99 protein-coding genes and 1 tRNA gene (1 of these 100 running past the window's edge) are annotated in these 115,343 nt (G+C 63.2%); 45 read left to right on the forward strand and 55 right to left on the reverse strand.

Annotation, left to right across the window (positions count from 1 at the left end; translation table 11 throughout):
* Positions 1 to 37 precede the first annotated feature (37 nt).
* From NE609_RS01915 to NE609_RS01940, 6 genes are all read right to left on the reverse strand, one after another.
* A complete protein-coding gene (locus NE609_RS01915; protein ID WP_256151528.1) occupies positions 38 to 1,213 on the reverse strand; it encodes an aldo/keto reductase in 1,176 nt (391 codons plus the stop codon).
* Between the two features lie 189 nt (positions 1,214 to 1,402).
* Positions 1,403 to 2,110 carry an immunoglobulin domain-containing protein gene (locus NE609_RS01920; protein WP_256151529.1) on the reverse strand — a complete coding sequence of 236 codons (708 nt, stop codon included), beginning with the start codon at positions 2,108 to 2,110 and terminating at the stop codon, positions 1,403 to 1,405.
* A 17-nt stretch (positions 2,111 to 2,127) separates the two neighbouring features.
* On the reverse strand, positions 2,128 to 2,649 hold the full coding sequence (locus tag NE609_RS01925) for a hypothetical protein (protein WP_121587475.1): 522 nt from the start codon (positions 2,647 to 2,649) through the stop codon (positions 2,128 to 2,130).
* Positions 2,650 to 2,758: 109 nt separating this feature from the next.
* Positions 2,759 to 3,370 carry a hypothetical protein gene (locus tag NE609_RS01930; RefSeq protein ID WP_256151530.1) on the reverse strand — a complete coding sequence of 204 codons (612 nt, stop codon included), beginning with the start codon at positions 3,368 to 3,370 and terminating at the stop codon, positions 2,759 to 2,761.
* A gap of 89 nt (positions 3,371 to 3,459) precedes the next feature.
* Positions 3,460 to 4,008, reverse strand: a complete 549-nt coding sequence (locus NE609_RS01935; RefSeq protein ID WP_121587477.1) for a hypothetical protein — start codon at positions 4,006 to 4,008, stop codon at positions 3,460 to 3,462.
* Between the two features lie 24 nt (positions 4,009 to 4,032).
* Positions 4,033 to 14,913 (reverse strand): hypothetical protein, encoded by a 10,881-nt coding sequence (locus NE609_RS01940; protein ID WP_256151531.1) that lies wholly within the window; start codon positions 14,911 to 14,913, stop codon positions 4,033 to 4,035.
* Positions 14,914 to 15,368: 455 nt separating this feature from the next.
* Here NE609_RS01940 and NE609_RS01945 point away from each other — a divergent pair, with 455 nt between their 5' ends.
* The 3 genes from NE609_RS01945 to deoC (NE609_RS01955) all read left to right on the forward strand — a co-directional run bounded on the left by NE609_RS01945 (position 15,369) and on the right by deoC (NE609_RS01955) (position 17,835).
* Positions 15,369 to 16,220, forward strand: coding sequence for a glycoside hydrolase family 25 protein (locus NE609_RS01945; RefSeq protein WP_256151532.1), 852 nt, complete (start codon positions 15,369 to 15,371; stop codon positions 16,218 to 16,220).
* Between the two features lie 158 nt (positions 16,221 to 16,378).
* A complete protein-coding gene (locus NE609_RS01950) occupies positions 16,379 to 17,155 on the forward strand; it encodes a DeoR/GlpR family DNA-binding transcription regulator (protein ID WP_256151533.1) in 777 nt (258 codons plus the stop codon).
* Positions 17,156 to 17,190: 35 nt separating this feature from the next.
* Positions 17,191 to 17,835 carry a deoxyribose-phosphate aldolase gene (gene deoC, locus NE609_RS01955; protein WP_256151534.1) on the forward strand — a complete coding sequence of 215 codons (645 nt, stop codon included), beginning with the start codon at positions 17,191 to 17,193 and terminating at the stop codon, positions 17,833 to 17,835.
* 78 nt (positions 17,836 to 17,913) lie between these two features.
* Here the strand turns inward: deoC (NE609_RS01955) and NE609_RS01960 are convergent, their stop codons facing one another.
* From NE609_RS01960 to NE609_RS02080, 25 genes are all read right to left on the reverse strand, one after another.
* Positions 17,914 to 18,858, reverse strand: a complete 945-nt coding sequence (locus NE609_RS01960; protein WP_101552034.1) for a 2-hydroxyacid dehydrogenase — start codon at positions 18,856 to 18,858, stop codon at positions 17,914 to 17,916.
* 22 nt (positions 18,859 to 18,880) lie between these two features.
* Positions 18,881 to 19,549, reverse strand: coding sequence for an RraA family protein (locus NE609_RS01965; RefSeq protein ID WP_101552036.1), 669 nt, complete (start codon positions 19,547 to 19,549; stop codon positions 18,881 to 18,883).
* Positions 19,550 to 19,587: 38 nt separating this feature from the next.
* Positions 19,588 to 20,253 carry an RraA family protein gene (locus NE609_RS01970; RefSeq protein WP_186895807.1) on the reverse strand — a complete coding sequence of 222 codons (666 nt, stop codon included), beginning with the start codon at positions 20,251 to 20,253 and terminating at the stop codon, positions 19,588 to 19,590.
* Between the two features lie 37 nt (positions 20,254 to 20,290).
* Positions 20,291 to 20,926: a cysteine hydrolase family protein gene (locus NE609_RS01975; RefSeq protein ID WP_101552039.1), complete on the reverse strand. Its 636-nt coding sequence runs from the start codon at positions 20,924 to 20,926 to the stop codon at positions 20,291 to 20,293.
* 13 nt (positions 20,927 to 20,939) lie between these two features.
* On the reverse strand, positions 20,940 to 22,115 hold the full coding sequence (locus tag NE609_RS01980) for an amidohydrolase family protein (protein ID WP_256151535.1): 1,176 nt from the start codon (positions 22,113 to 22,115) through the stop codon (positions 20,940 to 20,942).
* A gap of 13 nt (positions 22,116 to 22,128) precedes the next feature.
* Entirely contained in the window at positions 22,129 to 22,713 is a 585-nt protein-coding gene (locus tag NE609_RS01985; RefSeq protein ID WP_121585996.1) for an amino acid synthesis family protein, read from the reverse strand.
* A 20-nt stretch (positions 22,714 to 22,733) separates the two neighbouring features.
* Complete coding sequence (locus tag NE609_RS01990) at positions 22,734 to 23,324, reverse strand: amino acid synthesis family protein (protein WP_101552045.1); 591 nt, start codon at positions 23,322 to 23,324, stop codon at positions 22,734 to 22,736.
* Between the two features lie 33 nt (positions 23,325 to 23,357).
* Positions 23,358 to 24,422: an alcohol dehydrogenase gene (locus tag NE609_RS01995; RefSeq protein ID WP_256151536.1), complete on the reverse strand. Its 1,065-nt coding sequence runs from the start codon at positions 24,420 to 24,422 to the stop codon at positions 23,358 to 23,360.
* A gap of 31 nt (positions 24,423 to 24,453) precedes the next feature.
* Positions 24,454 to 25,446 carry an ABC transporter permease gene (locus NE609_RS02000; RefSeq protein ID WP_256151537.1) on the reverse strand — a complete coding sequence of 331 codons (993 nt, stop codon included), beginning with the start codon at positions 25,444 to 25,446 and terminating at the stop codon, positions 24,454 to 24,456.
* Positions 25,415 to 26,947: a sugar ABC transporter ATP-binding protein gene (locus NE609_RS02005; protein WP_256151538.1), complete on the reverse strand. Its 1,533-nt coding sequence runs from the start codon at positions 26,945 to 26,947 to the stop codon at positions 25,415 to 25,417. Before NE609_RS02005 ends, NE609_RS02000 begins: the two co-directional genes overlap by 32 nt.
* A 177-nt stretch (positions 26,948 to 27,124) precedes the next feature.
* Positions 27,125 to 28,243, reverse strand: a complete 1,119-nt coding sequence (locus tag NE609_RS02010) for a sugar ABC transporter substrate-binding protein (RefSeq protein ID WP_256151539.1) — start codon at positions 28,241 to 28,243, stop codon at positions 27,125 to 27,127.
* An 81-nt stretch (positions 28,244 to 28,324) separates the two neighbouring features.
* Entirely contained in the window at positions 28,325 to 29,107 is a 783-nt protein-coding gene (locus tag NE609_RS02015; RefSeq protein WP_243107396.1) for a 3-ketoacyl-ACP reductase, read from the reverse strand.
* A 73-nt stretch (positions 29,108 to 29,180) separates the two neighbouring features.
* Positions 29,181 to 30,449 (reverse strand): lactate racemase domain-containing protein, encoded by a 1,269-nt coding sequence (locus NE609_RS02020; RefSeq protein WP_256151540.1) that lies wholly within the window; start codon positions 30,447 to 30,449, stop codon positions 29,181 to 29,183.
* Between the two features lie 127 nt (positions 30,450 to 30,576).
* Positions 30,577 to 31,998 (reverse strand): L-serine ammonia-lyase, iron-sulfur-dependent, subunit alpha, encoded by a 1,422-nt coding sequence (locus NE609_RS02025; protein WP_256151541.1) that lies wholly within the window; start codon positions 31,996 to 31,998, stop codon positions 30,577 to 30,579.
* An 11-nt stretch (positions 31,999 to 32,009) separates the two neighbouring features.
* Entirely contained in the window at positions 32,010 to 32,888 is an 879-nt protein-coding gene (locus NE609_RS02030) for an NAD(P)-dependent oxidoreductase (protein WP_256151542.1), read from the reverse strand.
* 158 nt (positions 32,889 to 33,046) lie between these two features.
* On the reverse strand, positions 33,047 to 33,739 hold the full coding sequence (locus tag NE609_RS02035; protein WP_121586002.1) for a GntR family transcriptional regulator: 693 nt from the start codon (positions 33,737 to 33,739) through the stop codon (positions 33,047 to 33,049).
* A gap of 150 nt (positions 33,740 to 33,889) precedes the next feature.
* The gene (locus tag NE609_RS02040; protein WP_256151543.1) at positions 33,890 to 34,561 is read right to left on the reverse strand and encodes a 4-carboxy-4-hydroxy-2-oxoadipate aldolase/oxaloacetate decarboxylase; all 672 of its coding nucleotides are present in this window, start codon (positions 34,559 to 34,561) and stop codon (positions 33,890 to 33,892) included.
* A gap of 233 nt (positions 34,562 to 34,794) precedes the next feature.
* A complete protein-coding gene (locus NE609_RS17720; RefSeq protein ID WP_370867117.1) occupies positions 34,795 to 37,353 on the reverse strand; it encodes a hypothetical protein in 2,559 nt (852 codons plus the stop codon).
* Positions 37,354 to 37,480: 127 nt separating this feature from the next.
* The gene (trpA, locus tag NE609_RS02050; protein WP_121586005.1) at positions 37,481 to 38,263 is read right to left on the reverse strand and encodes a tryptophan synthase subunit alpha; all 783 of its coding nucleotides are present in this window, start codon (positions 38,261 to 38,263) and stop codon (positions 37,481 to 37,483) included.
* Positions 38,256 to 39,440 carry a tryptophan synthase subunit beta gene (gene trpB, locus NE609_RS02055; protein WP_256151544.1) on the reverse strand — a complete coding sequence of 395 codons (1,185 nt, stop codon included), beginning with the start codon at positions 39,438 to 39,440 and terminating at the stop codon, positions 38,256 to 38,258. Before trpB ends, trpA begins: the two co-directional genes overlap by 8 nt.
* 354 nt (positions 39,441 to 39,794) lie before the next feature.
* Positions 39,795 to 41,450 carry a CTP synthase gene (locus tag NE609_RS02060; protein WP_256151545.1) on the reverse strand — a complete coding sequence of 552 codons (1,656 nt, stop codon included), beginning with the start codon at positions 41,448 to 41,450 and terminating at the stop codon, positions 39,795 to 39,797.
* Positions 41,451 to 41,675: 225 nt separating this feature from the next.
* Positions 41,676 to 42,557: a 2-hydroxy-3-oxopropionate reductase gene (garR, locus tag NE609_RS02065; RefSeq protein WP_121586012.1), complete on the reverse strand. Its 882-nt coding sequence runs from the start codon at positions 42,555 to 42,557 to the stop codon at positions 41,676 to 41,678.
* A 12-nt stretch (positions 42,558 to 42,569) separates the two neighbouring features.
* Positions 42,570 to 43,706, reverse strand: coding sequence for a glycerate kinase (locus NE609_RS02070; protein ID WP_256151546.1), 1,137 nt, complete (start codon positions 43,704 to 43,706; stop codon positions 42,570 to 42,572).
* Positions 43,707 to 43,782: 76 nt separating this feature from the next.
* Positions 43,783 to 45,165 (reverse strand): GntP family permease, encoded by a 1,383-nt coding sequence (locus NE609_RS02075; RefSeq protein WP_121586014.1) that lies wholly within the window; start codon positions 45,163 to 45,165, stop codon positions 43,783 to 43,785.
* 296 nt (positions 45,166 to 45,461) lie between these two features.
* Entirely contained in the window at positions 45,462 to 46,616 is a 1,155-nt protein-coding gene (locus NE609_RS02080; RefSeq protein ID WP_158595539.1) for a sugar diacid recognition domain-containing protein, read from the reverse strand.
* 150 nt (positions 46,617 to 46,766) lie between these two features.
* On the opposite strand from NE609_RS02080, the gene NE609_RS02085 reads away from it, so the two are divergent.
* The 4 genes from NE609_RS02085 to NE609_RS02100 all read left to right on the forward strand — a co-directional run bounded on the left by NE609_RS02085 (position 46,767) and on the right by NE609_RS02100 (position 50,423).
* The gene (locus NE609_RS02085) at positions 46,767 to 47,807 is read left to right on the forward strand and encodes a M23 family metallopeptidase (protein WP_121586016.1); all 1,041 of its coding nucleotides are present in this window, start codon (positions 46,767 to 46,769) and stop codon (positions 47,805 to 47,807) included.
* 126 nt (positions 47,808 to 47,933) lie between these two features.
* On the forward strand, positions 47,934 to 48,731 hold the full coding sequence (locus tag NE609_RS02090; RefSeq protein ID WP_370867120.1) for a ZIP family metal transporter: 798 nt from the start codon (positions 47,934 to 47,936) through the stop codon (positions 48,729 to 48,731).
* A 44-nt stretch (positions 48,732 to 48,775) separates the two neighbouring features.
* Entirely contained in the window at positions 48,776 to 49,510 is a 735-nt protein-coding gene (locus NE609_RS02095) for an ABC transporter ATP-binding protein (RefSeq protein ID WP_256151548.1), read from the forward strand.
* Positions 49,503 to 50,423 (forward strand): SufD family Fe-S cluster assembly protein, encoded by a 921-nt coding sequence (locus NE609_RS02100; protein WP_256151549.1) that lies wholly within the window; start codon positions 49,503 to 49,505, stop codon positions 50,421 to 50,423. The genes NE609_RS02095 and NE609_RS02100 overlap by 8 nt, the downstream gene beginning before the upstream one ends.
* Before the next feature lie 46 nt (positions 50,424 to 50,469).
* Here NE609_RS02100 and NE609_RS02105 read toward each other — a convergent pair whose 3' ends face one another.
* Genes NE609_RS02105 through NE609_RS02120 form a run of 4 tightly spaced genes read right to left on the reverse strand, consistent with a single transcriptional unit; the run spans position 50,470 to position 53,336 of the window.
* On the reverse strand, positions 50,470 to 51,300 hold the full coding sequence (locus NE609_RS02105; RefSeq protein ID WP_256151550.1) for a metal ABC transporter permease: 831 nt from the start codon (positions 51,298 to 51,300) through the stop codon (positions 50,470 to 50,472).
* Positions 51,293 to 52,000 carry a metal ABC transporter ATP-binding protein gene (locus NE609_RS02110; protein WP_121586020.1) on the reverse strand — a complete coding sequence of 236 codons (708 nt, stop codon included), beginning with the start codon at positions 51,998 to 52,000 and terminating at the stop codon, positions 51,293 to 51,295. The genes NE609_RS02105 and NE609_RS02110 overlap by 8 nt, the downstream gene beginning before the upstream one ends.
* The gene (locus tag NE609_RS02115) at positions 52,000 to 52,917 is read right to left on the reverse strand and encodes a metal ABC transporter substrate-binding protein (protein ID WP_256151551.1); all 918 of its coding nucleotides are present in this window, start codon (positions 52,915 to 52,917) and stop codon (positions 52,000 to 52,002) included. Before NE609_RS02115 ends, NE609_RS02110 begins: the two co-directional genes overlap by 1 nt.
* Entirely contained in the window at positions 52,914 to 53,336 is a 423-nt protein-coding gene (locus NE609_RS02120) for a Fur family transcriptional regulator (protein ID WP_121586022.1), read from the reverse strand. The genes NE609_RS02115 and NE609_RS02120 overlap by 4 nt, the downstream gene beginning before the upstream one ends.
* 448 nt (positions 53,337 to 53,784) lie before the next feature.
* Here NE609_RS02120 and NE609_RS02125 point away from each other — a divergent pair, with 448 nt between their 5' ends.
* From NE609_RS02125 to NE609_RS02160, 8 genes are all read left to right on the forward strand, one after another.
* Positions 53,785 to 54,924: a galactose ABC transporter substrate-binding protein gene (locus NE609_RS02125; protein ID WP_370867118.1), complete on the forward strand. Its 1,140-nt coding sequence runs from the start codon at positions 53,785 to 53,787 to the stop codon at positions 54,922 to 54,924.
* 197 nt (positions 54,925 to 55,121) lie between these two features.
* On the forward strand, positions 55,122 to 56,624 hold the full coding sequence (locus NE609_RS02130) for a sugar ABC transporter ATP-binding protein (protein WP_121586024.1): 1,503 nt from the start codon (positions 55,122 to 55,124) through the stop codon (positions 56,622 to 56,624).
* Positions 56,625 to 56,647: 23 nt separating this feature from the next.
* Complete coding sequence (mglC, locus tag NE609_RS02135) at positions 56,648 to 57,889, forward strand: galactose/methyl galactoside ABC transporter permease MglC (RefSeq protein WP_121586025.1); 1,242 nt, start codon at positions 56,648 to 56,650, stop codon at positions 57,887 to 57,889.
* Positions 57,890 to 58,151: 262 nt separating this feature from the next.
* On the forward strand, positions 58,152 to 59,768 hold the full coding sequence (locus tag NE609_RS02140; protein WP_101552107.1) for a response regulator transcription factor: 1,617 nt from the start codon (positions 58,152 to 58,154) through the stop codon (positions 59,766 to 59,768).
* Complete coding sequence (locus NE609_RS02145) at positions 59,761 to 61,572, forward strand: cache domain-containing protein (RefSeq protein WP_121586026.1); 1,812 nt, start codon at positions 59,761 to 59,763, stop codon at positions 61,570 to 61,572. Before NE609_RS02140 ends, NE609_RS02145 begins: the two co-directional genes overlap by 8 nt.
* Entirely contained in the window at positions 61,569 to 62,534 is a 966-nt protein-coding gene (locus NE609_RS02150; protein ID WP_121586027.1) for a substrate-binding domain-containing protein, read from the forward strand. The genes NE609_RS02145 and NE609_RS02150 overlap by 4 nt, the downstream gene beginning before the upstream one ends.
* 41 nt (positions 62,535 to 62,575) lie before the next feature.
* On the forward strand, positions 62,576 to 63,634 hold the full coding sequence (locus NE609_RS02155) for a galactose ABC transporter substrate-binding protein (protein WP_101552113.1): 1,059 nt from the start codon (positions 62,576 to 62,578) through the stop codon (positions 63,632 to 63,634).
* A gap of 55 nt (positions 63,635 to 63,689) precedes the next feature.
* Positions 63,690 to 63,766, forward strand: a tRNA-Val gene (locus NE609_RS02160).
* Positions 63,767 to 63,866: 100 nt separating this feature from the next.
* Here the strand turns inward: NE609_RS02160 and NE609_RS02165 are convergent.
* From NE609_RS02165 to NE609_RS02190, 6 genes are all read right to left on the reverse strand, one after another.
* Positions 63,867 to 65,078: a CynX/NimT family MFS transporter gene (locus tag NE609_RS02165; protein ID WP_256151552.1), complete on the reverse strand. Its 1,212-nt coding sequence runs from the start codon at positions 65,076 to 65,078 to the stop codon at positions 63,867 to 63,869.
* Positions 65,079 to 65,149: 71 nt separating this feature from the next.
* Complete coding sequence (locus NE609_RS02170) at positions 65,150 to 66,103, reverse strand: transketolase family protein (protein ID WP_256151553.1); 954 nt, start codon at positions 66,101 to 66,103, stop codon at positions 65,150 to 65,152.
* The gene (locus NE609_RS02175; protein WP_121586029.1) at positions 66,100 to 66,957 is read right to left on the reverse strand and encodes a transketolase; all 858 of its coding nucleotides are present in this window, start codon (positions 66,955 to 66,957) and stop codon (positions 66,100 to 66,102) included. Before NE609_RS02175 ends, NE609_RS02170 begins: the two co-directional genes overlap by 4 nt.
* A 15-nt stretch (positions 66,958 to 66,972) precedes the next feature.
* Entirely contained in the window at positions 66,973 to 67,524 is a 552-nt protein-coding gene (locus tag NE609_RS02180) for a hypothetical protein (RefSeq protein ID WP_101552123.1), read from the reverse strand.
* A gap of 33 nt (positions 67,525 to 67,557) precedes the next feature.
* Positions 67,558 to 68,967, reverse strand: coding sequence for an MFS transporter (locus NE609_RS02185; protein WP_256151554.1), 1,410 nt, complete (start codon positions 68,965 to 68,967; stop codon positions 67,558 to 67,560).
* Positions 68,968 to 69,002: 35 nt separating this feature from the next.
* Complete coding sequence (locus NE609_RS02190) at positions 69,003 to 70,034, reverse strand: alcohol dehydrogenase catalytic domain-containing protein (RefSeq protein ID WP_256151555.1); 1,032 nt, start codon at positions 70,032 to 70,034, stop codon at positions 69,003 to 69,005.
* A gap of 436 nt (positions 70,035 to 70,470) precedes the next feature.
* Between NE609_RS02190 and NE609_RS02195 the strand changes: the two genes are divergently transcribed.
* Genes NE609_RS02195 through NE609_RS02205 form a run of 3 tightly spaced genes read left to right on the forward strand, consistent with a single transcriptional unit; the run spans position 70,471 to position 73,878 of the window.
* Entirely contained in the window at positions 70,471 to 72,021 is a 1,551-nt protein-coding gene (locus NE609_RS02195) for a helix-turn-helix domain-containing protein (protein WP_242970899.1), read from the forward strand.
* On the forward strand, positions 72,018 to 73,034 hold the full coding sequence (locus tag NE609_RS02200) for a zinc-binding dehydrogenase (RefSeq protein WP_256151556.1): 1,017 nt from the start codon (positions 72,018 to 72,020) through the stop codon (positions 73,032 to 73,034). Before NE609_RS02195 ends, NE609_RS02200 begins: the two co-directional genes overlap by 4 nt.
* A gap of 7 nt (positions 73,035 to 73,041) precedes the next feature.
* Positions 73,042 to 73,878, forward strand: a complete 837-nt coding sequence (locus tag NE609_RS02205; protein ID WP_256151557.1) for a sugar phosphate isomerase/epimerase — start codon at positions 73,042 to 73,044, stop codon at positions 73,876 to 73,878.
* A 100-nt stretch (positions 73,879 to 73,978) separates the two neighbouring features.
* Here NE609_RS02205 and NE609_RS02210 read toward each other — a convergent pair whose 3' ends face one another.
* Both NE609_RS02210 and NE609_RS02215 read right to left on the reverse strand, forming a co-directional pair.
* Positions 73,979 to 74,641: a GntR family transcriptional regulator gene (locus NE609_RS02210; RefSeq protein ID WP_101552136.1), complete on the reverse strand. Its 663-nt coding sequence runs from the start codon at positions 74,639 to 74,641 to the stop codon at positions 73,979 to 73,981.
* Positions 74,642 to 74,736: 95 nt separating this feature from the next.
* Complete coding sequence (locus NE609_RS02215) at positions 74,737 to 75,942, reverse strand: LeuA family protein (RefSeq protein ID WP_101553270.1); 1,206 nt, start codon at positions 75,940 to 75,942, stop codon at positions 74,737 to 74,739.
* Positions 75,943 to 76,372: 430 nt separating this feature from the next.
* On the opposite strand from NE609_RS02215, the gene NE609_RS02220 reads away from it, so the two are divergent.
* From NE609_RS02220 to NE609_RS02250, 7 genes are all read left to right on the forward strand, one after another.
* Entirely contained in the window at positions 76,373 to 77,728 is a 1,356-nt protein-coding gene (locus tag NE609_RS02220; RefSeq protein WP_256151558.1) for an amidohydrolase family protein, read from the forward strand.
* 21 nt (positions 77,729 to 77,749) lie between these two features.
* Positions 77,750 to 78,595 (forward strand): MBL fold metallo-hydrolase, encoded by an 846-nt coding sequence (locus tag NE609_RS02225; RefSeq protein ID WP_256151559.1) that lies wholly within the window; start codon positions 77,750 to 77,752, stop codon positions 78,593 to 78,595.
* A gap of 22 nt (positions 78,596 to 78,617) precedes the next feature.
* Positions 78,618 to 78,998: a RidA family protein gene (locus NE609_RS02230; RefSeq protein ID WP_101552142.1), complete on the forward strand. Its 381-nt coding sequence runs from the start codon at positions 78,618 to 78,620 to the stop codon at positions 78,996 to 78,998.
* A 45-nt stretch (positions 78,999 to 79,043) separates the two neighbouring features.
* Positions 79,044 to 80,024: a hypothetical protein gene (locus tag NE609_RS02235; RefSeq protein ID WP_256151560.1), complete on the forward strand. Its 981-nt coding sequence runs from the start codon at positions 79,044 to 79,046 to the stop codon at positions 80,022 to 80,024.
* Positions 80,025 to 80,085: 61 nt separating this feature from the next.
* Positions 80,086 to 81,156 (forward strand): TRAP transporter substrate-binding protein, encoded by a 1,071-nt coding sequence (locus NE609_RS02240; RefSeq protein WP_256151561.1) that lies wholly within the window; start codon positions 80,086 to 80,088, stop codon positions 81,154 to 81,156.
* Between the two features lie 105 nt (positions 81,157 to 81,261).
* Positions 81,262 to 81,807 carry a TRAP transporter small permease gene (locus NE609_RS02245; protein WP_101552147.1) on the forward strand — a complete coding sequence of 182 codons (546 nt, stop codon included), beginning with the start codon at positions 81,262 to 81,264 and terminating at the stop codon, positions 81,805 to 81,807.
* Entirely contained in the window at positions 81,804 to 83,087 is a 1,284-nt protein-coding gene (locus NE609_RS02250; protein WP_256151562.1) for a TRAP transporter large permease, read from the forward strand. Before NE609_RS02245 ends, NE609_RS02250 begins: the two co-directional genes overlap by 4 nt.
* Before the next feature lie 84 nt (positions 83,088 to 83,171).
* On the opposite strand, the gene NE609_RS02255 is transcribed toward NE609_RS02250, so the two are convergent.
* Genes NE609_RS02255 through NE609_RS02265 form a run of 3 tightly spaced genes read right to left on the reverse strand, consistent with a single transcriptional unit; the run spans position 83,172 to position 85,536 of the window.
* Positions 83,172 to 84,200, reverse strand: a complete 1,029-nt coding sequence (locus tag NE609_RS02255) for a 2-dehydro-3-deoxygalactonokinase (RefSeq protein WP_256151563.1) — start codon at positions 84,198 to 84,200, stop codon at positions 83,172 to 83,174.
* A gap of 4 nt (positions 84,201 to 84,204) precedes the next feature.
* Positions 84,205 to 84,873, reverse strand: a complete 669-nt coding sequence (locus tag NE609_RS02260) for a bifunctional 4-hydroxy-2-oxoglutarate aldolase/2-dehydro-3-deoxy-phosphogluconate aldolase (RefSeq protein ID WP_121586041.1) — start codon at positions 84,871 to 84,873, stop codon at positions 84,205 to 84,207.
* A gap of 9 nt (positions 84,874 to 84,882) precedes the next feature.
* Positions 84,883 to 85,536, reverse strand: coding sequence for a transcriptional regulator (locus tag NE609_RS02265; protein ID WP_256151564.1), 654 nt, complete (start codon positions 85,534 to 85,536; stop codon positions 84,883 to 84,885).
* 287 nt (positions 85,537 to 85,823) lie between these two features.
* Between NE609_RS02265 and NE609_RS02270 the strand changes: the two genes are divergently transcribed.
* The 11 genes from NE609_RS02270 to NE609_RS02320 all read left to right on the forward strand — a co-directional run bounded on the left by NE609_RS02270 (position 85,824) and on the right by NE609_RS02320 (position 97,103).
* Positions 85,824 to 86,282 carry a RidA family protein gene (locus NE609_RS02270; RefSeq protein WP_256151565.1) on the forward strand — a complete coding sequence of 153 codons (459 nt, stop codon included), beginning with the start codon at positions 85,824 to 85,826 and terminating at the stop codon, positions 86,280 to 86,282.
* Positions 86,283 to 86,291: 9 nt separating this feature from the next.
* Entirely contained in the window at positions 86,292 to 87,512 is a 1,221-nt protein-coding gene (locus NE609_RS02275; RefSeq protein WP_256151566.1) for a M20 family metallopeptidase, read from the forward strand.
* Positions 87,505 to 88,743 (forward strand): threonine synthase, encoded by a 1,239-nt coding sequence (gene thrC / locus NE609_RS02280; RefSeq protein WP_256151567.1) that lies wholly within the window; start codon positions 87,505 to 87,507, stop codon positions 88,741 to 88,743. Before NE609_RS02275 ends, thrC begins: the two co-directional genes overlap by 8 nt.
* Before the next feature lie 19 nt (positions 88,744 to 88,762).
* Positions 88,763 to 89,503, forward strand: coding sequence for an MBL fold metallo-hydrolase (locus NE609_RS02285; RefSeq protein WP_256151568.1), 741 nt, complete (start codon positions 88,763 to 88,765; stop codon positions 89,501 to 89,503).
* Between the two features lie 17 nt (positions 89,504 to 89,520).
* Positions 89,521 to 90,690 carry a pyridoxal phosphate-dependent aminotransferase gene (locus NE609_RS02290; protein WP_256151569.1) on the forward strand — a complete coding sequence of 390 codons (1,170 nt, stop codon included), beginning with the start codon at positions 89,521 to 89,523 and terminating at the stop codon, positions 90,688 to 90,690.
* An 18-nt stretch (positions 90,691 to 90,708) separates the two neighbouring features.
* Entirely contained in the window at positions 90,709 to 91,464 is a 756-nt protein-coding gene (locus NE609_RS02295) for an SDR family NAD(P)-dependent oxidoreductase (protein ID WP_121586048.1), read from the forward strand.
* Entirely contained in the window at positions 91,437 to 92,447 is a 1,011-nt protein-coding gene (locus NE609_RS02300; protein ID WP_256151570.1) for a hypothetical protein, read from the forward strand. Before NE609_RS02295 ends, NE609_RS02300 begins: the two co-directional genes overlap by 28 nt.
* A 30-nt stretch (positions 92,448 to 92,477) precedes the next feature.
* Complete coding sequence (locus NE609_RS02305) at positions 92,478 to 94,001, forward strand: sugar ABC transporter ATP-binding protein (RefSeq protein ID WP_256151571.1); 1,524 nt, start codon at positions 92,478 to 92,480, stop codon at positions 93,999 to 94,001.
* A gap of 3 nt (positions 94,002 to 94,004) precedes the next feature.
* The gene (locus NE609_RS02310) at positions 94,005 to 95,012 is read left to right on the forward strand and encodes an ABC transporter permease (RefSeq protein WP_256151572.1); all 1,008 of its coding nucleotides are present in this window, start codon (positions 94,005 to 94,007) and stop codon (positions 95,010 to 95,012) included.
* Positions 95,013 to 95,070: 58 nt separating this feature from the next.
* The gene (locus tag NE609_RS02315) at positions 95,071 to 96,156 is read left to right on the forward strand and encodes a substrate-binding domain-containing protein (RefSeq protein WP_256151573.1); all 1,086 of its coding nucleotides are present in this window, start codon (positions 95,071 to 95,073) and stop codon (positions 96,154 to 96,156) included.
* A 167-nt stretch (positions 96,157 to 96,323) separates the two neighbouring features.
* Complete coding sequence (locus NE609_RS02320) at positions 96,324 to 97,103, forward strand: hypothetical protein (protein WP_256151574.1); 780 nt, start codon at positions 96,324 to 96,326, stop codon at positions 97,101 to 97,103.
* Positions 97,104 to 97,169: 66 nt separating this feature from the next.
* Here the strand turns inward: NE609_RS02320 and NE609_RS02325 are convergent, their stop codons facing one another.
* From NE609_RS02325 to NE609_RS02355, 7 genes are all read right to left on the reverse strand, one after another.
* A complete protein-coding gene (locus tag NE609_RS02325) occupies positions 97,170 to 98,102 on the reverse strand; it encodes a thiamine pyrophosphate-dependent enzyme (RefSeq protein ID WP_256151575.1) in 933 nt (310 codons plus the stop codon).
* Positions 98,103 to 98,114: 12 nt separating this feature from the next.
* Entirely contained in the window at positions 98,115 to 99,293 is a 1,179-nt protein-coding gene (porA, locus tag NE609_RS02330) for a pyruvate ferredoxin oxidoreductase (protein ID WP_256151576.1), read from the reverse strand.
* Positions 99,280 to 99,615 (reverse strand): 4Fe-4S binding protein, encoded by a 336-nt coding sequence (locus NE609_RS02335; protein WP_101552181.1) that lies wholly within the window; start codon positions 99,613 to 99,615, stop codon positions 99,280 to 99,282. The genes porA and NE609_RS02335 overlap by 14 nt, the downstream gene beginning before the upstream one ends.
* Entirely contained in the window at positions 99,612 to 100,190 is a 579-nt protein-coding gene (locus NE609_RS02340; RefSeq protein ID WP_256151577.1) for a 2-oxoacid:acceptor oxidoreductase family protein, read from the reverse strand. Before NE609_RS02340 ends, NE609_RS02335 begins: the two co-directional genes overlap by 4 nt.
* 1 nt (position 100,191) lies before the next feature.
* Positions 100,192 to 101,166, reverse strand: a complete 975-nt coding sequence (locus tag NE609_RS02345) for a PHP domain-containing protein (RefSeq protein ID WP_256151578.1) — start codon at positions 101,164 to 101,166, stop codon at positions 100,192 to 100,194.
* The gene (locus NE609_RS02350; RefSeq protein ID WP_158595546.1) at positions 101,163 to 102,005 is read right to left on the reverse strand and encodes a class II fructose-bisphosphate aldolase; all 843 of its coding nucleotides are present in this window, start codon (positions 102,003 to 102,005) and stop codon (positions 101,163 to 101,165) included. The genes NE609_RS02345 and NE609_RS02350 overlap by 4 nt, the downstream gene beginning before the upstream one ends.
* Positions 102,006 to 102,081: 76 nt before the next feature.
* Positions 102,082 to 102,813: a GntR family transcriptional regulator gene (locus NE609_RS02355; protein ID WP_121586057.1), complete on the reverse strand. Its 732-nt coding sequence runs from the start codon at positions 102,811 to 102,813 to the stop codon at positions 102,082 to 102,084.
* A 334-nt stretch (positions 102,814 to 103,147) separates the two neighbouring features.
* On the opposite strand from NE609_RS02355, the gene NE609_RS02360 reads away from it, so the two are divergent.
* The 8 genes from NE609_RS02360 (at position 103,148) to NE609_RS02395 (ending at position 112,413) form a co-directional block, all read left to right on the forward strand.
* Entirely contained in the window at positions 103,148 to 103,945 is a 798-nt protein-coding gene (locus tag NE609_RS02360; RefSeq protein ID WP_101552193.1) for a helix-turn-helix domain-containing protein, read from the forward strand.
* 338 nt (positions 103,946 to 104,283) lie between these two features.
* Positions 104,284 to 105,465 carry a PLP-dependent aspartate aminotransferase family protein gene (locus tag NE609_RS02365; protein ID WP_256151579.1) on the forward strand — a complete coding sequence of 394 codons (1,182 nt, stop codon included), beginning with the start codon at positions 104,284 to 104,286 and terminating at the stop codon, positions 105,463 to 105,465.
* A 24-nt stretch (positions 105,466 to 105,489) separates the two neighbouring features.
* Positions 105,490 to 106,932: a sodium:alanine symporter family protein gene (locus NE609_RS02370; RefSeq protein ID WP_121586059.1), complete on the forward strand. Its 1,443-nt coding sequence runs from the start codon at positions 105,490 to 105,492 to the stop codon at positions 106,930 to 106,932.
* Between the two features lie 74 nt (positions 106,933 to 107,006).
* Complete coding sequence (locus NE609_RS02375; RefSeq protein ID WP_256151580.1) at positions 107,007 to 108,353, forward strand: amidohydrolase family protein; 1,347 nt, start codon at positions 107,007 to 107,009, stop codon at positions 108,351 to 108,353.
* Positions 108,354 to 108,424: 71 nt separating this feature from the next.
* Positions 108,425 to 109,597 (forward strand): iron-containing alcohol dehydrogenase, encoded by a 1,173-nt coding sequence (locus tag NE609_RS02380; RefSeq protein WP_121586061.1) that lies wholly within the window; start codon positions 108,425 to 108,427, stop codon positions 109,595 to 109,597.
* Between the two features lie 17 nt (positions 109,598 to 109,614).
* On the forward strand, positions 109,615 to 110,322 hold the full coding sequence (gene deoC / locus NE609_RS02385; RefSeq protein WP_256151581.1) for a deoxyribose-phosphate aldolase: 708 nt from the start codon (positions 109,615 to 109,617) through the stop codon (positions 110,320 to 110,322).
* Between the two features lie 25 nt (positions 110,323 to 110,347).
* Positions 110,348 to 111,883: an FGGY-family carbohydrate kinase gene (locus tag NE609_RS02390; RefSeq protein WP_256151582.1), complete on the forward strand. Its 1,536-nt coding sequence runs from the start codon at positions 110,348 to 110,350 to the stop codon at positions 111,881 to 111,883.
* 83 nt (positions 111,884 to 111,966) lie between these two features.
* Positions 111,967 to 112,413 carry a VOC family protein gene (locus NE609_RS02395; RefSeq protein WP_101552205.1) on the forward strand — a complete coding sequence of 149 codons (447 nt, stop codon included), beginning with the start codon at positions 111,967 to 111,969 and terminating at the stop codon, positions 112,411 to 112,413.
* Between the two features lie 61 nt (positions 112,414 to 112,474).
* Here NE609_RS02395 and NE609_RS02400 read toward each other — a convergent pair whose 3' ends face one another.
* The gene (locus NE609_RS02400) at positions 112,475 to 113,596 is read right to left on the reverse strand and encodes a 4Fe-4S binding protein (protein WP_256151583.1); all 1,122 of its coding nucleotides are present in this window, start codon (positions 113,594 to 113,596) and stop codon (positions 112,475 to 112,477) included.
* Positions 113,597 to 113,612: 16 nt separating this feature from the next.
* On the reverse strand, positions 113,613 to 114,635 hold the full coding sequence (locus NE609_RS02405) for a LacI family DNA-binding transcriptional regulator (RefSeq protein WP_243166267.1): 1,023 nt from the start codon (positions 114,633 to 114,635) through the stop codon (positions 113,613 to 113,615).
* Positions 114,636 to 115,051: 416 nt separating this feature from the next.
* On the opposite strand from NE609_RS02405, the gene NE609_RS02410 reads away from it, so the two are divergent.
* Positions 115,052 to 115,343, forward strand: the 5' end (the start) of a protein-coding gene (locus NE609_RS02410) for a uracil-xanthine permease family protein (protein WP_101552211.1). It continues 1,028 nt past the right edge of the window; the window shows 292 of its 1,320 coding nt (coding positions 1-292); the start codon lies at positions 115,052 to 115,054; the stop codon falls past the right edge of the window.

A 115,343-nucleotide genomic window follows, 5' to 3' on the forward strand; every position in this document is an offset into this window, starting at 1 on the left:
CCCCCCCCCCCCCCCCCCCCCCCCCCCCCGGGGAGCATCATTCGAGAATCTTCATGAGCGCGGCGATCTCCCCCAGCCTCTGCGGGATGGCGATCCCCTGCGGGCAGTGGGAGACGCACCTGCCGCAGCCGACGCAGCGGCCGGCGCGCCGCTCCTCCGGCAGCGCGTCGTAAATCGCGCGGATTGCCTTCGCGTTCTCCCGCAGCGCCCTGCCGTCCGAAGGGTTGAGCCCGACCTCGGCGGCGCAGCGGTTGTAGGCCGCGAAGACGCCGGGGATGTCGACGCCCGACGGGCAGTCCATGCAGTAACGGCAGCCGGTGCAGGGGATGGTCCCGAGGGCGAAGTAGGCCCGCCGCGCCCGGTCGAGCGTCTCCCGCTCGGAGTCGGAGAGGGGCTCGAAGGGGGACATCGTTTCGACGTTGTCCCGCACCTGCTCAAGGGTGGACATGCCGCTCAGGACGGTCAGCACGTTGGGCAGCGACGCGGCGAAGCGGATGGCCCACGACGCGGTGCTCGCGCCGGGGCGCGCCGCGCGGAGGATCTCCACCGCCTCCGGGCAGAGGGAGACGAGGTTGCCGCCCCGCACCGGCTCCATTACGATGCAGGGCAGGCCGTTTTCCTCGAGGATGCGGTACTGCTGCGCGGCGTCGAGCAGTTCCCAGTCGAGGTAGTTGAGCTGGATCTGCACGAAGTCCCATCCGCCGCGCGCGATGAGCTCCCGCAAAACCTCCGGCGTCCCGTGGAAGGAGAATCCGAGGCGGCGGATGGCCCCCGCCGCCTTCTGCGCCCGCAGGTGGTCGAGCAGGCCGGTCTTCTCGTAGACGTCGGTAAATTCCTCAACCGATTTCCCCACCGAATGGCAGAGGTAGAAGTCAAAATAATCGGTGCGGCACCGTTCGAGCTGGTCGGCGAAGATCCGCTTGCCCTCGTCCAGGCTGTGGACGAGCCAGGTCGGCATCTTGCTCGCGAGGTGGTAGCTCTCGCGCGGGTATTCCGCCAGCGCCCGGCCGAGGAACGGCTCGGAATCGCCGTCGTGGTAGCGGTAGGCGGTGTCGAAATAGTTAACCCCGTGGGTATAGGCGCAGTCGATCAGCTCGCGCGCCCTCTCGAAGTCGATCTCCTGCGTGTCGGGGGAAACGCGCGGCAGGCGCATCGCCCCGAAGCCCAGCAGGGAGACGCGGTCGTCCGTTCCGCGGTATGCGCGTGTCTCCATATGGCGGCCCCTTTCCTGAGGTGATTTTTCCCGTAAGCGGGATGAACGGGCGGCCCCGAAGGCCCGCCCGGCATCCCGGAAACAGCTGTCCATGAAAGTATAGCACACCGGGGCCGCGGATACAATCCTTCCCCGCCGCGCTGGCGGAAAGGGGCGCCCCGCATGGGGCGCCCCTTTCCGCAACAATGTTTAATCCGGCTTCCTGCGGATGGAAACGGCTGCCGCTATGGCCGCGGCCGAAAGCCCCAGCAGCGCGAGCGCGAGCGCCGGCGCGGAACCGTCGCCCGTATTGGGCAGCTTCATCAGAGGGACGGGCAGGTCCCTGATGATCGTCGGATCGGCAGGGGCCACGATGTGGATGTCCGGGCCCTCGTCCGAGCCGCCGTCCCCGCCGCCTCCGCCCGGCGACTTCGACAGTACCGCCAGCGCCACGTCGCATTCCGCCGAGCTTCCGTATTTGTCCGTCAGCACGATCCGGTAGACCCCCGCGTCGCTTTTCTGCGCGTTCGGGATCGTATAGACGTTGCCCGCGTAGTTCTCCCCCTCGAAGAGCACCTCCGACAGGGTGTCCGCGTCGAGCACCTTATACCACGCGAAGCGGTAGGGCAGCACCCCGTCCTTCGCGCTCACCGTCAATTCCGCCGTCTCCCCGACGTAGACGCTCACATCCGCTCCCCATACCTCCGGGCCCGGAAGCGTCATCACCTTGAACTGCGTGCTCGCGGACGGGCGCTCCAGCGTCGCCGTATCCACCTCTTCGCTCACGCTCACGATATCCGAAAGGTCCCTGTCCGTCTCCTCCCCGCCGATCTCCCCGGCGGCCAGCGCCGTCAGCGAAACCGTCAGGGCAAGCGCCGCGGCCGCGAGCAGGGCGGCTCCCCTTCCCAGTCCTTTCAATGCGGTCCCTCCCCTCCTCAGTTCTGGATGATCAGCTGCATCTCCGCTCCCGCGGTCCCCACCAGCTCCTGTGTGTCGGCGGTATAGGCGTAAAAGGTCGCCGTCGCCGGATAGGTCCCCTTTGCAAGCGCCCGATCGAGCTTCGCCTCCTGGATGTGGTAGTTCGGCTCCAGCGCGCCGGAGGTGTACACCTTCTCCCCCGTGTCGTTGAGGGTGATCTCCACCACCATCAGATAGTGGTTGGCGGGGGAGTTCTCGATGCAGAGGTTTCCGGGGGAGCTCCCATCCGGGAACTCCGGCTGGGTGTTGATCGAGATGTTGAACATCCCCTCCTCAACGATGCGGTTGAGCTCCTCAACGATCTGCTCCTCCGTCTTGCCCTCGAGCTGGCCGAGCTGCGCGTCGGCGGCCCGCGTGAGGCCCGCCGGCTGTTCCTGCGGGCGCAGCAGCAGCCAGGCGATCACGCCGACCAGGATGAGGATGACAACCGGGAAAGCCCATTTGACGGCTCCGCCGTTCTTTTTCGTCTTTTCTTCCATAACGCGCTCCTATGTTCTTTTGTCATGCCTGTACCGGGGAAAACGCCGCGCGGCGCGGCACTTTCCCCGGCACAGGGGGTTCCCTGTGCCGGAATAAGATGATGCCCTTTTATTCAGCCAAGGCAACCGTATAAGTGACCGTGAAAGCCTTCTCAGCAGTTTGCGCAATTGCCGTGTCACGTTTGCCTGCTCTCGCCGTCAGCGGGAGGTCCAGGGTTCCGACTCCCTGACTGGCCACGTTAAACGCCGGCGCGCTCCAACCCAGCGAGTCAATCGTACCCGCACGAAGCGCCTGCTCCTTAATCGTGAAGTACAACGCCTTAGGGTCTTCGGTGCTCGCGGCGGCCGCTGCCGACTCAACAAAGCTCCAGCCCTCTTCCAACACGACATTCATTTTAGAGACGTTTGCCGCTTTCGGGGAGTAGTTTTCGACCTTATATGTTGTGGGAACCGAGGTGGTACCATCCGCCGAGATGCAGAAGGTGACGCCCAGGGGAACCGATACGCTCATCCAATAGGTCGGGATCGTGTCGCTCTTATCAAGCACTTTGAACCAGGTGCTCGCCGAACCATTTTCCTGGATGCTCTTCGCATTCGTGCCGTCATCCGGAGTAACCGTGCCGTCCGTATCTCCCGTCCACTGGGGTTCCGCCGCAAAGGAAATCACGCCGAGGGAGAGGATCATTGCCATTGCCAGGATCGTTGCTAATACCTTTTTCATTGTTTTGACCTCCTGTTTTTCTTGTTTTGTGGGGTTACGTTGAAATGTATGTAAAGTCATAACCTCCTTTTCCACAGGCTGCGCGCGGCTTACGACTCCACCGTCAGGAGCACCTCCGCCGCCGCCTGCCCGACTTCCGACTGGTCCTCCGGGTCGTGCGCCGTAAAGATCGCAGTCGCCTTATAGGAACCCTTCGGCAGCGCCTTGGACAGCGTGATATTCTCGATGTACTGCCCCGGCCTGATGCCTCCGGATTGATATACCGATTCGCCCGTATCGTCCAGCACGATCTGCACGGTCATGTTGTAGTGGTTGGCGGAGATGTTGTCGATATAGGCCTGCCCCTCCGCCGTCCCGTTCGGGAAGCTGATCTGGGTGTTGATCGAGATGTTGAACATCCCCTCCTCAACGATGCGGTTGAGCTCCTCGATGATCTGCTCCTCCGTCATGCCCGGCAGGATTCCCGTCGTGGCGTTCGGGTCGAAGAAATCCGCCATGCCGCTTCCGCCGCGTCCAAAAAAGAACCATGCCGCCGCGCCGATCACCACGAGCGCGGCCACAATCCCCACGGCCAGCCCGCGCCTGGATTTTTTCGGCGGGGCCGCCACAGCCGCGCCCCGCTCCGGTACCTCATTCATGGGATATCACCTCTTTCACACTTTTTATTGCATCACACCCATTTGGGGCTCCCCGGCGATCGACGCCTTAAAGGTAATCTGGTAGCTGTAGTTGGCAGGTCTGCCGTTTTCGCCCTGCCCGCTGGGCATCTTATTGCTGAGGAAATCGAAGGTGCACTTCTGGTTCCACGGGATCTCCGCGAAGTCTTGGAAGACCACAATGACCAGCCCCCTCGATTCCGCACTGCTCGAATCGCCGGTTTTAAATGCAATGGGAGCCGTCTGTGGAGAAACGTCAATCGGGCGGATCGCCAGATCGTAGTCGGTCCCTTCCCCGATTTTCGGCGCGTCGATCTGCCGCATCGCATCACCACTGTCCGCGGCCAACCGCGTCAACATCGGTTTTACCTGCGTATTGACCGGGAACGCGGAGCGGTTCTCCACATACATCCTGTCCGCGCTCGGCTGTGCGAGCGTGCCGTCCTTCGCCACGCAGACGGTGATCGAAAGCGGCACCGTCACGTCGAGGCGGGCGGTTTTCGTCTCAAAAGGCACCTCCATGTTCGCAGCCGTCGGGACGTCCAGCCCCAGCATGGAGGCCCCCCCGGACGACAAGCCGGTCAGCGGCGTTTCGCCGATTTTGCACTCCTTGATCAGCAGTTTTTTGGTCTGGGCCGCGTTGAGGGCGTTGGCGTTTTTCAGCGTGACCGTCCAGGAGGCGGACCCGTTGGCGGGCACCTGCATCCCGGAAAGCACCGTGGAGGGAGCCAGCTCCGTACTGTCCACCTTGAAGTTGAACTTGTACATCGCGTCGTCCGCCGTCCAGAGCTTAAAGTTCTCGTCGATCTCCCGCTCCGTCGCGAACCCGATCGTGGGCGTGTCCATGCCCAGTAAAATTCCCATTCCCTCCGAGAGCCCCACGCCGGTGGAGGTGACCGTTTTATCCACGCCGTAGCCGTTATACACCGTGAGGGTGCCCGTACTGGCATTGGGCTTTTCGGCGCTTGCCTCGGTCGACTTCGCCGTCAGGGTGCTCGCTTCGTAAAGCGACAGGACAAATGCTTCGCTCTTCGCCGTGACGCCGTTTGCGTCGGTCGCGGTCAGATAGTATTTCCCCGCGCGGGTTCCGGCCTCGGGCCGGAAGGTGAAGCTCACCGTTGAGGTGCTTTCATTGTTCGAGCGCACCACCGCCCGGAAGACGGGCGTGTAAGCAGGCATATCCTGGGCCATATCGTCGTCACGGACGGCCTCGAACTTCATTTCGTTGCCTTTCGAGTCAATGAGCTTGACGTTCGCCGCCCCGCTTGTGGAGACGTCAGCCGTAAAGGTCACCTGTTCGCCTACCCGCACGAACATGTCGTCCGGTGTGGTGGTGAAGTGGAAGGGCAGACCCAGCTCGAGCGTGTTTTGCTCGGTCGCGGATTTGACCAGTGCGAACTTCTCTGTGATTCCCTTCGCAAGGGCGAAGCGCGCCGCGTCGTTGGCCACGTCGTTATAGGACGCGGCTCCCTCCGCGAAGACGGCCACATCCCTGCCCGCTTCATAAACGCCATCCGGCGGTGTGGTTCTATCCATGTCGACAGAGATCTTCGCACCGCTTTCGAGCGCGGAATCAACGTTGATGACCTTCGCGGTCTTTCTGTCGGCGCCCGCCGTCAGGTAGACCGTCTGGTCCGCGCCGAGCGTGGGCGCGTTCGCGCCGAGCCGGAAGGTGCCGTTCTGCCAGACGCCCGCGCCGTTTGCCGCACGGTTCCCGGTGATCGTGCCGCCGTCCATCCGGAAGGTGCCGCTGTTGGCCACAGCGCCGCCGTCACCGCTGTTGGCGTTATTTTGCAGGCGCGCGCCGTTGTCCGTCGTGAGCAGTCCGTCCGCCGCGACGACAATCAGAGGCGCTTTCGCCGTTACCCCGTCCGCGACGACCTCCTGTTTTCCGCTCGTGACGGCTTTTGCATGGCCGTCCAACGTGATCCCGTCGAGCGTCAGGCTTCCGGTCACGTTGAAGAGCGCGTTTTGGTTGTCGGCCACGCCAAATCCGGTGAGACCGGAGATGTTGTCCGGTTGGGCATAGCGCTTGACGAGCACCCCGCCCGCGACGTCGGCGCTGCCGCCCTCGCCGCTGTAGTGTGTCGTCACCGCGCCGGTTTCGCCAGTCTCGGCGACGATCCGCGCGCTGCTCACATCGACGGTGTTCACCACGTAGAGGGTGCCGCCGTTCAGGGCTTTGAGCTTATCGAAGGCGGTTTTCAGCGTCCTGACGGCGTTCGCCGGGGTCTGGCCATCTTTGCCGTCGTCGCCGCCTTTGCCGTTGATGTAGATCGCGTTCTTCGCCTGCAATTCAAGGATGCTCTTGTCGACCGTCTCGCGTCCGAGCGTGTAGAGCGCCGCGATCTCGTCCGCGAGGGTGTAGAGCGCGGCCCGCTTGGGCAGGTCGGTATCTGAAATATTGCTCGCGTAGTCGACCACGTCGCGCCCGTTCTCCGCGCCGTCCATGTTGACCAGCAGAGCGTTCGCGGGCGCGAACGCATCCGCCGCGGAGATCACCTTCGCGCTGCCGCCGCTGCCCGCCAGGTAAATTTCGCCCTCTATGGACGGGCTGCTCTCGACGTAGAAGGTGCCGTTCTGGTAGACCGCCGCGCCCTTGGACGCCTGCGTGTCTGCGATCGCGCCGCCAATCATTTTAAAGGTTCCATCGTTTCCGACCGCGCCGCCGAAATTGGTTGCGCTAACGTTGTTGTTATTCTGGAGCGCCGCGCCCGCGCCGACGGTCAGGGCCCCGCCCATGCCGACTTCGATCAGCGGAGCCTGCGCGGCCACCGCCGGGGCCGTGGTCTTCGGGCTGCCGGTGTTAAGCGCCGCGCTGTGTCCGTCAATCGTCACGCCCGACAGTTCAAAAGCTCTGTTTACGGTGAAGAGCACGCCGGTATACGGCCGCTTTGCCTTATCGCCGCTGAAGCCGTCCGCGGGCGGATTCGTCGGCACGGAGTAGCGCCGGATCACCACCGGCCCGCCGGTCGAGACCGTATCCGTGCCGGCCTTATACTGCTGAGCTGTCAGCGCGACGCCCGTGACAGGGACGTTGTCCACAACGTAGATGACGCCGCCCTGCTCCTTCAGCAGTTCGTACGCGTGCTTGAGCGTCAGGACCGCCGTATCGGGAGTCGTGCCGTCAAGGTCGTCGCTTCCGCCCACGCCGTCAATGTAGACGATACCCTTTTCCTGCAATTCGAGGATATTGGCCGCGGGCTGGCTCCGGTTGTTGAGCTTATATTGCGCCAGGATATCCGGCGCAAGGGTATACTTTGCCTTTTCCGTGTCGTCGGGCGTTTTCCCGGACGGATACTGCACCACTGCGCGGCCCGCGTAGGCGTCCGCCATATCCACGGAAAGCGCGCTGCCGGAGGTTGTCGTAAGCTCGATGTACTTACTGGTCGCCGCGTTTCCGCCGCCCGCCAGATAGACGCTGCCTTCAACCGACACGGCCCCGCCGACCAGGAATTTGTCCCCCTGGTAGATCGCACCACCCTTTGCGGCCTGCGTGTTCTCGATCGTGCCGCCGTTCATCGTAAGCGTCCCCGAGACGATGTTCACCGCGCCGCCATTGCCGGTCGTCGTGTTGTTCTCGAGCGTCGTGCCCGTGCCCATCGTGACGTTTCCGCCGTTCACCTTGATGATCGAGCCGTCCGCCGTGAAGCCCTGGTCCGCGTCGTGACGGCCCTGGATCGCAATCCCGCCAAGGGTCAGCGTGCCGCCCGTCACCTCGATCATGTCGCCGCGATAGGGCGTATAGCTGTACTTGCCCGCCACGGCAAAGCCCGAATAGCGCCGCAGGGACTGGTCCGCCCCAAGGCTCCAATTATCGCCTGCGGAAACGGTGAGCTTCCCGCAGATGTAGATGTTGCCCGGATCGCTTCCCAGCGCCTTTTTCGCCGCCGCGAAGGTCTTATATGCAAGGTCGGGCGTGCTGCCGTCGTTCTGATCGTTGCCCTTCACGCCGTCCACGAAGATGATCTTTTTGAGGACGATATTTTTGGCCTTGTTTCCCGTGCCGCGGTCGAGCACCGCGCCCTCGTAATCGGTCGCAAAGTAGCGCAGGTTTGGGGCCGCGCTCTCGAGCGTACCCTCGGGGATCACCACGCTGTCACCGACCCTGAAGCCGTTTGTGGAATTCACGGCCGGCGTCGCCAGCTCCACGTTGTACCGGCGGCCCGCCTGTCGGATCGTCCGGGACAGCTTGATCGGGTACGCGTTGCTGCTCAGGTAGACGCCGTCCGCAAGATCCGCGCCGCCGCCCTCGAGGATGAAGTTCGGGGTCGCGACGTAGACGCCCCTGCCCACGCCGCCCGCGTTCGAAAGGATGTTCCCGGAGACCCGGCCGCCCTTGAAGGTGGTGGTACTGTTGCTTCCAGAGCAATAGCAGCCCGCACCTTGACCAGCGGTATTTCCGGTGATCTCGCCGCCCATGACTACCGCGGTTCCTCTGTTTAAGAGTCCACCGCCGTCAAGTGCCGCCGTGTTTTTGCTGATCGTTCCGTCGGTCATCGTAAAGCTGCCGTTGGACACAGCGACGTAAACGCCGCCGCCGTTATTTGTCGTCGTGTTTTCGCTGATCGTTCCGCCCTTCATCGTAAAGGTTCCGTCGTAACCGACCTCGACACCGCCGCCGCCTGACGCCGTGTTTTCGCGGATCGTTCCGCCACTCATCGTAAAGCGGCCGAGATCGATATAGACGCCGCCGCCATAATTTGCCGTGTTTTGGCTGATCGTTCCACCGTTCATCGTAAAGCCGCTGTAATCGACATAGGCACCGCCGCCGCTGTCACTCGCCGTGTTTCCGTTGATCGTTCCATCGTTCATTGTAAAGCTTACGCTGGAACCGCCATAGAAGCCGCCGCCGTTTTTCGCCGTGTTTCCGCTGATCGTTCCACCGTCCATCGTAAAGCGGCCGAAATAACTATAGAAGGCACCGCCGCGCGTCGCCGCGTTTTCGCTGATCGTCCCGCCGGTCATCGTAAAGTGGCCGTTGTAACCGACCCCGACGCCGCCGCCGTCACTCGCCATGTTTCCGCGGATCGTCCCGCCCTTCATTGTAAAGGTGCCAGAGACATAGACACCGCCGCCGCTGTCACTCGCCGTGTTTTCGCTGATCGTTCCGTCGATCATTAAAAAGGTGCCGGAAGAGAGATAGACGCCGCCGCCATAATCCGCCGTGTTTCCGCTGATCGTTCCGCCGTCCATCGTAAAGAAACCTTTGGAATAGACACCGCCGCCATTGACGCCCGCCGTGTTTTGGCTGATCGTTCCGGTGCTCATAATAAAAGTGCCGGGCGTATCAACATAAACACCGCCGCCATAGCTGGTCGCCGTGTTTCCGCTGATCGTTCCGCCGTCCAACGTAAAGCGGCCATACTTGACATAGACGCCGCCGCCATAGCTGCTCGACTTATTTCCGCTGATCGTTCCACCGGTCATCGAGAACTGCGAGCTGCTACTTGAAAGATAGACACCGTTGACATTCCCGGTGATGTTGCCTCCGGATTGGACGACGTCGGTCGCATTGGTGATATACAGTCCGTAATTGTTGCCGGAAATTTTGCCGCCGGTCATCGAGAAGTGTGAGTCGCTGCCCGATACGTTGACGCCCGCGCCAACGGATGACCTGTTATTTTGAAGCAGCGCGCCGTCCACGATCGTGAGCGTGCCGGCCGACTGGCTGACGAGATAGCTGGAGCTGCTGCCGGCCGCCGCGTTGCCGTCGATCGTAATGTTTTGCAGTGTCAGCTCACCGGCAGACACGCTGACCATGGTGCCCGTGAAGCCGCGCATCCGGCGCAAAACGGGTATGCGGTTGCCGACGCTGATATCGTTCAGCGTCCAAGTTCCGCCATTGCTGCTCGCGGTCACGTTCACCGTCCCGCAGACGAGGATGTTCGCCTCCCCGCCTTCGGGGATGTCCGTAACGGTTTGTATCAGCTCCTTCGCCCGCGCAAAGGTCTGAACAGGCTTCTTCGGACCCCAGCCGTATCCGTCCGCATCGCTGCCGGTACCGGAAATGTAGACGTTCCAGCCCGCCGCGACAATATTGGAAGGCGTTGCGGCAGCATCCGGGTCCGCCAAAAGCCGCATCGATTTTGCCGGCTCGGCCGCCAGCGTAAACTGGATATCGCCCGCATTCAAATACTGGCCCGCGTTATAAGTACTGCCGCCGTCCACGACGACTCCCCCGAGATAATATTCGGAAAGGGTAAGTTCCATGGTACCGTCCGCGACCGCGCCAGCCGGCGGGGTAAGCTGGGACAGCGTCCCCGTCAGCGTGATCGGGGTTACCGCCGCACCGTCGTCCCACAGCATGACGCCGCCGTTGATATCGATGGCGCCACCCATCTCAAATTTCGCCGCATTAGCGGAATAAATGTTGTTCGACCCGGACTCCGCCGCCGTATTGCCGCGGATGTGCCCGCCGGTCATGGAAAAGTTCGCGCCGGAAGCGATGTACACGCCGCCGCCAACCCCATGTGGAGCAGTATTCCCAGTGATCAGCGCGCCGCCCGAAAGATTGAAGGCCGCGCCCGACGGAACATAGACGCCGCCGCCGCTGTAAATAGTGCTGCTGGACCCCGAGCTGTTATTGGTGATGGTTCCGCCCGACATGTTGAACTCCGCTCCGGAAAAGAGCCTCACGCCGCCGCCGTAGTTGCCGGTATTATGGAAGCCGGAGATCGTGCCGCCATCCATGTCGAATACCGCGTTTGCCGCGCCGAGACGCACACCACTTCCGGAAATCGTGCCGGATATCCCTTTGCTGATTTCGCCGCCATGCAACTCGAAGCGCGCGCCGCTCCCGGAAAGGACTACCGCGTTATATGCCTTGTTATTGGTGATCCGCCCGCCGTTCATCGTAAACGTGCCGTTTGCGCCTACCACGACGGACGCCGTACCGCTGGTGCTATTTGTCCGCCCATTTCCCGTGACAAGCGCGCCGTTTCCCACTGTGAGCGACCCGCCCGACACCTGCACCGCGTTGCGGGCGGCGCCCTGAAGGGTCGCGTTCCCCCTAAGTGTCAGGCTTCCGCCCGTCACCTGGAACAGATCCAACGTGGATTGCAGTCCGGTGGACGTGTCCCGCAGGCCGTCCACGACGATGTTGGAGAGCGTTACACTGCCGCCCGATATCTGCACAAGATAGACCGGCTTAAAGTACTGGTTCGTAAACCGGCGGATGTCCGCCATCCAGCCGGGTTTGATCGCGTTGACTTCGCTCAGATCCCAGGTTTCCGCACCCGAGCTCACCGTCACCTCGCCGCAGAGGAAGATGTGCGGGACAAAGCTCGTGTTGCCCTTTTCAATCTCCGCATTTGCAAGCGCCACCAGTTTTTCTTTCGCCGCGGCAAAGGTCTTCACCGCCTGCGCGGGCGAAAGGCCGGTATTGCCGTCGTTCCCATTTACGCCGTCAAGATATATCCCGATTTCAAGCAAAATCAGGTCGTTTCCATAACCGCCGATCGTAAATTTGTCAGTGTAATTTTTGAGGATAAAATGCGCCTCATAGCTTGAAGCGTCTGTAAGCGGGTTGGTGGGAACCACCACGCTGACGCCAGAGGTATGATTCGGTCCTACGGCCACGTCAAACGTCTTGCCGACGCCCGGCACGCCCGACAGATTGATCACATAGGTCGGGTCCGGCAGGCTGATCCGGCCGTTGACCGTTGCAGCCGCGGCATTGAGCGTGAATCCGGGCGAGTTCGCATAGACCGCGCTTTGTTCCGTGGGGTTGAGCGCGGAAACCGTGCCCCCAGACAGATTGAACTCCGCGGAGGTCCCGGACAGCATCACGCCATAGGAAGTTCCACCCGTGACCGTACCGCCATTCATATCGAATGTCCCATTGCTGCATAGCACCGCTTGTTTACCCGAAGCGCCCGAAACCGTCCCGCTTTCCATGATGAAATTTCCACCGCTGGCAATCTCGACGCCGCAGGACGAACCAGAAATGGCTGCATTCGAGAAGGTCATTATCCAATCCGTATAAGCGCCGGTCGCTGAAGAAACCGCCGCTGTCCCGGAGATCGTCGTAATACCAGAATTCTTTATTCCAAATGAAAATTTGTCGATGCTCCCGGCAGACATTTTAAATGTCGCGGCACCTTTTACGCTCACGCCGGTTCCCTTTTCGGACGTTCCGACGATCTCCCCGCCGGTCATCGACGCTGTCCCATCTGCCAAAGTTACCGCGGTATCCGTACCAGTATAGTTGAGCTTTGTCCCTGAGCTAATCTTCAGCAAGGCGGCGTCTACGCTTGTCTGAAGAATGGTTTTGTCGCTTTCAAAGGTAATGTCTGCAAGCGTGAGCGCTCCTGCCACGCTGACCATGGAAGGGCCGGTGAAGCCGCTGTATTTCGCTACCTTGGCCGACGGGAAGCTTGCCGGCGGCAGAGACCATGTCTCTTCCCCTGTGACCGCGACCGTGTTCCCGCAGATATAGATGACTCCGCTGCCCTTTAATTCTGTGAGCAGCAGCTCTTTTGCGCGCGCAAAGGTCGCGACCGGCGTATTTGCCGTCGCACCGTCGTTGTTGTCGTCGCCTGTCCCCGAGAGGTAGATCGCCGTGTAGGTGACGATCGGGTAGGCCTGCATGATCCGTTCGTTGCCCGTTCCGGGCTTGACGCGCAGCGCCCACCGCGGGTCCTTGGCTTCATTGACGCTGCCGTCCAGCGCCAGGTATCTTCCCAGATTGTCCGCCGTGATCGTCTCCGGAGCGGAAGCCGCGTCAAACGCGCTGGTAAACGGATCGACGTTTGAGGCGAATTTGATCGCATAGGGGGCGGTGGGTTCCTGTGTAAAGATGATTCCGGGGGCGGTCGGGCGCTGCTCGAAATAGACCGGTCCGTCCATCGCGAGCCCGGTGCCGGCGGTCAGCGTGCCGTCCGCGAGCGTCACGACGGAATCCGCAGCGGAGCCGCCGCTCTCTGTCGTGTTGGACAGCGTCAGATTTGTAAGCGACAGATTGACTCCCTTGTCAATGTAAAAGTACGGGCCGGAAAGATACTTGTTCCAGCGTTTAATCGTCGCATTTTTTCCGTCGAAGGTGTAGGTCGAAGCATCGCTTTCCTTATGATAGGTATCGCTGCACATGCTCATGCAGACAATCGTTCCGTTCGGCTGGACAAGCCACAGCGCCTGTTCCAGCGTCTTTACCGACGCCAGCGCACTGTTCCCGGCCGCGTCGTCATTTCCTCCGGGGATTGTTTGGTCCACGTCCTGGAACGCCGGGTCGGGGTTCCAGTAAACGGTCTCAAGACTGCTCTCTGCCGCAGTCGCCGCCGGAGCGGAAAAAACCGCCGCGCGCAGCAAATTTTCGCCGCGGAACGCCTTGACGGTGTACACCCCGTCCGCGCTCGCGGGCACGGCGGTGCTCGCCTCCGTCACCTTCGACGGGGCGTTTTCTTCGCGGCCGTCTTCTTCGCCGCTCTTGACTGTCACATCCTCCACGGGCAGCTCCACTGCTTCCCCCTCCGCGGACTCCGCGCTCCGCGACCGGGCCATTACCCGCACCGCCGGCACGAACTCCACCGTGAACCGCTCCGTCCCCGGATAGGTCGACGCCATCGCCACCTCGTACCGCCCGTTGCTTCCCGGCACGATCTCCGCCGTCAGCTCTCCCAGCGAGGTCACTTCCACTTCCGTGTAGAAGGAACGCTCCTCCAGCGGCCCCTCGCTGTCATGGATCCGGATAACATGCGTCCCGTTCTTCGTCACCGTGAACTTCCGCTGGAACCGGAACGGCTCCCCTTCCCCGTTCACCGTCACCCTGCCCTCGCTCATCGTCCCGTCCGTGCTCGACGAATCAGAGCTCGCGGCCTCCGAACCGGAGGCCTCCGAGCTGGATGCATCTGAGCTGGAAGCATCTGAGCTGGAAGCATCTGAGCTCACATCGGAACCCGCATTTTCAGAACCGGCATCCTCCGGGCCCGTCCCGAAAGAGGACGCGGCCGCGCTCTCCCCGCTCGACGCGGGATTCTCCGAACTGCTCCTATCCGGGGCCGGGGCCTTCTCCTCCCCGGTGCTCGTAGCCGCCGTCGGGTCCTCCGGCTTGCTCTCCGGTTTCGGCTCCGCCGCGCTGCTCTCCGGCAGCGGCACGATCTCCTCCGCCGTGATCTCCGCCGACAGCACCCGCGCCAGATTGATCCGCGCGCTTGCCGCAGCCTCCGCAAGTTCGCTGATGGGATTCGACGAGTCCTCCGCCTCGCCGGGTTTGCCGTTCTCTTCCGGTTTGCCGCTCTCCTCCGGTTTGCTCTCTTCGCTCGATCCGCTCTCTTCCGGAGTGCTGCTCACTTCTGGAGTGCTGCTTACTTCCGGAATGCTGCTCGCTTCTGAGCTTGCCGCTTCCGAGCTTGTGGATTCCTCCGGGACGCTCGAAGATTCCGAACCGTTCTCCTCCGGGCCGGACGCCTCGGACGAAGCCGCGTCCGGGTCCCCCGTGACCTTCTCCGCGCCCTCCGTGGCGCCCTCGGCCTTTCCGCCGTCCTTCGCTTCGATATGTAAGTTCCGCGTGAAGGGGAAGGTCGACACCGCCGTGATCTCCACCGCGAGGCCGTCCTCCGTGAAGACCTCCTCCTGCGTCGCCGTCAGGCTGTATTCGTCCGTGCTCCCCTTGTCGTCCTCGTTGTGGCGCCGCTCCTCGGACGGGCTTTCGCCGCTTGCGGACCCGCTCTCGGGAGGCTGCTCCCCACCCGGTTTGCTCTCCTCCGCGGGCGCGGACGGTTTTTCCAGTTCGGAAACGGTGCCGGCGGTCTCCATTCCGTCCGAACTGCCGTCCATCATTTCCGCGTAGGAAAAAACCGAAGTCGCACTGATCAGCATCAAAACTGTCAGTAACAGCGCGACCGACTTTCTCCATGTTTTTCCCCCATTGTACGCGAAAGATTTCATGTTCCGCCCCTCCTCCGACGCCTGCCGGTACTTTCTGAAGGAAGACTTTTCAAAAGAAAAATCCCCAATTGTTTCTATATTTTGTTACCAAATATTAATCCAATAATTGTTTCTGTTTTTCCGTATATCCCCCTAAAATCGGTTAATATTAACGCTCAATTCAATTATTTTATAAAAATTCATTAGAAATTGTTACCAATACAGTTGGATTATATCATTATTTTCCAGTTGCTTCAATATGATTTTTCCAGCCTATTCTTAAAAATTCTTTTCTGTTCACAATTTTTTTATAATTCCGTTTTTGTGGTCACAAATTTCTATAGTTATTATCGATTTTACACATTTTGAGCCTTTGGCAAGTTTTGCTTCGCCCCTTCCGGGAACGCTTTCCAGCTCGGGGGCATAGGATATCCGGGGAAGTTTCCCCATCTGAATCCACGAGAGAAGGTCTTTCAATGACTGCTATAAATGGAATCGACGTCTCCGTCTGGCAGGGAGAAATCGACTGGGCGCGCGTAAAAGCCGGCGGCGTCGGCTTTGCAATGGTCCGCGCGGGCTACGGCCTCGCGGCCGATCCGAATTTCGCAAGAAACATGGAGGGCGCCGCCGCGCAGGGGATCCCCGTCGGGGCCTACCTCTACAGCCGGGCCGTCACGACGGGCGAGGCCGAAGAGGAAGCCGCCTTTCTGTTGGAGCTGGCAACGCCCTACCAGATCGTATACCCCGCCTCGCTTGATATGGAGAGCGCCGGACAGCACGCGCTGACCAACGACCAGCGCACCGGGCTCGCGCTTGCGTTCTGCGGCAAGGTGGCGCAGGGCGGCCTCACCCCCGGCGTCTACTCGAGCCTCTACTGGTTTGAGACGATGCTCGACCTCCCGGAGCTGAAACCCGTCCAGCGGTGGGTGGCGGACTGGAGCAGCCAAAAGCCCTCGCTGGAGGGCGGCGTGGACCTCTGGCAGCACAGCTCGCGCGGGCTGGTGGACGGCATCTCCGGGTATGTCGACCTCGACGTCTCCTTCCGCGACTACGCGGCGGAGGACGGCGGCGGGGAGGGCGAGCCCGCCCTTCCCGAGGCTCCGGCCGCCGGGACGGCTCTGCTGCTCTACGGCGTTCCGCTCTATGCGAGCGCCACAGCGCAGACACGCTCGGCCACCATCAGCGGGCGCTACTGGGTCTACGACGGGATCGCCGTGGACGGCAGACTGCGGATCACCAACAGCGCGTCGCGCGTTGGACGCACGCCCATCGCGCAGAACGTCACGGGGTATATCGACCTCGCGGATGCGAAACCCGAAGAGGCGTAGATGTAAAAAAGGTCCCGGCCGCCTTCGCGGCCGGGACCTTTTTGATTTATTTTGATCGTTTCTAATTTTGTTGTCTTTTTGTGATTTTTTTAGATTGATTTTGTTTTTCAGAGGTGCTATACTAAGCACGATCAATCATGTATAAAGCTGGGATAAAGATGTATGCATCCGAACGGGAAGAACGCATCCTGGACTACCTCGGGACGCACGGGGTCACGCCGACCGCCGTGCTGCAGGAGGTGACCGGCTCCTCGATCGCGACCGTCCGCAGGGACCTGAACGCGCTGAGCAGCCGCGGGCTGATCGTCAAGACCCACGGCGCGGCCCGGCTCAACCGGGACCGGCCCGCCGCCGAACGCCCCACGGACGACGGGCGGGAGGAGGACCCCTTCTACGGCGAAAAGGACCGGATCGCGCAAACCGCCGCGCGCCTGGTCGAAGACGGCGACGTGATCTTCATCGGCGCGGGCAAGACCTGCACCCTCCTGGCCCGCTATATCCGCGGCAAAAAGGGGCTCACCGTGGTGACCTCCAACATCGACGCGGTCGTCGAGCTGTCCAGATCGCAGGGACTTTCGATGATCCTGCTGGGCGGCGACGTGCATGTGGGGAGCAACTACATCGAGACGCTCGACGAATACACGATCGAATCCCTCCGGCGGCTCTATTTTGACAAGGTCTTCCTGACGGTGAACGGCGTCGACCTTGAATACGGCTACTCGATCAACAGCCGCCTTCAGCCGACCCTCTACCACCACCTGCTGGACAACTCCAGGGACTTTTACCTGCTGGCAGACCGCCACAAGTTCGGCAAGCGCGCCTTCGCCTACTTCTGCGCGATCGACCGGATCGCCAACGTCGTCACCAACCCGGAGACCGACGGCAGGTACCTCGCCTTCTACCGCAGTTCCGGCATCAACGTCTATACCGGCTGAGCTCGCTCGCCGATTCAAAAAAACGGAGGTTTATTATGGAGAAACAGGAAATCTACAGCCACGTCGACCACACCCAGCTCAAAGCCGTCTCCACCTGGCAGGATATCCGCAAGCTCTGCGAGGAGGCGCTCGCGCACCACACCGCCTCGGTCTGCATCCCGCCCTCCTATGTCGCGCGGGCGCACGAGCATTTCCCCGCGCTCAACATCTGCACCGTCATCGGGTTCCCGCTCGGATACAACACCACCGCCGTCAAGGTCTTCGAGGCCGAGCAGGCCATCGCCGAGGGTGCCGGCGAGGTGGACATGGTGGTCAACCTGGGCGACGTGAAAAACGGCGATTACGACAAGGTCCTCGCGGAGATCGCCGCGCTGCGGCGGGCGGCCGGAGATAAGGTCCTCAAGGTGATCGTCGAGACCTGCTACCTCACCGAGGAGGAAAAAGTCCGCCTCTGCGAGCTCGTCACAGAGGCGGGCGCGGACTACATCAAAACGTCCACCGGCTTCGGCACCGGCGGCGCGACCCTCCCCGACGTCCTCCTCTTCCGCGAGCACATCGGGCCCCGGGTAAAGATCAAGGCGTCGGGCGGCATCCGCACCGAGGCCGACCTGCGCCTTTTCCTGGAAAACGGCTGCGACCGGCTGGGCGCCAGCGCGGCGGTCACCGCCCTCGGGGACTGAGTCCGTTTCATACAGCATCAAAAAAGCGGCTCCGCAGGATTCTGCGGAGCCGCTTTTTATGGGGAGACGCCGGAAATGTCAGAGCAGGAAGAGCGGCTCTTCGCCGCGGCCGATCCGCTGCGCGTTTTCCAGGCTGAACTTGTAGACGCGGTAGTAGTTGTCGTAGGTCGCCGCGCCGATGTGCGGCGTTGTGATGAGGTTAAGCCCCTCGTCCAGCCCGAAGATCGGGTCGTCCGGCTCGAACACGTCGAACGCCGCGCCCCAGATCTTCTTTTCCCGGAGCGCCTCGAGCAGGGCCGTCTCGTCCACGATCTGGCTTCTCGCCGTGTTGATCAGGATGGCGGAATCCTTCATGCGCGCAAACTGCTCCCGGCCGATCATGCCGCGGGTGCTGTCCAGAAGCGGCGCGTGGATCGTGATGACGTCCGCCGAGGCGATCAGCTCGTCAAAGGGCACGTATTCGCATCCCAGCTTCTCCTCTTCCTCCGGGGGCATCCGGAAGACGTCGCTGTAGATGACGCGGGTGCCGAACGCCTTCACCCGCTTGATGACCTCGCGACCGATCGTGCCGCCGCCGATCACACCGACCGTCTTGCCGAGCAGCTCATAGCTGTCGTGCCGGTAGGTCCAGGTGTGCCACTCGCCCTTTTTGCCCAGCGGGTCGAGGGTGATGATGCGGCGGTAGAGCGCCAGCATATCCAGCACCGCGAGCTCCGCCACCGAGGAGGCGTTGAAGCCCTTGCAGATCGAGATGGGGATGCCCTTCTCCTTCGCGTAGGCGACGTCGACCATGTCGACGCCCACGCCGGTTCGCTGGATGAGGCGGAGGTTGGGGGCCTGGTCTATGATCTCCTTCGTCGTGCGGAAGGTGGTGACGAAAAAGCAGTCGGCGTCCTCGGGTGTTCCCTTTTCCCCGATGGTGGGGTTTAAAAACCGCAGCGTCACGTCGGGCGGGCACATGTCCAGGATCATCCGCTCCATGTGCTCGTTGAGCTTATCGAGATAGAGTACTCTTGTGTTCACGGAAAAACCTCCACAATTTTATTTACGCCTCTTTGGTCTGGAGATGGTGGTACCCCATGCGCGCCCGGGCCTCCCGCAGGGGGATGCCCTCCTTCAGCGCCTGGCGGATGCGCTCCTCCTTCTCCTCGATCTCCCGCGCGATGGCGAGCACCTGCTCCGCACGGTCGAAGGGGACGGCGAGGGCGCCCGTCTCGTCCCCAAAGATCAGATCCCCCGGGCAGACCTTGATTCCCGCAACGGTGACCGGCTCGTTGACCGCAGCGACCTCCACCCGGTCCTTGCCGGTGACCATGTAGTAGCCCATCGTGAAGATGGGGTACCGGATCGCGCGCACGTCCTTGACATCCCGGCAGACGCCGTAGATCAGCGTCCCGGCGATCTCCTTCATCGAGGCGGCCATCGCCATGATGTCCCCCCAGACGGTGCAGTAGTCGCGGCCGCCGTTGTCGAGCACGCAGACCTGCCCCGGCTCCACATCGTCCAGGAAGTCGCCCACCGTTCCCTTGACCTCCCCGCAGGGGACGTAACGGACGGTGAACGCCTGGCCGCACATGACCACGCCCGGCGTGACCGGTTTGATCCCATAGAGCCCGCCCGGGATGCCCAGGCGGTCCAGCGCGTCCGAAATGCTGGTGGAATCCAGCTTCTTGTAGGCTTCAATGACGGCCGGGTCGAGTTTCGGTATTTGCATATGCGAACGCCCCTCTCAAATTCTCTTCATCCAGCTGATCATTTCAGCATGTTCTCATAGTTGTATTTTTTGTCGACTTCCATCATCGACATGCCCGACTTGATGTCGCGGCACATGGCCTCCTCCTTCTCGAGCAGCGTCTCCGCCTTGGCGATCACGTCCTCCAGCCGCTCCTGCGGGATGAAGACCACACCGGTGATGTCGCCCATGACGATATCGCCGGGGCGGACCTGCACGCCGTGGAAGGAGACCATCACGTTGGTCGCCTCCTCCATCACGCGGCCGCGGGCGGTCGCGCAGATGGTGGCGCGCGCGTAGACCGGGAAGCCCATCTCGATGCACTCGTCGAGGTCGCGGCAGGCGCCGTCGATGACCACGCCGGACACACCCTTGTATTTGGCGCCCGTGCTCAGCACGCCGCCCCAGCAGTTGACGTCGATGCGCCCGCCGTTGTCGATGACGATAACGTCGCCCTCCTTGGCGGCCTCGATCGCGTTGACTCCCATGTGGGTGGTCGACTTGGTGAGCCCCGCGGCGACCACCTTCATCGTGACGGCCTCGCCGATGATCTTTTCGCAGCCCTCGTACATCTTGTTGACGCCGTAGGTCGAGCCCTTGAGCCCGAGCGCGTCGAGCGCGTCGGAGACGTTGGTCGTCGAAAGCCTGTCAAGCCGCTCCCGCAGCTCCTTGGTCAATTTTCCCATCATACATCGCTCCTTTATCATTTTGCGGGGGCGCGGATCACCGGATCCGGCACTCGTCCCCCGGCTCCAGAGTATCCATCGCCGCGATCAGCTCCTCCGACGTGCACACCGTCGCGAAGTGGGTCTCGAAGTCCCACAGCTGGGACTCCTGCTCCCGCTCGCTCGTGGCGCGCACGCAGTCCTTCGGCACGAACACCTCGTAGTCGAGCTGGAAGGCGTCGGCCACCGTGCCGCGCACACAGATATTGGTCACCGCGCCGCCGACGATCACCTTTTCACAGCCCATGTCCCGCAGTGTGAGGTCGAGGTCGGTCTGGAAGAAGCCGCTGTAGCGGCGCTTGTTGACCACGTAGTCCTCCGGCAGGATGGGCAGCTCGTCGATCTGCTCGGCGCCCCAGGTGCCCTCATAGCAGGTGCCGACCCGCTTTTCCGTCACCTTGTCGTATTTGTCCATCCGGTATTTCTGGCAGATCCACACGATGGGGATCTTGTGCGCGCGGGCGGCGGCGACCAGCCGCTGGATCGGCTCCACGATCAGGTAGCCGTCCTCCAGCACCATGCGGCCGCCCGGCTTGCAGAAGTCGTTCATCATATCCACGATCAGCACCGCGCTCTTTTTGAGGTCGAGGGCCTTTTCGCGGTTGGTATAGTAGTCGCTGAAGCCTTTTCCCATCTGTCCGTCCTCCTCAGGCGTCGTTTTGGCCAGCCGGCCGGGGCGTCCGGTTTCCCGGCGGGGTGTTGCGGCTCTTGACCACCGCGACCCTGCCGTTGATGATCACATAGGTCACGCCGGGGATGTCCCCCGCCTCGATCGCGCCGAGGGCGGTGTCCGCGACCGAGCCGATCGGCGCGTCGAGGCAGACGATGTCCGCCTCCCGGCCGGGCGCGATCACGCCGGTGTTGAGCCCGAAGACGCGGGCGGTGTTGCCGGTCGCCATCGCGACGGCGACCGCCGGGGGCACGCCGCAGACGCTGCTGGCGTAGCAGACGTTGCGGAGGATGCCCAGCGGGATCATGCCGGTGCCGGAAGGCGCGTCGTTCCCGAAGATGACGCGGCCCCACTGGCCGAGCTTCCCCGCCGTCTCGAGGATGAAGTTGGTCATGCGGTAGTTGCCGCACTGGACGATCTCGACCGCCGCGTCGCTCTCCCGGATGATCCGTTCCGCCTCCGCCGTGGAGATCGAGGTGGGGCCGCCGTTGCAGTGGGAGGCGACCGTCGGCCCGGTGCGGATGACGTCGTCGGCGCTCACCGGCGAGCTGCCGGGGATCGAGGTGCCGCCCGTGTGCATCGCGACCCTGAAGCCGTACCTCTTGGCGATCTCGACGAGGGGGGCCGCGTCGGCCGGGGATTTGACCGAGCCGAGCCCGATCTCCCCGACGAGCCACACCCCCTCGCGCGCCATCTCGGCGAAGTCCGCTTCCACGAGTCCCTGCTCCAGAATCAGCGCGCCGCCGTGGATCTTCGCACCCAGCGGCGACTGGTTCCGGAAGCACTTGGAGAGAAAGATCGCCTGCGCCTTCGCGCCGGCGGCGTCCTTCGGCCGTCCGGGGAAGTGGGGCTCCCCCGCCGAAATCATCGTCGTGACCCCGCCGTGCACCTCGCTTTCGAGGAAGTCCGCCGTCTTCTGGCGGAAGGTGTAGTCCCCCACGCAGGGGTGGCAGTGGGAATCGATCAGCCCGGGGGCCACCGTGACCCCCATCGCGTCGAGCACCTGCGCGTCCGGGTAGCGGGAGAGCAGCTCCGCGCCGCCCACCGCGTCGATCAGCCCGCCGCGGATGGCGACGGTGTTGCAGTCGAGGACCGGGTTCTCCCAGTCGCCGCTTACGAGGGTACCGATGTTGGTGATAATCAGATCAGGCATCTCACATTCCTCCTCAGCTCACGCCGTCCACGCCCTTGACCTGGTCGAGCAGCAGGCCGCCCACGCGCGGGAAGGGGCGGGAGCCGGTGGTCAGGCAGAGCACCACCATGATTTCATCGGGCCTTGGGGCGTCCGCGACGGAGACCTCCATCGCGTCGTAGTGGGTCCGCACCTTGACGGCCCGCTTGCTGTGCAGCGGCACGTCGACCGAGCAGCCCGCGGGGCCCGCCTTCTCGGTCGAGGGGATGATCGAGAGGGTGTCCCGGAGCGCCTCCCGCACCGGCCCGTCAAAGGCGATGTGGAGGAGCGCCGAGCCGTGCTCCTGCTCCCCCGCGAGCCCCGTCACCACGGCCTTGCCGTAGCTCTGGATCTCCTCCGGGCCCACGCCGAGCGCCTCGAGGGCGTTTTCGACCAGCAGCCTTCCGAGCCATTCGCCGTATTCGCCGTAGAGGGAGAGGTCCTCCACCCGCTTCCCCGCGAAGAGGTTCTCCACGATCGCCACCGAGGCGCATTTGCGCAGCGGCACGGGCAGGGGCCTGCCGATCTCCGCGCGGATCTCGTCGATGATTACAACTTCCTTGCGCACATATGGTTTCATCCGATCACGCCCTTTCCGCTCTAATCGAGCCCATTCTGTCCCTTGATCCCTTCCGCCGAAACGCCGCCGATGCGCGCGTGGGGCCTGCCGCCCGTCGTGAACGCGACGGCGACGACGACCTCGTCGGCGTGGGGCGCGTCGGGGATGCGGATGGTGATCGCGTCGTAGTGGGAGCGCACGAGCATCGCGTCCTTGTGGAGCAGCGGCACGTCGAGCGTCGCGCCCGGGGCCGCGATCTTTTTGGCCGACGGGATGACCGCCTTGCCCGCCCCGAGGTAGGCGCGCATCGGCGCGCCCAGGCGCGGGTGCATCAGCGCGGCGGCGTGCTCGTGCTCGCCGTCCAGCCCGACGATGCACGCCTTGCCGAAGCTGTGGACCTCCGACGGGTCGATCCCCATCGCCTCCACCGCCTTTTGGGTCAGATAACCGCCCAGGTATTCCCCGTACTCCATGAGCAGGGTCAAATCCTCCTGGTAGGCGCCCGCGTAGGGATTTTTGATGACCGCGGCGGCCGCGCACTTCCTGAGCGGCTTTTCCAGCTCACAGCCTCCCTCGCTGCGGATCGTCTCCCGGAAGACGACAAGTTTCCTGATGTTGGGTTCCGTTGCCATACCGAACCTCCTTTTCCGTTTCGGGTCCCGTCCTCATCCCCTGCGGGGCGTGATGGCGACCTTGATCACATGGTCCTCCTGCGCTTCAAACAGCCGGTATCCCTCGAGCGCGTCGTCGAGCGGGAGCCGGTGGGTGATGAGCGGGCGGGTGTCGAGCATGCCCGCCTCGATGAGCGAGAGGGTCTTGGCGCAGGCGTTCGCGTGGACCCCGCCCGTCTTGAAGACGAGGTTCTTGCCGTACATCTCCCGCAGGGGCAGCTTCTGGGGGTCCTCCTCGTAGTGGGCCACGAGGCAGACCGTTCCGCTGCACCGCGCGAGACGCCACGCCATCTCGAAGGTGTTGCGCCCGCCCGCGACCTCGAAGACCCGGTCGGCCCCCCGCCCGTCGGTGAGGCCGCGCACGATTTCGAGCGGGTCCTCCCGGAGGGGGTTGATCGTGAGGTCGGCGAGCCCGTGCGCCTTCGCGAACTCCAGCCGCTCGTCGGACATGTCGATGACGACGAGCCGCGCCGGGGAATAGAGCCGCGCGCACATCGCCGTGCAGAGCCCGGTGGGTCCCGCGCCGATCACCGCGACCGTCTCCGCCGGGCGGATCTCCGCGATCTCCGCGGCCCAGAACCCGGTGGCGAGCACGTCGCCGACGAGCAGCGCCGCCTCGTCCGACACCGCGTCGGGGATGTGGTTGAGGCCGTTGTCCGCGTAGGGCACGCGCACATATTCCGCCTGCCCGCCGTCGATGCGGCAGCCGAGCGCCCAGCCGCCCCCCTCCATCGAGCAGTTGTTGACGTATCCGCGGCGGCAGAAGAAGCACTCGCCGCAGAAGGTCTCGTTGTTGACGGTCACGCGGTCGCCCTTGTGGAATTTTTCGATCCCGCTTCCCGTCTCGACGACCTCCCCGACCATCTCATGGCCGAGGATGACCCCCTCCTTCGCCTTCGCGATCATGCCGTGCTTGATGTGGATGTCGCTCGAGCAGATCGCCGCGAGCGTCACCCGGACGATCGCGTCCTTCGGGTGCAGGATCGCGGGGACCGGGCGGTCCTCCAGGACCACCGAGCCTAGCTCCTTGAAGACAACCGCCTTCATGGTGTCTTTCATAAAAAATCTCCCCCTTCCGCGTTGTCTGCGGTTACTTGACGATGTCCTTGCTCTTCCAGTCGGAGGAGGCGGCCACGGCGAGGATCACGACGATGCCCTTGACGAGGATCTGGACGTGGGGCGAGACGCCCATCAGGTTCAGGCCGTTGTTGAGCATCAGGATGACGAACACGCCGGTGATGGTGCGGGTGACGCTGCCCTTGCCGCCGCTGAGCGAGGTGCCGCCCATGACCACGGCGGCGATCGCGTCGAGCGACATGCCCTGGCCCTGGGAATGGGTGCCCGCGCCCAGACGCGCGCTCATCAGCACGCCCGCGAGCCCGGTGCAGGCGCCCGCTACGGTAAAGGCGATCAGCTTATATTTGCGGGTCGGCAGGCCGCACAGCCCGGCCACGCGCTCGTTGCTGCCCATGGCGTACAGCGACCGGCCGTACTTGGTCTTGGTCGTGAGGACGACCATGAGGATGAGGATCACCGCCGAAAAGATCGCCAGCGTCGGCAGGAACCCGACGCTGCCGGACCCCAGCTTCTTGAACTGGACGAACATGGTGTTCTGGGCGATGCCGCCCGATACGATCAGCGCGATGCCGCGGCAGATGGTCGAGGTGCCGTAGGTGACCAGGAAGGAGGGCAGGCGCACATAGGAGACCAGAAAGCCCATGAACACGCCGAACACCAGCCCGATCCCCGTGCCCAGCAGCACGCTCAGCCAGCCGCCGCCGTCCTGGACGATGTTGGCCAGCATGACCGCCGAGACGCCGGCCAGGCTGAGCAGGCCGTCGGACGAGATGTCGATGCTCCCGATCAGGATGACCCCGACCAGGCCGAACGACACGATAAACAGCGGGCCGCCCTGGCGCAGGATATTCATCAGGTTATCCAGCGAAATAAAGCGGGGGTTCATGATGGTGAAAAAGATTACGCAGATAACCAGCGCCGCCGGCGCGATGATCAGGGAATAGTCGATCTCCCGGCGGGCGGCCGGCGCGGTCTTATGCGATGTAGCGGATAATGTCCCTTTCATTCGGTTTAACCTCCTTCTGGCAGTCAATTTCGCCGGTGACGACGCCGCGTCTCATGGTGACGATGCGGTTGCACAGCCCGATCAGCTCCGGCATTTCGTCGGATACCACTAGAATGGAAATTCCTTCGTTGGCAAGTTCGCGCATCAGCCGGTAAATCTCCTGCTTCGCGCCGACGTCGATGCCTCTCGTGGGCTGTTCCATCAGCAGAATCCGGGGCTTCAGGCTCAGCCAGCGCGCCAAAATGACCTTCTGCTGGTTGCCTCCCGATAGATTCATGATTTTTGTCCTGCCGGATGGGGTTTTGATTTTCAGCCGGCTAATATAATCATCCACGCCTTGCTGTTCCCGGCGCTGGTCGATAAAGCCAAGCGCCCTGGTAAAATTGTCTAGGTTGGCGATGGTCGTATTCGTGATTACGGATAAGACGCCCAAAATCCCTTCATTGCGCCGGTCGCTGGGCAGATAGCCGATCCCCGCCTTTACCGCCAGGGCAATGCTGTTGCCCAGCTGGCTGCCGTCGGCGGCGGTGATCGTCCCCTTTTCCACCGGAGAGTCCCCAAAGATGATTTTGGAGAGGTCCTCCTTGCCGCATCCCATCAGCCCCGCGATCCCCAGAATCTCCCCCTTGCGCAGGCTGAAGCTGACGTCCTTTACTTCCTTGTTGGTAACGCCCTCCAGCCGCAGGACCACCTCGTCCTCCGGCACGCGCAGCTCCTGCGCGAAGAAGAAGTCGGTAGAGAATTCGCGTCCCACCATCATTTCCTGCAGAATCCGGATATCCACATCCCTGGTCATGACATCGCCCACGTTGGAGCCGTCCTTCATGACGGCCACGCGGTCGGTGTATTCCACGATCTCCTCCAGATGGTGCGAAATAAAGATAAACGCGGCCTGTTCCCGGAGGGAGTTGATGATGGCGAACAGGTTTTCCACCTCGCTGGGCGAGAGCACGGCCGTGGGCTCGTCGAGGATCACGATGACCTGCCGGTCGGTGTGCAGCGCCGTATAGAGCACCCGGGCGATCTCCACCATCTGCCGCTGGGAAAAGCTCAGCCTGCTCAAACGGGTCCTCGGGTCGAGGTTCGCCAGCCCGACCTTCTCCAAAACCATCTTCGATTCGCGGTACATCTCGCTCCAGTGCAAAAAGCCCGCCGTCTGCAAATGTTCCTCGTGCCCGAGGAAGATGTTCTCCGCCACCGAAAGGTTGGGAAAGAGCGCCTGCTCCTGGAACACCATCCCGATCCCCTTTTCATAGGCCTCGATCGGCTTGGTCAGGTTCAGTTCCTCCCCGTGGCACAGGATCGTCCCGGCGTCTCGTTTTTCAATCCCCATCAGTACGCGCATCAGGGTGCTCTTACCGGCGCCGTTTTCCCCGATCAGCCCCAGGACTTCGCCGGGATAGAGCTCCAGCGAAACCCCCTTGAGCGCCTGGACGCCGGCAAAACTTTTCCGGATGCCGCGCATGGACAGGATGCTCTGCCTGTCGTCGGTCTGTTGCATACTTGCTACGCTCCTCCCGCTATAGATGGGAAGCCGGGCAGTCCGCCCGGCACAGCCCGCCATGGGGCTGCGCACAGCAGCGTTGGCTTCCGATGTCGTGATCTGCGGGCAGGCATACCCTGCGGACGCGGGGTATGCCTGCCGCAACAGAGAATCATTTGATGCCGGCGTTTCCGTTTATGCCGGATGTTTGACCTTGCTGTCGGCGGTCCAGTCGCGGCCGGCGGCTTTCGAGCCATACCACAGGTCGTAGTACTCGTCGACATTTTCCGGAGTCACGACCGGCGGATCCCAGATCGCGTGTTTGTTTTCGTCGGTGACCGGGCGGATGCCCTCGGTCAGATAGTCATAGCCGAAGCAGACGGCGCGGGCCTGCATGCCGGGGGCGTCGCCGCTGAGGCTGACGCAGGTGTTGCCCTTCTTCATGTGGTCGAGGAAATCCTGCAGGCAGTCCAGGCCGCTGATCTTGACCTGTCCCAGCTTGCCGACGCCGTCGAGGATCTCGATGACGCCCATGGCCATATCGTCGTTGGCGCACCATACGCCGTCGATCTGGTCGCCGTACTTGATGTACATGTCCTCAAACACCGGGGCGGCCGCGAAACGGTCGAAATCGCCGGGCTGGGACTCCAGCAGGGTGATGCCCGGATACTCCTTCATGGCGTCCAGCAGGCCCTCATGGCGGCGGACCGCGGTGGTGTTGCCGGCAGGTCCGTCGATGGCGATGATGCCGCCTTCTCCGCCCATCGCCTCAAAGAGGTACTCGGCCTCGGTCTTGCCCTCCTGGTAGAGGTCGGTCAGCAGGTGGGCCAGATGGTACTCGTAGGCGGTGAAATCCATCCCCTCGGGGTAGTCGAAGAGGGTGATGAAGGGGACCTTGGCGTTTTCACACAGATCGCAGAGCGCCGGCACGATCGACGGGCTCATCGGCATGATGATGACGAGGTCGGGCTGGTAGGTGACCAGTCCGGACTCCAGGTCGGCGACCTGCTTCTGCTCGTTGTTCTCGGCGGAGAGGGTCACATACTCCATGCCGAGCTGGGCGGCGGCTTCTTTTCCGCCCCGGTCGAGCTCAACGTAGTACTGGTTATCCATTCCCTTGGTGCTGTTGAGCACGACGAACTTCTCGGCGGCGGGCTCTTCAGCCGGGGCCGCAGGCTTCGCAGCCGGGGCTTCCGACGCGGGGGCGGCGGGTTCCGGCGTGGCCGCCGGGGCGGGCTCGGAACCGCAGCCGGCAAGCAGCGTCAGGACCAGCACCGTCGCGAGTAGCATGCTGAGCAGTCTGTTTCTTTTCATTTTTTGCGCCTCCTCTTCATAGCTCCATGCACCGCATGGAGGGTCTTGTGTGAGGGCGCCGTGGGCGCCCCTTGAATACTCTCAATCGATCCACTTCATGTGGAAGCCGCCGTCGACGTCGATGGCGGAGCCGGTCGTGTAGGGCAGGTAGCCCTTGCAGATCGCGGAGACGGCCTTCGCGCAGTCCTCGCCGGTCCCCCAGCGGCGCAGCGGATGCAGGCCGTCGGCGATCAGCTTGTCGAAATGCTCCTTGACCGGCAGGGTCATGTCGCTGAGGATGTTGCCCGGGCGGATCTCATAGACGTTGATGCCGTAGTCGGCCAGCGCGAAGGCGAGCAGCTTGGTCAGCATCGCGATGGCGGCCTTGGACATGCAGTATTCGCCCCGCATGACCGATAGGGTGTACGCCGAAATGGACGACATGTTGATGATCACCGGCTTGGGCGCGGGGTCTCCCGCCTCCACCTGTTTGATCATCTGCTTGGCGGCCAGCTGCCCCAGGAAGAGGTAGCCCTTGAGGTTGATGCCGAACACCCGGTCGAGGCTCTCCTCGGTCACGTCGAGGATGTTCGTGCGCACTAGGGAGCCGACCCCGGCGTTGTTGACGAGCACGTCGATCCGTCCGAACCGTTCGAGCGTCCTGTCGATCAGGTTCCTGCGGTCCTCCTCCCTGGAAACGTCGGCCTGCACATAGAGGAATTCCGGGCTCGTGTCCGCGATCTCCTTCATATGCCCTTCCGCCCGGGCGGGGTCCATGGTCCCGCATCCGACGATCGCATAGCCGTCCTTTGCCAGCTGGAGAGCGACCGCGTTCCCGATGCCCCGGGTAGCGCCTGTGATGACTGCAACTTTTTTCGTTCGCAAATACATCTCCCCTTTCGTCAATTCCTGCATGGAATTCTTTATTGTCGGGCCCGTCTGGGCCGGAACGACCGGTTCAGAAGAGGTTGCCTTCCCCGTCGAAGGAGAGCTCCTCCGGTTCCCCCAGCACCTCGACGCGCGGGTTGGCCGCCGCGTCGGGGAGCATCGCCTCGGAGATGAAAATTTCGCTCAGGTGCAGGGTGTCCCGCAGCCGCACCATGCGGATGCGCGCCTTGTCAAACCCCGGCGCTGTCTTGATCGCCGCCTGGATCGCCAGTTTGTGGCTGTCCATGACCAGCGGCATCCGGACCGCCTGGGTGAGGGTCGCCGTGATCGCGTTGGGGTAGGTGACCTCCGGATCGAACCGCTCGAGCAGCCGGCGGGTGGTCACGTCCGCCACGCCGATGCCGTTGGCGTTGCCGTGGGTCTCGTCGGTGAGGTCGAGGACGGCCAGCTTGCCCGGCCGCGGCGGCCCGCTCGCGTAGCCCGTGGCGAAGCAGCCGGTGATATGCGGGTCCATCCCGAGGCCGCTGATGTTCTTGCCCATCCGGTCGACCACCAGCACGTCGACGTTGGGAAGGAGGATCCCCGGCATGAGCGCCTTGGCCCGCAAAAGCAGCGCCGGTTCCCGCTTTGCGATCTCCTCCGGGGGTAGCGCCGCGACCTCGCAGGTCTGGTCGTAGGCGTTCTCCAGGATGGCGACGCCGAAGAGCACCTTCGCGTCGCGGAGGATCGCCCGCCCGTATTTTTCGATGTTTGCCGCCATGTTGGCGTAGCCCTCCTGGTGGCAGACCTCCGCGCCCGCCTGTTTTGCAAGGCCGATGGCGAGCATCTTCATGAGTCCGCTCTCGTAGGGGCCGGTAAAGGAGGTGTGGGGCTTGACGCGGTTGACGGCCACGAGCCCGTCCGCCGCCGCGGCGCGCGCGTCGATCTGCACCGGACGGCCGTCGGGCGTGCGCCCGATTTCCCGGACCTCCATCGAGGACTCGACCGGGCAGCCCAGGTAATCCTCGGTGATTCCGAGGCTGCGCAGCACGTCGAGCTGCCCCTCGGCCGTCGCGCCGCCGTGGCTGCCCATCGCCGGCACGACGAAGGGGGCCGCGCCCGCCTCCCGCAGGGCTTCCGTGATCGTGCGGAGAATGAGGGCGATGTTCGCGATCCCCCGGCTCCCGGCGGTGACGGCGACGCGCATGCCCGGCTTCACGCCGCGCAGGACGCCGCTCCCGCGGAGGGTCTCCCGCACCGCGCCGCCGACGTCCGTGAGGCGCGCGCCGTCGAATTCCTGTCGGACCCGGACCATCCGGGGGATCGGCATGCCGCCGACCAGCCTGTTCACGACGCCCATCCCGTCACCTTCCCTTCCGCGCGGGCCAATTCCAGATATTTGATCTCTTTGCAAATATTGTATAATTTGGATCGACAAAATGTCGACATATTTAGACAGGCTTCGCCCGCAAAAATCTTCCGCCGGGTCACTGGTCGATCAGCACGATGTTCAGCTCCTCCGCAATCTCCCGCGCGCGCTCCACGCTGGGGCTGGCGTCCCGCAGCACCAGCCGGGCGCCGCCGCGGTTGAGGGAATCCACCATGGAATTCTGCTTTTCCGCCTCGATCGTCACCCTCTGGACCGACGGCTCGTTGACCTCGAGGATTTCCACCTCGATCCCGCGCCGCCGCACCTCCGCGAGGATCTCCCTGTAGGCGTCGGCGTCGCTCGTGCCCGCCCCGTCGACCGCGGCCATCAGGATGCCCGGCACGTTGATCGCCCTCCGGGCGAAGAGCTCGGAATAGAGCTCGATTTTCACTTTTTTGATCCGCCCCTCCGACAGGAAGTGCGCGATCCTCCCGCAGTTGGTCGGGGAACCGACCCCCTGGCTGCTGCCGCCGACGACCGCTTCCGCGAACGGCTTGGTGATCGGGTTGGCGCGGCGCGCGAGCTCGCGGCTCTCGGCGGCCGCGCGGACGATCAGCTCCTCCTGCCGCAGCTTCTCCGCCTCCCGCACGGCCGGGTCGATGTACGCCTCCACCCGCTCGTCGTGCTTGAAGAAGGGCTCCATGTATTCGATCGTCACCGGGACGACGTGCTTCGCGGAGGCCAGATGGCACTGCGCCGCCATGGCGATCATCACGTCCACCGGGACGGTCGAGGGGATCGAGGTGTGCATCGCGAGCTGGCTTGCCAGGCGCGCGATGAGGATGCCGCCGCCGATGTGGGTGGCGCACAGCCCGGGCACGAGTACCCGCGGGGTGCAGGGCACGCTGATCGTCGGGGAAATCGCGAGCACGACCGCCCGCTCCATCTGGGCGGGAGTCCCCCCGGCCAGCTCGACGAAGGCGGCCGCCGAGGCCGCCGCGCCCGCGCCGATCCCCTCCATGTTGCAGCCGGTCGTCCGCTTGCCCACCCGGAAGATGCCGCCGATCTTGAGGATGACCGCCATGACCCGCGTGATCAGGTCCTTGTCGGTATAGAACTCCTTCACCGCCTTGACGAACCCGGTGTAGGGGCAGGCGTCGCCCGTGCCGGCGCAGGGACACAGCCCGATCGTGTGGTTTCCCACCTGCGCCGCAAGGGTGTATGTAACGATCCGGTCGACGAACGGGTCCCCGGCGATCTTCGCGCCGTCCTCCGCCGCGAGGTCCTGCCCCACCGCGCCGAGCAGGAAGCTCCTGCCCGTCGTGGCGCCGATCCCGGCGGCGCAGAGGTTGTGCGCGAACGCCTCCTCCATGCTCGCCGCGACCTGCTCGCCGGTGAGGCCGGTACTGTCCGCCGCCTCCCGCAAAATCACTTCTCCGACGCTCATCCGGGTCTCCTCCGCCACGCGGATGCACTCCCCCAGCGTCATATGCCCATAGTCGTAGCCCAATTCCCGTGCGGTCTCCGCAACCGGTTTCATGCTGTCTCCCCCTATCTGACCTCGGTGTCCATCAGCTCTTCCCAGATTTTTAAGAGCGAGGTGATGTCCTGCCTGCCGAATCCTTTGGCCCGCGCCGCCTCAAACATCTGCACCGCCGTGCTCCCCATCGGGATCGGCATCGAGAGCTGTTTTGCCGTTTCGACGGCGAGCCCCAGGTCCTTGTATTCCAAATCCACCGCGAAGCCGCCCTCGAAGGACCGCTTTTTGATGAAATTGGGGATCTTGTTTTCAATGATGAAGCTGCGCCCCGAGCTCTCCCGGATAATCTCGTACATCGTGTCGAGCCCGAGTCCGATCTTCGCGCCGAGCACCAGCGCCTCGGCGGCGGCCGCCATGTTGCAGCCGAGCAGGTAGTTGTTGACCATCTTGACGCCCGAGCCGGCGCCGACCGGCCCGATGTGGCAGATCTTCCTGCCGATTGTCTCGAAGAGCGGGCGCATCCGCAGGAACGCCTGGTCCGGGCCGCCCGCCATGACGGTCAGCGTCCCGGCGGCCGCGCCGCCGACCCCGCCGCTCACCGGGCAGTCCATGTAGGTGATCCCCCGCGCCGCGGCCATCTCGGAAAATTTCCGCGCCGATTCGGGCGCGATGCTGCTCAGGTCGGCGATGACCGACGCGCCGATCGACTCCCGCCCGAGGATTTCCTCGAGCACCGACCGGACGATCGCCGCATTTGGCAGCGAGCAGAAAAGCACCTCGGTATCCGCCGCGGCCTCCCCCGCCGTCGGGCAGATGCGCGCGCCCGCCGCTTCCGCCTCGCCCACGGCGCGCGGGGAGAGGTCAAAGGCGCACAGCTCGTGCCCCGCGCCCAGCAGCCGCTTCGCAATGGGCAGCCCCATGGCGCCCAGTCCGATCATTCCGATCCTCATCGAAAAGCCCCCTTGTAAAAAAAATATCCCCACCAAGTTCATTCCGGTCCAGTCCCACTCCGCTCCCCGGATACCGGGGAGGGCGCGGGATGCCTTTTGAAACTGATGAGGAAGCAGATCGGCGGCGGCGCGTTTGATTCGGGACGCGCCGCGCGCCGCTATTCGCTTTCCAGCCGCCTGGCCGGGAGAGAGCGGGCCTTTTTGATCGGGAACGGCTCCGAATACTCCTTGATGGTCCGGTCGCGGACCTCGTTGAGATGCTGGAAAAGATACCGTTCGGCGCTTGTTTCATCCCGCTGCTTCAACGCCCGGATAATGTTCAGGTGCTTCTTTTTGGAAGCGTTGAAGTGCTCGGGGTCCCGCGCGGAAATGCGGTTCACAATCGCGAACTGCGCCGTAAGCATGTCGTAGAACTTTTCCAGCCTGCTGTTGCCCCCATACGCAATAATCGACGTGTGCAGCAGATGATTTGCGTCATAATACTGTTGGGGGTCGGAGTTTTCGTTCAGATCCAAAAAGGCCTGTTCCAGTCGGTCCAGCATCTCCTCATCAAAGTACCGGCAGGCGGTGTGCAGGGCATGCAGCTCGAACATGATCCGCAGCTCGAAGATCTCCTCGAGGTCCCGCTGCGTGATATCGGTGACAAAGGTTCCCCTTCCCGGGAAATGGGACACCAGTCCCTCCGCCTCCATCCGTTTGAGCGCCTCGCGCACCGGAGAACGGCTCAGGCCCAGCGCCTCGCCGATCTCCACCTCCGCAATCGGGGACCCGAGTGGGAATTCCCCCGATAAAATCCCGCTGTAAAGGTAATCGTACGCCCGTCCGGCCGCTCCTGTCGATCTGTCTGCCATGTTTATTCCCTCCAATGTAACTTGCGCTCATAGATGATCCATGCGAAGACAAGCACCTTAAAGTATTATTATACTATAAATCTTCACACTGTACAATCTGATCATACACTGGAACGAAACATTTTCGACAAATCGTATGCACAGGAGTCCTTATTCTTCCACACAGTGCAGCGAGTCGAACACCCTCTGATACCCGTAGATGTCGAAGAGCGATTCCCCCGCGCGGAGCCGATCCATAACGGCCGCCTCCTTGGCCGTCCGTTCCTCGGCGAGCCGCAGGATGTCCGGCGCCTCCTCCAGCGGGACCACCACGACGCCGTCCGCATCCCCGACGATGAGGTCGCCCGGCTGGACAATCTCGCCGCCGATGCAGATGGGGTGGTTGATCGTGCCGAGCGTCGCCTTGGCGGTCCCGCGCACGCAGAGCCCGGCGGAAAAGACGGGGAAGCCCATCCGGATGATCTCGCGGCTGTCGCGTACGGTGCAGGACACCACCAGACCGGCAACGCCGCGCGCCATGCACTCCACCGCCAGCACCTCGCCGAACGGCCCCGAAGCGACCGCCGAGCCCATGTCCGCGACGATGACGTCGCCGGGGCCCGCCATGCTGACCGCCTTGACAAGCATCAGGTTGTCGCCCGTGTGGCAGCGCACGGTGAGCGCGCGGCCGCAGACGGTCATATCCGCCGCGAGCGGTTTGATCGCGGGATCGAGCGCGCCCCTGCGGCCCATCGCCTCATGGACGGTCGCGGCCGCCTGTCCCTCGTATGCGCGCAGCAGCGCGGGATCGCAGCGTGGGACGTCCCTTCTGATGTGCGTCAATTGATACCCCACCCTTCTCGGTATTCTCTTCGTCGTCATTAAGTATAAATTATGTCGACAATCTACTATGAATATAGCACACAAAATACCCCGTGTCAAGGGAATTCATTTTGGCAATATGCACATAAATTCAGTCAAATTCTCTCTGTTCACACGGTTCTATTTCTTTGCAGCAAGACGTAAAAAGGCCCCGCGGGCAATGCCCGCGGGGCCTTTCGGAAGAGATTTTTGATTTAACGGCCGGTGTTCGGGACCGGCTTCTGGTTGTTGGAAACGTCGATCGACGGGACCTCGGTATCGTCATCGTCGTCATAGTAGCTGTCGATATCCAACTCGGTGTCCGAGACGATGTAGGTGCCGAGCGTCCGGGTCCGGGTGGTCCAGCCCTCGATCTCGCGGTCGTCTTCCGAGTAGGTGAACATCGCGGTCACGTCCTCGAGGTAGCCGTCCTTGTCGAGACGGTAGATATAGACGTCGTGCGGATTGGGGGTGTAGTCGTCGTCATCGTCCCACGGGATGCCCAGCGTCAGATAGGCGCGGGAGGTCGAGGGGATGCTCGGGTTGCCGACGAAGTCATAGAACCACAGGTCTGCGTCGACGGGATCGCCGTACTCGGAATAGATGTCGCTCATCGACTTGGTGGACAGGCGCGCGTAGAAGTCCTTCGCGTCGTCGTCGGCGGTGAACTCGAGCGCCGCGCGGTCATCGCCCCAGATGAGGACGTTGTTCTCGTTGGCCTCGGGGCTGAAGTAGATTTTCTCGCCCGTGTCGGCGTCGCCGTCCGAGCCGGAAACCTTCTTGTTGCTGATCCACATGTTGAGGTTCAGGATGGCGGTTTCGCCCTTCTTCCAGCTGCCGTCCTTATCCTTTTTCGCCTTGAATTCGATCTCGGCGTTCGCCTTGCGCTCGTCGGTCGAGGTCATGTCCTTCAGCGTGACCTTCAGGTAGCTGGCGCGGGTCATGCCGCCCAGGCGCTTCTCCTCCACCTGCTCGATCTTGCTGATGAGGGACTTGCCGTCGCCGTCCTTGTCGACCGAGATCTTAAAGAGGTTGTCGTCGACAAGCTGGCTCGCGCGGGCCTTGCCGCCGCCGCTCAACTCGGTGACGTAGTCGTTGCCCGCATCGCCCAGCTTGATATAGAAGGTCTGGTTCGGGAGCACGCCGTCGAGCACGACCTTGCCGTCGCTGGAAGGCCGCGGGAAGCTGCTGCCGGAATTATCCTCCAGCCAGTCGCCGTCGTCATCGTAGACGCCGATGGGGCGGTAGACATACGACGGAGCGGAAGTGCCTCCATTATACTTGAAAGTCGCAGAAATATTGACTTCAGAAGCTCCAACTGTATAGGTGGAAGTATCGCCGTCCTGTGTCGCTCCGGTGACCGTGAGCTTATCGAGCACATAGCCATTATCCGGCGTTGCTGTAACGGTAAATTTCGCACCTTCCGCGACTTGGTCGCCGCTCTTGATCTCAGTACCGTTTACCGTCACCTTGATGGTGCCATTACTGCCTGCCTTCCACTTGACGGCATGGGTCGCGGCAACAGGAACCAGGTCAAAGGTTGCCGAAACCGTAATGTTTTCGTTCACCTCATAGTTGTCCACGATAACAGCCTGCTTGCCATCCTTCAAATCCGGGGTAGCCGCTCCAACAGAAAAGCTCTTCAAAAGGCTATCGGAGGCAGGGGTCGCAACAACTTTAATTTTGTGTCCATTGGGGACAGTCGCCCCATTGGTAATGGGATTGTCGCTATCATTGATATCCGTTACCGCAATCGTTCCGGTGCCAGTGCCTTTAGAATCAATCGTAATGGTCCGATTTTCCTGAGTAATTTCTGAAAACGTCACTTTAATCGTGACATTGCTGTTAGCCTGATAGCTCTCCACAGTCATCCCGGTGTCAGTAATCGGCGTCTGATCCGCAGAATTGATGGAGAATGCCGTAATCTTGTTTCCGACATCCGGCGCTACAACAATTTTTATTTTGCTGCCCGACGTTACAGTATTGCCGCTATCAATCTGTGAACCAGTGTTCACATCTGTTACGGTCACCGAGCCATTGCCAGTCTTGTTGATCGTTACAGTGACATCCGTCGCCGTCGGGTTCGGCGTATCGTTTGATGAGCCCTGGGTGAGCAGGTCGTTTGTGACCACCGGCGTCGGAGTCGAGGTGACCACCGGCGTCGGAGTCGAGGTGACCACCGGCGTCGGGGTCTGCTCAGGCTCTTGCTTAAACTCAGGCTCGGGGTCCGGCTCGGGCTTCTTTGAGAAGGTCGCGTGGATGGCGGTGTTGCCGTCGACCTTTACCGATTTGGACATCAGGATGTCCTGCTCGGCGGTATCGCCCACCTTCGCGGTCAGGGCCGTGAGTTCATAGCCTTCGTCCGCGGTGGCCGTGACGTTGATCACCGTCCCGGCCGCGACGGTCCAAGGGCCGGCTCCGGTCACCGCGTCGGGAGTGGCCGACGAGATGCTAATGCTGCCGCCCGTGGCGGCAGCATTGACGGTGTACACCGTCATGTCCGATCCGCCTGTGGGGTCGCCGACCGGATCGCCGTCGTCCGCCAGCGCGTAGACGGGCATCAGGCCCACTACGACCAGCACCGCGAGGCAGATGCTCAGTAGCTTCTTCATGTAGGGTACCTCCTTGAAAAAAATCAGTTTCTCTGTCGTGCGGCGGGTCGCCGCCCTTCTCTGTCCGTGTTCCAATGATACCCGATTTTCCTGTGGCAAAAATGTTATTCTTATGACCGAATTGTGAACAATCCCAAAACGGCAGACAACATCTGGCAGCATCGGAACCACCTAATACTACAAACCATCCCGGCCCCCAAAAAGGGACACCGCCCGCAGAAAATTTTTTGCCCGCCCGGACCCTCGCGGGCCGGCCGTTTTTCCATCTCCGCCGTGCCTGCGGGGCGGGTCAGCCGAGGGATTTGAGCGCCGCCTTCATCTCACGGACGTACCGCTCCACATGGGGCACGCAGTCCGCGCCGTATTTCGCGGCGAGCTTCACGATTGCGCTGCCGACGATCGCGCCGTCGGCGTGCTTCGCCATTTCGGCGGCCTGCTCCGGGGTCGAGATGCCGAAGCCCACCGCGCAGGGGACGTCGGACGCCCGCTTCGCCTCGGCGACCATGCCGCCGATATCGGTGGTGATCCGGCTGCGCACCCCCGTCACCCCCATCGAGGAGACGCAGTAGAGAAAGCCCTCCGCCTCCGCCGCGATCATGCGGATGCGCGCTCTGGAGGTGGGCGCGATGAGCGACACGAGGTCCACGCCGTACCGCCTGCAGAAGGGGGCGAGCTCCCCCTTCTCTTCAAAGGGCATGTCGGGGACGATCAGCGCGTCGACGCCCGTCTCCCCGCAGGCTTTGAGGAACCGTTCGGCCCCGTAGGTGAAGACGGGGTTCAGATAGGTCATGAAGGCGAGCGGGACGTCCGTCTCCCGGCGGATCTGCCGCACAAGCTCGAAGATGCGGTCGGTGGTCGCGCCCGCCGCGAGCGCGCGCTCGTCGGCCTGCTGGATGACCGGGCCTTCCGCCACCGGGTCGGAAAAGGGAATCCCCAGTTCGATGAGGTCGGCCCCGGCCGCCGCCATCGCGGGCACCAGCCGCGCGGTGACCTCGAGCGACGGGTCGCCCGCCGTTACGAACGGAATGAACGCCTTGCCGTGGGAGAACGCCTCCCGAATCCGCTTACTCATAGAGCGCTACCCCCCTGTACCGGGCGATGGCGGCGACATCCTTGTCGCCCCTGCCCGAAAGATTGACGACCACGATCCGGTCCTTCCCCATCCGCGGCGCGAGCTTCCTGGCGTAGGCCACCGCGTGGGCGCTTTCGATCGCCGGGATGATCCCCTCGGTGCGGGAGAGGTATTCAAACGCGTCTACCGCCTCATCGTCGGTGATCGAGACATATTCCGCCCGCTTTGTATCGTGCAGCCAGGCGTGCTCGGGGCCGATGCCCGGGTAGTCGAGCCCCGCCGAGATCGAGTAGACCGGCGCGATCTGCCCGTACTCATCCTGGCAGAAATAGCTCTTCATGCCGTGGAAGATCCCCGGCGTGCCCACCGCGATCGTCGCGGCGGTCTCGCCCGTCTCCACCCCGCGCCCGGCCGCCTCGCAGCCGATCAGCCGCACCTGGGGGTCGCCGATAAAGTCGTAAAAGAGCCCCATCGCGTTGCTGCCGCCGCCCACGCAGGCGAGCAGCGCGTCGGGCAGGCGGCCCTCCTTCTCGAGCAGCTGCGCCCGGACCTCCCGGCCGATCACGCTCTGAAAATCCCGCACGATCGTCGGGAAGGGGTGCGGCCCCATCACCGAGCCGAGCACGTAATGGGTGTCCGACACCCGCGCCGTCCACTCGCGCAGCGTCTCGTTGACCGCGTCCTTGAGGGTGCGGGTGCCCGTTTTGACGGGGTGCACCTTCGCGCCGAGCAGCTCCATCCGGTAGACGTTGAGCGCCTGGCGGACGGTGTCCTCCTCGCCCATGTAGATTTCACATTCCATCCCCATCAGCGCCGCCGCGGTCGCCGTGGCGACCCCGTGCTGCCCCGCGCCCGTCTCGGCGATCACGCGGGTCTTGCCCATCCGCTTGGCGAGCAGCACCTGCCCGAGGACGTTGTTGAGCTTGTGGGAGCCGGTGTGGTTGAGGTCCTCCCGCTTGAGGTAGACCTTCGCGCCCCCCAGGTCTTTCGTCATCTTTTCCGCGTAATAGAGCAGCGACGGCCGCCCCGCGTAATCCTTGAGCAGCCCCTCCAGCTCGGATACGAAGCCCGGGTCGTCCTTCCAGCGGGCGTAGGCCTCCTCCAGCTCGATCACAGCGTTCATCAGCGTCTCGGGGATATACTGTCCCCCGTGGACGCCGAACCGTCCCTTTGACATCTCTATCGACTCCCTTCGGCAAAATTGCGTCAAAAAAGGCTTTTGTCCCAAAACAGGGACAAAAGCCTTTGCTTCTGCGGTACCACCCAGATTGGCGGCCGAAACCGCCCACTCGTTCTGCGCGCAGGCACGCGCACCCCCCTGGTAACGGACGGGATCCCCGTCGGCGCCTACTCCCTCCCGGTTTCGGGCCGCCCTCGCGAGTCCATTCAAAACCGCCTGTGCTGCCGAACTTCCACCCGCGTCGGCTCTCTGGACACACCCGGCGGTCCCTACTACTCTCGCTCATCGGTTTCTGGATTTTTCCATAGTATAGCACCGGCGCTTTTCCGTGTCAACCGCCGAAGGCAAATTTCACCCGGCCCCGCGCCCCGCGCGCAAGCTCGCCGCGACGAACTCCCGGAAGAGCGGGTGCGCCCGGTTGGGGCGGGATTTGAACTCGGGGTGGTACTGCACCCCGACGAAAAAGGGGTGGCCGGGCAGTTCGACCGCCTCGACGAGCCGCCCGTCGGGCGAAAGGCCCGACAGCCGGACCCCGGCCGATACGAGCCGCTCCCGGTAGTCGTTGTTGACCTCGTAGCGGTGGCGGTGGCGTTCGCGGATCTCCCGCGCGCCGTACGCCTCTTCCAGCAGGCTGCCCGGCGCGACGGCGCAGGGATAGGCGCCCAGCCGCATGGTGCCGCCCTTGGGCACGACGCCCCGCTGGTCGGGCATGAGGTCGATCACGCAGTGCTCCGCCCCGGGGGAGAATTCGCGGGAGTCGGCCCCTGCGAGGCCCGCCAGCGAGCGCGCCGCCTCGATCACGGCCACCTGCATCCCGAGACAGATGCCGAAATAGGGGATCCGGGCCTCCCGCGCGTGGCGCGCGGCGCGGATCATCCCCTCGACGCCGCGGCCGCCGAAGCCGCCCGGCACGATGATCCCCCCGCAGCCCGCGAGGCGCTCGGCGATGTTGCGGTCGGTGAGCGTCTCGGAGTCGACCCAGCGGATGACGACGCGCGCGCCGCACTCGTACCCGCCGTGGCGCAGCGCCTCGGCGACCGAAAGGTAGGCGTCGTGCAGCTCGACGTATTTGCCGACGAGTGCGATCTCCACCGGCTCGGTCGCGCGCGCGATCCGCCCGCACATGGCGGCCCACTCGCCGAGGCCGTCCCCATGCACTTCGAGCCCGAGCCTGCGGCAGACGATGTCGTCGAGCCCTGCCCCGTGCAGCATGAGCGGCGCCTCGTAGAGGACGGGAAGGGTGCGGTTTTCGACGACGCAGTCGGGCTCGACGTTGCAGAAGAGGGCGATCTTCTGCCGCAGGCCCTCCTCGAGCGGCTCGTCGCAGCGCGCCACGATGATGTCGGGCATGATGCCCATACCCTGCAGCTCGCGCACCGAATGCTGGGTGGGCTTGGATTTATGCTCCCCCGAGCTCTTGAGGTAGGGGACGAGCGTCACATGCAGGAAGAGGCACCGCCCCCGCGGGAGCTCGCGGGAGATCTGGCGGATCGCCTCGAGGAAGGGCTGGCTTTCGATGTCGCCGATCGTGCCGCCGATCTCGGTGATGACCACGTCGGCCTCCGTCTCGCGGCCGACCGAATAGATGAACGACTTGATCTCGTTGGTGACGTGGGGGATCACCTGCACCGTCTCGCCGAGGTATTCCCCCGCGCGCTCCTTGTTGAGCACATTCCAGTAGACCCGCCCCGAGGTGAGGTTGGAAAACCGGTTGAGGTCCTCGTCGATGAACCGCTCGTAATGGCCGAGGTCGAGGTCGGTTTCCGCCCCGTCCTCGGTCACGAAGACCTCCCCGTGCTGGTAGGGGCTCATCGTGCCCGGGTCGACGTTGATGTAGGGGTCGAGCTTCTGCGCCGCCACGGTGAGCCCGCGCGCCTTGAGCAGCCGCCCGAGCGCCGCCGCCGTAATGCCCTTGCCGAGCCCCGAAACGACGCCCCCCGTCACAAAGATATAGCTGGTCTCCTGTTTGCCCATCGGTTTTTCCGCCTTCCCTTCCCGTTCGGTCATTCTAGCTTTCCCGCGCGCGGCGGGGATATGTCTATTCGTCGCAGGCGCTGAGGATCCTCCGCGCGATCTCCCGCCGCGTGGCGCGCAGGTTCATCGCCTGTTTCTCGATAAGGAGCGGCCGCCCCAAACGGGCGGCCGCCTGACGTTTTTTTGTTCCGCGCTTGACGAAGCGCGGCGCGGGGGACCTTTCAAAGTCCCCGGAAACGGCGCTTAGGGCGAGGCCCCCTAAGCGATCGTCTCCCCGGCGATCTTCTCATAAAATCCCACCAGTGCGCTGTGGTCGTCTCCGCCGCGGCCGTCGGCGCGCAGCGTCTGCATCATCTCCATGACCGCGGCGGTCAGCGGCAGCGGCGCGCCGACGGCATGTCCCGTCTCGAGCGCGTTGCCGAGGTCCTTGATGTGCAGGTCGATGCGGAAGCCCGGGGCGAAATTGCGTTCGAGCATCATCGGCGTCTTGGCATTCAGCACCGCCGAGCCCGCGAGCCCGCCCTTCACCGCGTCGAATACCCGCGCGGGGTCCACCCCCGCGCGGCGGGCGAGCATCATCGCCTCCGAGACCGCCGCGATGTTCGCCGCGACGATCACCTGGTTGGCGAGCTTGGTCGTGTTGCCCGCGCCGATCTCACCGCACCAGACGGCGCTCGCGCCCATGCAGAGCAGCACCGGCCTGACCGCGTCGAAAACCGCCCGTTCGCCGCCCGCCATGATCGACAGCGTCCCGTCGACCGCCTTCGGCTCGCCGCCGCTCACCGGCGCGTCGAGCATTTTGACCCCCTTTTCCGCACAGGCCGCCGCGATCTCCTGCGAAGCGCCCGGCGCGATCGAGCTCATGTCCACGAGGACCGTCCCCGGAGCCGCCCCCTCGAGCACGCCCCCCTCCCCGCAGACCGCCTCGCGGACGTTGGGGGAGTTGGGCAGCATGGTGATCACCAGCTCGTTTCCGGCGGCGGCCTCCCGCGGCGTATCCGCCGCGCGCGCGCCCGCCGCGGCGAGCTCCGCCACATGCTCGGGGTGGTGGTCGCAGACGGTGAGCGCGTGTCCCGCACGCAGGAGGTTCTTTGCCATCGGCCTGCCCATGATGCCGAGGCCGATAAATCCGATCTTCATAACAGCGCCTCCTTAAAAGCCGATCCGGCTGAGAAAACGCATGAGGTTGTCGACGGTGAGCGCCATGTCGCTTTTGCTGCGCGTCCTGGCGACCGAAAAGTCGACCGCCACGCGGTTGGTGCTGAAGACCGCCGACACCCCCTCCTCATAGGCGTTTTCGATGTTGTCGCCGATGTCCCCGACGAGCGCCACGAGCGGCACGCCGTGCTTTTTGCAGCGGCGGGCCACGCCGATGACCACCTTGCCGCGCAGGCTCTGGGTGTCGATCTTGCCCTCGCCGCTCAGCACAAGGTCCGCGTCGGACACGAGCCGGTCGAAGCCGACGGTGTCGAGCACCGTTTCGATGCCCATCTGCAGCCGGGAGCCGAGGAAGGCGACCATGCCGCCCCCCATGCCGCCCGCCGCGCCCGCACCCGGCAGATCCGCCACGTCGCGGCCGAGCTCCCGCCCGACCGTGCGGGCGATCGCGGAGAGCTGCCCGTCGAGGTATTCGACCATCGCGGGGTCCGCGCCCTTCTGCGGGCCGAAGATGTGGGCCGCGCCGTTTTTGCCGCAGAGGGGATTGTCGATGTCGCACATCGTGATGACCTCGATCCCCCTGAGCGCGGGCAGCAGCCCCGACATGTCGATCTTCGCGACGCGCGCGAGGTTTTCGCCCACCGGGACGAATTCCTCCCCCGCCTCGTCGAGAAAGCGCACGCCGAGCGCCGCGGCCGCGCCCGCCCCGAAATCGTTGGTGGCGCTGCCGCCCAGCCCGACGATCATCTTTTTGCAGCCGCGCCCCGCGGCGTGGGCCATGAGCTGGCCGACGCCGTAGGTGGTGGTCTTTTCGGCGTGCCGGTTCTCCCCCACGAGCGGCAGGCCCGCGCAGGCCGCCATCTCGATGACGGCGGTGGAGCCGCCGTCCAGCAGGCCGTAGTACCCCTCCATCTCCTCCATGTAGGGCCCCCTCACGGGGACTGTGACCCGCTCGCCGCCGACGGCGGCCAGAAACGCGTCCACGCTTCCCTCCCCGCCGTCCGCGACGGGGATCGGGACGACCTCCGCGTCCGGATAGTAGGCGCGGACCGCCTTTTCCATGATGCCGCAGATCTCCGAGGAACTCATCGTCCCCTTGAAGGAGTCGGGCATCAGGATCACTTTTTTCATGCATATCCCCCTTTGGAGAAAAGCCGGACAGATCCTGTCCGGCTTTCCATCCTTGAAATGTTTGCCCCCGCCCGCGTCAAATAAGGATGAGGGAGAGAATCCAGATAAAGATCATAGCCGCGACGCCCATCAGCAGCGTCAGCATGGTCTGCGTTTTGTAGCCGTCCTGCGCTTTGAGCTCGCCGAAGTTGGTGACGACCCAGAAGTAGGAGTCGTTCGCATGGGATACGGTCATCGCGCCCGCGCCGATCGCCATGACGGTCAGGGCGGCGGCCACCGGGGAGGTCAGGCCCAGCGCGGCCATCATGCTGCCCGACTCGGAGATCGCGCCCATGATGCCGGCGGTCGTGGTGATCGCGACCGTCGAGGAGCCCTGCGCCGACTTGAGGATGGCGGCGATGAGGAAGGGGAAGAAGATGCCGACGCTCGACAGGAACGCCGCGTTCTCCGACATGTAGTCGACGAAGCCCGCGGTGGAGATGATCTTGCCGAGCACGCCGCCCGCGGCGGTGATGAAGAGGATCGGGCCGACCGTCTTGAGGGTCTCGTCGGTCAAATCGCGGAATTCGCCCATCTTGCCGGTGGTGACCAGCGTCGCGATGCTGCACAGCAGACCGACCGCCAGCGCGATGATCGGCGCGCCGAGGAAGGCGCAGACACTCGCGAGCCCGCCCTGCCAACCGAGGATCGAGGAGATCGAGCTCAGCGCCATCAGGATGATCGGCAGAACGATCGGGGCGAAGGAGGCCAGAGTGCTCGGCAGCTTGCCGTACTCCCTGACGAGCTCCTCATAGCTCTTGACGACCTCATTGTCGTCGGGGTTGTCCTCGGAGGGGGATTTGACCCGCTTGCCGATGTATTTGGCGAAGAAATACGCCACGACCAGGCAGGGGATCGAGACAAGCGCGCCCATGCCGATGACGAGCAGCAGGTTGTTTCCGATGCCGAGGGTGCCGGCTGCCGCGATCGGGCCGGGCGTCGGCGGGATGAAGACGTGCGAGATGTAAAGGCCGCCCGACAGCGCCACCGTCATCGCGACGGAGGAGCACATCGTCTTTTTGACCATCGCCTTGCGGATGGGGTTGAGGATGACGAACCCGCTGTCGCAGAAGACGGGGATCGAGACGATCCAGCCCATCAGCATGATGGCGATTTCGGGGTGCTTCTTGCCCACGATCTTGACGACCGCGTCGGCAAGGCGGATGGCGCCGCCGGTCTTCTCGAGGAAGAAGCCGATCATCGCGCCGAGGATGATGACGATGCCGATGCTGGAGAAGGTGCCGGAGAAGCCCGCGCCGATCGTGCCGGGGATATCGGCCAGCGGGATGCCGACGACGATCGCCAGCAGCAGCGCCACGCCCATGATGGCGAGGAAGGGGTGCAGTTTCAGCTTGGAAATTGCAAGGATCATCACGACGATCGCGATGACAAACGTGATGAGAAGCGGTACTCCTGTCATAGTCTCTACCTCCATTCAAACATGCCTATGTGATGCGGCTTTCGCCGCCGCCTGCCCCGATTGTCCGCTCTCTTTCTTTAACGAGCCGCCCATCCGGGGCCATCCCGTGAGGCCCGGAGGAGCGGCTTTTACACGATTGGGTGTTTTCCACATTTTGTCCCGCCGATTTTTCCCTTTTTCTGTCATAATTATACTATGCCATTTGTTTGCCGTCTATGTTTTCAGGGACAGATTCTATTAATAGAATCTGTCCCTGAAAACAGAATTATAGAAAGCGCCCCTCCTTTGTTCACATTTTATACAAAATTCAGCTCGTCCCGGTTTTCGTTGTAGAACTGCACCGCCAGATAGAAGAGGGACGAATCCGACAGGCTGCGCGGGTCGTAGCCCGTCTGCTCACAGAGCTTGCGCAGCTTGTACTGGAGGGTGTTCTTGTGGATGAAGAGCTGGGCGGCCGCGTCGGAGAGCGATCCGTCCGCCTCGAAATAGACCTCCAGCAGGTGCACCCAGGAGTCGATCTCCTCGGGGGTGAAGCCGCGGAAGATGCGGCGGATGAATTCCGCCTTAGAGGTCTGGGGGATCTCATCCATGAAGAGCTCGAGGTTGATGTCGTCGTAGAACCGGATCGTGCTCCCGCGGGAGGCGCGGCAGGCCCTGAGCGCCTTGTGGGCGCGCAGGTAGGACTGGTGCAGGAGGCTGCCGTCCCGGCTGTCCGCGCCCACGATCACGCGGATGCTGAACTGCCGCCACACCTGCGCCTGGATCTGCTGCGCGAAGAACCGCAGCTTCGCGTCCTCGCAGTCGGGCATGAGGCAGATCATCTGGGAGGCCGTCTTGGCGAAGACGCCGTTCTTCTCCTCCCCGACCATCCGGCGGACCGTCTTGTTCACCCGGTCGATGATCCGCTGGCCCTCGGGGCTGTCGCTGTAGTCCCGCAGGTTTTCGATCTCCGCCACGAGCACCCGGCGGGGCAGCGTGATGTCGATGCCCAGCCGCGCGCCCCGCTGGATGAACGCCTGTCCCTGGCTGATCGCGTCGCCGTAGAGCCATTCGTCGATGAAGCGGGTGCGGATGCGGTCGTCGATCTTCTTCTGCTCCTTGTCGAAATTCTCGATCAGCAGGATCTCCGTCATCTTTTTGATGATCTGCCCGTATTTGACCACCTCGTCCCGCTCGCCGGTGATCCCCACAACCCCCGCGATCTCCCCGTCGAGCAGGATGGGCAGGTTGATCCCCTTCCGGGTCCCCTCGTATTCGTCGTCGCTCTGGATGATCAGCTCGTCGAGATGCTCCCCGATCACCCGCGCGGCGCCCTCGTGGTAGGTATCCATCCGCTCGGGGTCGGTGCTCGCGATGATCGTGCCGTCCGCGTCCATCATGTTGACGTGCTGGCCGATGATGCCGCTGATCTCGTTGACGATCTGCATGGCGTTCCGCTTGGAAATATCCATACGGCAGCCCTCCCTTCCGGTTCCCATTATACCACATGCAAAGCGCGTGTGGTATCATCGCGCATCTGGACGGAAGCGCCAGAGGCGCCGCGCAAAGCGCATACCGCCTCCCCTTCCGCACATATAATGGTGGGACGGGGAGGGGTTGCCATGCGGCGCGGAAAAATCGTTCTTGCGGGGATCCTGCTGGCGGCGGCCGCGGGGGCGGCGCTGTTTGCCGCGCGTCCCGCTGCGGCGCCCGCTTCGGAGGCGCTGCCCGCCTCCTCCTATATCAAATGGGTCGATTTCAACGTGCCCTCGGCCGCGCTCGACGGGAGCTACCGGGCGGCGGTGACGGCGCACGGGGAGGGACTTTCCGCGCCGATGCCCGACCTGCTCGCCTGCCTCGCGGCGGGCTACTGGGGCAACTGGAAGTCCTACCGCGCCGCCGACCTCGACCGGCTGATGGACCGGCTGCGCGCTGGGGAGACGCTCGACGGCATCGGCGGGGAATACAAGGACTATCCCTATTATAAGGAGGCCTACGGCGCGGTGCTGAACGGCATGGTCGGGGATTACGCCATCGCGCTGCCCGATGGGGACGGAGAGCCGCGCTGGCAGGTCAAATACGGACTCAAGGCCTACTGCCCGGTGGCGGAGGGCTTCGGCTTTTCCCACTGCGACGATTTCGGCAACGCCCGTTCCTTCGGCTACCGGCGCAGGCATCTCGGCAACGACCTGATGGGCAACGTCGGCAGCCCCATCGTGGCGGTCGAGTCGGGGGTGGTCGAGGAGCTCGGCTGGAACCAGTATGGAGGCTGGCGGATCGGCATCCGCTCCTTTGATGGCAGGCGCTACTATTATTACGCTCACCTCCGCAAGGGAGGCCCCTACCAGCCGGGGCTCGAAAAGGGGAGCGTCGTGCAGGCGGGCGACGTCATCGGCTATCTCGGCATGACGGGCTACTCCAACACCGAGGACGTCAACGGGATGAAGGTGCCCCACCTGCATTTCGGCATGCAGCTCATCTTCGACGAATCGCAGAAGACCGGCAACGGGGAGATCTGGATCGACGTCTACCAACTCGTCAATTTCCTTGAGCGCAACCGCAGCACCGTCGACCGGGGCGCCGACGGATGTTACAGCCGCCGGTATGAATACCTGGACTTTTCCGCCGCGCAGTATCTTACGGACTCGCGCGGAGCATCCTAAAAGAGCGGGGCCGCGCCCCGCTCTTTTCTGTTCCGTTGGAGACCGGCGCGCAGCCGCAAAAATGGCTCTTCCCTTTTCTATACTTGTCTGGTATAATATAAGGCGACCAAGGAGGCGGTAGTTATGATGAACGCATTGCATCCCGTCCTGTCGGCCGCTATCGGCACGGGGTTTACATTTTTAATGACGGCGCTGGGCGCGGCGGTCGTCTTCTTCTTCCGCGGGGAGATCAAGGCGTCCTTCCAGCAGGTCTTCCTGGGATTCGCGGCGGGCGTCATGATCGCGGCGTCCGTCTGGTCGCTGCTCATCCCCGCCATCGACATGGCGGAGGAGCAGGGGATGATCGGCTGGATCCCAGCGGCGGGCGGCTTTGTGCTCGGCGGGCTCTTCCTCATGCTGCTCGACCACCTGCTCCCCCACCTGCATCCGGGCAGCGACAGCCCCGAGGGCATGCCCTCCTCCCTGCGGCGCACGACGATGCTCGTCTTTGCCGTCACGCTGCACAACATCCCCGAGGGGATGGCCGTCGGGCTCTCCTTCGCGCTGGCCGCCCAGGGCGGCGCGGCGAACACCTTCGCGGCGGCCGTCGCGCTCGCCATCGGCATCGGGCTTCAGAACTTCCCCGAGGGTGCCGCGATCTCCCTCCCCCTCAAGAAGGAGGGGCTCTCCAACACCCGCTCTTTTATTTACGGCGCGCTTTCGGGCATCGTGGAACCGATCGGCGGCATCCTCACCGTGCTGATCGCCGGGTCGGTCTCCCCCGTCATGCCCTGGCTGCTAGCCTTCGCGGCGGGCGCGATGATCTATGTGGTCGTCGAGGAGCTGATCCCCGAGGCGCACCTCGGCGAACACTCCCATGTGGGCACCATCGGCGTCATGTTCGGCTTCCTCGTCATGATGATCCTCGACGTGGCGCTGGGATAACAGAAATATTCCGGGACATCCGCAACAGAAACAGGAGTGAAAACATGCTGGAACTGCAAAATATCACCGTGGATGTGGACGACAGCCGCGGCATCCTCCGGGACGTGAGCCTCAAAATCGACGGTGGGAAATTCGTCGTCATCACCGGGCCGAACGGCGGCGGCAAATCCACCCTCGCCCGCGTCATCGCCGGCATCACCCGCCCCGCCGCCGGGCGCATCCTCTTTGACGGGGAGGACATCACCGATCTCGGCATCACCGAGCGCGCCAGGCGCGGCGTCGGCTTCGCCTTCCAGCAGCCGGTGCGCTTCAAGGGGCTGACGGTGCGCGACCTCGTCGAGCTGGCCGCCGGGGGTTCCCTGAGCGAGCAGCAGCTCTGCGGCTATCTCAGCGACGTGGGGCTCTGCGCGAAGGACTACATCGACCGCGAGGTGAACGCGAGCCTTTCGGGCGGCGAGATCAAGCGGATCGAGATCGCGATGGTCATGGCGCGCAAGACCCGGCTCACCATCTTTGACGAGCCGGAGGCGGGCATCGACCTGTGGAGCTTCCAGAACCTCATCGGCGTCTTCCAGAAGCTGCGCCGCGAGACGAGCGGCTCGCTCGTCGTCATCTCCCATCAGGAGCGGATTTTGGAAATCGCGGACGAGCTGGTCGTGCTCGCGAGCGGCGTCGTCACGGCGCACGGCCCGCGGGAGGAGATCCTCCCCGGCCTGCTCAAGGGCGACGGGGGTCGCTGCGCCTTCTGCCCGCAGGAAGGGGGAATCTGCCATGAATAAGATCACCGAAATGCTGCTCGAGATGGTGTCCGAGCTCTCCGGCGTGCCGAAGAACGCCGCCTACAACATCCGCGAGGACGGCGGCTGCGCCGGGCGCGCCTCGACCGACAACGTGCACATCACCTCCAAGACCGACGAGCCGGGCATCGACATCAAGGTGCTGCCCGGCACGACGGGTGAAACCGTCTACATCCCCGCCTGCGTCACCCACACAGGGGTGCGCGACCTCGTCTACAACGACTTCTACATTGGCGACGGCGCGGACGTCACGATCGTGGCGGGCTGCGGCGTGCACAACGAGGGGGAGGAGGAGGCCCAGCACAACGGCGTCCACCGCTTCTTCATCGGCAAGAACGCGCGGGTCCTCTACCTCGAAAAGCACGTCGGCGTCGGCGAGGGGACGGGCAGGCGGATCATCAACCCGCAGACCTGGGTCCGCATCGACGAGGGCGGCTACATGAAGATGGACACCACCCAGATCAAGGGGGTCGACTCGACCAAACGGATCACCCGCGCCGAGCTCATGAAGGACGCCCGGCTGGTCATCCGCGAAAAGCTCATGACCCACGGCGACCAGTCCGCCGAGACGGATTTCTCCGTCGACCTCACGGGGGAGGATTCCGGCTGCGACCTCGTCTCCCGGTCGGTCGCGCGCGGCAGCTCCCATCAGGTGTTCCGCTCGGTCATCAACGGTAACACCCGTTGCACCGGGCATTCCGCCTGCGACGCGATCATCATGGACGAGGGGTCGGTCAGCGCGATCCCCGAGCTGACCGCGGCCAGCGTCGACGCCGCCCTCATCCATGAGGCGGCCATCGGCAAGATCGCGGGCGAGCAGCTCACCAAGCTGATGACGCTGGGCCTCACCGAGCAGGAGGCCGAACAGAAGATCATCGAGGGATTCTTAAAATAAACGAAAAACGGACGGGCCGCGTGAGCGGCCCGCCCGTTTTTATTTGCTATGCCTTCCCGAAGCGGGAACGCGCGAGCCCCGCCAGCCAGAAGCAGGCGAAGACCGCGATGTTCGCGACGACGACCGACGCGCCCGCCGGAGTGGAGAAGGCGAACGACCCCACGATCCCCGCGAAGAAGCAGACGACCGACACGGCCGCGGAGGTGACGACGACCCCCTTGAAACTGCGGCAGACCCGCATCGAGGTGAGCGCCGGGAAGATGATGAGGGAGGAGATGAGCATCGCGCCCATGATGCGCATCCCCACGACGATGGTGATCGCCGTCAAAAAGGCGATGAGCATGTTGTAGAGCCTCGCATTGGTGCCGGTGGCCTGCGCGAACGCCTCGTCGAAGGTGACGGAGAAGATCTTGTTGTAAAAGCAGACGAAAAGCAGCAGCACGACAGCGGACAACGCGACGGAGAGCACGACGTCCCCCCCGCTCATCGCGAGGATGCTGCCGAACATATAACCGTAGACGTCGGTGTTCATGCCGGTGGTGAGAGAGGTGACGATGACGCCGATCGCGAGCGCGCTCGAAGCGATGAGCGCGATGGCGGCGTCCCCCTTGATCTTGCTCGTCTCGCTGATGCGCAGCAGCAGAAACGCGGCGATCACGACGACGGGCACCGACACTGCCAGCGGCGCGACGTTCATCGCCATCGCGACCGACAGCGCGCCGAACCCGACGTGGGAGAGGCCGTCGCCGATCATCGAATACCGCTTGAGCACGAGGGAGACCCCGAGCAGGGCGGCACAGAGGGCGACGAGGATGCCCACGACGAGCGCGCGGCTGATAAAGGAATAGGAGAAGAGCTCGCGGAACAGCTCACCCATGCGCGTCACCTCCCAGCAGCCTGCGGCAGACGTCGCTTTCCAGATATTTTTCCGACGGCCCGTAGAAGAGCACGCCGGTGTCCATATGCAGGATCTTGCCCGCGTAATGCACCGAGCAGTTGATGTCGTGGCTGACCATGACGATCGTCACGCCCTCCCGGTTGAGCTGTCGGATCAGCGCGTAGAGCTCGCTGGTGACGACCGGGTCGAGCCCCGTCACCGGCTCGTCGAGCAGCAGCAGCTTTTCGGTGGCGCAGAGAGCGCGCGCGAGCAGCACCCGCTGCTGCTGCCCCCCCGACAGGTCGCGGTAGGATTTTTTGACCAGCCCGCCGATGCCCAGCTTTTCGATGTTGGCCGACGCGATCCTCCGTTCGGCGGGCGAATAGAAGGGCCGCATCCCACGGCGGTTGAGGCAGCCCGAGAGCACGACCTCCCACACCGACGCGGGGAAGTCCCGCTGGACGATCGTCTGCTGGGGCAGGTAGCCGATCATATTCTGTTTGAGTCCGTCGCCGAAGGCGATCTCCCCGGCGCGCGGCTTCATGAGCCCGAGCAGCCCCTTGAGCAGCGTCGACTTGCCCGAGCCGTTCTCCCCGACGATGCAGACGTAGTCGCCGTCCTCAATGTCGAAGCTGACGTCTTCCACGGCCAGCTGGTTCTCGTAGCCCATCGTCACGTTTTTACAGGATATCAGCGCCATCAGTTCAGCCCCTCCCGCAGGTTTTCAACGTTCTGCTCCATCAGCGAGAGGTAGGTCGCGCCGTTTTGCAGCTCCTCCCTGGAGACGTTGTGGCAGGAGTGGAGCAGCAGCGGCTTCGCGCCCGTCTCCTCCGCGATCGAGCGCGCGACCTTCGGGTCGGTCAACTCCTCGTAGTAGATGACGGGGACGCCGTCCGTCTCGATCGCGCGGATGATCTGCGCCACCGCGCCCGCGCTCGGCTCGGTCTCGCCCGAGCAGGAGTCGAACGCCGAGATGCAGGTGAGCCCGTACCGCTCGGCGAAATAGTGCAGCGCGAACCGGCCGCCGAAGACGATCTCCCGGCGCTTTCCCGTCTCCACGACCTCGGAGAACCGTTCGTCGAGCGCGTCGAGTCGTTCCTTATATTCCGCCGCGGACATCTGGTACTCCCCGGCGTTCTCCGGGTCGGCCGCGCAGAGCGCCGCCGCGATGTCGTCCACCATGATCTTGGCGTTCTGCGGGTCGGTCCAGATGTGCGGGTCGTACCCGCCGTGGTCGTGGCCGTCCCCGTCATCGTCCTTTTCGAGCGTCACATGCGCCGACAGGTCCACCGCCCGCACGCCCTCCCCGGCGCCGGCGAGGATCTTCTCCGCCCACGGCTCCATATATTCGCCCGTATAGAGGAAGAGGTCGGCCTTCCCGATCATGATGATGTCCGCGGGGGTCGGCTCGTAGGAGTGGCTCTCCACCCCCGGCGGCAGCAGCAGCATTACGTCGGCGTGCTCCCCCGCGATCTGCCGCGCAAAGTCGTACTGGGGAAAGAGGGTCGCCACGACCTTCACCCGGCCGTCCTCCCCGCCTTCTCCGGTCGGGGCCGCGCAGCCCGCCAGCAGGAGGACCGAGAGGAGGGCGGCGGCTATTCTTTGGATCTTTTTCATTTGGGTTCTCCCTGGTTCTTCGCGGCGCAGTCGGCGCAGAGGCCGTAGAGCACCGTCTTGGTGTTGTCGATCGTAAACTGGTGGTGCTCCAGCACATGCTTCGCCACCTCGCCGAGATAGTCGCACTCGACGTGGATGAGCCTGCCGCAGCCGGTGCATTTTAAATGAAAGTGCTCATGGCAGTCCTCGCGCCCGGTGAACTGGTAGCAGGCGCCCGCGCCCTCCCCGAGGTAGTAGCGGCGCACCGCGCCCTGCTCGACCAGCCGGTCGAGGGTCCGGTAGACGGTCGTCCGTCCGACGGGGAGCTGCTGGGCGCGCAGATGGGCGGCCACGTCCTCCGCGGACAGGTGCCTGTCGCGGTTCTCGGTCAGAAACTGCAGAATCCGCTCCCGCTGGCGCGTCTTGTATCCGTCCGGCATCCCTTCGCCCCCTGTAATTTGAAAATGAATTCCGATTTCATATTTTACCCCACCCCGCCGCGCTTGTCAAGGAAGGACCGCCCACAATGGAATATTGCACCAAATTTACAGCTCCCATACGCCGCAAAGCGGCTGTTTTCGGGCGTTTCGTCAATATCTGGAAAAGGTGGGAAAACGCTCCTTCTCTGTTTAGTTTGGGCAAAAAAATTTCACATTTTCCAATGCTTTCTGTTTGTATTTTACAGTCCTTTGTCAAATTAAACAATCAAACAGCTCATTTATCGTCCAAAATGTCATATCTGTGAAGATATTTCATGAAACTGCAAAGAAAATCTGATGGTTTTCGAAGTTACCCCCGTCTATAATGAAAACGGTGGCGTGAGCGTATCGGGAGAATACGTCCATACCGCCGGAAGAAAGAACACAAATGTTTAGGAGGAATTGAATGATGAAAAAAATTCTCGCTCTCGTGTTCGCATCACTCATGATTCTGTCTCTGGCCGCGTGCGGCAGCAAGCCCGCCGCCGAGCCCGCTCCGGTTGAGCCCGCCGCTCCGGCCGAGTCCACTGCTCCCGCCGAAGACGCCGCTCCGTCCGAGGAAGCTCCCGCTACGGATGCTGCCCCCGCGACCCTGAACGGCGACGGCATCACCGTCGGCGCTTGCATCTACAAATTCGACGATACCTTCATGACCGGCGTCCGCAACAACATGACCGCGCAGGCCGAGTCCCTGGGCGCGACCATCGAGATCGTGGACTCCCAGAACAAGCAGCCGACCCAGAACGAGCAGGTCGACACCTACATCACCAAGGGCGTCAATGCTCTGGCTGTCAACCCGGTCGACCTGACCGCCGCCGGCCCGATCATCGACAAGGCTTCCGCCGCTGGCATCCCGATCGTTCTGCTCAACCGTCAGCCTTCCGAAGAGGACATGGCGAAGTATGACAAGACCTGGTACGTCGGCGCCCGCGCCGAGGAGTCCGGCACGATGTCCGGCCAGATCATTCTCGACTACTTCAAGGCCAATGCAGGCGCCGACAAGAACGGCGACGGCGTGATCCAGTACGTCATGCTCCAGGGCGAGCCCGGACATCAGGACGCGGTTCTCCGCTCCGAGTACTGCATCAAGGCCATCGAGGACGACGGCACCTTCAAGACCGAGGCGCTCGGCCAGGATACCGCCATGTGGGATAAGGTCAAGGCGACCGACCTCATGAAGAGCTTCATCGCTTCCCAGGGTCTTGACAAGATCGAGGCTGTTTTCGCGAACAACGACGACATGGCGCTCGGCGCGATCGAAGCCCTGAAGGCTGAAGGCTACAACACTGGCGACGCTTCCAAGTACATCCCGGTCGTCGGCGTTGACGCGACCGCTCCGGCTCTGGAGTCCATGAGCAAGGGCGAGCTGCTCGGCACCGTCCTGAACGACGCTGAGAACCAGGGCATCGCGACCGTCAACGTGGCCGTCGCGGCTGCGCAGGGTCTCGAGATCACCAAGGATACCGTTGGCTACGACGTCACCGATGGCAAGTACATCTGGGTCCCGTATGTCAAGGTCACTGCCGACAACTATCAGGACTTCATGTAATCTGAATCACTCAGATGCATTTAGTTTGATAAACGGGCATTCCTAGGCACCTTTAGGCGGGGAACGCGAAAGCAAGCGCTTTCCGCGTTCCCCGCCGAATTTTATGTCCGCGGACCGGTCGCCGGGCTGCCGTGCGCTGTTTCCCGCAGCACGGCAAACGCGGGCATCTTATTTCAGGAAAGAAGGAGGACGACTGTATGGGCGAATACGTGCTGGAAATGAACAAGATCACCAAGGTTTTTCCCGGCGTCACCGCCTTGGACGGCGTTACACTAAAAGTCCGTCCGGGCACCGTGCACGCTCTGATGGGTGAGAACGGCGCCGGCAAATCCACCCTGATGAAATGTCTTTTCGGCATCTATCACGAAGATGGCGGCGAGATCATTCTCGACGGGAAAAAGGAAGTCATCAACACTTCCAAGCAGGCGCTTGATCTGGGCGTTTCCATGATTCACCAGGAGCTCCACCCGATCCGGTTCCGGCCGGTCATGGAGAACATCTGGCTGGGCAGGTTCCCCATGAGGGGCATCGCCGTGGACCGCAAGAAAATGATCCAGATGACCAAGGACCTGTTCAAAAAGGTCGATCTGGACATCGACCCTGAAATCCGCGCCGGCGAGCTCTCCGCATCCACCCTGCAGCTGGTGGAGATCGCAAGGGCCGTCAGCTACAACTCGAAGATCATTATCATGGATGAGCCGACTTCGTCGCTGACCGATAATGAGACCGAGCACCTCTTCAAGATCATCAACCAGCTCCGCGACGAAGGACGCTCCATCATCTACATCTCGCACAAGATGGAAGAGATCCTGCGCATCGCGGACGAGGTCACCATCATGCGTGATGGACAGTATGTCGGCACCTGGCCCGCCGCCGAGCTGACCACCGACCTGATCATCAGCCGCATGGTCGGCCGCGACATGACCAACCGCTTCCCGCCCAAGGACTACGAGCCCTTCCCGCGTGAGACGGTGCTCCGTGTCAAGGACCTCTGCTCCCCACTTCCCAAATCATTCCAGGACGTCAGCTTCCACCTGCACCGCGGCGAGATTCTCGGCATCGGCGGACTGGTCGGCGCGCAGCGCACCGAGCTGGTCGAAGCGATCTTTGGTTTGCGGGAGATCGCTTCCGGCATCATCGAGAAGAACGGCAAGGCCTTCCACGTCAAAAACGTGCGTGACGCCAAAGCCGCCAAAATCGCCCTGCTGACCGAGGAACGGCGCGCGACCGGCGTGTTCGGTTCCCTTTCGGTGCTCGACAACACCGTTATTGCAAGCCAGCAGAAATACGCCAAACACGGCGTGCTTCAGGAGAAGAAACGCTACCAGGCCGCGTCGGAAGCCGACAAGCAGCTCAACGTCAAGACCCCGACCCTTGAGACCGCCATGCAGAACCTTTCGGGCGGCAACCAGCAGAAGGTGCTGATCGCCCGCTGGCTGCTCACCGACCCCGACATCCTGATTCTTGACGAGCCGACGCGCGGCATCGACGTCGGCGCCAAATATGAGATCTACACCATTATGCTCGACCTCGTCAAGGCGGGCAAGAGCATCATCATGATCTCCTCCGAGATGCCCGAGCTGCTCGGCATGGCCGACCGTGTCATGGTCATGTGCGAGGGCAGGGTTACCGGCTTCCTCGAGAAGGACCAGTTCGACCAGGTCGAGGTTATGCGCCTGGCAACCCAGTTTATGAAATGATTTAGGAAAGTGAGGTACTAGGAATGCAAGGAAAGATCGTCCCTCGCGCGAAATTTTCCCTTGGCTTCATCATTGGCGGCGGCGTTTTGATCGTCATCGGTTTGCTCCTGCAATTCGCCGTTGACCTGTCCAAGGTGATTTTTGACCTGCCGGTCATCATGATCGGCCTCGGCGTCATCGTCGCCATCTACGGCGGCATCCAGTATTCCCGGCGCGCCACCCTCGGCGACGTCACGTTCTCCCAAAAAGCGGCGAAAGCCTTCCTGACCAACTACGCGATCATCCTCGCGCTGCTCGTGCTCGTTGTGATCATCTGCATCAAGGAGCGCCGGTTCATGCAGGTCCGCGTTATCCTCGATATCCTGTCGATCTCCTCCACGAGGCTGATCATCGCGCTGGGTATCTGCTTCACCCTTCTGATCGCGGGCACCGACCTGTCCGCCGGCCGTATGGTCGGTCTGGCGGCGGTCATCTCCTGCTCGATGCTCCAGACGGCTACATACGCCAACCGCTTCTACCCCGACCTGCCGCAGGTCCCGATCATCCTGCCGATCCTGCTCGCGATCGTCGCCTGCATGTTCTTCGGCACACTGAACGGTTTCCTCGTCGCGAAATACGACATGCACCCGTTCATCGCAACGCTGGCCGTCCAGGTTATCGTCTACGGCGCAACTTCCCTCTACTTCGATATGCCTCCCAACAACTCGCAGCCTCTGGGCGGCATCCGCTCCGACTTCTCCGCCCTCGGTCTCACCAAGCTCGGTGAAATCAGGAACGCGGCCGGACAGGTCGTCTTCCCCGGCATCTCGATCCTCGTCCCGATCGCCCTCGTCGTGCTGGTGATCATCTGGTTCGTGCTCAACAAGACGGTCTTTGGCAAGAACGTCTACGCCATCGGCGGCAACCGTGAAGCGGCGGTCGTTTCGGGCGTCAACGTCTTCAAGACCATCATGGGCATCTTCATCCTCGCCTCCGCCCTCTACGGCGTCGGCGGCGTTCTGGAGGCCGCCCGTACTGCGGGCGCCACCAACAACTACGGCAACGGCTACGAGCTCGACGCGATCGCCGCCTGCGTCGTCGGCGGCGTCTCGCTGAACGGCGGTATCGGTAAGGTCGGCGGCATCGTCTCCGGTGTTCTGATCTTCTCGGTCATCCAGTACGGCCTGCAGTTTATCAACATCTCCCCGATGTGGCAGCAGGTCATCAAGGGCATCATCATCGCCGTCGCGGTCGCGATCGACATGGGCAAATATCGCAAGAAATAATCCTAACCGTTTGGTTTCCCAAAAAAAGGGCCGGCTTTTCAAGTCGGCCCTTTCTTTTTTTGGAAGAAAATGATATAATGCTAGTGATTATCAGGGGAACAATACTGTGTATCCTGCACAGAACCCCTTCCGGCGCGCACGACGCGCCCTGTTTTCCCACTGCAGCGGGGGCCGGCGCGAAGGGCCGCCCGCCTGAAAAGCCCTCCCGCCGGGGAGGTTTTGCGGCCGCGGGCGGGGACCCGCCGGCCGGAAGGAGGATTCCATGTCCCTGTACCGCGTTATGCTTGTCGACGACGAGGAGGAGATCCGCGACGGGATCCGGCGCAAGATCGACTGGAAGGGCAACGGGTTCGAGCTGGTCGCCTCGGCCGAAAACGGCCAGGAGGCGCTCGAGCTGGCCGAGCAGCTCCACCCCGACGTCGTGATGACCGACATCAAGATGCCCTTCATGGACGGGCTCACCCTCGGGAAGCGGCTGTGCGAGCTGATGCCCGACACCAAGCTCGTGATCTTCTCCGGCTTCGACGACTTCGAGTACGCCCAGAAGGCGATCCAGATGGGCGCCGCCGAGTACATCCTAAAACCGATCAACGCCGCCGAACTGACGGCGGTTTTGCAGCGCCTGAAAAGCCAGCTCGACGCGGAGTTCGCCGAAAAGCGCAACATCGCGTTGCTGCGCCAGCGCTACCAGAGCAGCCTGCCGCTGCTGCGCGAGCAGTTCTACGCCCGCCTGCTCGACGGGCGGATTACCGAGCGCCGCGCCGGAGAACAGGCGGAGCAGTACGGCATCGACCTGTCGGGACGGTACTGGGCGGTCGTGCTCACCCATTTCGACAGCGACACGCCGGAGGACGCGCCCATCCGCCAGAGCGAGCTGCTTCCCCTCTCGGTGCGGCAGATCATCGACGAGAACCTCGGGCGGCGGTGCTGCTTCAAGAGCACTCTCTACAACGACTCGGTCGCGGTCATCGCCAGCTTCGACGAGCGCGGACAGGTGCTCGCCCTCATCGACGGCATGAACCAGGTCTGCAAGCTAGCCAAGCGGTTCCTGCGCCTGACGCTGACCGCGGGGGTCGGGAGCCTGTGCGAGTCGCTCGCCGATCTGCATTTTTCGGCCGAGGGCGCGCGCAGCGCGCTTGACTACCGGGTGCTGATGGGCTCGGGGCGCGCGATCTACATCGACGACGTCGAGCCCGACCCCACCGCGCAGCTCCCCTTCGACGAGCAGGACAAGCGCGACCTGCTCGCCGCCATCAAGCTGGGGACCCCGGAGAATATTCGCCACGCCGTCGACCGCTGCGTCGGGCGGTTCAAGGAGGCGCGCCTGCCGATCGGGCAGTACCAGCTCTGCCTTATGGAGATGATGGCCGAGCTGCTCAAGGTCATCCGCACCTACCAGCTCGACGCCTCCAAGGTGTTCGGGCGGGATTTCGACAACGGCTTCGCCCTCACGAGCTTCGATTCTCTCGACGAGCTGGGCCGCCGCCTGACCGAGATGTGCCTGACGATCTCCACAATGATCCGCCGGGAGCGCACCAACTCCTCCAAGGAGATCGCCGAGAGCGCCAAGCAGTTCATATCGGAAAACTACCAGAGCCCCGACATCTCGGTCGAGATGCTCTGCGACCATTTGCACGTCTCCCCCGCCTACTTCTCCACCCTCTTTAAAAAGGAGACGGGCATGAGCTTTGTGGCCTACCTCACGCAGGTGCGCATGGACGAGGCGGTCAAGCTTCTTTCGACCACCGAGGACAAGACCTACGAGATCTCGCTTAAGGTCGGCTACACCGAGCCGAACTATTTCAGCTACGTCTTTAAAAAGCAGTTCGGCATGTCGCCGACCAAATACCGCAGCAGCCAGGGGGCCGCACATGATTGACGCCATTCGGGAGTGGTTCCGGCGCGTCACCAAGTCCTACCAGAAGCGCAGCATCCAGTACATGATCTCGATCTCCTTTACGATCGTGGCGATGGTGGGGATGATCTTCCTGGGGCTGACCCTCTACCTGCGCTTCGCCACCTCGACCGAGCAGATGGTCAAGGAGGACAACCGGCGTGTCATCGAGCAGGTCAACATGAACCTCGACACCTACCTGCGCAATATGATGCGCGTCTCGGACGCGATGTATTACCGCGTCATCAAGAACGTCGACCTTGCGGACGAGACGATTGACGCGCAGATGAACCTGCTCTATGAGACCAACCGTGACCTGCTCGTCAGCATCGTGGTGGTGGACGACGAGGGCGGGCTCGTGGCCGCGTCCCCGCTTTCAATCCTGAAAAAGACGGTCCAGCCCAACGAGCAGGACTGGTTCGTGCGCGCGATGGGCAAGATCGAAAACCTGCACTTCTCCACCCCGCACGTGCAGAACCTCTTCGAGGACCCCGACTACCGCTACCGGTGGGTGGTCTCCCTCTCCCGCGCCGTCGAGCTGACCAGCAGCGGAAACGTCCGCCACGGCGTGCTGCTCGTCGACATGAACTTTTCGGGCATCGAACAGCTCTTCAAAAACGTCCGCCTCGGCGGCAGCGGCTACGTCTACCTCATCGACAGCGAAGGGGAGATCATCTACCACCCCCGTCAGCAGCTGCTCTACTCCAACCTGCTCGAGGAAAACAACCACGCCGCCGTCCACTACGAGGACGGCAACCACGTGGAAACCTTCAACGGCCGGGAACGGGTGGTCACTGTCAAGACGGTCGGCTACACCGGCTGGAAGATCGTCGGCGTGACCCCGATGGCCGACATCACCGCCGACTACTACCACATCCGAACCTTCGCGGTCTTCATCATCTTCTTTACGATGTTTCTGATGGTGTTCGCAAACCTCTTCGTCTCGTCGCGCATCGCCAACCCGATCAAGGCGCTGGAAAACTCGGTCAAGGAACTGGAAAAGAACAATCTCGACGTCAACATCGCCGTCGGCGGCTCCTATGAGATCCAGCACCTCGGCAAGACGATCCGCCGGATGGTGGGCCAGATGCGCCAGCTGATGGAGGACATCGTCGTCGAGCAGGAGGCCAAGCGCAAGAGCGAGTTCGACGCGCTCCAGAGCCAGATCAACCCCCATTTCCTCTACAACACCCTCGATTCGATCGTCTGGATGATCGAGAACGAGCGGTACGAGGAAGCGGTCACGATGGTCACCGCGCTCGCGCGGCTCTTCCGCATCAGCCTGTCCAAGGGCAGGACGGTCATCCCGGTGAACGACGAGCTCGAGCACGCGCGCAACTACCTGACCATCCAGAAGATGCGCTACAAGAACAAATTCGCCGTCTCGATCGACGCCGCGCCCGAGACGCTGCGCCTCGAGACGATCAAGCTGATCGTCCAGCCGCTGTTGGAAAACGCCATCTACCACGGCATGGAGTTCATGGACGGGGACGGCGAGATCCGGGTCCGCTCCTACGTCGGGGAGGACGGCGATCTGTACATCGACGTCGAGGACAACGGCAGCGGCATCCCCGAGGAGGTCTGCAGGACCCTGCTGACCGACGAGACGCGGGTGCGCTCCAAGGGGTCCGGCATCGGGCTGCGCAACGTCAACCAGCGCATCCAGCTGCGCTACGGGGAGGGCTACGGCCTGACCATCCTCAGCGAGCCGGACGTGGGCACCACCGTGCGCATCCACCTGCCCCGCCACAGCTACGACGAGGCTGTGAAAGGAGGGGATGTGAAATGACGCAGCGAAAGATTCTCGTGTTTGTGCTGCTCCTGTCCGCGTTCGCGATCTCCTTCGCGATCCTCACCTTCGACGTGCTCGGGGAGGAGAAGGTCCCCGAGGTCTACGACGTCTCCCTCATCGTGCGGGGCAAGACGGGAGAGCAGTGGGAGAGCATCAAGCAGGGGGCCGACCAGGCCGCCAGCGAGATGAACGTCGACCTGAGCTTCATCACCTTGTCGGAGGAGAACAACCTCTCCGAGCAGATCTCCCTGATCCAGCGCGAATACGACAGCGGCGTGGACGCGATCGTCCTCGCCGCCGCCGACAGCAACGGCTTGGTCAGCACGGTCGAGCAGGTCTCCGAGAACATTCCGGTGGTCTGCATCGAATCGACCGTCAACAGCGCCGCGGTCAAGTCCTATATCTCGGCGGACAACTACGCCATGGGGGTCCAGCTCGGCCAGGAGATCGTGCGCAGCGGCAACGCCCGCAAGCGGCTGGCCGTCGTGGAATCGAGCGCGCAGTGCAGCAACGTGCAGCAGCGGCGCGCCGGGCTCATGAGCGTGCTCGACGAGATCGGCGGCGAGGTAATCAGCTGGACGCTCCCCGACGAATCGTCGGAGGCCGCCCGGACGCTGGCTCAGGAGCTGCGGCCCAAGTCGGTCGACGTGGTGGTCACCCTCGACGTCACCGCGCTCGAGGCGGCCGCGCAGGCGGTCATTGACGAGCAGGCCGATTACCTCACCCTCTTCGGCATCGGCTCGACCGGCAAGGTCGCTTCCTATATCGAGCAGGACATTGTCAACGCCACAATCGTGCAGAACGATTTCGGCATCGGATACCTGGGGGTCAAGGCGGCCGTCGATTCCCTCAAGAAGCGGCCGGTCGCGCCGGCCACCGTCGTCGAGCACCGCATGATCAACTGGAAAAACATGTACGACCCGGAAAACCAGCGGCTGCTCTTCCCGTTTATCCGCTGAACCGGCGCCCCGGCGGGGACCCGCAAGAAGGAGGTTTTCGCATGAACACGCTCTGGAAAAGGACGGCGCTCCTGTTGTCCGCCGCGCTCTGCCTGACGCTTTTTTCCGGCGGATGCAGCGATTCGGACGACAGCCAGAACCCCGACCTGCGGCAGATCAAGATCGGCATGACCGTCTACCGGCAGGACGACACCTTTATCTCCACCCTCAGCGGGTATTTCCTCGAGACCGCAAAGGCCCGCGAGTCCCGGGACAAGGTTAAGATCTCCGTCAATGTGATGGACGGCAAGGGCAACCAGGGCATCCAGAACGACCAGGTGGACAAGTTCCTCTCGCAGGGCTACGACGTCATCTGCGTCAACGAGGTCGACCGCACGGCCGCCTCCGTCATCATCGACAAGGCCAAGTCCGCGAACATCCCCATCGTCTTTTTCAACCGCGAGCCGGTCGAGGAGGATATGCAGCGGTGGGACCGCGCCTACTATGTCGGCGCCATCGCCAGCGAATCGGGGGTCCTGCAGGGACGGATCGTCTCCAACCTCTTCAACCAGAACCCCGAGCTGGTCGACCGCAACGGGGATGGCAAGATCCAATACGTCATGCTTGAGGGGGAGCCCGGCCACCAGGACGCCGCCATCCGCACCGAATATTCGATCAAGACGGTGACGGGCGCGGGCATCAGCGTGGAGAAGCTCGCCAACGACACCGCCAACTGGCAGCGCGCGCAGGCCTCCGCCAAGATGGGACAGTGGCTGAAGGACGAGGAGATCGGCCCCCGCATCGAGGTGGTCTTCAGCAACAACGACGATATGGCGCTCGGCGCGATCGACGCCTACCGCGCGGCGGGCATCGAGGATCTGCCGGTGATCGTCGGCATCGACGCAACGCCCCCCGCCCGCGAAGCGATCAAGGAGGGGACGCTGACCGGAACCGTGCTCAACGACGCCAAGGGACAGGCCGAGGCGATCTTCGAGCTCGCCTATGCGCTCTCCACCGGGCGGGACGTCAAGGAGGCTGTCCCCCGGCTGGAGGGGCAGTATGTCTGGCTTCCCCACCGCACGATCACGATCGGGAACGTCATGCAGGAGTTCGACGACTGAGTGCAAAAAAGGGCTTGCCTTTCCCCGGACGATGTGCTATAATATCACTTGTCTCGGGAGCATAGCTCAGCTGGTTAGAGTGCCTGCATCACACGCAGGAAGTCCAGGGTTCGAGTCCCCGTGTTCCCACCAGATCAAACCGGCCGGTCTTCTGACCGGCCGGTTTTGTTTTGCCGCAAATTTGCCGCCCGGTGCGAAAAGCCTTGCGTGGAGGTCCCGCGCAAGGCTTTTTTCATGCGCCGCGCCGGCGGCAGAGGAGGGCATACAGCCCGGTCCCGGCCAGCGCGGGAAGCACGAAGAGGCAGAAGAGGGCGAGCGCGCTCCGGATGCCGAACCGCGCCTGGAAAAAGGAAAACATGCCCGGGACGCAGACGGCGGCGATCCCCCCAAGGCCGCTGTAGATCGCGACCGCCCCGCCCATCAGCCTCGGCGTCATCCCGTCCATGTTCATCAGGGCGGTCACCGAGACCGTCCCCCAGCCGTTGAAGCAGAACCCCAGCAGCAAGATGCCGCCGTAGATCCCCGCGTGGGACGGAAAGAGCGCGGTCCCCGCGGCGCCCGCCAGCACCAGAAGCTCCAGCGCAAGCAGCGGGATGTGGACGGCGCGCAGCCGCGTGAAGAGGGGGCCGCACAGCAGGCATCCGGCCAGCCCCGCCACGGAGATCATGCCGGTCGCCGTCCCGGCTGCCTGCAGGGAGAACCCGCGCGCCTCGGCGAGAAAGGAGGGCAGATAGGAGGAGTAGCCCGTGTACAGGATCGTCAGTCCGCCCATCGCGGCGGCCATGCACCACACCTTCGGGAGGCGCGCCGCCTGCGCAAGGCTGGCGGGCGCCCTGGACGGCGCGCCGGCCGCGAACGGCGCGTGGGCGGCGTCGAACAGGATGAAAATGCCCATCCAAGCCGCGGACACGAGCGACCAGAAGAGCAGCGTCCCGCGCCAGGAGTGGAAAAAGCGGTAGAGGGGCACGGTGACCGCGTAGGCGGCCGCGATGCTCAACGCGTTTACGGCGGCGTTGATCGTGTTGATCAGCCCGCGCCGGGCGGGCGGAAACCGCTCCGTGACCAGGACGCCCTGCGCCCCGCTGCCCAGCCCGTAACCGATCCCGCTGAACGCGCGCCCCACGAGGACGAGCGGGTAGCTTCTGCAAAAGAAGGCGAAAAGGCCGTCGAGCGCGAGGCAGCCGATCGCGATCGCCATCGCGCGGCTGGCGCCCAGCCGGTCGATGACCCTGCTCCCGACGAAGAGGGAGATTCCCATCAGGACGGTGACGATAAAGAGCAGCTGCCCGCCCTGTTGGTACCCGATGCGCATATCGTCCATGATGACGGTCATCAGGGGGGACGGCGTGAGCCAAAGCTGGTTTCGCAAAAAGCTGGCGCCCGCGAGGAGCAGCAGCAGGCGGGCCTCCCTCCCCGTGAGGAGCCCGGCGCGGAGCTTATCCAATGGCGTTTCCCCCTTCTCACAAAATGGAGGCGGGCGGTCTCCCGCCCGCCTCCATCTCCTGCGGCGGTAAATTAAAGCAGCGCCTTCATTGCCTGGTAGAGCCCGTCGGCGTCCATGCCGTTGCGGGCGTAGAGGAACTCCGGCGTCGCGATCGGGACGAACTCGTCCGGGCATCCGCGGATGGCCAGCTTGCAGGTGATTCCCGCCTCGGCGATCGTGGAACCGACCAGCTGTCCCAGTCCCCCGTTGATGTTGTGGTCCTGCGCGGCGACCACGCGCCCCGTCTTCGCGGCGGCGATGACCGCGTCGCGGTCGAGGGGCTTAACGGTGTGCATATCCACCACCCGGATCTCTCTGCCGAGCTCCTCACGGATCCGTTTCGCCGCTTCCATGGCGAAGTGGACCATGATGCCGGTGCAGACGAACGCCCCGTCGTTCCCCTCGCGGGGGATCAGAGCCTTGCCGATCTCATATTTGACGTCCTCCGCGTACAGGGAGGTGGTGGCCTCGCGGCCCAGCCGGATATAGACCGGCGCGTTCAGCTCCATGGCCGCCTCAAGCACCTTTACCATCTGCGCCGGGTCGCCCGGTTCGATGACGGTCATGTTGTTGCAGGCCACCATCAGCGCCGAATCCTCCAGTCCGCAGTGGGTGCAGCCGGAAGCGCCGTTGGAATACCCGGCGCCGTTGCCGATGATGATGACCGGCAGCTTGGTGTAGCAGATGTCGGTGCGGACCTGCTCGTAGCAGCGCATCGAGGCGAAGGGCGCGAAGGCGAAGGTCAGCGGCTTGAAGCCCTCATGGGCGAGCCCGGCGGCGGTGCTCATCAGGCACTGCTCCGCGATCCCCACGTTGTAGCAGCGGTCGGGGAACGCCTCCTTGAACGCCTGAATGCGGGAGGAGGTGTCCACATCCGCCGTCATGGCGAGCATGTTGTCGTACTTTTTGCCCAGCTCCGCCAGGCATTTTCCGACGGCGTCCCGCAGGCTGGTCATTACTTCCATATTCAGCGTCATTCCGCTCATACGGCCGCACCCCATTTCTCTTGATAAGCGGCGGTCAGCTCCGCCTTCGCCTTTTCCCAGTCCTCCGTATTGACGCCGCCCGCGTGCCAGGAGGCGTTGTTCTCCATAAAGCTCACGCCGTGTCCCTTGGCGGTCTTGCCGATGACGATGGTCGGCGTGTCGCTGGACACGTCGGGGAGGCGGTCGATCGTGTCGATGATCGCGTCCATGTCGTGGCCGTCGATCTCCACCACATTCCAGCCGAACGCCCGCCATTTGCCGGCAAAGGGCTCGAGCGCCATGTATTCCTCGGTGGGGCCGTCAAAGGAGAAGCCGTTGCGGTCGGCGAACACGACCAGGTTCCCCAGCTGGTACTGGTGGGCGAACATCGCGCCCTCCCAGATGGAGCCCTCCCCGCACTCGCCGTCCCCGATGACGCAGTAGACCCTGCTCTGGGAGCCCTTGCGCTTGAGGGCCGCCGCCATGCCCGCGGCCACGGGCATCCCATGCCCGAGCGAGCCGGTGGAAACGTCGACATAGGGGTTCGCCAGGTTGCAGGAGTGCATGCCGAACCGCCCGAAGTCGGTGGCGTATTCCTTGTAGATGTCCTGGACGTCGTAGCAGCCGATGGCCGCCTGGCTGAAGGATGTGACGGCCGCCGCGTGCCCCTTGGAGAGGACGAAACGGTCCCGCCCGTCCCAGTGGGGGTTCTCCACGTCGTAGCGGATGGCATACTGCCAGAGCGCGGTCATCATATCGCAGACCGACAGGTCGCCGCCAATGTGGATCATCGTCTGGTGGCACAGGTCCAGCAGACGCAGCTTGGTGTCCAGAGAGGCCTTTTCCAGCCTCCGGACCAGTGATTTCTCAGCCATAAAAGATTTTACCTCCTAACATGATCCGGCCGCTTCAGGCCGGTTTTCCGCTTTGTCCTGGCCGGTCCACCGGCGCAGGACAGCGGCCTGCCGTTCGTCCGGATGAAAGGCCGCGCAGTAGAGGGTCCCCTCCTGCCGGTAATAGAGCCGGCAGGCGCTCCGGGAGGGAAGGACCGTGAGGCGGTAGGAAGCCGAGGGCTTCCCATACGCCGCGCAGCGCTCATCCGGCGCGGCCAGATAGAGCATTTCGCCGCGCAGGACCCGCTCGTAAATCCGCGACTTTTTGCCGCAGAGCCGCTCAAAGGTGAGCGACTCCGCGGGGTAGCCGCTCCCGCCCCGCTCGGCCACCGTATAGCGAAAGAGACGGAAATAGCAGTGGTGGCTGAGCAGGAACGCGGCGGCCAGAAAGACCGCCAGCAGCGCCTGCGCCGCAAAGAGGGCCGCCTCCGGAAGGCCGGTTTTCAGGAGAAAGCCGCGCAGCCCGAACGCCAGGACGAGCGGGAAAAAGGTGACGAACAGGTCGGTGTTCTTGGAGCGTTCAAAGCGCTGCACGTCGGATTGATACATTGGAAATCCTCCTTTTCCTCCGGCCGGACGGGGTCACTTCCCGGCGGCGGCTTTGCGTTCGGCCTCCCAGACCGGGCGCTGTTCGTTGAGGGTGGCGACCAGCTTATCGAAGTTCGCGTAGTCCAGTTTGTACCAGATCAGCGAGACAAGGGCGATGATGCAGAAGATGGTCGGCAGGATCCACTTCATCAGGTCGAGCGCAAGAATGACGTTGGAGGGCTGGTCCGCCGCGTTCGGCACATAGCCCACCAGGTCCAGGATCCACACGGTCCCCGCGGTGCCGATCGTGATGCCCACCTTGTTCCAGAAGGAGGAGAGGGTGTTGAGGAAACCGTCCATCCGCTCTCCCTTGGTGATGAGCTCGGAGTATTCGATCGTATCCGGGACCATGCCGTAGATGAGCGACATGTTGGCGCCCGCGAAGTACTGCACGACAATTCCGAGGAAATACATCACCCCGATGTTGACCGTGTTGCGGAACAGGAAAAACTGCAGGGTGAAGAAGACCGCCTGCGCGACGTAGGTGATGCCGATGGCCTTGCCCTTGTTCCGGAGCTTGTTGCTCCAGAACTGGGAGGTGAAGCAGCCGAGCATCGAGGGCACCAGCGTGATCAGGGAGTAGGTGGCCAGCGGGTTGGTGTCGCCCACCACGTACTTGAACCAGTAGGTGTTGATCGCGCCCACGCCGTAGAGGGAGAAGCCCTGGGCGAGGAACATGATGCAGACCATCATGAAGGGGACGTTTTTAAAGGAGAGCCGCAGCTGCCTGAAGATGGACATCTTGACGCCCGTGTTGGAGGGCGGGATGACCTCCTTCTGCACCTTCGCGCCGAAGATCTGCATGGGGATGCAGAAGACGGCAAAGATGACGGCCAGGTAGAAGTAGCCCATGCCGGGGTTTTTGCTGGAGAGGACGGGCTCCGCGCGCACGACCAGCTGGGTCATCGCCGTGGAGCCTATGTAGGCGAAGAGCAGCCGGTAGGAGGCCAGCGACCCGCGCTCCGCCGGGTCCTGCGTGACGACCGCGTTGAGGGAGCCGTAGGTCAGGTTGACCATCGTGTAGAAGAGCACCACCAGCGCGTAAAGGGCGCAGACGTAGACCATCTTGGTCGGGAGCGCCCAATCGGGGTGCGGCCAGAAGAGCAGCGCCGTCGTGATGAAGAGCGGCGCGGTGCCGAAAAAGATCCACGGCCGGTAGCGGCCCCAGCGGGTGCGGGTGCGGTCGGCCAGATAGCCGACGATGGGGTCGTTGATCGCGTCCCAGAAGCGGCACACCAGGAACATGATGGACACATAGCTCGCGGGGATCAGGAAGGTGTCCGTCAGATAGATCGCCAAAAAGGAGCTGATGTAGGACCAGCTGAAATTGTTGGCCGTGTCGATCGAGCCAAACGCGCATTTTTTCCAGACTGGGAGCTTGACGTAATATTGTTTGTTGTCCATACTTCGCCTCTTTCCTCCTTAACACACACTTGTCGCTAGTCGAACTTGATCAGGGACTTGATGGTCCGCCCGTCCATCTGGGCCTCGAACGCCTGCTCGAAATCCTCCGCCTCGAAGACGCACCCGTCCACCAGGATGGGGTCCAGCTCCAGCACGTTGGCCAGCGCCACGCTGCGCGGGAAGGCGTAGGGGGACTGGAACACGCCGCCCACGATCTGGATCTCCTTGAAGAACGCCTGGAAGAGGTTCAGCTTGTAGTCGTAGTCGCTGCGGTAAAGCGCGGCGAAGAATTCCAGGGTGCCGCCCTTGCCCACCAGCTCCTCGATGCCGTCGCACGCCCGCCAGCTTCCGGACGCCTCGATGACCACGTCGAATCCGCGTCCGTCGGTGATCTTCAGCGCCTCCTCCTTGCGGTCCTGGCCCACCGGGTCGATCACATATTCCGCGCCCAGCTTTTTGGCCATCTCGCGCTTCATGGCGATCGGTTCGATCACCGTCAGCTTGGTGGCGCCGGAGCGTTTGGCCAGCTGGGTCATCAGCATCCCCATGGTGCCGCCGCCCGAGATCGCCACGGTCGAGCCCACCTTGATGCGCGCCAGGTCGATGCCGTGCAGGCAGACCGAGATCGGCTCGATGAGGGCGCCGCGCTTGAGGTCGCAGCCGCCGACCAGCTTGTGGACCGCCTGCTCCCGCACGACGAGATAATCGGACATGGCGGCGGAGGAGCCGGTCATATTCACGCAGAACTGCTCCTGCCCGTTGCGGCAGTAATAGCAGCTCCCGCAGTGCTCGTTGTAGTAATAGGTCACCTGGTCGCCCACCTTGAGCCCCTTGGCGGTCGCGGCCGGCCCGAGCTCGGTGATGACGCCGGAGGCCTCGTGCCCGATGGGCGTTCCGTTTTCCTTGTCGAACAGGAAGTCCAGTTCAGCGCGTTTGAAATGCAGGTCGGAACCGCAGACGCCGCAGTAGGCCACTTTGATTTTAACGTCGTCCGGCCGGGTGATCTGGGGCTCGGGAATGTCGAGCATCTTCAGGGTTCCGTTTCCGAAATAACGAATACTGCGCATAATGCACTCCTCTTTTCTACAATTGATGTGGTGGATGGCTTTTCTAAATCATATTATAATATCAACAAAAAATAGGCGCATTGTGTTTTCCATTTTGGTCGAATTTGTTGTGCAGTTTTATGCGGACGGGCGGTCCGCCGGGGAAGTCCGGTATCCGATTTGGAAAAAGGTTCAATTTTTTTACTTCAAATGGACAGAATCCTTTTCTAGAGAGGTCCGCGGAGCGGTCAATATTTTGCGGCGGTCAGAAGACCGGCGGGAAAAAGTCCGCAAATTCTACCACTTTCGGGGAATCGCCCAAAAAGGGGAAAAAACATTTGCTTTCGCGCGGAAAGTAGGATATATATTTAATATAACCTTCTGCGCGGGCGCGCGAAAAAGGTTGTTTTTTTGTTTTCACAACGGAGAGGGGGCGGCGGAGATCCATACCGTGCTGATGATTTCGACCCAGTATTCCCAAATCCAGTACCTCAGAGGGATCCTCCAGAAATATCCCGACAAGTTCCAGCTCGGCGGGACCGCCGACAACAGCGTCCTCGGCATGAGCCTGATTGAATCGACCCAGCCCGACCTGGTCATCATGCCCGCCTACATGAACTTCTGGAACGCGGAGGACCTCATCAACTACCTGCTCCCCCGCGGCATCTGCCCGACCTTCCTGCTTCTGAACGACGAGCCCGGGCTCTCCCTCGGCGCTCCCGTGAACTCCCGGGTGGCGGCCGTCTTCCCGACCGAGCTTCCGCCGGAGGAGGACCTTTTGCAGGCGCTCTGCGCCGCCGCCGAGCAGCACGGGCGGAAGAAGCGGGAGCCGCCGGCGCGCGAGCAGCACGACCAGGCGGTGCAGCACAGCCTGGAGGTCATGGAGCTGCTGATGGGCCTGATCCCGCTGCGCACCGGCGAGGCGCAGGTGGAGTTCGGCCGCCTGCGCGTGGGGCGCAGCGACTGCTGGCAGCTTCTGGGAAGCCCGAAGCCGCGCAACGACGAGCCCTTCAATTTTTTCAGCCAGATCGACAGCCTGGAGGCGGTGCTCCACGATCTCTTCGCCGTTCTGGAGCCGGTCGGCAAATGCGAGCTGTGCGTCTACCGGGAGAGCAACCTCTGCATCCTGTTGGCGGAGGGGCAGGACGAACCCGACTGGGAACGGCTGATCGGAAAGATCAATCTCGCCCTCGCCCCCTACAGCATCCCGCCGCTTGCCTTCGAGATCTCCGACGTGCCGCTCCCCATAGAGCGCTGGCACAGCCAGTGCAAGGACCTATTGCAGCTCCGGCACAAACGGTTCTTCTTCTCCCCGCCCTTCTTGCAGCCCAAAACCGTCCGGGCCTACCAGTCCACGGCCACCCAGGGACAGGTCCGCGACCTGCTGAGCGTCCTCTCCCTCGCGCTGCAAAACCTCGCGCGGCCCCAGCTGGTCTCCTCGCTGGGCTCGTTGGAGGCGCTGGTCTGCCACGACATGTCCACCGACCTCTATTCCTTCGTCACCACGCAGCTGTCGGTCCAGTACAGCCGCCTGCGCTACAACTTCGGGCTGACCGGTTCCGACGACGAGTTCGCCCTGCGCATCCGGCAGTTCTCCAGCGCCCACGAGGCGTTCGAGGCGTTCCGGGAGCTGTTTTTAAAGCTCTACGACCAGCTCTGCAACGAAAACCGGAGCTCCAACCAGCTGATCATCGAGGTCACCAGCTTCATCAACCAAAACCTCGGCGAGGAGATCAGCCTCGAGCGCGCGGCCGGGCACGTCCACATCAACGCCACCTACCTCAGCCGGCTCTTCAAGCGGGAGACCGGCAGCTCGTTCAGCGCCTATGTGAACGAGCGGCGGATCCAGCGGGCGATGCAGCTGCTGGAAACCCCCTACAAGATCATCGATATCGCCGGGATGGTGGGGTTCGACAACGCGAAATACTTCAGTCAGGTATTCAAAAAGCAGGTCGGCAAGACCCCGCAGCAATACCGGACGGAATTACGAAAGGCGGGAGGCATATGAAATCACTTCGGATGCGCCGAAACCGGGAGCTCTATTTCCTGGGTCTGCCCGACCCTCCCGATCCGGGGCCGGACGAGGTGCTGGTGCGGATGAAATATGCCTCCATCTGCGGGTTCGACATGATGATGCTGAACGGCAAGGCGGCCTACCCCAAAAACGGCGTTTTGGGGCACGAGGGCTCGGGGATCATCGAGGCGGTCGGCAAGCGGGTCTCCCCGGCGGAGTTCAAGCCCGGGGACCGGGTGGCGATCAATCCGTATACCTTCTGCGGCCAGTGCGACGCCTGCCGCAGCAACCAGCCGAATTTCTGCATCAACCCGGGCGGCCGCTCCGACCTGATGACGGAATACATCTCGATCGACGCGAAGCAGGCCTTCCTGCTGCCCACGGAGGTCTCCCTGCCGGCCGGCAGCCTGATCGAGCCGCTGATGATGGCCATGCACGCCATCTCGAAGGCGCGGCTCGACTGGGGGAAGAACCTCATCATCCTCGGCGGCGGCGCCATGGGGCAGATCATCCTGAAGCTGGCGCGGCAGTATCCCCTGGGAAAGATCGTGGTCGTCGAGCCGGTGGCGGCCAAGCGGGAGATGGCCAAACGGTTCGGCGCGGACGTGGTCCTCGACCCGAGCGGGTGCAACCTGGTGACCGAGGCGCTGCTGCTGAACGGCGGAATGGGGTACGACGCGGTCATCGAGGCCTCCGGCAGCCGCGGCTCCGCCCAGACGGCGCTCAACATCGTCGCCCGGGGCGGTTCGGTCGTCTATTTCGGGCTCTACGGCATGGATTTCAATCTCGAGGTCAACCTCTTCAACCTCTACTGGAAGGACGCAACCATCTCCTGCGTCTGCGTCCCCAGCGGCTACTTCCCCTCCGCCATCGCCATGGCCGGCAGGCTCAGGCTGGAGGAGGTCGTGACCGGGCTGTTCCCCTTTTCACAGGGAATCCAGGCCTTCGCCGAGAAGGCAAGCGGCGTCCACGCCAAGGTGATGCTGCAATTCGATGAGGAAGGATGAGTCAAGGATGCTGCACCTCTCCCCTTTTTGGTTCTGTACCAACAGCGTGCCCGGCGACGATCTCATACCGGCGCTGGACGCCGCCAGGGAATTCGGGTTCTCCGACGTGGAGCTCTCCGCCATCGACGGCATCAGTGAGCAGATCGTCGCGGAACGGGTCTGCGACGAGTATGTCGCGTGGGTGCGTGCCCGGCTGGAGGAGCGCGGGCTCCGCTGCGTCGCCGTCTCGGGGCACTGCGACCTGACGAACGACCGGCAGTTCGCCCGGTTTTTGAAGAAGCTGGAGTTCGCCGGGAAGATCGGCGCGACGCGGATCAACACCCGGTGCGGCCCCGCGTGCCGGACCGTCAAGTTCCGCAAAAACCTCTCCCGGGCGGTCGAGGCCGCCGCGCCCTACCGGCTGCGGATCAACCTGGAATCCTACGGGGACATCGTGGGCACCGCCCGGGAATGCGGCCCCATCTTTCGGGAGATCGGCCATCCGTCCGTCCGCTACAACTACGACCCCGGAAACAACTACCGCTTTGCGCGGGGGGAAATCTCCATCGCAGACGACATCTGCGAAAGCCTCGAGGTCCTCGACTGCCTGCACCTCAAGGACGCCCTGCTGCGGGACGGCTATATCTACAACCCGCCCATCGGCCAGGGGGAGGTGGGGTACGCCGCGGTTTTTTCCGCGCTGGAAAAGCGCCGCCCCTCCATTCCCTGCGGGCTGGAGGTGCCGCAGAGCTTCCGGGTCCGCGCGTCGGATTTCGCGACCGAGCAGTTGACGCCCGCGCCGGAAGAGGTGCGGCGGGCAATCCGCGAGTCGCTGGATTTCATCGCCCAAAACTGCGTGGTCTGACACGGCCGCCCGCGGGCGGCCCGAGAGCGCCGAAGCAGCAAAAAGCCTTACGCAGAAAACCTGCGTAAGGCTTTTTTCATGCGGAAAACCGCGCGAAAGATCACGCGCCGCGGGAATCGTCCAGCCGCTCGCGGCTCAGGAACACGGTTTCGGTCCGCTGTTTATGCAGGCGGACATACTGCTCCACCTGATCGTACTGCCGCTCCTCCAGCAGCCGGATGATCTCCTCGTGTTCCCGGGTGGATTCCTGCATGCGGTTTGGGTCCACGGCGAAGACCGACCGGGTGATGCTCCACTTCCGCCAGAGGTCCTGGATCATATTGTACAGCTCGGTGTAGGGGGTCGCTTCGTAGATGCTCATGTGGAACTTCACGTTGAGCTCCGAATATTTCGGGTAGTTCCCGGCGTCAACCGCCTTTTTCATCTGGCCGTTGAGGCTGCGCAGCTTTTTCAAAAGCGCCGGCGTCACATAATCGATGCTCAGGCGCGTGGCGTAGCCCTCCAGCACGCTTTTGATGCGGATGATCTCCAGCAGCCGGTCGATGCTGAACGCGCACACCGTCGCGCCCTGGTTCGCGCTGATCTTGACATACCCCTCGCTCTCGAGGCGGCGAAGGGCCTCCCGGACCGGGATGTCGCTGACGTTGTTCTGCCGCGCGATCTGGCTGATGACCAGCCGGTCGTCCTGCCGGTAAACGCCCTTGGCGATATCCGTCATCAGGAGATCGTAGATGATGTCGACTTTGCTTTTATATTTTTCCATGAAGGCTTCTCCTACCGCTGTTATGGGATCCTGTTCTCCACCGCTATTATAGCAGAATTTGCCAAGCTAGTTCAATAGCCTTATTTCCCGCGCTTTTACTGATAATTCCTGAGAAGGGCGAGGAACTCCTCGTCGGTGAGAGCGCGCTCCTTTTGGATCCCCAGCGCCTTGACGTCGCCGAGCAGGGCCCGTTTCCGGTCGTCATCCAGCGTGACTCCCAGCAGCTCCAGCTTCTTTCCGATCGAGAGCATGCCGCTCTTTTTCCCGAGGATGAGCCGCGGCTGTTTCCCGAGGAAGGCGGGGTTGAGGGCGAACATCGCGAGCGGCGCGCTGAAAAGCGTATCGGCGCCGATCCCCGACTCGCGCGCGAAGATGTCCTTTCCCACGATGGGCTTGTTGCGCATGACGGGGATTCCGCTCTTCTCCGCCACATAGTCCGATAGCCCCTGCAGCTTCGAAAGATCGATGCCCAGGTCCTTTCCCAAAAGGATCTGGATGACGCAGACGATCTCCTCCAGGGAGCAGTTCCCGGTGCGCTCGCCCAGCCCGTTGACGCAGCAGTGGACGGTGTCCGCCCCGCACAGCACGGCCTGCAGGGTGCTGGCCACCGCAAGGCCGAAGTCGTTGTGGGTATGGATCTCGATGGGAAGGCCGCCGGTCCTCTCCCTGATGTAGCGCATCATGGTGGCGACGGCGCCGGGCAGCGCGCAGCCCATGGTATCCACAAGCCCGATGGCGTCGGGCCGCGCGTCCCCCCGCAGCGAATCCAGCAGCAGGTCGAGGTCGTCCTCGTCGGCGCGGGTGGTGTCGTAAGGAAAATAGATCACCTTGAGGCCCAGCTCCCTGGCCTTACGGATGGAGGCCACGCTGCTGTCGATGACGCGCCGGATATCCCATTTGAACTGCAGTTCCAGCTTCGGCCGCCCGATCGGCACCTCGAGCACGATGCCGTCCACGCCGCATTCCTTGCAGAGGATCAGGTCGGATTCGAGCGCCCGCACGAATCCGAAGATCTCGGCCTTGAGGCCCCGGCGCTTGATCTCGGCGATGGCGAGCTTATCTTCGTCCGAAACGGCGGGCATCCCGGCCTCGATGCGTTGAACGCCGGCTTCGTCCAGCAGCTGGGCGATCCGCACCTTTTCCTCTTTGCGCAGCACGACCCCGGGGGTCTGCTCCCCGTCGCGCAGGGTGGCGTCGTGAATTTTCAGGTTGTCGGATATGTGATGTCCCGCCACCGTCTCCGGATCGAAATTGTAGCCGCTTACCCAGTAGTTCTCGTTTTTCCATAAGCGCGTGTCCATATTTACATCATCCCTTTCCTTTTTCTCGAGCATGGACAGGAGGACCGCCAATCCGTCCCTCCCGCGGTTCCCCCACAGGCGTCCAACGGTTTCCTGTCGTTGATTATTATATATGATATATGATATTTGGTTTATGCGCAACTGAGATTTTGCCTAAATCTCGCTCCGCATTCTTGTGAATATCCGATAAATAGTCGGGGTTTATCAGCCTTTTCTCACGGAATTCCCGATCATTTTATCCGGAAATCTCTAATTTCAACAAAGATAAAGTCGGATTTTTAGTCAATCGAATCATTGACATAATCATATATAATATATAACATAGAAGCAACGTGAAAATCCCCGGCGAGCAGGCGCCGCGGCGGCGGACGCCGCCCAAACGCTGCGGACCAGGTACCAAAAAAAGCGGGAAGGAAGGCAATGCGAAGTGGTGGATTTACGAATAGAAAACGGAACCCTGGTGATCCCCGAGGAAGGTCTGGTGGAGGCGGCCGTGGCGATCGACAACGGCAAAGTCGTGGGGATCGGCGCCCCCGGCTGCCTCCCGGAGGCAAAACGGACCATCGACGCGTCCGGGAAATACGTGATGCCCGGCGTCATCGACCCGCATGTTCATCTGGGGACGAACCCGGAGCAGTTCTCCAGGCTGGCCGTGAGCGAAACAAGGGCCGCCGTGATCGGCGGCGTCACGACGGTCGGCTGCTACCTGCGGGACCAGGGCAGCTATTTAAAGTCGTACAAGGACTATCTGGAGACCATCGACAACGGGATCTACTCCAATATGTGCTTCCACATTCAAATCAGCACCGAAGAGCACCTGAGCGAGCTGCCCGCCTACGCCGCGGAAATCGGGTCCACGACCTTCAAGTTCTACATGTGCGGGAATCCCGGCATTGTCGAAAGCGCCGACGACGGCTTCATTTACGCCGGGTTCCGGAAGGTGGCCGCCCTGGGGAAACGGGCGATGGCGTCCGTCCACGCGGAAAACGAGCGCATCATCGACCGGTGGACGCGGGAAGCGATGGCGGTCAAACAGGACGGGAACCTTCAGGACTGGCAGGACACCCGCCCCGCGATCGCCGAGGAGGAGGCCGTCATCCGCGCCGCACGCCTCGCGCAGGAGGCCGGGGCGAGGCTGTATGTGGTCCACATCACCTCGCAGGCGGCGATCGAACGGATGCGCCTGCTGAAAAAGGAAAACAAAAACCTGTACGCGGAGGTCACCTCGGCGCATCTGGGGCTGAATACGCAGGACCCCATCGGGATGCTGGCGAAGATGATCCCGCCGATCCGCGAAAAAAAGGATTCGGACGCCCTGTGGCGAGGGATCCGCGAGGACGTCGTCGACACCTTCGGGACGGACAACGTGACGCGGACCATCGCGGACAAGCGCCTCGACCAGGGGATGTGGGGAAGCCGGACGGGCTACGCGGTCCTCGGCACCCACCTGCCCGTGCTGATCAGCGAGGGATACCACAAGCGCGGCGTGCCGCTGCTCGATATCGTCCGGAAGGCCACGATGTCGCCCGCCAAAATTTTCGGGCTCTATCCGCGCAAGGGGACCATCCGGGTCGGCTCGGATGCCGACATCGTCATCCTGGATTTGGACAAGGAGCAGCAGGTCGATCCCGCGAGGCTCGGGTCCAGCAGCGATTTTTCCATCTTCCAGGGGAAAACCCTCAAGGGGTGGCCCGTGATGACCATCGTCAACGGCAGGGTCGCGGCGGAGGACGGCCGCCTGGCGGAGCAAAAAGGAAACGGCAGCTATCTGTTCCGGCATCTGTGATTTGGCTTGGAGGCGCGGTCAATGCAATTAACAAAGAACATATTTGTGGAAACCAAAATCGGGGGCTGCAACGTGGGCTACGTCCTCACCGGCGGCGGGATCATTCTGATCGACTCGCCGCAGCGCCCCACGGTCGCCTGTGAATGGGCAAGGGAAATCGCGTCCAAGGGGGAGCCGAAGTACCTGATCAACACGGAATGCCACCGGGATCACTTCACGGGCAACTGTTTTTTCAAGGTCCCGGTGATCGGGCAGGAGAAAACCCGGGAAGGAATCCTGTCCGTCCCCAAAAGAGATATTTTGAGCCGTGTGGCCGTCATCGACCCTGAGGGATATCCCCTCGTCGCGGAAAGAGAGCCCAACCCGCCGTCCATCACCTTTTCCGACCGGCTGACGCTGCACTCCGGGAGGCACACCATCGAGCTGATCCATCATCCGGGCCACACGATGGGACAGACGAGCGTCCTGATTCCGGAGGAGCGCGTGCTCTTTACGGGCGACAACGTGTTTTATAAGACGCAGTCCTTCCTCCATTCGGGGGACATCTACCTCTGGCTGGAGTCGCTGTCGGAAATCGAAAAGCTCGATGTGGATTATATCGTCCCCGGGCACGGGGAGGTGTGCGGCAAATCGTATCTGCGGGAGCAGCGCGCGTTTATCCTGGAGTGGATCGACCGGGTGAAGGAGGCCGTCGAACGGGGCTGGACCAAGGAGGAGGCGATCCGGGGGATCTCCTTTGCCGACCGGTATCCCATGTCCCCGGGGACGGAGGACCTGATGCAGAAGGTGCAGAAAAACAACGTTTCCTACCTATACGACCTGTTAAAGCCGGAACGGGGAAACTCCCCGTCCGTCCCATCATTTTGAATCTCGCGGAGGTGAAAACAGAGTGAAAGAACTGGTGGTCAGCAAAAACGTATTTGTCACCGACGATTTTTCACAGGCAATGAAAGTGGGGGATCTCCTTTACCTTTCGGGGATCACGGCGCGCAATGAAAAGGGAGAGATCCTCGAGAAAGACTTTGAGGCGCAGACGGTCCGGATATTCAAAAACATCGAAAGCATCCTGAAGGAAGCCGGGGCGGTTCTGGACGACGTCATCAAATTCACCGTGTACCTGAAGGACATCAACAACTTGGGCAAATTCCGGGAGCTCCGGAACCAATTCTTTTCGGCGCCCCGTCCCCCCAGCACGGCGGTCGAGGTGACCGGACTGGTTCCGGGCGCGATCGTGGAAGTGGAAGTGATCGTGGATTGCGGAAAGCGGTAACGGATTCGCCGCGCACGCGCGCGGTCTGCCGGAGGGAGGAAGCGTATGGCGGATGACATCAGGCTGACTTTGGCCTGCGGCGACTATGACCGCACAAGGCCGCTGTGGGACGGTTCCGTGCATCCGGAAGGGATTGCGCTGGACTGCGTCGTGCGGGAGCCGAACGAAATCTTCCGCAGGATGTTGAAGGACGAGGAATTCGACGTCTCGGAGATGTCGCTTTCCAACTACATCATGGAATGCGGCAAAAGCCCCCGCCGGTTCGTGGCCATCCCGGTTTTCCTCTCCCGCGCGTTCCGGCACTCAAACATCTATATTCATAAACCGTCGGGAATCCGGGAGGCCCGGGATCTTCGGGGGAAGCGGATCGGCGTTTCCGAATACCACACCACCCTGGCGCTCTGGCTCCGGGGGATCCTGCGGGAGGAATACCAGGTCTCCCCGGAGGAGGTCGAATGGTTCACCGGCGGCGTCGAGGGCCCCGGCCCCGACGACAGAATGGGGGATTTCGCGCCGCCCCCGGGGGTCAAAATCCACAGGATTCCCCCCGGCAAGTGCCTGAGCGGCATGCTGGAGGACGGCGAGATCGACGTCCTGCTGAATCCCCGCAAGCCCGGCTGCTTCGACGGCCGGAAAATCACGCGGCTGTGGGAGAACTACCGGGAGATGGAAACGGATTACTATGCCCGGACCAAAATCTTTCCGATCATGCACGTCGTCGTCGTCCGAAGGGACGTTGCCCTGAAGTACCCCTGGGCGGCCCGGAGCCTCTGCAGCGCCTTCGCCCGGGCGAAGAAAATCGCGCTGGGGAAATTGACCGGGATGGGCACCCTGCCGGTGACCCTGCCCTGGGCGTTTTCCGAGGCGGAAAAGGCCATGGAGCTGATGGGAAGGGACTATTGGCCGTACGGGGTGGAGGCAAACCGGCACGTGCTCGAGACGATGCTGCGGTACGCCAAGGAGCAGGGCCTGTGCCTGCCCCGGATCACGGTGGACGACCTCTTTCCCGTAACGATCGCCGAATGACGCCCGGCGCTCGGATCAAGCGCAAATCAAATCATCCCGCTTTTGAAAGGAGTTATCATCCATGTTGAAAACTGTATGTTCTGTTCTGACGGTCCTTGTTCTGATCCTGTCGCTGGCCGCGTGCGGCGCCGCCCCCGGCGGGCAGCCGGCCGCGCCCGCGCCCGGTGACGCGCCGGCCGCCCCGGCCGACACGGAAGCCCCCGCGCAGTCCGTCCCGGACGGCGCGGTCACGCTGAAATTCGGGCACGTGCTCGCGCCCGGAACCCCGCAGCACCAGGGCATCGCCAAGTTCGAGGAGCTGGTCGAGGAGCGGACCAACGGCGCCGTCCAGATCGAGATCTACCCCTCGTCCCAGCTGGGCGACGAGCGCGAGCTCATCGAGGGGATGCAGATGGGCACCGTGGACGGCTACCTCGGTTCCACCGCCACGATGACCGCCTGGATTCCCGACTTCATGGTGTTCGACATCCCGTTCCTGTTTGACGGCTATGAGCATGAGTACAAGGTCATGGACGGCCAGCTTGGCGATAAGCTGAAGGAGGAGTGCCTCCCGCTGGGGGTCCACGTACTGACCATCTCCGACGCGGGCTTCTCCAACATCATCAACAACGGGCACCCCATAGAAAAACCCGAGGACGCGAAGGGAATGAACATCCGCGTGATGGAGAGCCCGGGACTCATCGCATATATGAACGCCCTGGGTGCCAACCCCGTCCCGATGGCCATGAGCGAGGTCTTTACGGCCCTGCAGAACGGCACGCTTGACGGCGGCACCTGGCCGGTCGTCGTCGCCTACTTCAACAAGTTCTACACGGCGACCGATTACATGACGCTGATTGATCCCATCCCGACCTCCATCATGACGGCCATGAGCGAAAGCGCCTGGAACAGCGTCCCGGAAGAATACCACGACATCCTGACGCAGGCCAGCATCGAGGCCACTGCCTATCAGCGGCAGGTCCTTGCCGAGAGCATCGACAGCCTGACCGCCGTGATGGAAGAGGAAGGGGTCACCATCATCCGTCCCGACCGCGACGTCTGGAGGGACGCCCTGCAGCAGAAGTGCTTGGACGCCATGGTGCCCAAATATGTCCCGCAGGAGCTGATCGATATGGTGAACGCGGACAAATAAAGCGCGGACGCGGGTCCGCGGAAGAGGCCGGGCCGGGGCGGCGTTCCGGAGGATGGCGCCCCGACCCCGGGCGCGGCGAACTGATCACACTCAGGGAGGTTCCTTATGCAAGTGGAAAACGAGTCCGGGGGAACCGGAATCATCCGATTGATCGACAAATGTCTGGACCTGTTTGAAATGACGGTGTCCGCCCTCGCCCTTTTGGGCATGACCGTTTCGGTCCTGCTGGCCATTGTCCTGCGCTATGTGCTGAAGGTCCCCAACATCGCGGGCGAGGAGATCTCACGCTATCTTCTGGTGACCATCGTCTTCATCGGCATCAGCATGTGTGTGCGCACGCGGAGCCATATGGGCGTCACCATCTTCGTGGACATGCTGCCCGCGTGCCTGCGCCGGGTTGTCATGGTCATCGCGGACATCATCACGACCGTGACGCTCGGTTTCATCAGCGTCTTAAGCTGGCTCTATGTCGCCAGCAGCCTGGCCCGCCCGCAGTTCAGCGTGACGACCGGGATGCCCATGGCCGTCATCTATACGGTCATGGCGCTCGGCCTGACGCTTTCCGCGCTGCGGTCGGCCATGCTCTTCTGGAGCGACTATCTCACGACCACCCATCCGCTGGGTGTCCAGAAAGGCGGCGATGACCAATGATGGTCGCACTCATTTTCGGGGTATTCGTCCTGGTCCTGCTCATCGGCTGCCCGATCGCCATCGCCCTGCTGCTCGGCGGCATCGTGCCGATCATGGCCCTGACCGACATCCCCCTCGGGATCGTCGTCCAGCGCCTCTTTTCGTCCGCCAACAGCTATTCGATGATGGCCGTCCCCTTTTTTATCCTGGCCGGCAACCTGATGGACACCGGCGGCGTTTCCAAACGGCTGGTCAATCTGGCACGCTCCCTGGTGGGCTGGCTGCCCGGCGGGCTGGCCGTGGTCTCCTTTCTCGCCTGCGCGTTCTTCGGGGCTATCTCCGGCTCCGCCCCCGCGACGGTGGCGGCCATCGGGTCGATCATGATCCCCTCGATGAAGGAGGACGGGTACCCGATGCCCTTTATCCTGGCCACCATTGCCAGCGGCGGCTGGCTGGGGGTCATCGTACCGCCCAGCATCCCCATGGTGCTCTACTGCATCTCGGTCGGCAGCGTGGCGATCACCGACGTCTTCCTCGGCGGCTTTATCCCGGGCTTCCTGCTTGCGGGCGGCATGTCGGTGTACGCCGTCCTCTGGGGCAGAAAACACATGCGGCACGCCACCAGAAAGTTCTCCATCAAGGAGGTCGGCCGCTCCTTTGTCGACGCGCTGTGGGCGTTGGGAATGCCCATCATTATCCTGGGCGGCATCTACCTGGGGATCTTTACCCCGACCGAGGCGGCCGTCGTCGCCGTGGCCTACGGACTGCTCGTGAGCACCCTCATCTACCACCAGCTCTCCCTCAAGGGCCTTATGCAGATCATCCGCCGCACGGTCATCACCACCAACATCTGCATGTTCATCGTCCTGTCTTCCACCGTGTTTGCGGCCATCATGACGCGCGAGCAGATTCCCGTCATCGTGGGCAACGCGATCATGAGCGTGGCCTCCAACCGGCTCATGTTCTACCTGCTGGTCACGCTGCTCCTGCTGTTCGTCGGCACCTTCATGGAGACCATCCCGGCCATCATGATCCTGGCGCCCATTCTGACGCCCATGCTCGGCGCCTATGGCATCAACCCGGTCTCCTTCGGCGTCATCATGGTCATCACCCTCGGCATCGGCATGCTCACCCCGCCCGTCGGCATCAACCTGTATACGGCCGTCAGCCTGTGCGGGGAAAAGGTGGAGCGGGTCATCAACCGCCACCTGTTCGCCTATATCGGCTGTGCGCTTGTCGTCCTGGCGCTGCTGATCGGATTCGAGGGCATCATCATGTTCCTACCGAACCTGCTCAGGTAGACGGCCGCGGGACTTCCGGGCCGTCCGCCCCGCAACATAAAAAACGCGCTGCAATCGGATCGATTGCAGCGCGTTTTTTGTATCCTATTTGCCCTTCTTTCCCGCCTCTTTTGCGAGGGAGGCCTCCGCCAGCAGGTACGCCCCCAGCGCGGAAAGCGGCGCGTCGCCCTCCGGCTCATAGCTCCGCACGCTCCGCCAACAACCCTCCCGCTCCATCAGGTCGGCAAACGCCTCACGGAAGGGGCTCTTCCCCGCCACGATCACCCGGGCGTCCGGTCCGCAGGCGATCGCTGTGGAATGCCGGAGCGCATACAGGTCGTTTTGCAGCGCCGCCCCAAGGATGAAGTTTGCGATCAGCGTATGATCCTTCACCGCGAACTGGTTCAGGATCCGCCCGGAAAAGCAGGCGCGGCTGAGTCCGACCTCCCGCGCGGCCCGGTAGCCGCGCAGGACCATCTCCCGGCGGTAGGTGTCCGCCTCCACAAAGGTGCGCTTCACCGAATCCGCGATGATCGTATCGTGCATGATCGAGGCGAGCAGCTCCCCGGTGATGGTGGTCAGGCAGCCGGTGATCCTCCCGTCCGCTCCGACGGAGACAAATTTGGTGTGGGAACCCGGAAGGACGAGGACCGCCTCCCCCCGCACCCCAAGCCGGTCGATGAGGGCGCAGGCCTCCACCTCCTCCCCGCGCATGATATCCATCGCCTCAAAGGTTTCGAGAGAAACCCCGGAGACGCGGTTTTTGACGCCGGGGATAAAATGGATCGGCAACGGGCAGACGTCCGGAACAAGGACGGGCGCCAGCGACGCGGACAGCTCCTCCAGTCCGGCGGGGGCCGTCACATGCGGGACTTCCACCAGCCCGACGTCGGCGGTGATCATCCCGCTCGCCATGACGCGCTCCACCTGTTCCCACGAGGCGGCATTCCGGCGCAGAAGCTCCTCCAGGCATCCCCGGACCGCCTCCTTCAGCCGTCCGTTATGTCCGTCGGCCGCCGTGCAGCGGACCCCCACGCCGCTTTTTTCCATGTCCACGATATGGCGGTCCAGATCCCACAGGACTGCCCTCGTATTGCTGGTTCCGGAATCGATCGTCAGAATATAGCGTTCCATCGCGTCACCCCCCGTCCGAGGCGTTCGCGCCGGAGACCGCGCGGCACAGCCCGCGGGCGGCGTCGGTCAGCAGCCGGTACTGCCCCGAGCGGATCGCGGGCAGCGAGACCAGCGTCCCGCCGACCCCGAGGCAGCAGGCGCCCGCCTGCAAAAAGGCCGCCGCGTTCTGGGCGTCTATGCCGCCGACGGCGGAAAAGCGGATATGCCCCAGCGGCCCGCGCAACGCCTTGAGATAATCGACGCCAAGCAGTGCCGCGGGAAACAGCTTGACGATGTCCGCACCGCAGCGGTGGGCTTCCATCGCCTCGGTGGGAGTGAATGCTCCCGGGATCGAGACCTTTCCCAACTCCTTGGTACGGCGGACGACCTGCGGGTTGGTGTCGGGCGAGATCATATATTCGGCGCCCGCCTCTACCGCGAGGTCCACCTCCTCCGGCGTGAGGACGGTCCCCGCCCCCAGCAAAAGTTCCCCGCCCATCCGTTCCTTCAGCAGACGGATGGACTCCAGCGTCCGCGCGGCGCCGTCCGCCCGCGTGTGATCGAAGGTGATCTCCAGCGCGCGGATTCCGCCCGCCGCGAGCGCGCGCGCAGTGTCGACGATTTCCCCCGGGCCGACGCCGCGCACAATGGCGACCAGCCGTCCGGACAGAAGCTCCCGCAAGACCTTTTCCATCGTTTCCTCCTAATCCTGCTCCTGTTTGGAGCGCAGCAGATCCAGATAGTTATATAGGGTATAGCGCGAGATCCCCAGGTACTCGCAGACGCGCTCACTCGATTTCGTAATCAGAAACGCGCCCTTGCTGTCCAGGTACCCCAGGAATTTCAGCTTATCCGCCCGGTCCATATGCTCCGGCGTCTTGTCGATCGGCAGCTGCGCCTCCTGGATCAGGCACTCGAGCAGGCTCTTCACGTCGGTGGTGAAGAATTCCCGCACCTCGACCGCGGGATCGCCCGTCCCATTATAGTTGTGCAGGAACTTTTCAAACGCGAGCGATTCGGTGATATCCATATTGATACAGAGGGACCCGATGATCTTGCCGTCGTCGTCGCGCAGGAACTGCGTGGAGGAGCGCAGGATCTTTCCGGTATCGGTCCGGGTGACGTAATTGTACCGGTTTCCGTTTTTGGTGTTCCCGCTCAGGACCTCCAACCCCAGATTGTTTCCGCAGTCGCCGATCTTGCGGCCGGTGATGTGGCCGTTGCGGATGTCGATGATTGTGTGGTTATAGTCCTTTGTCAGGTCGTGCAGCACAATTTCGCAGTTGCTGCCATACTGGGCCTCCAGCATCGACAGCAGGTCCCGCCAGAAGGAAAGCTCCTCGCTGATCAGTCGCAAATCAGTCTCCCCTTTAACTAAATATTACCGCTCAAACATCCGATTGTTATGGAATATTATAGCAAGCCAAAAACAAAATGTAAAGGCTTTCTCACAAATATTCAAAACAAAAAGTTTTTCTCCGATGACAGAAAATAGATAGTTTCCATAAAATAAGTAATTTGTTTTTAATTTTTTTGAATATTATATTGACATATTTGCCCACAGGAACTATAATGGCCCCAAAGAATAAAGATAATTTGTCTGGTATAAAAGACAAATTGTTTGCAACTTAAGGAGGCCCAACCATGACCAATGTAGAAAAAAGGCTTTCGGAAAACCACATCACGCTGCCCGACTGCCCCGTGCCGGTCGCGAGCTACATCCCGGCCCAGACCGCGGGGAATTTCGTCTTCGCGTCCGGGCAGGCGGCCACCGTCGACGGGAAACTGCTCTATGCCGGGAAGGTCGGCACGGAGATTTCGCTCGAGGACGCCTACCAGTCGGCGCGCATCGCGGCGATCCGCTGCATCAGCGAGCTGCGCTCGGTCGCCGACCTTGACCGGCTGCGCATCGTCCGCGTGACCGGATTCGTCAACGCGGACCCCGATTTTACCCTACAGCCCCGCGTGGTCAACGGCGCCTCCGAGCTCTTTGAGCTGGCGTTCGGCGAAAGGGGCCGTCATTCCCGCATCGCCATCGGCGCCGGTTCCCTGCCCGACGGGGCGTCGGTCGAGGTCGACGTCGTCGCCTATCTCGAACCGTAAGGGGCCGCCATGTCCCGCTGTACAGACAGTGTGCGGGATGCCATCCACCGCACGGTTTCAAAAAACAGGGTGGCCGAGCTGGCCGGCCGTCTGATCCGGGAGCGCAGTGATCTTTCCGGCGATATGGAGTACGGCGCCGGACAGCTCCTGATGCGGATCGCGGCGGAGATGGGGCTCGAAGCGGAGGAGCAGCCGGTCGAGGGCAGGCGCTCCAACATCCTCATCCGCATGCGGGGCGCCCCCGGCGGCAAGACCCTGCTCTACAGCGGGCACATCGACGTGGTCCCGCCCGGCGCGGAGGAGCTTTGGGACTCCCCGCCCTTTGAGCCGCAGGTCCGCGGGGACCGGCTCTACGGGCGCGGCGCCTGCGACATGAAGGGCAGCATCGCGGCGATGCTCCACGCGCTGGAAGTTCTGCGGCAGTGCGCGGTGCCCCTGCGCGGGGAGGTCCTGCTGGCGCTCGATGTGGACGAGGAGACCAGCAACAAGGGGATGCGCCGCCTGCTGGCGTCGGGCGTCCGGGCGGACGCCTGTATCGTCGGAGAGCCCACGGATTTGGAAATCAACCTGGGGCACAAGGGCGTGATGGGGCTGTGGCTGACCTTCTCAGGACGGCGGGCGCACGCCTCCCGCCCCGAAATGGGCGTCAACCCGATCGTACATGCGGCGGAAATGGTTGAAAAGATCCGCGCGTTCCAGTCCGGGACGCTCGACAAAAGGCAGTCCCGCCTGCTCGGGCACTCCACCATGACGGTGACCATGCTCCAGGCGGGAAGAGAGCTCAACTCCATCCCCGACCGGTGCGACATGCGTGTCGACAGGCGCTACCTGCCCGGGGAGACGGCGGAACAGATTCTTGCGGAGACGCAGCGGCTGATCGACGAGGTCTCGTCCGTGGAAGAGGGATGCCGCTGCACCCTGCAGATGACCACCAATTGCCCGCCCGGCGAGATCGAGGCGGAGCACCCGCTGGTCAAGGCCATGATGTCCGCCGTTTCCCCCGGCAAACCTGAGCGGGCGGCGCTGAAGCCCTTTCTGGCGAGCTGCGAGATGGCGATGCTCATGGAGGGTCTGGGGATCCCCGCACTGATCTTCGGGCCGGGCAGTATCCGGCAGGCACACATCACAAACGAGTACGTGGAGCTGGACCAGCTGGCGCGGGGCGCCGAAATCTTCGCCCGGATGGCCGTGGAGTATCTGGGTACCGCACAGGAGGATCGTCATGGGTAATTATTCGCTCGTCTGCAGAAGCTGCGGGGAGAGGTGCGAAGGCGACGCCTACCGCTGCCCCTCCTGCGGCGGCATCCTGAACACGGAATATCCGTTCGACCGGCGGGACGCGCTTTGCTCCGCCCTGCGAAACGCCCGGCAGTACTGGGATTACGAGCCCTTCTTCCCCATTGGCCGGGAGTGTGAAAAGGTGACGATGGGCGAGGGCTTCACCCCCCTCGTCCCGGCCCCCGGGATCGCCCGGGCGTTCGGCATCCGGCAGATGTCCATCAAGAACGAGGGGCTGAACCCAACCGGAACCTTCAAGGACCGCTGCATGAGCATCTCCATCAGTAAGGCAAAGGCGCTTGGCGCGTCCGCCGTTGTGATCGGCTCGGCAGGCAACGCGGGCGCCGCCGCCGCGGCCTACGCGGCCCGGGCGGGCATCCCCTGCTATGTCATGGTGCCGGCGTCCACCCCGCCCGAACGGGTCGCGCAGATCCAGCTCTACGGGGCGCGCGTCATCCTCGTGCGCGGCTCGGTGACCGACTGCATCGACCTGATCGCCAGGGTATACCGGGAGCGCGGCTGGCACAACGTGACGACGGCGAGCGCCTACAACCCCTTCCAGGCCGATTCGGAGAAGGCGATCGCCTACGAGATGGCGAAGGCCTCCGGCTGGGAGGTCCCCGACTGGCTCTTCGTCCCGATCGGCGGCGGCGGAATCCTGTCGGGCATCTACAGGGGCTACCTCGATCTCTTCCGGCTGGGGCTCGTCAAAAAGCTCCCCCGGATGGTCGGCACGCAGGAGGAGGGCTGCTGCGCGGTTGTCAACGCCTTCCGCGCGGGCAGAAAGCCCGCGCAGATCGAACGGGTGGAGAACCCCGCCGGCATCGCCGTCGCAATCGCCGACGCCTACCCGCTCGACGGGGAGACCGCCCTGCAGGCGATCTACGACTCCGGCGGCTACAGCGAATCGGTCTCATCGGCGGAAATTCTGGAGGCCCAGCGGCTTTTGGGGCGCACCGAGGGGATCTTTGCCGAGGCCGCCAGCTCGACGACGCTGGCGGCGGCAAAAAAGCTGCGGGAAAAGGGCGTCGTACAGGCGGGCGATTCGGTCGCCTGCGTCGTCACGGGCAGCGGGCTCAAGGACCTGCAGCTCGCCGCGAGGCACATGCCCCGCCCCGCCGAGGTGGAGATCGACCCGGAGCAGCTGAACCGGGTGGTCGACGGGATGGAAGCAGCCGTTTGACAGGAAGGGAGAACGGAGCATGAAGGTTACACGCAGCATTTCCCTCGCAGCCTCGGGGGACAACGGCCTCGGGCTGACCCACCCGCTCGACTGCAACGCATGGCTGATCGATTCGGGGGAGGGGCTCATCCTGGTGGACGCCGGGGTGAATCTCGACAACCTCCGGATCGAGGAGGAGATCGCCGCGGACGGATACCGGCTTTCCGACATCCGCTATCTGGTCGTCACGCACGCGCACGCCGACCACGCCGCCGGAGTCCCCCACTTTCTCCGGAGGACGGGCGCGCGGCTCGTGGCGGACGCGCACGAGGCGGGTGTCCTCGGGGACCAGCCCCTGCTCGACCGCACGATGGCGGAATACATAGAGGCCGGGCTCTACCCGGAGGGCTTCTCCTTCCCCGGCGCGCCCGCCGGGCAAATCGTCAGGGACGGCGAACGCCTCCGGCTGGGACGGTTGGAGCTTACCTGCCTGGTCCTGCCCGGGCACACGGGCGGCGGACTCTGCCTCTACGGCAGGGTGGACGGAAAGCAGGTCCTGTTCGCCGGGGACGTCCTCTTTTTCGGAGGCAGAATCAACCTGCTCAGCACCTTTGATTCCGACCTGCTGCGCTACCGGGAGAGCGTCCTGCGGCTGGAAGGGCTTTCGGTCGACGCGCTCTTCCCCGGGCACTTGCAGCCGGTCCTGAACCGCGCGGACCGTGTGGTCCGGAAAGCCGCCGACGGCTTCCGTTCGTTCAGCATCCCGCCGACGCTTTTGTAACGACAGGGAGGACCGCTATGGAATGGATTAACACACGCGCCGGGCAGATGCAGAAAAGCCCGATCCGCAAGCTCTTCGACCGAGCGTCCGGGATGCGGGACGTGATCCACCTCGAGATGGGGGAGCCCGACCTGCCGACCCCCGCGGGCGCCGTCGAGGCGGCCGACCGGGCCGCGCGGGACGGCAAAACCCACTACACCGCGAATAACGGCATCCCGAGCCTGCGCCGGGCAATCGCCGCTTCCCCGTTTGCCAACGGGCTCTCCTATGATCCCGAAACGGAGGTCATCGTGACGGTCGGCGCGATCAACGCGCTCGCGCTCGCCCTGATGTGCACCATCGAACCGGGGGAGGGCATCCTCGTCCAGGACCCCGTCTGGCTGGACTACTTTGAGCTGGCAAAATTTGTGGGCGGGGAGGTCCGCCACATCCGCACCGTCCCCGAGGAGGGCTTCCGGGTCAGCGCCGAGCGCGTCCGGCAGGCCCTGACCCCCAACAGCAGGGTCCTGATGCTGAACACGCCCGGCAATCCCACCGGCGTGGTGCTCAGCCGCCCGGAGCTGGAGGAGATTGCCCGGGTGGCGGTCGAACACGACCTGCTGGTCGTCTGCGACGAAGTCTACCGGACGCTTATCTACGACGGCGTTCCCTCCGCCTCCATCGCGGAGTGCCCCGGCATGAAGGAACGCACGCTGGTCGTCAACAGCGTTTCCAAGGCGTTCGCCATGACCGGCTGGCGGGTGGGCTTCGCGATGGGCCCCGCAAAGCTGATCGCCAAGATGACCCAGCTGCAGGAGTACCTGAACGCCTGCGTCGCCACCCCCTGCCAGTACGCCGCGCAGTGGGCGGTCGAGCATTTCGAGGCGGCGGACGCCATGCGTGAAATCTACGACGCCCGCCGGAAGGTGATGGTCGCGGGGCTCAATTCCATCCCCGGGATTCGCTGTGCAATGCCCGCGGGGGCCTTCTACGCCTTCGCTGACGTGCGCGCGTTCGGGATGGAGACCCGGATTCTCTGCGAACGGATTTTGGAGGAGGCCCGCGTCGTATGCACGCCCGGCAGCTGCTTCGGCAGCTGCGGAGAGGGCTTCATCCGTTTCAGCTACGCAAATTCGATTGAAAACATCGAGGAGGCAATCCGCCGGCTGCGCACGTTCGCGGCCCGACTGCCTCACGCGGAATTCTGAGAAGGGAAGGTGGATTCCATGCAAAAGACCGCACTGGTCACCGGTTCCAGCCACGGCATCGGGCGCGCGACCGCCATCCGCCTCGCCGAGGCGGGATATGACGTCGGCGTCACCTACCACAGCCGCGAAGAGGGCGCGCGCGAAGTCGCCGCCGTCATCGAGGGGCTCGGAAGGCGCGCCGTGACGATCCAAGCGGACGTCTCCGACCTTGAAAGCATCCGGCGGATGTACGACGCCTTCCTGGATGCCTTCGGGCGGATCGACCTGCTCGTCAACAACGCGGGCGTGGGGCTCACCGCCCCCTTCCTCGAGACGACGCCCGAGCTGTTTGAAACGGTGATCAACACCGATCTGCGGGGAAACTTCTTCGGCGCGCAGCGCGCGGCGAAGGAGATGATCTCACGCGGCGTCAAAGGCGTGATCATCAACATCTCCTCCAACCACGCCGTCGGCTGCTGGCCCGACTGTTCCGTCTACGCGGCGGCCAAGGCAGGGCTTTCCAAGTTTACGAAAAACTGCGCCATGGAGCTTGCCCCCTACGGCATCCGGGTCGTCACCGTACAGCCCGGCTACACCGATATCGGCTGGGACAAACAGAATCCCATCTGGTCCGCGGAGCCGCGCATTCCGCTCAAGCGGTTTGCCGATCCGTCGGAAATCGCGGACGGCATCGTCTTCCTCGCCTCCGACAAGGCCGCCTATATCACCGGCGCGACCATCGATATCGACGGCGGCGCGCTGCTGGCGTGCGTGCCGGAAAACATGTTCGTTTAGCGGTGGCGGTGAAGATCGTCCCCGCCCGCTATAAGCAGGCCCCCTGCCTGCGGCTGGAAAACGAGGCGCTGCGCCTGCTGGTGCTCCCCGGACGGGGCGGGAACATCGCCTCCCTCTTTGATAAGCGCGCGGACCGGGAGCTGCTCTACCAGCGCCCCGGAGACGTCCTCCGCCCGGTCCCCCGCGGGCTGCGCTTTGAAGACGCGGAGTGCGCCGGGATCGACGACATGTTCCCCAACGCCGCCGCGGCGGCCGTTGAAACGGCGGACGGGCGGCGGGTCCGCCTGCCGGACCACGGGGAGGTCTGGTACCGGACTTTGAGCGCGCGGCGGATGGAGGACGGCGTAAGCCTGCAATACCGCAGCCGCCGGTTCCCCTGCTTCTTTGAAAAGCGTATCCGCCTGAGCGGGCCGGCGGTCCGGATGGACTACCGCGTCCGGCATACTGGCGGGCCGGGGTTCCCCTTTCTCTGGGCCGCCCATCCGCTCTTCCGGGCGGAACCGGGCATGGAGGTTCTTCTGCCCGGCGGGGAGGCAAAAGCGGATATCGCCTGCGCCGAGGGGTTTGTCCCCTCCCGCGTCCGGGAGGCTCCGCTCCGAAATCTTCCGCTGGAGGGCGGAGGAATTCTCGACCTCACCCGGATGCCTCCCGCGGGAATGGGCTGCAAATACGTCCTTTCCCGGCCGGTATCCAAAGGCTGGTGCGCCCTTTGGGCGCCGAAATCCCGCTATGCGGTCGAGATCACCTTCCCGCCCGACCGGCTCCCCTTTCTGGGGATCTGGATGGACGCGCGGGCCGGCGGTCCGGAGGAATGGCAGATCGCGCCCGAGCCCTCCACCCAGAAATCCATCCACCTGGCCGAGCGCAGTGCGGCGGACACCGGCTGGGCGGGAAGCGGGCGGCAGTCCGCCTGGTGGATCGCCTTCCGCGCGGGGCCCGCGCATGGGGCGGAGCCCGGCGGCAGCGGGATCCGGTTTTATTGAAGTATGACAGACAGAATGGAGGGATGAGGAATGAAGGAAGAGGCCCAAAAATCCCCGGCCAAAAACGTCGTGGAGTTCCGGGAGATCTGCAAGTATTTCCCGGGCGTCCGGGCGCTTGACCGGATTTCATTCCGTGCGGAAAGCGGGCAGGTCTACGCGTTCGTCGGAGAGAACGGCGCCGGAAAATCCACGCTCTTGAAAATCCTCAACGGGGACTACACCATGACCTCCGGGAAGGTGCTGCTCAACGGACGGGAGCAGCATTTCACCTGCCCGAAGGACGCGATCGAGGCGGGCATCAGCGTCATCTATCAGGAGCGCCAGGTCATCCTCGATATGACGGTCGCGGAAAACGTCTTTTTGGGGAGCTGGGCGCGTGGGAAGGACCGTTTAATCGATTATAACCGGATGCTCGCGGAGACCCGGAAGGTCATCGAGGAATTCGGCGTCAGCATCGACCCGGCGGCCCGTGTGCGCACCCTCTCCACCGCCCACCAGCAGATGGTCGAAATCATGAAGGCCTACATCCGCAACGCAAAGGTCATCGCGTTCGACGAGCCCACCGCCAGCCTGACCGACAACGAGATCGACGTGCTCTTCCGCATCATCCGGAAGCTGCGCGCGCAGGGAAAGATCGTTTTCTACGTCTCCCACCGGATGAAGGAGCTGGAACAGATCGTCGACAGGGTGATCGTCTTCAAGGACGGGCAGCTGGTCGCGGAGGTCGACCGGCAGGAATGCACCAACCAGGACCTTATCCGCATGATGGTCGGCCGCGATCTCGGGGACCTGTTCCAGTCGCTCGAGCGCAGCGACTCCATCGGTGAAACCATTCTCGAGGTGCGGGATCTCTGCAACTACTATGTGAAAAACGTCTCCTTCGAGCTGCATCGGGGCGAAATCCTGGGCTTTTCCGGGCTGGTCGGCGCGGGGCGCACCGAGCTCATGCGCTCGATCTACGGCGCCGACCCGACCCTCTCCGGGACCGTCCTGCTGGGCGGGAAGAAGATCGAAAACCATTCGCCCGCGCAGGCCATCGCGAACGGGATCGCCCTCTGCCCCGAGGACCGCAAGGAGCAGGGGATCATCCCCACCCTCTCGGTCGGCATGAACATCTCCATCAGCGTGCTGAAGCGGCTGCGCAACGCCTGTCTGCTGATCGACGCCAAACGGGAGACGCAGCTGATCGAGGGCGGAATCCGCCAGTTTAAGATCCGGACGCCGAACGCGCAGAAAAAAATTCTCGAGCTCTCCGGCGGCAACCAGCAGAAGGCGGTCGTCGCCCGTGCGCACGAGACCAACCCCGACGTCATCATTCTGGACGAACCCACCAAGGGGATCGACGTGGGGGCCAAATCGGAATTCTACAAGATGATCTGCGAATATGCCCGGATGGGCAAGGGGGTCATCCTGATTTCGTCTGAGCTTCCCGAGATCATCGGGCTGAGCGACCGGATCATCGTCATGCGGGAGGGCCGCGTCACCGGCGAGGTCTCCCGGGAGGACGCCACGGAGGAACTCATTTTGCAGTACGCCATGCTGGGAGGGGACTAAGCGATGGATAAGAGAAAATCGTTTATGAAAAACAGCGGATTCGTGGAAAAAATCGGCCTGATGGTGGCCCTGTTCGTCATCATCGTGGTCTTTACCGTGATCAACAAGAACTATTTCAGCACCCAGAACCTACTGAACATCCTCACCTCCGCGTCCCTGACCGGCCTTGTGGCAATCGGCGAGACCTATCTGATCATCGCGGGACTGATCGACCTCTCGCCCGGCTCGATCGCCGCCTTTTCCTCGGTTGTCGCGGGGCTTCTGTTGACAATGGGCGTGCCGAGCATGCTGATCCTCCCGCTGGTCGTTCTGATCGGCCTGCTGATCGGCTTTTTGAACGGGATGGGCGTCAACAAGCTCAAGCTGGAACCGTTCATCGTCACCCTCTCCGCCATGTCGATCTTCCGGGGGCTGGGCTACATCCTCTGCGGCGGAAAACCGGTCTTCATCTCAGACAAATCCTTTACCGACATCGGCTCCAGGCAGGTCCTCGGCATCTTCAATCTGCCGGTGCTGGTACTGATCCTCGCCTTCCTCGTCTCCGCGATCGTCCTGAGCAAAACCTTCTTCGGCCGCAGCGTCTATGTGCTGGGCGGAAACAAATACGCCGCCCGGCTAGCGGGCTTAAATCCCGAAAAGATCTCCACCATCCTCTTTATGATCAGCGCGGGGCTCTCCGCGCTCGGCGGCGGACTGCTCGCCGCGCGCATGCAGTCCAGCCAGCCCTCCTCCTGCAGCGGGCTCGAGTTCGACGCGATCACCGCGTCGGTCCTCGGCGGCGTGGCGATGTCCGGCGGCGTGGGGTCGGTCGGCGGAATGATCCTCGGCGTGCTGATCCTCCAGTGCTTCAACACCGGGCTCATCATGGCGCAGGTCCAGGTCTACTGGCAGACCGTGGCGCGCGGCCTGCTCCTGCTGATCGCGCTCGCCTTCGACTTCTACCGCCGCAACAAGCACCAGAAGAAGATGCTGATGCAGAGCATCGAGGCCGGGCGTTCCGGCGCAAACTAAGTCGTCAGCGCGGCTCTGCCGCGTGGTCATTATCGGTATGAATGAGAGGAGAACTAGTATGAAAAGAACATTGGCCATTCTGCTCGCACTGACAATGGCGGTCACCCTCCTGGCCTCCTGCGCACAGTCCGCCCCCGCGGAGCCCGCACCCGCGCCCGCATCGGCGGCCGAACCGGCGGCCGAACCGGCGGCCGCCCCCGAAACGCAGCCCGATGCCGCGGAGCCGGCACCCGCCGAAAAGAAGGACGTCGTCATCGCCGGAATCTACAAGTTTGCCGACGCGACCTGGTTTATCAATGAGGGCGTGGCGGCCGGCGAAAAGGTGAAGGAGCTCGGCGCCAAGGACTGGATGTACCTCGACGCCAAGGACGACGGCAACCTCTTCCTCCAGATGGTCGACACCGTCATCGCACAGAAGGTGGACGGCGTCATCTGCTGCCCGCCCGACCAGACGCTTTCGCAGGTCGCGGTGGAGAAGCTCGAAAAGGCCGGCATCCCCGTTTTGGCCGCCGATGACGCGCTGATCGACGACGCGGGCAACAAAATCGCGCCTTGGGTCGGAATCGACTCCTATATGATCGGCCAGGAGAGCGCGAAGTGGATGGTCAACTACATGCAGGAAAACAACCTGGTTGACGATCCCGAGTGCGGCATCATGATCATGACCACCGACACCGTCACCAGCTGCATCCCCCGTTCGGAGGGCCAGCTCGACATCATCGCCGAAATGCTCCCCGACTTCCCTGCGGACCACATCTTCAAGACCGACTATAAGATAGACCTGAACGTCGCGTTCCAGTCCGCCAACGGCGTGATCGTCGCCAACCCGCAGATCAAAAAGTGGATGGTCCTCACCACCGGGGACGAGGGGACCGTCGGCGCGACCCGCGCGATCGAGCAGGCCGGCCTCGCGGACGGCTCCTGCACCGTCGGGCTCGGCGGCTATCTGGCCCCCGCGGAGTTCGAAAAGGGCTCCTGCTTCAAGGCCGCCGCGTATTTCTCCGCCCTCGAGGTCGGACGGATCAGCGCGGAGCACATCATGATGATGGTCAACGGCGAGGAGCCCCCCAAGGAGACCGCCGTCAGCTGCATCATGGTTACCAAGGACAACTACAAGGAAGCCATGCCGGAATACCTCCAGTAAGGAGACTCCGTCAGGGGAGACACCCTCCACATGACGCAAAAAGCGGCCCCGCAAAACTGCGGGGCCGCTTTTTCTTTCGCTCCCGGCAGCGATTTGAACGGTTCAGTAGGGCGCGCCATAGATTGATATGGGAGAATTCCCAATCCATTTTTACGGAGAGATGCCACATGACAATATACCCAAACTCCAGCGCCCCCAACAACTCCGCCCGGTGCTGTCCGGTCCCTCCCCCGTCGCCCTGCTGTCCTCCGCCATGCAGACCCGGACCCACCGGGCCTGCCGGTCCACAGGGACCCGTCGGCCCACAGGGACCCGTCGGCCCGCAGGGACCCGTCGGCCCGCAGGGACCCGTCGGCCCGCAGGGGCCCATTGGGACCGCCGGGCCGACCGGCGCAACCGGCCCACAGGGGCCCGCAGGACCGCAGGGCGCGACCGGCGGCACCGGCCCCCAGGGACCGACAGGACCCGCCGGAACCGCCGGCAACGGGCTTGCCGCCTACGGCGGTCTCTACAACGCCACTACCCAGCTCCTGTTCTTTACGCAGGCGGACACCTATCTCCCGGTTTCCCTGAACACCGCGATGCCTGCCCGGAATGTCACTTACCCCGCCGCGAACTCCCTGATGGTGGCCGAGCCGGGGGACTACGAAATCAACTACAACGTCCTGCTGAACGCCAATAACGCGGTGGACGCCGCGATCGGCGTGCGCAGGAACGGCGCCATCATCCAGCAGACCCGCGGCTCGCAGACCCTATCCGCCGACAGCAACACCGGACTCACCTTTGACGGGAGGCTCTCCTGCTCGACGATCGTGACGCTGGCCGCCAACGACGTCCTGGACCTGGCGATCGCGATCCTGCGGACGCTCCCCGCCAATCTGGACGCAATCATCAACGGCAACGCGAACGCGACCCTGACGGTCAAAAAGCTGGACCCGATCGCATAAACACGCGGCAGAGGGCCCGCCGGAATTTCCGGCGGGCCCTCTGCCCTTTTGTATCATGATGAGCGGTTACGCGTTGCAGGCGGCGCACAGCCGCTCCCACCTGCGGTCGACCTCCTTCTGGCAGGTCTCGATCATCCACTCGTTTCCCGGTGCGAACATGTGCTTGAACCGGCCCTGCCGCTTGAGGTACTCTTCGACCGGAAGCTTGCTCTTGGGCTGGTAGTTGAGCACCCAACGGCCCTCGATGACCTCAAACAGCGGCCAGACGCAGGTCTCCACCGCCAGCCTGGTGATCTCCATCAGTTCCTCGGAGGGGTAGCGCCAGCCGCGCGGGCAGGGAGCCATGACGTTCAGGAAGGCCGGCCCGGGCGTGTAAATCGCGCGCTCCGCCTTTTCGCTGATGTCCCGGAAGTTTCCGAGGAAGGTCGTCTGGGCTACATAGGGGATGTGGTGCTCCGCGACGATGCGGGTCAAATCCTTTTTCTCCTGCGTTTTCCCAGGGACGACCCGGCCCGCCGGGGAGGTCGTCGCGTCCGCGAAGTGCGGCGTGGAGGAGGACCGCTGGATTCCCGTGTTCATATAGGCCTCGTTGTCATAGCAGACATAGACCATGTCGTGCCCGCGTTCCAGCGCGCCGGACAGCGACTGGAAGCCGATGTCGTAGGTTCCCCCATCCCCGCCGAACGCAATAAATTTGCAGCTTTCCTTCACCTTGCCCTGCTTTTTGAGGGAGGCGTACGCCGTCTCCACGCCTGAAATGGTCGCGCCCGCATTTTCAAACGCGCTGTGGATAAAGCTGTCCTTCCAGGCCGTATACGGATATAAAAACGTGGACACCTCGAGACAGCCGGTCGCGCAGCAGACGACCGCCCGGTCCTCCGGTTTGACGGCGCGCAGCACCGTCCTGACCGCGATGGGGGACCCGCATCCCGCGCACATCCGGTGCCCGCCCGAGAGCCGCTCGGGTTTCGCCAGTTCTTCCTTTAAGCTGTATGACATGTTTTCTCCTCCTTATCCCCGCACATCCAGCCAGCGGCAGGGCTCCGCCGCCGCTCCGGACCGGAGCGTCTCCTCGAGCTCTCCAAACACCCGCTCCATGCTGTCCACCGTCACATCCCGCCCGCCGAGGCCGTAGGTATAGCTGACGAGCAGGGGACGCGGCGCGGCGCCGTACAGGGCCGCGCAGACCTCCGCGAACAGCGGGCCGCCCCCCGCGGAGAAGCCCGCGCACTTGTCCATTACCGCGACGGCGCCGCAGTTTTGGAGCGCCGCCGCGAGTTCCTCCGCCGGGAAGGGCCGGAAGGCGCGGATTTTCACGAGCCCGACCCGCTTCCCCGCCGCGCGGAGGCGTTCGACCGCGGCCTTCGCGGTCCCGGCCGACGAACCGATCAGCACCAGCGCACATTCCGCGTCCTCCATCCGATAGGTCTCGATGAGGCCGTACCCACGCCCGGTCATTCGCTCAAACTCGCGCGCGACATCCAGGATGACCCGTTTGGCGTTGATCATCCCTTGCGCCTGGTGGCGCTTGTGCTCCATATAGTAGGCGGGGACGTCATATGGACCGACCGACATCGGTTCCGGCCCGAGCAGGCTATGCTCCGGACGGTACTGGCCGGCAAACGCCCGGACCGCGTCGGTTTCAACCAGCTCGATATTCTCGATCGCGTGGCTGGTGATGAAGCCGTCCTGGCAGACCATGACCGGAAGCTGCACGTCCGGATGCTCGGCGATCCGCATCGCCTGGAGCATGTTGTCGTACGCCTCCTGGTTGGTCTCCGCGTAGAGCTGGAGCCAGCCGCTGTCCCGGGCGCCCATCGAATCGCTGTGGTCGTTGTTGATGTTGATCGGCCCCGAAAGCGCCCGGTTGACGCACGCGAGGGTGATCGGCAGGCGGGAGGATGCCGCCACATACAGCAGCTCCCACATCAGCGCAAGCCCGCAGGAGGAGGTCGCCGTCACCGCGCGCGCGCCCGCGGCCTCCGCGCCGATGCAGGCGGAGAGGGCGCTGTGCTCCGATTCGACCGGGATAAAAGCGGTGTCGACCTCCCCGTTGGCGACATACTGGGAAAAATACTGGGGGATTTCGGTGGAGGGCGTAATGGGGAACGCCCCCATGACGTCCGGGTTTATCTGCTTGAGCGCGTATGCCACCGCCTCGTTCCCCGAGAGCCGTTCACGGATTCCCATCGCCGTTCACCTCCTGATGCGTTTCCTTTTCAAAGCTGATCGCCTGGAAGGGGCAGACCTTGAAGCAGATTCCGCAGCCCTTGCAGTAGAAATAGTCGAAATCCTCCCGTTTACCGTCCTTTACCGGAATAGCCATGTCTGGACAAGTTGGGGCGCAAAGAAGGCACTGCCTGCACCGATCCGCGTGGAAGACCGGGCGCATGACCCTCCAGTCCCCCGTCTTCACCGCCGAAGCGGTTCCGCCCTCATAGACCGCGCCGCCCGGCGTAATCTCCTGCCAGCGGATATCCTCCCGGATTTCCGCCGCTCGTTTGCTGTTCACCCGATGAGCACCTCCTGCATTGCTTTGACAAGCGCCCGCATATTTCCCTCGATCATCTGGGGCTTGGTGGCGAACTTGTGCGCGAAGGACTGGCGCATGTCCTTCACGAAGTTTTCTTCCGGGATGACGCCGCTCACCTTCACCACCGCGCCGAGCATCGGCGTGTTCGGGAAGTTCTTTCCAAGCGTCTCCTCCGAGATCCGTCCCGCGTCCACCGTACAGATTTTTCCCCGGTAGCCGTGCAGGCTCCCACGCAGCTCCTCCGGCTTTTTGTCCGAATTGACGATCACCGCGCCCTCTTCGCTGAGCCCCTTCGTCACGTCGACCGCGTAGAGCAGCGTCTCGTCCACCACCACAACGTAGTCGGGTTCATAGATGTTGCTGTGCACCGTGCAGCGCTCCCGGCTGATCCGGTTGTAGGCGGTGATGGGCGCGCCCATCCGCTCGGGCCCGTATTCCGGGAATCCCTGCACATACCTGCCGGTGTTGAAGGCCGCGTCCGCAAGCAGCAGCGACGCCGTCTTTGCGCCCTGGCCGCCGCGGCCGTGCCATCTGATCTCCACAATCTCTTTCATCTTAACCTCCCGTCCGGTACAGGCGCGCGAAGACGGGGACGGATAAAAACTCTTCCATTGTCAGCCCGCATTCCCCGAGGTCGCGCGGATTGTCCTGTCCTTTCTTGTAATCAGCATGATAGTCGGAGCCGCCCGAGGCAAACAGCCCCTCCGGCATCCGCGACCGCACCTCCGCCCAGATCGCTTCCGGCGGGCGGCGGTCCCTGCAGGTCGTCTTATCGTAGGTATAGCGCACCTCCATGCCGTCGAGCCCGGCCCCGGCCAGCCGCTCGATCAGCCGCCACCGCCCGATCCGCTCCCCCTGGAAGCGGACCTGCTCGTCAATCAGATAGGGATGCGCGAGGATCGCCGTCCCGCCCGCGCGGTGGATCGCCTCGATGATCCGCAGCGCGCCGGGCTTCTCCCGCTCGACATTGAGGGCGGGGTCCTCCCGGACCAGGAGCTTCGCCTCGCTCCAGGCGGAGACGTACCCCATTGCCGCCATGTAGTCAAAAATCGCTTTCTTTTGCAGCTCCGCGACGGGGATCTCCCGCCCGCCCGCGGCGAGCAGCTCTGTGAGATCGATCCGGTAGCCCCGTTCGTTCAGCCTGCGGATGAGCTCGAGGTAGGAGCCCGACTTGCTCTCCGCGATGCGGGCAACCTCCCGGGCCATATCCGGCCCCTCCCAGTCGCAACCGAAGCCGACGATGTGGACGTCCTGAATCTCCGTTTCGCAGGAAAACTCGATGCCGCGCAGCAGGCAGACGCCCCGCTCCCCGGCATAGGCGTGGATTTCCCGGACGCTCCCGTCGGGGAGGGATACCTCCGCCGGCGGCAGGACGTCGTGGTCGGTGATTGCGAGGACCCTGAGCCCGCGCGCCGCCGCGCGGTCGATCGACTCCCGGGGAGTGTCGTTCCCGTCCGACCGGGTCGTGTGGCTGTGCAGGTCGCATTCGTAAGCAGCCCGACCGGCCGGGCCTACCGTGACAGGTTTCACAGCTCGACGTCCTCCCCGGCGAACAGCCGAATGAACTTCTCCATCAGCAGGGAGGCCGCGTTCTCGACCGCCTCGTCGAAGGCGACCGGGGCGACGTCCGGGTTCTCAAGCTGTCTGCGGGACTCCCCGAGATAGACCTGCTTGAGCGCGGTGGAAAGATTGATCTTCGCGGCGCCGAGGGCGATCAGCCGGCGGAAATCCGCCGCGGGCAGCCCCGTGCCGCCATGGATGACGATGGGGACCGGCTGCGCGGCGAGCCGCTCCACCAGCCCGAAATTGAGCGCCGGCACGCCGGTATACAGCCCGTGAGCCGTCCCGATGGAGGGCGCGATGGCGTCCACGCCCGCCCCTTCGATGAAGGCGAGCGTGTCCTCATAGGACGCGGCGCTGGCGGTCTTGCTCGAGACCTCCTCCTCCACGCCCAAGATGACGCCCACCTCCCCCTCAACCGCAACGCCGCGCGGGTGCGCGTACGCGGCCATTTCACGGGTCTTCCGGATGTTCTCCTCCAGCGGCAGCGCGGAATAGTCCATCATGACCGCGTCCCATCCGGCGTCGGCGCAGGCGCGCGCCAGTTCTTCGTCCCTGCAGTGGTCCAAATGCAGCGCGACGGGGACGGACGCCGCCGAACGCAGCCCGTCGATCATCCGGAACATTTCGGAGACCCCATAGCGCCGCACCGTACCGACGGAGGGCTGCAGGATTACCGGGCGCCCCGCCCGTTCGGCCGCGTGGATGACCGCGCGCGCGGTGTTGTAGTTGAGGATGTTGATGGATGCACAGGCGGTCGAGGACTCCCTCGCCCGCCTCAAAACGCGGACAAACAGATTGCCGTTCATAACAGCCTCGCTTTCCGGCAGGCGGAACGCGGCTGTTTCCCGCTCTCCCTGCGGCATACCGCGGCCGAATGCCTGATTATTTGGTTTCGTATTCAAAATGGAGTTTGATCTTATCCCCCCGGAAGAGCACCTTGCTGTATTCAAAGATGCGCCCAACCGGGGACTTGTTGACGTCCTCAAGCATCAGGAGAGGAAACCTTCGGTCGATCTCCAGCAGCTCCGCCTCCTCCTCGGTGGCCAGCACCGATTCGAGCGATTCGGAAACCGCGGCGGCCTTCAGTCCGAACTGTTTTTCCACGATCACGCAGAGCTGCTCGGTCTCCAGGTACTCCTCCGTGAGGGAGGGGCACATGGCCTTCGGCAGGTAGGAGAGATGCAGGCTGAGCGGGCAGCCCTCGACCAGGCGCACCCGTTCGATGAAGACGACCTCGTCCCCACGGGTGATCCCCAGCTTTCCGGCGATGTGCGCGTTCGCCCTGACCGTTTCGAAGCGGACGAGGCGGGTCGAGGTCTGATAACCCATCCGTTCCAGCTGCTCGCGCACGCCCATGTAGGCCAGCGATTTCGTGGAGATTTTGGGCTCGGCGACAAACGTGCCCTTCCCCTGCACGCGGTAGAGCATCCCTTCGTTCACCAGCTGGGTAATGACGGCGCGCACCGTCATCCGGCTGATGCTGTACATCCGGCTGAGTTCAATCTCAGACGGGATGGCATGATTCACTTCCCATTCCTTGTTGAGGATCGCGGTGCGCAGGATGTCCTCCAATTGCGCGTACAGCGGCTTCGGGCTGTTTTTGTCCAGTACCATACTTTCCCTCCGGTTTCCGACGCTTTATCAGCAGTTGGAAATTTTTATGTATCCTCCTTCATTATATTACGTGTCTGGACAATGTCAAGCAAGCGGACAGGGTCGTGCCAAACGCCTGTAGACAGGCATTTGGCGTGCAAGCGGGATAGACAGGAACCGTCCCCGGCGCGGCAGCCTCCCTCTCCGCCTTTACTTGAACGTTCCTGTATATACAAATATAGTAGCGTCTGCGGGCCCACTTGTCAAGAGATTTATATGCACAAAATCATACTTGCACAATATATGATCGTATTGGTATAATCATGTCAGGTTGATTTAACAACGGAGGTGCGTTATGAAAGAATTGTATACCATTGGCGAAACCGCGGCCTTGATGGGCATTACAACGCGCACCCTGCGCTACTACAATTCCATGGGGCTGATCTCCCCCTCCTACACCGACCCGGACACCGGGTACCGCTACTACTCCTTCAAGCAGTTTCACTACATCGACCGCATCAAGTACCTGCAGAGCTTCGGCCTGTCGCTCGAGAGCATCAAGGAGGTCATCCTCTCGGGAAGCGTGGAAACGCTGCTCTCCCACCTCAACGAGCAGCGGGAAAAGCAGCGGCGCGCCATCGAGGAATCGGAAAAAATCCTGCGGGACATCGAGTGGTATATCGAATACTTCACCTACGGGGCCTCCGGCAGACCGCCCGAGGAGTTTTACCGCGTCCATCTGGAGGAGCGGTATATCCTCAACACCCCCTGTTTCGCGGGGGAGCCCGTCGACGAAAAGGCGGTGCGGCTGGCCGCCCTGAAGAGCCGGAAGCAGGAGGAACGCCTCGCCTACCGCCGCCAATACGGCTTTCTGATGGATTTCGACGCCATGCTCGAGGGCCGCTTTCTGGAGGCCGGCTACTTCGTCTACCTCCGGGAGAAGCCCGCCGTCCTCTCCCCGGGCATCCGCAGCCTGCCCGCCGGGGAGTACCTCTGCTTTCGCTCGCGGATTTTCCTCGACGACATCGACACCCACCGCATCCGGGACTACATCCGGGAGCCGCCCCCGCACACGCTCGTCATCGCCAACGAGTATGAGGACAACCTCAAGGAGTACGAGCGGGCGGAGTACGAAATCCAGATCCTCCTCTGAAAAAACGGGAACCAAAGGTCCCGCGGCCCGCCGGACGGCCGGCCTGACAGGATTGTTGACGTTTGAAACAGCCCTGCCAGGCCGGCCGTTTTGTATTTCCCACACGCGGGTTGTATTGGCTTGTTTGATCAATAATTGGCTAAATCTACAGAATATTTTGTTCGATTCTCCAACAAAACGTGAATAGACCTTTACGTAGCGTCAAGGTCTACAATGAGGTCGTCAAGCGGGCAACTGTTAAAATTCCCACGTACCGTCGGGCCTGGTCGCGACAGGCCCCGGACGGCGCGGAACCATTCACCGGACACCGGCGATACCAATTTTTGAGGTGAGTTATGATGAACCAAATGAAAGACGATACCGGGCTTCTTTACGCGGGAGACGAGCTGGACGGGGACGTCCTGCATGCGGACGCACCCCCGATTTTCCTCGCCAGCGCCTACGCCATGGGCGACCTGCACGAGCTCGTCGAAACGGTGGACGCGGACGGCTACGTCTACAACCGGATCGCAAACCCCGACCGCAACGCGCTGGGCAAGGCGATCTCCTACCTGGAGAACGGGCAGAAGACCTTCGTCTGTTCCTCCGGCATGGCGGCGATCAACCTTGCCCTGCACACCTGCACCAAACAGGGGGATCACATCCTGGCCAACAGCTCGCTCTACGGCGAGACGATCGACCTGATGGACAACATCCTCCCCCGGTACGGGATTGAGACAAGCTATGCCGATTTTACCAACCCGGACGAAATCCGCAAGGCGATCCGGCCCAATACAAAGGTCCTCTACACCGAAGTGATCTCCAATCCGCTCACCACGCTGGTGGACCTGGACGAGGTCGCGGCTGTCGCGCACGGTGCGCGCGCCGTCCTGATGGTGGACAGCACCTTTACCACCCCGTTCGTCATCAAGCCGCTGGAGCACGGCGCGGACCTTGTCATGCACAGCCTCACCAAGTATTTCGGCGGCCACAGCGATCTGACGGCGGGCTCCATCACCTACAACAATCCCGAGATCGGCGCGGAGCTGCGCAACCAGTATATCCTGACCGGCTGCTGCGCGGACCCGGTGTCCTCGTGGCTCTGCCTGCGCAGCGTCCGCACGATGGGCCTGCGCGTCAGAAAGCAGATCGAAAACGCCGAACTGCTCTCCCGGGCGCTGCTTAAAAACCCGCACGTGCGGCGCGTCAACCATCCGAGCCTCGACACCCACCCGCAGCGGGAGCTGGCCAAGCGGATGTTCCCCCACGGCTGCGGGGCGATGCTGAGTTTTTCGGTGGCGGACGACCGGGAGAAGATCAACGAATTCCTGCACCGTCTCCAGTTCGTCAAATACCTGACCACGCTGGGCGGCCTGCGCACCAGCATGTCCCATCCGGTTTCCTCCTCCCACTACGGCGTGCCCGAGGAAATCCGCCTCAAGATGGGAATCCACGAGGGACTGCTGCGCGTCTCGGTGGGAACGGAGGACATTGACGACCTGATTTCCGAATTCAATTCCGCATTGGACGTATTCACCTGACAGATCAGATGAGGAGGAAAGATAATGGATTTCCTGGTTAACGGCATACAGGCGGTCGCCAATTTCCTGTGGGGGACCCCGATGACGATCGCCCTGCTGGGCATCGGTATCTACATGACGATCAAGTTCAAATTCAAATACCAGTTCTCCCTCAAGTTCATGTTCCAGAATTCCATCGGCAAGCTCTTCAAGAAGGGGGAAAAGGGCGAGGGGACCATCTCCAGCTTCGCGGCCGGATGCACGGCGCTCGCCAGCACGGTCGGGGTCGGAAACATCGCCGGCGTCGCGACGGCGGTCACGATGGGCGGCCCTGGCGCCATCGTCTGGATGTGGGTCGCCGGACTGGTGGGCATGTCCACCAAGGCGGCCGAGATCATCCTCGGGCAGCGCTACCGCGTCCGGTATAAATCCTCCAACGAGTTCATGTGCGAGCGAGCGTTCGTCGTGCGCGACGCCATGGGCTGGAAGGTCGGCGGCTTCCTGGTCGGCCTGTGGTGCGTCATCTCCGGGCCCTGGTCCAACCTGACCCAGAGCGAGGCGTTCACCAACTCGATCCACGAGGCGTTCGGCATCGACAAGCGCTTCATCCTCGCCTTCCTCGGCATCACGGTGTTCATCACTGTCGCCGGCGGCCTCAAGCGGATCTCCGCCGTTGCGGAAAAGGCCGTCCCCTTCATGGCGATCCTCTATATCGTCGCCTGCGTCGGCATCCTGGTCATTTTCCATGACCGGATCCCCGCGGCCTTCGGCTCGATCTTCTCCCACGCCTTTACCCCGATCGCCGGCGTCGGCGGCTTTGCGGGCGCCACCGTCCGCGACGCGGTCCGCTACGGCCTCGCGCGCGGGATGTATTCCAACGACGCCGGCACCGGGCTCGGCATCGTCCTGCACGCCCCGGCCAGGACCGACCATCCGGTCCGCCAGAGCGCGTGGGCGTGGGGCGAAATCTTCGTGGACACCATCGTCATCTGCACGATGACCGCGCTCACCCTGATCATCACCAACTCCTACATCGACTACGGCGACATCACCAGCGGCCAGCTCTCCACGATCTCCTTCCGCATGGCTTACGGCGAGTGGGGCGCCTACCTGATGGCGATCATCCTGGGCTTCTTCGTCTGGACGACGATCATCGCGCTCTTCTATTCCTGCGAAAAGTCGCTGAACTTCTGTCTGGGCAAGCGGCGGCTGACGCCCGTGCTCAAATACGCCCACATCTGCTACTACGTCCTGCCGCTGGTCTTCCTCTCCACGCTGGACGTCGCCGCGATCTGGGCCCTGCAGGACCTCATCAGCGCCGTCTTCATCCTGCTGACGGTCACGCTGATCATCGGGAACCGCAAGGAGATCATGCGCCTCTTCCACGACTTCTTTGACAATTACCTGCCCGCGCTCAAGCGCGGCGAAAACCCCGAGCCGGTGATCTACGGCGAGGTGGTCGACGACGAGGCCTCCGCGAAGGCCTAAACGAACCAAAGGACGGGAGCGGCCGGGGAGCCCCGGGTTCCCCGCCGCTTCCGCCATTGAAAGGCAGGGGTCGCATGTTTGATCTGAAACTTGAAAACGGCATCATCGTCACGATGGAGCCCGGCTGCCGGCCGTTCGTCGGCTCCATCGGCGTGACGGACGGACGGTTTGCCGCGGTATGCGAGGGCGCGCTCCCCGGCGAGGCGCGGGAGCGCGTCGACGCGGCGGGCAAAATCATCTTCCCCGGCATGGTCAACGGCCACGTCCACGGCGACATGACCGTCCTGCGGGGGCTTGGGGACGGCCTCACACTGCTGGAGCAGAATGAAATTTACGAGCCGCGCCGCTATTTCCTGGAGGACCTCACGAAGGAGGACCTCTTCTGGTCGCGCCAGCTGACCTATATCGAGGCGATCATGTCCGGCACCACCTTCCTCCTCGAGCACGAGTACACCTCCCTCGGGAAGGACTCGGTACGGGCGATGGCCGAAACGGGAATCCGGGGCGGCGTCTCCGACGACATCCAGGACCGTCTCGCCGCCGGCGGGGCAAAAGCCCTGCGGGAGGACTATGCGGCGTTCTTTTCGGAGTGCCGGGAACAGGGCATCCTGCCCGTCGTCAGCAGCCTTTCGGAGGAATTTTTCGACGAGGAGCAGCTGCGCCTGATCGAGGAATTCGCGCGCGACAGCGGGGTGCTCATTACCCAGCATTTCGCCGAGACCGACTGGCGGTCCCGCCACATCGCCGAGCATTTCCGCACAACCCCCGTGCGCTACCTCCAGGAACGCGGGCTTCTCAATATCGCCCCCATCATCGGCTCCCATGCGGTGCAGGTGGACCGGGAGGAGGTCGGGATGCTCGGCAGGGCCGATTTCCGCGTCGTCAACACCCCGCTCTGCGAGATGAAGATCGCTGACGGGGTCGCGCCGATCCCCGATTACCTCGCTGCGGGCGTCCCGGTCGGGCTCGGCACCGACGGCGGGCTGTGGAACAACAGCAACGACCTCTTCCGCGAGATCAAGGGGATCCTGCTCCTGCACGCGATCACGGGCGGCGTCCGCGCGGTCAGCGCACGACAGGCGCTCGAGATGGCCACCATCCAAGGGGCGCGGGTCTTTGGGCTGGAAGAGGAGCTCGGGAGCATCGCAGTCGGCAAGCGCGCCGATTTCATCACGATCGATACCGACGCGCCCCACCTCTGCCCGCTGCGCCTCGGCCACTACGACAACGTCCTCTCCACCCTCGCCTACAGCGTGACGGGGCAGGACGTGCGCGACAGCTATATCGGCGGGCGCGCGGTCATGCGCGACCGCAGCCTCTGCCGCGTGGACCGGAAACGGATCATGGAGGCCGCGCGCGAGGCCGGGGAACGGGTTCTCGCGCGGTACGACCCGCGGGAGCTCCTCCGGCCGGAAGACTGAACCGCGGGGCCGTCCACAAACCAGAGGATGTTTTGCTCGCGCAAACACATCCCAGCTTTAGGAGGAACACCATGGAATTCAATTGGAACACGCCGGTCAGGCTCACCTTTGGCCCCGGGAAAATCAGGGAGGCCGGAGAAGTTGTAAAGCAGTATGGGAAAAAGGCGATGATCGTCACGACCGGGCCCTTCTTCCGGGAAAACGGCCTGCTCGCGCGGCTGGAAAAAATCCTTTCGGACAGCGGCGTCGCGTCGGTGGCGTTCACCGATATCAGCCCCAATCCGCTCTCGGTCGATGTCGACCGGGCCGCGGCGCTTGCCATGGACAGCGGCGTCGACGTCCTGATCGGCCTCGGCGGCGGCAGCGCGATCGACGCCGCCAAGGGGATCGCAATTGCGGCGGGGCACCGGGGAAAGATCTGGGACTTCGCCCCTACCCCGAGCGGCGGACGGCAGGCGATCACGGGCGCGACCTTACCGGTCGTTGCAGTTACCACCACGTCGGGCACCGGCAGCCACGTGACCCAGTATGTGGTCATCACCAACCCCGAAACAAAGGAAAAGCCCGGCTTCGGCTGCGACTACACCTGGGCCAGGCACGCGATTATCGACCCCGAGCTCATGCTCAGCCTGTCTCCGAGGATTACGGCGAGCACCGGCTTCGACGTCTTCTGCCACGCGCTCGAGGCCTACACCAGCCGCATGTCCACCCCCATCTCCGACCTCTACGCCGAGCGGGCGATCTCAATAGTCGGCAGATACCTGCGCGAGGCGGTCATACGGGGCGGCAGCCTCGAGGCCCGCTCGCAGATGGCGCTGGCGGACACGCTGGCGGGCATTGCCATCTCGATGGGCGGCGTGACCAACTGCCATGCCGTCGCCCATGCCGCTGGCGGCATCGACAACGTCGTGCACGGCGAATTCCTGGCGGCGCTCGCGCCGGTCGTCTACGAGTACGACATGCGCTCCAATCCGGACAAATACAAGGTGGTCGGGAAGCTGCTGAACCCCGCGGCTAAGACGGAGGGCCGCTCCGACGAGGAACTGCTGGCCGGCTCGATCGATGAGATCAGGGCGCTGCTCCGGGATATCGGGCTCGACAAGACGCTGCGCGAGGTCGGGGTGGGCCCGGACGTGCGCGCGATCGCCGAGGCGACGGTCGCCTATATGGGCGTGGGGCTGGATAACGACTATCAGACCCTGGATGCCGCCGACATCACCCGCCTGCTTGAAAAAGCCTACTGATTGCTGGAGGGATTCGGATGGTTGATCTTGCGCACATCTCCAAAAAGGAACTCGGCAAGCTGTTCGACCACAGCGTGCTCCCCAAAAACGCCTGCGAACGGGAGATCCGGGAGGGCTGCCGCACCGCGCGCGCCTACAACTGCGCGGCGTTCTATTCCGCGACCAGCTACTGGACCCCTGTCGTCCGGGAGGAGCTGGCGGGGAGCGACCTTTTGATCGGAACGGGAATCGACTTCCCGTTCGGGTCCTCCCCCCTGCCCGTAAAGATCGCCCAGATGGAGGAGGCGCTCCGGGCGGGCTGCAACACCCTCGACCTGATCATCAACGTCGGGGCGGTCCGCGACGGCCGCTACGACGTGACGAAGGCGGAGCTGGACGCGTTCAAGCGGATCGCCGGGAAGGACGCGCTGACCAAGGTCATCCTGGAAGTGTGCTTCCTGACGGATGAGGAGATCACGCGGGTATGCGGGCTTATCGCCGAGGCGGGACTGGACTACGCGAAAACCTCCACCGGACAGTACGAGGGCCCCAGCATGGACCAGTTCCTTGTCATGAAAAAGGCGCTCACGGGCACCGGGGTCAGGCTGAAGGTGGCCGGCGTCAAATTCCCGCGTCCCCAGAACGCCTACGCCTTCATCAAGGCCGGGGCGGAACTCATCGGGACGCGGGCGTCCGGCCAGATCATCGACGCGTACGACCAGATGAAGGAAATCGGCCTCCTCTGACGGGCCGGGAAAGGAGAAGCTCTGTTTGGAACATTATATCGCGGCAATCGACGTGGGCACCACCGGCGCGAAAGCGATGATTATCGGGACGGACGGCTCGGTGGCGGGGCAGGGGTACCGGGAATACGGCGCCGCCTATCCCCGACCCGGATGGGTGGAGCAGGATTCGGAGGAGATCGTCGAAAAGACCTTTGATGCCTGCCGGCGCGCCGTGGAAGCGGCGGCCGTCGACCCCTCCCAGCTCGCCTGCGCCAGTTTTTCCTGCCAGCGGTCGACGTTCGGCTTCCTGGACGATGAAATGCGGATGATCGACCGCCGCCTCTACGGCTGGCAGGACCAGCGTGCGGCGGAGACGATCGACGAAACGGCCGGACGGATCGATCCTGGCGAACTCTACCGCATCAGCGGGATGCCCGTCTCGCCTCCCTTCGCCATCCATAAGCTCGTCTGGGTTTTGAAAAACGACCCGGATACATACCGCCGCGCGAGGTGGATCGTACACCTCGGGGACTATGTGTCCTACCGGTTCGGCGCCGGGGAGCTGCGCGCCGAGCTGACGGCCGCCTGCACGCTGGGGCTGGTGGATTTCGCCGCGCGCGGCTGGTCCGACCGCATCCTGACGGCGACCGGTATCGACCGTGCAAAGCTGCCTCCCCTCGTGGAATCCGGCGCGCGAATCGGCTCGGTCTCAGCCGCGGCCGCCGCCCGCTCCGGGCTTCCGGAGGGGCTGCCGCTGATCGCCGGTTCGGGCGACCAGCAGTGCGCCGCCATCGGCGCGGGCGTTGTGAGCGACGGCATGGCCTCCCTTACCCTCGGCACCTCCGGTTTTCTCGTGGCGGGCGCGCGGTCCCTCGACCTCAGCAAGACTGCCGGTCTGATGGCCCCGCTCTCCCCCGCCTTCGGCATCTGCGAGCTGGAGGCCAACCAGCTCGGGGCGGCGAGCGCCTATCGGTGGGCGCGCGACGTCCTCGCGGAGGCGGAATGCGCTCACGCGGAAGATACCGGCACGGACGCCTACCGGCTGATGGATATCCGCGCCGAACAAAGCCCGCCCGGTTCAAACGGGGTCGTCTTCCTTCCCCACCTGACCGGAAGCGGGTATCCCAACTGGGACCCGGATGCCAGAGGGGTCTTCGCGGGGCTGACCTTCTCGAGCACCAAAAACGACCTGCTCCGCGCCGTCATGGAGGGGATCACCCTCGAGGCGAAGGACATGTACGAGACAATGCGGGAATCCGGCGTCTCCATCCGTTCCCTCGCCATCACGGGGGGCGCCACGAAATCCCGCCTCTGGCGGCAGATCATTGCCGACATGTTCGCCACGGAAGTCAAGGTGCTTGCCGTCGCGGACGCGACGCTGGTCGGCGCGGCGATCATCGGTGCGGTGGGCGCGGGCCTCTTCGACGACGTGCGGGAGGGTGCGCGCGAAATGGTGCACATCTCGCATACCGTGCCGCCGATCCCGGAAAACGCCGAGACCTACCGCCGACTCCACCGCGTCTACCGGGAGGTGTACGCCTCCCTGCGCGGCGGCGCTTTCCGGCAGCTCTCCTCCCTGTGACTTCGGGCGCTTCCGCCCGCCCCAGGCACCAGGTACCCGGCCGCATAACCACGCGGTAAAAATAAATATAAAGGAGCGATTTTATGAGCGCGGTTGAAAAACTGGACAACATTGAAGCCATCTGTTTTTTCCCGAAGGACTTTGACGGTTCCCGCCGATTCTTTGAGGACAAGTGGGGATTCCAGCCGAAGCGGATCCAGCCGACAGTGGAAAACCCCAACTTTATCGAGTATTCCTTCCGCGGCGCGACGATCGCAATCTGGGCGCGGGACGCCGTCGCCGAGATCATGGGCGAGCAGAACCTCATGGATGAGGCGCACAACTTCATGACCGCGATCAAGGTCCCGCGGGTGGAGGACGTGGACGAAATCTACGAGGATTTCACCTCCAAGGGAGTGGTCTGCATCAGCAAGCCCGAGACCTTCGGATTTGGTTCGCGGGCCGCCTACTTCCTCGACTATGAGCGCAATATCTGGGAGATCTTCGCCTGGGTGGAGGGAGGGGACGGGCCCGCGCTCGTCAACCCGTAAAGGCAACCCATATCAAAAGAGGCCGCTGAACAGGTTCAGCGGCCTCTTTTGATATGTGCGCCTATTTCCGCAGGGAAAAATGTCCGCCGGGGCAGAGCGAAACGCAGAGCCCGCAGCCGGAGCACCGCTCCCGGACGACTCGGACGCGGTCCCCCTCCCGGACGACCGCTCCGTCGAGGCAGGCGGTGACGCAGGGACAGCCGACCTCCCCGCAGCTTTGCCCGCAGGGGGAATCCAGCGAGGCGTGCAGCCGGCGGGTGAGGATCTCCTCAAAGGGGGAGAGGGAGTCCAGCGCGATCCCGCGCAGCTCCTCGACCGAGCCGTACCGGTGCGCCCGCATCCACGCCTCCAGATCCTTCACCGTCCGGGTGATCCGCCCGTATCCTCCCAGCAGGACCGCCGAGCCCAGCTGGACCACCGAAGCTCCCAGCATGAGGAATTCCAGCGCGCTGAGCGCGTCCTCCACCCCGCCCATCGATGCGATCTGGCAGTCCGCCAGCTGGCTGAGCATGGCGGTCGCCGCCAGCGAAACCGGACGGATATGCGGGCCGGAATACCCGCCGATCGTGGGCGTCCGGGAGCGGCCGCGCTCGACGTCCACCCCGATGAGCCCGGAGAGGGTTTCGATCGCGCTGACAGCCTTCGCCCCGGCGCGCTCCACCGCCTGGACAAACTCCCGGGAGGACGCCGCGTGATGGGGCAGCCGCACCATCACGGGGACAGAGACCTTTTGGGTGACCTGCCGAATCATCTCGTAGATCTCATCCGGATGGATCGCGAGGTTCTCCATCTTGGTCCCGATGGGGGTGAAGCAGCAGAGCTCCAGCGCGTCCGCGCCGAAGCGCTCCACCGCCGTGGCGGTGTAGGCAAGCTCGGAGGGGGTGCCGCCGCGGATGTTGCAGATCAGGAAGCTGTCCCCCTTCCGGACCTGCGAAAGCTCCCGCTCCAGCTGCTCGAAGGACAGCGTGCTGTAGAGCGTCGTATTAAGTAGCCGCCCCTCCTGCCGGTAGATGCGCGGCCGGAGAAGCTGGCTCTTTTCCAGTGTGATGGTTTCGGTGACGACGGCCGCCGCCCCCGCGTCGATCGCCTTTTGGATCGACGCGGCGTCCCGCGACCAGGGACCGGCCGCCACGATGACCGGGTTTTTCAGGGGCAGGCCCATAAAATCCACCGCTGTGCACATACCGCTTCCCCTCCCCTCACTCGAACTGCTCATAGATATTCTTCTTATTGCCGCAGGATTTGCGGATCTTCAGCTTGGATTTCAGCACGATCTCCTGCGTTTCGATGTCGTAAAGCTCGCTGTTCTCGATAAGGTCGATCAGCCGCCGGGCGGCCACCGTCCCCAGCCGCTCATACGGATGCTCCACCGTGGTGAGCGCCGGGCAGACGACCGTGGCCATCTCGGAGTCCGTGAAGCCGGCGACCGCCAGCTGGCGGGGAACCGCGAGCTTCTCCTCCTGCGCCGCCTTCATGATGCCGACCGCGATGCCGTCGTCGGCGGCAAAAAACGCCTGCGGCAGGGCTTCCCCCTCCGCGAGCATCTCCTTTAAAACGATGTACCCGCCCCGGACGCTGTCCTCCGTTTCCAGGATGGGGCAGCCGCCCGCGTCCAGGCCGCCCGCCGCAAGCGCCTGCAAAAAGCCCGCCGTGATCTGCGGCTTTTCCGGATAGTCCGCCTCGGTCTGCACCAGCGCGATACGGGTGTATTTCATGTCGATCAGGTGGGCGGTGAGCTTGGCGGCGGCGTCCTGGAAGTTGATGCTGCAATTGTTCTCGCTCTCCGCGTCCGCGCACTTCCCGATCAGAACGACGGGAATCCCCGCCTGTCTAAGCGGCCCGAGCTCCGGCGGGGCTTCGGAGCCGCGCACCAGGATCACGCCGTCCGGCCGGGAGGCCGCGACCGCGCGGATGCTTCCGTTCTCCCCGCCCCGAAAACCGCTCGTCTCGCAGATCGTCAGCTGGTAGCCGTTGGCCTGCAGGACCTGGCGGATGCCGGCAAGGATGCCGTAATACCGCGGCAGGACCGGAACGATCAGGACGACGGCGCCGGTTTTTTTCCTGGGCGGCTTGGCGGCCAGCTTGGGCGAATAGTTGCAGGACTCCAAAATTCCCAAAACGCGCTCCCTCGTCTCGGGCGCCACGGTCTCGGGATGGTTGATGACGCGGGAAATGGTGGCGATGGAAAGCCCCGCCTGCCGTGCGATCTCCCGGATATTCAAAAGCCTCACCTGCCGTTTCTGGGACGCATCCTGTCTTTTTTTCCATCTTAGCACAGCAATCCCTTTTCATCAAGTATTCCGCGTGAAGTTTTCGAATAATCAGTGAAACACATTTTGGTAACATCGTTATGTTACATCAGGTTTAACGCAAGCGATCCCATCCATTCGTTCAGCCGGCGGGTGGAAATATTAAAAAATTTGCTCCATTTCAAGCGTTTTATACAACAAATCCGGGTTTATTTCTGTCGATGTAACGATTGACAGCCTTTTGGCAATGTGGTATTTTGTAAATGTAACAATCGTATTTGTTACATTCCATTTTCATCAGCGGGTCTGCGCGCGAATTCCCGCGGAGAGCACTGGAAAGCTGATTTCTGTGTGTGTCACGAGTTTCTCGTGAGTAAGGAGGAAACAGAATGTTTAAGAAAATTCCAAAAGGCTACGGGCTCAACGAATGTCCCCCCCTGCGGGAAGCGATCGCCCTTGGATTTACGCATCTGCCGGTGCTGCTGCTGAACACGGTCCCGATCCCGCTGCTGATCGGCGGCGGAATCGGCCTGCCGGCCTCGGAGATCACCATTTTGATCGCCGCCTGCCTGTTTGTCGCGGGCATCGCCAGCATCCTCCAATCGATCGGCGCGGGTCCCGTCGGCGCGCGGCTGCCGGTCTTTCTGGGCAACAGCTTCGTCTTCGTGGCGCCGGGCATCG

This window comes from Anaerotruncus sp. DFI.9.16 (assembly GCF_024461615.1).
Lineage (GTDB): Bacteria > Bacillota > Clostridia > Oscillospirales > Ruminococcaceae > Anaerotruncus > Anaerotruncus massiliensis.

Excerpts from the sequence above, each read along its gene's own strand:
- NE609_RS01915 (WP_256151528.1), bottom strand. The coding sequence starts at position 1,213 with ATGGAGACACGCGCATACCGCGGAACGGACGACCGCGTCTCCCTGCTG.
- NE609_RS01925 (WP_121587475.1), bottom strand. The coding sequence starts at position 2,649 with ATGGAAGAAAAGACGAAAAAGAACGGCGGAGCCGTCAAATGGGCTTTC.
- NE609_RS01930 (WP_256151530.1), bottom strand. The coding sequence starts at position 3,370 with ATGAAAAAGGTATTAGCAACGATCCTGGCAATGGCAATGATCCTCTCC.
- NE609_RS01935 (WP_121587477.1), bottom strand. The coding sequence starts at position 4,008 with ATGAATGAGGTACCGGAGCGGGGCGCGGCTGTGGCGGCCCCGCCGAAA.
- NE609_RS01940 (WP_256151531.1), bottom strand. The coding sequence starts at position 14,913 with ATGAAATCTTTCGCGTACAATGGGGGAAAAACATGGAGAAAGTCGGTC.
- NE609_RS01945 (WP_256151532.1), top strand. The coding sequence starts at position 15,369 with ATGACTGCTATAAATGGAATCGACGTCTCCGTCTGGCAGGGAGAAATC.
- NE609_RS01950 (WP_256151533.1), top strand. The coding sequence starts at position 16,379 with ATGTATGCATCCGAACGGGAAGAACGCATCCTGGACTACCTCGGGACG.
- deoC (WP_256151534.1), top strand. The coding sequence starts at position 17,191 with ATGGAGAAACAGGAAATCTACAGCCACGTCGACCACACCCAGCTCAAA.
- NE609_RS01965 (WP_101552036.1), bottom strand. The coding sequence starts at position 19,549 with ATGCAAATACCGAAACTCGACCCGGCCGTCATTGAAGCCTACAAGAAG.
- NE609_RS01970 (WP_186895807.1), bottom strand. The coding sequence starts at position 20,253 with ATGGGAAAATTGACCAAGGAGCTGCGGGAGCGGCTTGACAGGCTTTCG.
- NE609_RS01975 (WP_101552039.1), bottom strand. The coding sequence starts at position 20,926 with ATGGGAAAAGGCTTCAGCGACTACTATACCAACCGCGAAAAGGCCCTC.
- NE609_RS01980 (WP_256151535.1), bottom strand. The coding sequence starts at position 22,115 with ATGCCTGATCTGATTATCACCAACATCGGTACCCTCGTAAGCGGCGAC.
- NE609_RS01985 (WP_121585996.1), bottom strand. The coding sequence starts at position 22,713 with ATGAAACCATATGTGCGCAAGGAAGTTGTAATCATCGACGAGATCCGC.
- NE609_RS01990 (WP_101552045.1), bottom strand. The coding sequence starts at position 23,324 with ATGGCAACGGAACCCAACATCAGGAAACTTGTCGTCTTCCGGGAGACG.
- NE609_RS01995 (WP_256151536.1), bottom strand. The coding sequence starts at position 24,422 with ATGAAAGACACCATGAAGGCGGTTGTCTTCAAGGAGCTAGGCTCGGTG.
- NE609_RS02000 (WP_256151537.1), bottom strand. The coding sequence starts at position 25,446 with ATGAAAGGGACATTATCCGCTACATCGCATAAGACCGCGCCGGCCGCC.
- NE609_RS02005 (WP_256151538.1), bottom strand. The coding sequence starts at position 26,947 with ATGCAACAGACCGACGACAGGCAGAGCATCCTGTCCATGCGCGGCATC.
- NE609_RS02010 (WP_256151539.1), bottom strand. The coding sequence starts at position 28,243 with ATGAAAAGAAACAGACTGCTCAGCATGCTACTCGCGACGGTGCTGGTC.
- NE609_RS02020 (WP_256151540.1), bottom strand. The coding sequence starts at position 30,449 with ATGGGCGTCGTGAACAGGCTGGTCGGCGGCATGCCGATCCCCCGGATG.
- NE609_RS02025 (WP_256151541.1), bottom strand. The coding sequence starts at position 31,998 with ATGAAACCGGTTGCGGAGACCGCACGGGAATTGGGCTACGACTATGGG.
- NE609_RS02030 (WP_256151542.1), bottom strand. The coding sequence starts at position 32,888 with ATGAGGATCGGAATGATCGGACTGGGCGCCATGGGGCTGCCCATTGCG.
- NE609_RS02035 (WP_121586002.1), bottom strand. The coding sequence starts at position 33,739 with ATGGCAGACAGATCGACAGGAGCGGCCGGACGGGCGTACGATTACCTT.
- NE609_RS17720 (WP_370867117.1), bottom strand. The coding sequence starts at position 37,353 with ATGCTGCCAGATGTTGTCTGCCGTTTTGGGATTGTTCACAATTCGGTC.
- trpA (WP_121586005.1), bottom strand. The coding sequence starts at position 38,263 with ATGAGTAAGCGGATTCGGGAGGCGTTCTCCCACGGCAAGGCGTTCATT.
- trpB (WP_256151544.1), bottom strand. The coding sequence starts at position 39,440 with ATGTCAAAGGGACGGTTCGGCGTCCACGGGGGACAGTATATCCCCGAG.
- NE609_RS02060 (WP_256151545.1), bottom strand. The coding sequence starts at position 41,450 with ATGACCGAACGGGAAGGGAAGGCGGAAAAACCGATGGGCAAACAGGAG.
- garR (WP_121586012.1), bottom strand. The coding sequence starts at position 42,557 with ATGAAGATCGGATTTATCGGCCTCGGCATCATGGGCAGGCCGATGGCA.
- NE609_RS02070 (WP_256151546.1), bottom strand. The coding sequence starts at position 43,706 with ATGAAAAAAGTGATCCTGATGCCCGACTCCTTCAAGGGGACGATGAGT.
- NE609_RS02075 (WP_121586014.1), bottom strand. The coding sequence starts at position 45,165 with ATGACAGGAGTACCGCTTCTCATCACGTTTGTCATCGCGATCGTCGTG.
- NE609_RS02080 (WP_158595539.1), bottom strand. The coding sequence starts at position 46,616 with ATGGATATTTCCAAGCGGAACGCCATGCAGATCGTCAACGAGATCAGC.
- NE609_RS02085 (WP_121586016.1), top strand. The coding sequence starts at position 46,767 with ATGCGGCGCGGAAAAATCGTTCTTGCGGGGATCCTGCTGGCGGCGGCC.
- NE609_RS02090 (WP_370867120.1), top strand. The coding sequence starts at position 47,934 with ATGAACGCATTGCATCCCGTCCTGTCGGCCGCTATCGGCACGGGGTTT.
- NE609_RS02095 (WP_256151548.1), top strand. The coding sequence starts at position 48,776 with ATGCTGGAACTGCAAAATATCACCGTGGATGTGGACGACAGCCGCGGC.
- NE609_RS02100 (WP_256151549.1), top strand. The coding sequence starts at position 49,503 with ATGAATAAGATCACCGAAATGCTGCTCGAGATGGTGTCCGAGCTCTCC.
- NE609_RS02105 (WP_256151550.1), bottom strand. The coding sequence starts at position 51,300 with ATGGGTGAGCTGTTCCGCGAGCTCTTCTCCTATTCCTTTATCAGCCGC.
- NE609_RS02110 (WP_121586020.1), bottom strand. The coding sequence starts at position 52,000 with ATGGCGCTGATATCCTGTAAAAACGTGACGATGGGCTACGAGAACCAG.
- NE609_RS02115 (WP_256151551.1), bottom strand. The coding sequence starts at position 52,917 with ATGAAAAAGATCCAAAGAATAGCCGCCGCCCTCCTCTCGGTCCTCCTG.
- NE609_RS02120 (WP_121586022.1), bottom strand. The coding sequence starts at position 53,336 with ATGCCGGACGGATACAAGACGCGCCAGCGGGAGCGGATTCTGCAGTTT.
- NE609_RS02125 (WP_370867118.1), top strand. The coding sequence starts at position 53,785 with ATGAAAAAAATTCTCGCTCTCGTGTTCGCATCACTCATGATTCTGTCT.
- NE609_RS02130 (WP_121586024.1), top strand. The coding sequence starts at position 55,122 with ATGGGCGAATACGTGCTGGAAATGAACAAGATCACCAAGGTTTTTCCC.
- mglC (WP_121586025.1), top strand. The coding sequence starts at position 56,648 with ATGCAAGGAAAGATCGTCCCTCGCGCGAAATTTTCCCTTGGCTTCATC.
- NE609_RS02140 (WP_101552107.1), top strand. The coding sequence starts at position 58,152 with ATGTCCCTGTACCGCGTTATGCTTGTCGACGACGAGGAGGAGATCCGC.
- NE609_RS02145 (WP_121586026.1), top strand. The coding sequence starts at position 59,761 with ATGATTGACGCCATTCGGGAGTGGTTCCGGCGCGTCACCAAGTCCTAC.
- NE609_RS02150 (WP_121586027.1), top strand. The coding sequence starts at position 61,569 with ATGACGCAGCGAAAGATTCTCGTGTTTGTGCTGCTCCTGTCCGCGTTC.
- NE609_RS02155 (WP_101552113.1), top strand. The coding sequence starts at position 62,576 with ATGAACACGCTCTGGAAAAGGACGGCGCTCCTGTTGTCCGCCGCGCTC.
- NE609_RS02170 (WP_256151553.1), bottom strand. The coding sequence starts at position 66,103 with ATGAGCGGAATGACGCTGAATATGGAAGTAATGACCAGCCTGCGGGAC.
- NE609_RS02175 (WP_121586029.1), bottom strand. The coding sequence starts at position 66,957 with ATGGCTGAGAAATCACTGGTCCGGAGGCTGGAAAAGGCCTCTCTGGAC.
- NE609_RS02180 (WP_101552123.1), bottom strand. The coding sequence starts at position 67,524 with ATGTATCAATCCGACGTGCAGCGCTTTGAACGCTCCAAGAACACCGAC.
- NE609_RS02185 (WP_256151554.1), bottom strand. The coding sequence starts at position 68,967 with ATGGACAACAAACAATATTACGTCAAGCTCCCAGTCTGGAAAAAATGC.
- NE609_RS02190 (WP_256151555.1), bottom strand. The coding sequence starts at position 70,034 with ATGCGCAGTATTCGTTATTTCGGAAACGGAACCCTGAAGATGCTCGAC.
- NE609_RS02195 (WP_242970899.1), top strand. The coding sequence starts at position 70,471 with ATGATTTCGACCCAGTATTCCCAAATCCAGTACCTCAGAGGGATCCTC.
- NE609_RS02200 (WP_256151556.1), top strand. The coding sequence starts at position 72,018 with ATGAAATCACTTCGGATGCGCCGAAACCGGGAGCTCTATTTCCTGGGT.
- NE609_RS02205 (WP_256151557.1), top strand. The coding sequence starts at position 73,042 with ATGCTGCACCTCTCCCCTTTTTGGTTCTGTACCAACAGCGTGCCCGGC.
- NE609_RS02210 (WP_101552136.1), bottom strand. The coding sequence starts at position 74,641 with ATGGAAAAATATAAAAGCAAAGTCGACATCATCTACGATCTCCTGATG.
- NE609_RS02215 (WP_101553270.1), bottom strand. The coding sequence starts at position 75,942 with ATGGACACGCGCTTATGGAAAAACGAGAACTACTGGGTAAGCGGCTAC.
- NE609_RS02225 (WP_256151559.1), top strand. The coding sequence starts at position 77,750 with ATGCAATTAACAAAGAACATATTTGTGGAAACCAAAATCGGGGGCTGC.
- NE609_RS02235 (WP_256151560.1), top strand. The coding sequence starts at position 79,044 with ATGGCGGATGACATCAGGCTGACTTTGGCCTGCGGCGACTATGACCGC.
- NE609_RS02240 (WP_256151561.1), top strand. The coding sequence starts at position 80,086 with ATGTTGAAAACTGTATGTTCTGTTCTGACGGTCCTTGTTCTGATCCTG.
- NE609_RS02245 (WP_101552147.1), top strand. The coding sequence starts at position 81,262 with ATGCAAGTGGAAAACGAGTCCGGGGGAACCGGAATCATCCGATTGATC.
- NE609_RS02250 (WP_256151562.1), top strand. The coding sequence starts at position 81,804 with ATGATGGTCGCACTCATTTTCGGGGTATTCGTCCTGGTCCTGCTCATC.
- NE609_RS02255 (WP_256151563.1), bottom strand. The coding sequence starts at position 84,200 with ATGGAACGCTATATTCTGACGATCGATTCCGGAACCAGCAATACGAGG.
- NE609_RS02260 (WP_121586041.1), bottom strand. The coding sequence starts at position 84,873 with ATGGAAAAGGTCTTGCGGGAGCTTCTGTCCGGACGGCTGGTCGCCATT.
- NE609_RS02270 (WP_256151565.1), top strand. The coding sequence starts at position 85,824 with ATGACCAATGTAGAAAAAAGGCTTTCGGAAAACCACATCACGCTGCCC.
- NE609_RS02275 (WP_256151566.1), top strand. The coding sequence starts at position 86,292 with ATGTCCCGCTGTACAGACAGTGTGCGGGATGCCATCCACCGCACGGTT.
- thrC (WP_256151567.1), top strand. The coding sequence starts at position 87,505 with ATGGGTAATTATTCGCTCGTCTGCAGAAGCTGCGGGGAGAGGTGCGAA.
- NE609_RS02285 (WP_256151568.1), top strand. The coding sequence starts at position 88,763 with ATGAAGGTTACACGCAGCATTTCCCTCGCAGCCTCGGGGGACAACGGC.
- NE609_RS02290 (WP_256151569.1), top strand. The coding sequence starts at position 89,521 with ATGGAATGGATTAACACACGCGCCGGGCAGATGCAGAAAAGCCCGATC.
- NE609_RS02295 (WP_121586048.1), top strand. The coding sequence starts at position 90,709 with ATGCAAAAGACCGCACTGGTCACCGGTTCCAGCCACGGCATCGGGCGC.
- NE609_RS02305 (WP_256151571.1), top strand. The coding sequence starts at position 92,478 with ATGAAGGAAGAGGCCCAAAAATCCCCGGCCAAAAACGTCGTGGAGTTC.
- NE609_RS02310 (WP_256151572.1), top strand. The coding sequence starts at position 94,005 with ATGGATAAGAGAAAATCGTTTATGAAAAACAGCGGATTCGTGGAAAAA.
- NE609_RS02315 (WP_256151573.1), top strand. The coding sequence starts at position 95,071 with ATGAAAAGAACATTGGCCATTCTGCTCGCACTGACAATGGCGGTCACC.
- NE609_RS02320 (WP_256151574.1), top strand. The coding sequence starts at position 96,324 with ATGACAATATACCCAAACTCCAGCGCCCCCAACAACTCCGCCCGGTGC.
- NE609_RS02325 (WP_256151575.1), bottom strand. The coding sequence starts at position 98,102 with ATGTCATACAGCTTAAAGGAAGAACTGGCGAAACCCGAGCGGCTCTCG.
- porA (WP_256151576.1), bottom strand. The coding sequence starts at position 99,293 with ATGGGAATCCGTGAACGGCTCTCGGGGAACGAGGCGGTGGCATACGCG.
- NE609_RS02340 (WP_256151577.1), bottom strand. The coding sequence starts at position 100,190 with ATGAAAGAGATTGTGGAGATCAGATGGCACGGCCGCGGCGGCCAGGGC.
- NE609_RS02350 (WP_158595546.1), bottom strand. The coding sequence starts at position 102,005 with ATGAACGGCAATCTGTTTGTCCGCGTTTTGAGGCGGGCGAGGGAGTCC.
- NE609_RS02355 (WP_121586057.1), bottom strand. The coding sequence starts at position 102,813 with ATGGTACTGGACAAAAACAGCCCGAAGCCGCTGTACGCGCAATTGGAG.
- NE609_RS02360 (WP_101552193.1), top strand. The coding sequence starts at position 103,148 with ATGAAAGAATTGTATACCATTGGCGAAACCGCGGCCTTGATGGGCATT.
- NE609_RS02365 (WP_256151579.1), top strand. The coding sequence starts at position 104,284 with ATGAACCAAATGAAAGACGATACCGGGCTTCTTTACGCGGGAGACGAG.
- NE609_RS02370 (WP_121586059.1), top strand. The coding sequence starts at position 105,490 with ATGGATTTCCTGGTTAACGGCATACAGGCGGTCGCCAATTTCCTGTGG.
- NE609_RS02375 (WP_256151580.1), top strand. The coding sequence starts at position 107,007 with ATGTTTGATCTGAAACTTGAAAACGGCATCATCGTCACGATGGAGCCC.
- NE609_RS02380 (WP_121586061.1), top strand. The coding sequence starts at position 108,425 with ATGGAATTCAATTGGAACACGCCGGTCAGGCTCACCTTTGGCCCCGGG.
- deoC (WP_256151581.1), top strand. The coding sequence starts at position 109,615 with ATGGTTGATCTTGCGCACATCTCCAAAAAGGAACTCGGCAAGCTGTTC.
- NE609_RS02395 (WP_101552205.1), top strand. The coding sequence starts at position 111,967 with ATGAGCGCGGTTGAAAAACTGGACAACATTGAAGCCATCTGTTTTTTC.
- NE609_RS02400 (WP_256151583.1), bottom strand. The coding sequence starts at position 113,596 with ATGTGCACAGCGGTGGATTTTATGGGCCTGCCCCTGAAAAACCCGGTC.